112 protein-coding genes, 2 tRNA genes and 1 other RNA gene (1 of these 115 cut by a window edge) are annotated in these 109,636 nt (G+C 69.8%); 60 read left to right on the forward strand and 55 right to left on the reverse strand.

Annotation, left to right across the window (positions count from 1 at the left end; translation table 11 throughout):
• Positions 1-13: 13 nt before the first annotated feature.
• The gene (locus ABGB01_RS34345) at positions 14-598 is read right to left on the reverse strand and encodes a PadR family transcriptional regulator (protein WP_132512827.1); all 585 of its coding nucleotides are present in this window, start codon (positions 596-598) and stop codon (positions 14-16) included.
• A gap of 134 nt (positions 599-732) precedes the next feature.
• Here ABGB01_RS34345 and ABGB01_RS34350 point away from each other — a divergent pair, with 134 nt between their 5' ends.
• The 4 genes from ABGB01_RS34350 (at position 733) to ABGB01_RS34365 (ending at position 6,188) form a co-directional block, all read left to right on the forward strand.
• Positions 733-1,119: a DUF5318 family protein gene (locus tag ABGB01_RS34350; RefSeq protein WP_132597080.1), complete on the forward strand. Its 387-nt coding sequence runs from the start codon at positions 733-735 to the stop codon at positions 1,117-1,119.
• Positions 1,120-1,351: 232 nt separating this feature from the next.
• Positions 1,352-3,808, forward strand: a complete 2,457-nt coding sequence (locus ABGB01_RS34355) for a transglycosylase domain-containing protein (RefSeq protein ID WP_347777746.1) — start codon at positions 1,352-1,354, stop codon at positions 3,806-3,808.
• A complete protein-coding gene (locus ABGB01_RS34360) occupies positions 3,805-5,127 on the forward strand; it encodes a glycosyltransferase 87 family protein (RefSeq protein WP_347777747.1) in 1,323 nt (440 codons plus the stop codon). The genes ABGB01_RS34355 and ABGB01_RS34360 overlap by 4 nt, the downstream gene beginning before the upstream one ends.
• Entirely contained in the window at positions 5,124-6,188 is a 1,065-nt protein-coding gene (locus ABGB01_RS34365; protein WP_347777748.1) for a mannosyltransferase family protein, read from the forward strand. Before ABGB01_RS34360 ends, ABGB01_RS34365 begins: the two co-directional genes overlap by 4 nt.
• Positions 6,189-6,251: 63 nt before the next feature.
• On the opposite strand, the gene ABGB01_RS34370 is transcribed toward ABGB01_RS34365, so the two are convergent.
• Positions 6,252-6,995 carry a deoxyribonuclease IV gene (locus ABGB01_RS34370; protein WP_347777749.1) on the reverse strand — a complete coding sequence of 248 codons (744 nt, stop codon included), beginning with the start codon at positions 6,993-6,995 and terminating at the stop codon, positions 6,252-6,254.
• Between the two features lie 72 nt (positions 6,996-7,067).
• Here ABGB01_RS34370 and ABGB01_RS34375 point away from each other — a divergent pair, with 72 nt between their 5' ends.
• Positions 7,068-7,247, forward strand: coding sequence for a hypothetical protein (locus ABGB01_RS34375; protein ID WP_347777750.1), 180 nt, complete (start codon positions 7,068-7,070; stop codon positions 7,245-7,247).
• A gap of 58 nt (positions 7,248-7,305) precedes the next feature.
• Here ABGB01_RS34375 and ABGB01_RS34380 read toward each other — a convergent pair whose 3' ends face one another.
• Positions 7,306-7,623: a hypothetical protein gene (locus tag ABGB01_RS34380; protein ID WP_347777751.1), complete on the reverse strand. Its 318-nt coding sequence runs from the start codon at positions 7,621-7,623 to the stop codon at positions 7,306-7,308.
• A 191-nt stretch (positions 7,624-7,814) separates the two neighbouring features.
• Between ABGB01_RS34380 and rpsF the strand changes: the two genes are divergently transcribed.
• From rpsF to ABGB01_RS34415, 7 genes are all read left to right on the forward strand, one after another.
• The gene (gene rpsF, locus ABGB01_RS34385; protein WP_026214314.1) at positions 7,815-8,105 is read left to right on the forward strand and encodes a 30S ribosomal protein S6; all 291 of its coding nucleotides are present in this window, start codon (positions 7,815-7,817) and stop codon (positions 8,103-8,105) included.
• Positions 8,106-8,193: 88 nt separating this feature from the next.
• On the forward strand, positions 8,194-8,742 hold the full coding sequence (locus ABGB01_RS34390; RefSeq protein ID WP_347777752.1) for a single-stranded DNA-binding protein: 549 nt from the start codon (positions 8,194-8,196) through the stop codon (positions 8,740-8,742).
• Positions 8,743-8,813: 71 nt separating this feature from the next.
• On the forward strand, positions 8,814-9,050 hold the full coding sequence (gene rpsR / locus ABGB01_RS34395) for a 30S ribosomal protein S18 (protein WP_020543048.1): 237 nt from the start codon (positions 8,814-8,816) through the stop codon (positions 9,048-9,050).
• A gap of 14 nt (positions 9,051-9,064) precedes the next feature.
• Positions 9,065-9,511, forward strand: a complete 447-nt coding sequence (gene rplI, locus ABGB01_RS34400; RefSeq protein ID WP_347622957.1) for a 50S ribosomal protein L9 — start codon at positions 9,065-9,067, stop codon at positions 9,509-9,511.
• Between the two features lie 346 nt (positions 9,512-9,857).
• Entirely contained in the window at positions 9,858-10,709 is an 852-nt protein-coding gene (locus ABGB01_RS34405) for an ABC transporter substrate-binding protein (protein ID WP_347777753.1), read from the forward strand.
• Between the two features lie 7 nt (positions 10,710-10,716).
• Positions 10,717-11,556 (forward strand): amino acid ABC transporter permease, encoded by an 840-nt coding sequence (locus tag ABGB01_RS34410; protein ID WP_347777754.1) that lies wholly within the window; start codon positions 10,717-10,719, stop codon positions 11,554-11,556.
• Positions 11,553-12,296: an amino acid ABC transporter ATP-binding protein gene (locus ABGB01_RS34415; protein WP_347777755.1), complete on the forward strand. Its 744-nt coding sequence runs from the start codon at positions 11,553-11,555 to the stop codon at positions 12,294-12,296. Before ABGB01_RS34410 ends, ABGB01_RS34415 begins: the two co-directional genes overlap by 4 nt.
• On the opposite strand, the gene ABGB01_RS34420 is transcribed toward ABGB01_RS34415, so the two are convergent.
• Together ABGB01_RS34420 and ABGB01_RS34425 are read right to left on the reverse strand one after the other, a co-directional pair.
• Complete coding sequence (locus ABGB01_RS34420; RefSeq protein WP_347777756.1) at positions 12,293-13,765, reverse strand: amino acid permease; 1,473 nt, start codon at positions 13,763-13,765, stop codon at positions 12,293-12,295. The genes ABGB01_RS34415 and ABGB01_RS34420 overlap by 4 nt on opposite strands.
• A 61-nt stretch (positions 13,766-13,826) precedes the next feature.
• A complete protein-coding gene (locus tag ABGB01_RS34425) occupies positions 13,827-15,128 on the reverse strand; it encodes an MATE family efflux transporter (RefSeq protein WP_347777757.1) in 1,302 nt (433 codons plus the stop codon).
• A gap of 281 nt (positions 15,129-15,409) precedes the next feature.
• Here ABGB01_RS34425 and dnaB point away from each other — a divergent pair, with 281 nt between their 5' ends.
• The 5 genes from dnaB to ABGB01_RS34450 all read left to right on the forward strand — a co-directional run bounded on the left by dnaB (position 15,410) and on the right by ABGB01_RS34450 (position 21,414).
• On the forward strand, positions 15,410-18,268 hold the full coding sequence (dnaB, locus tag ABGB01_RS34430) for a replicative DNA helicase (RefSeq protein ID WP_347777758.1): 2,859 nt from the start codon (positions 15,410-15,412) through the stop codon (positions 18,266-18,268).
• 269 nt (positions 18,269-18,537) lie between these two features.
• Positions 18,538-19,419 (forward strand): sigma-70 family RNA polymerase sigma factor, encoded by an 882-nt coding sequence (locus ABGB01_RS34435; RefSeq protein WP_347777759.1) that lies wholly within the window; start codon positions 18,538-18,540, stop codon positions 19,417-19,419.
• An 85-nt stretch (positions 19,420-19,504) separates the two neighbouring features.
• On the forward strand, positions 19,505-19,975 hold the full coding sequence (locus tag ABGB01_RS34440; protein WP_347777760.1) for a carboxymuconolactone decarboxylase family protein: 471 nt from the start codon (positions 19,505-19,507) through the stop codon (positions 19,973-19,975).
• Positions 19,976-20,064: 89 nt separating this feature from the next.
• Positions 20,065-20,451: a DoxX family protein gene (locus ABGB01_RS34445; protein WP_347777761.1), complete on the forward strand. Its 387-nt coding sequence runs from the start codon at positions 20,065-20,067 to the stop codon at positions 20,449-20,451.
• 123 nt (positions 20,452-20,574) lie between these two features.
• Entirely contained in the window at positions 20,575-21,414 is an 840-nt protein-coding gene (locus ABGB01_RS34450; RefSeq protein WP_347777762.1) for an NAD(P)H-binding protein, read from the forward strand.
• 67 nt (positions 21,415-21,481) lie between these two features.
• Here ABGB01_RS34450 and ABGB01_RS34455 read toward each other — a convergent pair whose 3' ends face one another.
• From ABGB01_RS34455 to ABGB01_RS34465, 3 genes are all read right to left on the reverse strand, one after another.
• Complete coding sequence (locus tag ABGB01_RS34455) at positions 21,482-21,913, reverse strand: DUF4158 domain-containing protein (RefSeq protein WP_347777763.1); 432 nt, start codon at positions 21,911-21,913, stop codon at positions 21,482-21,484.
• 638 nt (positions 21,914-22,551) lie between these two features.
• Positions 22,552-23,724, reverse strand: coding sequence for a GDSL-type esterase/lipase family protein (locus tag ABGB01_RS34460; protein WP_347777764.1), 1,173 nt, complete (start codon positions 23,722-23,724; stop codon positions 22,552-22,554).
• 40 nt (positions 23,725-23,764) lie between these two features.
• Positions 23,765-24,334 (reverse strand): TetR/AcrR family transcriptional regulator, encoded by a 570-nt coding sequence (locus ABGB01_RS34465; protein WP_347777765.1) that lies wholly within the window; start codon positions 24,332-24,334, stop codon positions 23,765-23,767.
• Positions 24,335-24,602: 268 nt separating this feature from the next.
• On the opposite strand from ABGB01_RS34465, the gene ABGB01_RS34470 reads away from it, so the two are divergent.
• On the forward strand, positions 24,603-25,055 hold the full coding sequence (locus ABGB01_RS34470; RefSeq protein ID WP_347777766.1) for a universal stress protein: 453 nt from the start codon (positions 24,603-24,605) through the stop codon (positions 25,053-25,055).
• Here ABGB01_RS34470 and soxR read toward each other — a convergent pair.
• A complete protein-coding gene (soxR, locus tag ABGB01_RS34475; RefSeq protein WP_347777767.1) occupies positions 25,024-25,560 on the reverse strand; it encodes a redox-sensitive transcriptional activator SoxR in 537 nt (178 codons plus the stop codon). The two genes, ABGB01_RS34470 and soxR, sit on opposite strands and share 32 nt — an antisense overlap.
• 9 nt (positions 25,561-25,569) lie before the next feature.
• Positions 25,570-26,001 (reverse strand): Lrp/AsnC family transcriptional regulator, encoded by a 432-nt coding sequence (locus tag ABGB01_RS34480; protein ID WP_347777768.1) that lies wholly within the window; start codon positions 25,999-26,001, stop codon positions 25,570-25,572.
• 56 nt (positions 26,002-26,057) lie between these two features.
• Between ABGB01_RS34480 and ABGB01_RS34485 the strand changes: the two genes are divergently transcribed.
• On the forward strand, positions 26,058-26,972 hold the full coding sequence (locus ABGB01_RS34485; RefSeq protein ID WP_347777769.1) for an SMP-30/gluconolactonase/LRE family protein: 915 nt from the start codon (positions 26,058-26,060) through the stop codon (positions 26,970-26,972).
• Between the two features lie 2 nt (positions 26,973-26,974).
• Here ABGB01_RS34485 and ABGB01_RS34490 read toward each other — a convergent pair whose 3' ends face one another.
• Together ABGB01_RS34490 and ABGB01_RS34495 are read right to left on the reverse strand one after the other, a co-directional pair.
• A complete protein-coding gene (locus ABGB01_RS34490) occupies positions 26,975-27,697 on the reverse strand; it encodes an ABC transporter permease (RefSeq protein WP_347777875.1) in 723 nt (240 codons plus the stop codon).
• A gap of 5 nt (positions 27,698-27,702) precedes the next feature.
• On the reverse strand, positions 27,703-28,608 hold the full coding sequence (locus ABGB01_RS34495; protein ID WP_347777770.1) for an ABC transporter ATP-binding protein: 906 nt from the start codon (positions 28,606-28,608) through the stop codon (positions 27,703-27,705).
• Positions 28,609-28,716: 108 nt separating this feature from the next.
• Here ABGB01_RS34495 and ABGB01_RS34500 point away from each other — a divergent pair, with 108 nt between their 5' ends.
• The 3 genes from ABGB01_RS34500 (at position 28,717) to dnaN (ending at position 31,970) form a co-directional block, all read left to right on the forward strand.
• The gene (locus tag ABGB01_RS34500; RefSeq protein WP_347777771.1) at positions 28,717-30,144 is read left to right on the forward strand and encodes a sensor histidine kinase; all 1,428 of its coding nucleotides are present in this window, start codon (positions 28,717-28,719) and stop codon (positions 30,142-30,144) included.
• On the forward strand, positions 30,144-30,797 hold the full coding sequence (locus ABGB01_RS34505) for a response regulator transcription factor (protein WP_347622972.1): 654 nt from the start codon (positions 30,144-30,146) through the stop codon (positions 30,795-30,797). The genes ABGB01_RS34500 and ABGB01_RS34505 overlap by 1 nt, the downstream gene beginning before the upstream one ends.
• A gap of 75 nt (positions 30,798-30,872) precedes the next feature.
• Entirely contained in the window at positions 30,873-31,970 is a 1,098-nt protein-coding gene (gene dnaN, locus ABGB01_RS34510; protein WP_347777772.1) for a DNA polymerase III subunit beta, read from the forward strand.
• A 13-nt stretch (positions 31,971-31,983) separates the two neighbouring features.
• Here the strand turns inward: dnaN and ABGB01_RS34515 are convergent, their stop codons facing one another.
• The 6 genes from ABGB01_RS34515 to upp form a co-directional block, all read right to left on the reverse strand.
• Positions 31,984-32,658, reverse strand: a complete 675-nt coding sequence (locus ABGB01_RS34515) for a FadR/GntR family transcriptional regulator (protein WP_347622974.1) — start codon at positions 32,656-32,658, stop codon at positions 31,984-31,986.
• Between the two features lie 100 nt (positions 32,659-32,758).
• A complete protein-coding gene (locus ABGB01_RS34520) occupies positions 32,759-34,102 on the reverse strand; it encodes a helix-turn-helix transcriptional regulator (protein WP_347777773.1) in 1,344 nt (447 codons plus the stop codon).
• Between the two features lie 96 nt (positions 34,103-34,198).
• The gene (locus ABGB01_RS34525; RefSeq protein ID WP_347777774.1) at positions 34,199-34,732 is read right to left on the reverse strand and encodes a PH domain-containing protein; all 534 of its coding nucleotides are present in this window, start codon (positions 34,730-34,732) and stop codon (positions 34,199-34,201) included.
• Positions 34,729-34,887 carry a hypothetical protein gene (locus tag ABGB01_RS34530; RefSeq protein WP_347777775.1) on the reverse strand — a complete coding sequence of 53 codons (159 nt, stop codon included), beginning with the start codon at positions 34,885-34,887 and terminating at the stop codon, positions 34,729-34,731. Before ABGB01_RS34530 ends, ABGB01_RS34525 begins: the two co-directional genes overlap by 4 nt.
• 96 nt (positions 34,888-34,983) lie before the next feature.
• Complete coding sequence (locus ABGB01_RS34535; RefSeq protein WP_347777776.1) at positions 34,984-35,208, reverse strand: hypothetical protein; 225 nt, start codon at positions 35,206-35,208, stop codon at positions 34,984-34,986.
• 165 nt (positions 35,209-35,373) lie between these two features.
• Positions 35,374-36,012, reverse strand: coding sequence for a uracil phosphoribosyltransferase (upp, locus tag ABGB01_RS34540; protein WP_347777777.1), 639 nt, complete (start codon positions 36,010-36,012; stop codon positions 35,374-35,376).
• Positions 36,013-36,184: 172 nt separating this feature from the next.
• On the opposite strand from upp, the gene ABGB01_RS34545 reads away from it, so the two are divergent.
• The 4 genes from ABGB01_RS34545 (at position 36,185) to ABGB01_RS34560 (ending at position 37,737) form a co-directional block, all read left to right on the forward strand.
• A complete protein-coding gene (locus ABGB01_RS34545) occupies positions 36,185-36,694 on the forward strand; it encodes a tRNA adenosine deaminase-associated protein (protein WP_347777778.1) in 510 nt (169 codons plus the stop codon).
• Positions 36,695-36,711: 17 nt separating this feature from the next.
• On the forward strand, positions 36,712-37,188 hold the full coding sequence (locus ABGB01_RS34550; RefSeq protein WP_347777779.1) for a tRNA adenosine deaminase-associated protein: 477 nt from the start codon (positions 36,712-36,714) through the stop codon (positions 37,186-37,188).
• Positions 37,185-37,640 (forward strand): tRNA adenosine(34) deaminase TadA, encoded by a 456-nt coding sequence (gene tadA, locus ABGB01_RS34555; protein WP_347777780.1) that lies wholly within the window; start codon positions 37,185-37,187, stop codon positions 37,638-37,640. The genes ABGB01_RS34550 and tadA overlap by 4 nt, the downstream gene beginning before the upstream one ends.
• A 10-nt stretch (positions 37,641-37,650) precedes the next feature.
• A tRNA-Ser gene (locus ABGB01_RS34560) sits at positions 37,651-37,737 on the forward strand.
• 135 nt (positions 37,738-37,872) lie between these two features.
• Here ABGB01_RS34560 and ABGB01_RS34565 read toward each other — a convergent pair.
• The 3 genes from ABGB01_RS34565 to ABGB01_RS34575 all read right to left on the reverse strand — a co-directional run bounded on the left by ABGB01_RS34565 (position 37,873) and on the right by ABGB01_RS34575 (position 39,427).
• On the reverse strand, positions 37,873-38,286 hold the full coding sequence (locus ABGB01_RS34565; protein WP_347777781.1) for a hypothetical protein: 414 nt from the start codon (positions 38,284-38,286) through the stop codon (positions 37,873-37,875).
• A 57-nt stretch (positions 38,287-38,343) separates the two neighbouring features.
• A complete protein-coding gene (locus tag ABGB01_RS34570; protein ID WP_347777782.1) occupies positions 38,344-38,718 on the reverse strand; it encodes a transposase in 375 nt (124 codons plus the stop codon).
• A 61-nt stretch (positions 38,719-38,779) separates the two neighbouring features.
• Positions 38,780-39,427 (reverse strand): helix-turn-helix domain-containing protein, encoded by a 648-nt coding sequence (locus tag ABGB01_RS34575; RefSeq protein WP_347777783.1) that lies wholly within the window; start codon positions 39,425-39,427, stop codon positions 38,780-38,782.
• Positions 39,428-39,697: 270 nt separating this feature from the next.
• Here ABGB01_RS34575 and ABGB01_RS34580 point away from each other — a divergent pair, with 270 nt between their 5' ends.
• Both ABGB01_RS34580 and ABGB01_RS34585 read left to right on the forward strand, forming a co-directional pair.
• Positions 39,698-40,561, forward strand: a complete 864-nt coding sequence (locus ABGB01_RS34580) for an SDR family NAD(P)-dependent oxidoreductase (protein WP_347777784.1) — start codon at positions 39,698-39,700, stop codon at positions 40,559-40,561.
• Complete coding sequence (locus ABGB01_RS34585) at positions 40,558-41,790, forward strand: FAD-dependent monooxygenase (protein WP_347777785.1); 1,233 nt, start codon at positions 40,558-40,560, stop codon at positions 41,788-41,790. The genes ABGB01_RS34580 and ABGB01_RS34585 overlap by 4 nt, the downstream gene beginning before the upstream one ends.
• A gap of 101 nt (positions 41,791-41,891) precedes the next feature.
• Here ABGB01_RS34585 and ABGB01_RS34590 read toward each other — a convergent pair whose 3' ends face one another.
• Both ABGB01_RS34590 and ABGB01_RS34595 read right to left on the reverse strand, forming a co-directional pair.
• Positions 41,892-42,188: a type II toxin-antitoxin system VapB family antitoxin gene (locus ABGB01_RS34590; RefSeq protein WP_347622985.1), complete on the reverse strand. Its 297-nt coding sequence runs from the start codon at positions 42,186-42,188 to the stop codon at positions 41,892-41,894.
• 134 nt (positions 42,189-42,322) lie between these two features.
• Positions 42,323-43,309: a neutral zinc metallopeptidase gene (locus tag ABGB01_RS34595; protein WP_347777786.1), complete on the reverse strand. Its 987-nt coding sequence runs from the start codon at positions 43,307-43,309 to the stop codon at positions 42,323-42,325.
• Between the two features lie 95 nt (positions 43,310-43,404).
• Between ABGB01_RS34595 and ABGB01_RS34600 the strand changes: the two genes are divergently transcribed.
• Both ABGB01_RS34600 and ABGB01_RS34605 read left to right on the forward strand, forming a co-directional pair.
• The gene (locus ABGB01_RS34600) at positions 43,405-44,046 is read left to right on the forward strand and encodes a LysE family translocator (RefSeq protein ID WP_347777787.1); all 642 of its coding nucleotides are present in this window, start codon (positions 43,405-43,407) and stop codon (positions 44,044-44,046) included.
• Positions 44,047-44,114: 68 nt separating this feature from the next.
• Entirely contained in the window at positions 44,115-44,765 is a 651-nt protein-coding gene (locus ABGB01_RS34605; protein ID WP_347777788.1) for an aminoglycoside phosphotransferase family protein, read from the forward strand.
• A gap of 14 nt (positions 44,766-44,779) precedes the next feature.
• Here ABGB01_RS34605 and ABGB01_RS34610 read toward each other — a convergent pair whose 3' ends face one another.
• Positions 44,780-45,202 (reverse strand): hypothetical protein, encoded by a 423-nt coding sequence (locus ABGB01_RS34610; RefSeq protein WP_347777789.1) that lies wholly within the window; start codon positions 45,200-45,202, stop codon positions 44,780-44,782.
• Positions 45,203-45,286: 84 nt separating this feature from the next.
• Entirely contained in the window at positions 45,287-45,661 is a 375-nt protein-coding gene (locus tag ABGB01_RS34615; protein WP_347777790.1) for a hypothetical protein, read from the reverse strand.
• Between the two features lie 84 nt (positions 45,662-45,745).
• Between ABGB01_RS34615 and ABGB01_RS34620 the strand changes: the two genes are divergently transcribed.
• Entirely contained in the window at positions 45,746-46,594 is an 849-nt protein-coding gene (locus tag ABGB01_RS34620; protein ID WP_347777791.1) for a TrmH family RNA methyltransferase, read from the forward strand.
• Positions 46,591-47,331, forward strand: a complete 741-nt coding sequence (locus tag ABGB01_RS34625; protein WP_347777792.1) for an rRNA methyltransferase — start codon at positions 46,591-46,593, stop codon at positions 47,329-47,331. Before ABGB01_RS34620 ends, ABGB01_RS34625 begins: the two co-directional genes overlap by 4 nt.
• Before the next feature lie 66 nt (positions 47,332-47,397).
• Here ABGB01_RS34625 and ABGB01_RS34630 read toward each other — a convergent pair whose 3' ends face one another.
• Positions 47,398-47,607 carry a hypothetical protein gene (locus ABGB01_RS34630; RefSeq protein WP_347777793.1) on the reverse strand — a complete coding sequence of 70 codons (210 nt, stop codon included), beginning with the start codon at positions 47,605-47,607 and terminating at the stop codon, positions 47,398-47,400.
• Positions 47,608-47,877: 270 nt separating this feature from the next.
• Here ABGB01_RS34630 and ABGB01_RS34635 point away from each other — a divergent pair, with 270 nt between their 5' ends.
• Both ABGB01_RS34635 and ABGB01_RS34640 read left to right on the forward strand, forming a co-directional pair.
• Positions 47,878-50,700 carry a BTAD domain-containing putative transcriptional regulator gene (locus ABGB01_RS34635; protein ID WP_347777794.1) on the forward strand — a complete coding sequence of 941 codons (2,823 nt, stop codon included), beginning with the start codon at positions 47,878-47,880 and terminating at the stop codon, positions 50,698-50,700.
• A gap of 54 nt (positions 50,701-50,754) precedes the next feature.
• Complete coding sequence (locus ABGB01_RS34640) at positions 50,755-52,203, forward strand: hypothetical protein (protein WP_347777795.1); 1,449 nt, start codon at positions 50,755-50,757, stop codon at positions 52,201-52,203.
• 28 nt (positions 52,204-52,231) lie between these two features.
• Here the strand turns inward: ABGB01_RS34640 and ABGB01_RS34645 are convergent, their stop codons facing one another.
• From ABGB01_RS34645 to ABGB01_RS34660, 4 genes are all read right to left on the reverse strand, one after another.
• Positions 52,232-53,278, reverse strand: coding sequence for a hypothetical protein (locus ABGB01_RS34645; RefSeq protein ID WP_347777796.1), 1,047 nt, complete (start codon positions 53,276-53,278; stop codon positions 52,232-52,234).
• A gap of 46 nt (positions 53,279-53,324) precedes the next feature.
• Positions 53,325-53,840, reverse strand: coding sequence for a GNAT family N-acetyltransferase (locus ABGB01_RS34650; RefSeq protein ID WP_347777797.1), 516 nt, complete (start codon positions 53,838-53,840; stop codon positions 53,325-53,327).
• A gap of 105 nt (positions 53,841-53,945) precedes the next feature.
• A complete protein-coding gene (locus tag ABGB01_RS34655) occupies positions 53,946-54,812 on the reverse strand; it encodes an NAD(P)H-binding protein (RefSeq protein ID WP_347777798.1) in 867 nt (288 codons plus the stop codon).
• Positions 54,809-55,219 (reverse strand): nuclear transport factor 2 family protein, encoded by a 411-nt coding sequence (locus tag ABGB01_RS34660; protein ID WP_347777799.1) that lies wholly within the window; start codon positions 55,217-55,219, stop codon positions 54,809-54,811. Before ABGB01_RS34660 ends, ABGB01_RS34655 begins: the two co-directional genes overlap by 4 nt.
• A gap of 166 nt (positions 55,220-55,385) precedes the next feature.
• On the opposite strand from ABGB01_RS34660, the gene ABGB01_RS34665 reads away from it, so the two are divergent.
• A complete protein-coding gene (locus ABGB01_RS34665; RefSeq protein WP_347777800.1) occupies positions 55,386-56,225 on the forward strand; it encodes a helix-turn-helix transcriptional regulator in 840 nt (279 codons plus the stop codon).
• A 307-nt stretch (positions 56,226-56,532) separates the two neighbouring features.
• Here the strand turns inward: ABGB01_RS34665 and ABGB01_RS34670 are convergent.
• Positions 56,533-56,617 (reverse strand) — tRNA-Ser (locus ABGB01_RS34670).
• A 98-nt stretch (positions 56,618-56,715) separates the two neighbouring features.
• Here ABGB01_RS34670 and ffs point away from each other — a divergent pair.
• Together ffs and ABGB01_RS34680 are read left to right on the forward strand one after the other, a co-directional pair.
• An RNA gene (gene ffs / locus ABGB01_RS34675) (signal recognition particle sRNA small type) lies at positions 56,716-56,811 on the forward strand.
• 31 nt (positions 56,812-56,842) lie between these two features.
• Positions 56,843-59,236, forward strand: a complete 2,394-nt coding sequence (locus tag ABGB01_RS34680) for a DNA polymerase III subunit gamma and tau (protein WP_347777801.1) — start codon at positions 56,843-56,845, stop codon at positions 59,234-59,236.
• A 42-nt stretch (positions 59,237-59,278) separates the two neighbouring features.
• Here the strand turns inward: ABGB01_RS34680 and ABGB01_RS34685 are convergent, their stop codons facing one another.
• The gene (locus ABGB01_RS34685) at positions 59,279-60,703 is read right to left on the reverse strand and encodes a GAF domain-containing protein (RefSeq protein WP_347777802.1); all 1,425 of its coding nucleotides are present in this window, start codon (positions 60,701-60,703) and stop codon (positions 59,279-59,281) included.
• Positions 60,704-61,071: 368 nt separating this feature from the next.
• Between ABGB01_RS34685 and ABGB01_RS34690 the strand changes: the two genes are divergently transcribed.
• From ABGB01_RS34690 to ABGB01_RS34710, 5 genes are all read left to right on the forward strand, one after another.
• Positions 61,072-61,422 (forward strand): YbaB/EbfC family nucleoid-associated protein, encoded by a 351-nt coding sequence (locus ABGB01_RS34690; protein WP_171055572.1) that lies wholly within the window; start codon positions 61,072-61,074, stop codon positions 61,420-61,422.
• A 3-nt stretch (positions 61,423-61,425) separates the two neighbouring features.
• The gene (recR, locus tag ABGB01_RS34695; RefSeq protein ID WP_347622999.1) at positions 61,426-62,025 is read left to right on the forward strand and encodes a recombination mediator RecR; all 600 of its coding nucleotides are present in this window, start codon (positions 61,426-61,428) and stop codon (positions 62,023-62,025) included.
• Positions 62,018-62,548, forward strand: coding sequence for a DUF5063 domain-containing protein (locus tag ABGB01_RS34700; RefSeq protein ID WP_347777803.1), 531 nt, complete (start codon positions 62,018-62,020; stop codon positions 62,546-62,548). The genes recR and ABGB01_RS34700 overlap by 8 nt, the downstream gene beginning before the upstream one ends.
• 88 nt (positions 62,549-62,636) lie before the next feature.
• On the forward strand, positions 62,637-63,911 hold the full coding sequence (locus ABGB01_RS34705; RefSeq protein ID WP_347777804.1) for an aspartate kinase: 1,275 nt from the start codon (positions 62,637-62,639) through the stop codon (positions 63,909-63,911).
• Positions 63,908-64,969 carry an aspartate-semialdehyde dehydrogenase gene (locus ABGB01_RS34710; protein ID WP_347777805.1) on the forward strand — a complete coding sequence of 354 codons (1,062 nt, stop codon included), beginning with the start codon at positions 63,908-63,910 and terminating at the stop codon, positions 64,967-64,969. The genes ABGB01_RS34705 and ABGB01_RS34710 overlap by 4 nt, the downstream gene beginning before the upstream one ends.
• Positions 64,970-65,024: 55 nt before the next feature.
• Here ABGB01_RS34710 and ABGB01_RS34715 read toward each other — a convergent pair whose 3' ends face one another.
• Positions 65,025-65,915, reverse strand: coding sequence for a hypothetical protein (locus ABGB01_RS34715; protein WP_347777806.1), 891 nt, complete (start codon positions 65,913-65,915; stop codon positions 65,025-65,027).
• A gap of 183 nt (positions 65,916-66,098) precedes the next feature.
• On the opposite strand from ABGB01_RS34715, the gene ABGB01_RS34720 reads away from it, so the two are divergent.
• The 4 genes from ABGB01_RS34720 to ABGB01_RS34735 all read left to right on the forward strand — a co-directional run bounded on the left by ABGB01_RS34720 (position 66,099) and on the right by ABGB01_RS34735 (position 69,650).
• The gene (locus ABGB01_RS34720) at positions 66,099-66,767 is read left to right on the forward strand and encodes a TetR family transcriptional regulator (RefSeq protein WP_347777807.1); all 669 of its coding nucleotides are present in this window, start codon (positions 66,099-66,101) and stop codon (positions 66,765-66,767) included.
• Positions 66,768-66,842: 75 nt separating this feature from the next.
• A complete protein-coding gene (locus ABGB01_RS34725; RefSeq protein ID WP_347777808.1) occupies positions 66,843-67,802 on the forward strand; it encodes an LLM class F420-dependent oxidoreductase in 960 nt (319 codons plus the stop codon).
• An 8-nt stretch (positions 67,803-67,810) separates the two neighbouring features.
• The gene (locus ABGB01_RS34730; RefSeq protein ID WP_347777809.1) at positions 67,811-69,229 is read left to right on the forward strand and encodes an amidase; all 1,419 of its coding nucleotides are present in this window, start codon (positions 67,811-67,813) and stop codon (positions 69,227-69,229) included.
• Between the two features lie 67 nt (positions 69,230-69,296).
• A complete protein-coding gene (locus ABGB01_RS34735) occupies positions 69,297-69,650 on the forward strand; it encodes a YkvA family protein (protein ID WP_347777810.1) in 354 nt (117 codons plus the stop codon).
• Here the strand turns inward: ABGB01_RS34735 and ABGB01_RS34740 are convergent.
• The 4 genes from ABGB01_RS34740 to ABGB01_RS34755 form a co-directional block, all read right to left on the reverse strand.
• Positions 69,647-70,843 (reverse strand): amidohydrolase family protein, encoded by a 1,197-nt coding sequence (locus ABGB01_RS34740; protein ID WP_347623008.1) that lies wholly within the window; start codon positions 70,841-70,843, stop codon positions 69,647-69,649. The genes ABGB01_RS34735 and ABGB01_RS34740 overlap by 4 nt on opposite strands.
• 91 nt (positions 70,844-70,934) lie before the next feature.
• Entirely contained in the window at positions 70,935-71,669 is a 735-nt protein-coding gene (locus ABGB01_RS34745) for a tyrosine-protein phosphatase (RefSeq protein WP_347777811.1), read from the reverse strand.
• Positions 71,670-71,678: 9 nt separating this feature from the next.
• Entirely contained in the window at positions 71,679-72,497 is an 819-nt protein-coding gene (locus tag ABGB01_RS34750) for an SURF1 family protein (RefSeq protein WP_347777812.1), read from the reverse strand.
• A gap of 47 nt (positions 72,498-72,544) precedes the next feature.
• Positions 72,545-73,024, reverse strand: a complete 480-nt coding sequence (locus tag ABGB01_RS34755; protein ID WP_347777813.1) for a helix-turn-helix domain-containing protein — start codon at positions 73,022-73,024, stop codon at positions 72,545-72,547.
• A 59-nt stretch (positions 73,025-73,083) separates the two neighbouring features.
• On the opposite strand from ABGB01_RS34755, the gene ABGB01_RS34760 reads away from it, so the two are divergent.
• Positions 73,084-73,569, forward strand: coding sequence for a GNAT family N-acetyltransferase (locus tag ABGB01_RS34760; RefSeq protein WP_347777814.1), 486 nt, complete (start codon positions 73,084-73,086; stop codon positions 73,567-73,569).
• A 26-nt stretch (positions 73,570-73,595) separates the two neighbouring features.
• Positions 73,596-74,192, forward strand: coding sequence for a TetR/AcrR family transcriptional regulator (locus ABGB01_RS34765; protein WP_347623013.1), 597 nt, complete (start codon positions 73,596-73,598; stop codon positions 74,190-74,192).
• On the opposite strand, the gene ABGB01_RS34770 is transcribed toward ABGB01_RS34765, so the two are convergent.
• Positions 74,140-74,472, reverse strand: coding sequence for a hypothetical protein (locus ABGB01_RS34770; RefSeq protein WP_347777815.1), 333 nt, complete (start codon positions 74,470-74,472; stop codon positions 74,140-74,142). The two genes, ABGB01_RS34765 and ABGB01_RS34770, sit on opposite strands and share 53 nt — an antisense overlap.
• A gap of 151 nt (positions 74,473-74,623) precedes the next feature.
• Between ABGB01_RS34770 and ABGB01_RS34775 the strand changes: the two genes are divergently transcribed.
• Positions 74,624-76,021 (forward strand): methyltransferase, encoded by a 1,398-nt coding sequence (locus tag ABGB01_RS34775; RefSeq protein ID WP_347777816.1) that lies wholly within the window; start codon positions 74,624-74,626, stop codon positions 76,019-76,021.
• Positions 76,022-76,294: 273 nt separating this feature from the next.
• Here ABGB01_RS34775 and ABGB01_RS34780 read toward each other — a convergent pair whose 3' ends face one another.
• Positions 76,295-79,378: a BTAD domain-containing putative transcriptional regulator gene (locus ABGB01_RS34780; RefSeq protein WP_347777817.1), complete on the reverse strand. Its 3,084-nt coding sequence runs from the start codon at positions 79,376-79,378 to the stop codon at positions 76,295-76,297.
• A gap of 472 nt (positions 79,379-79,850) precedes the next feature.
• Entirely contained in the window at positions 79,851-81,137 is a 1,287-nt protein-coding gene (locus tag ABGB01_RS34785) for a pyridoxal phosphate-dependent aminotransferase (protein ID WP_347777818.1), read from the reverse strand.
• A gap of 79 nt (positions 81,138-81,216) precedes the next feature.
• Between ABGB01_RS34785 and ABGB01_RS34790 the strand changes: the two genes are divergently transcribed.
• From ABGB01_RS34790 to ABGB01_RS34800, 3 genes are all read left to right on the forward strand, one after another.
• Positions 81,217-82,239, forward strand: a complete 1,023-nt coding sequence (locus ABGB01_RS34790) for a LysR family transcriptional regulator (protein WP_347777819.1) — start codon at positions 81,217-81,219, stop codon at positions 82,237-82,239.
• Between the two features lie 111 nt (positions 82,240-82,350).
• Positions 82,351-83,022 (forward strand): ribonuclease HII, encoded by a 672-nt coding sequence (locus tag ABGB01_RS34795; protein WP_347623019.1) that lies wholly within the window; start codon positions 82,351-82,353, stop codon positions 83,020-83,022.
• Positions 83,023-83,072: 50 nt separating this feature from the next.
• Complete coding sequence (locus ABGB01_RS34800) at positions 83,073-84,062, forward strand: LLM class flavin-dependent oxidoreductase (RefSeq protein WP_347777820.1); 990 nt, start codon at positions 83,073-83,075, stop codon at positions 84,060-84,062.
• Between the two features lie 30 nt (positions 84,063-84,092).
• Here ABGB01_RS34800 and ABGB01_RS34805 read toward each other — a convergent pair whose 3' ends face one another.
• Together ABGB01_RS34805 and ABGB01_RS34810 are read right to left on the reverse strand one after the other, a co-directional pair.
• On the reverse strand, positions 84,093-84,479 hold the full coding sequence (locus ABGB01_RS34805) for an SCO5389 family protein (protein ID WP_132606396.1): 387 nt from the start codon (positions 84,477-84,479) through the stop codon (positions 84,093-84,095).
• An 86-nt stretch (positions 84,480-84,565) separates the two neighbouring features.
• Positions 84,566-85,495, reverse strand: a complete 930-nt coding sequence (locus ABGB01_RS34810; protein ID WP_347777821.1) for an ATP-binding protein — start codon at positions 85,493-85,495, stop codon at positions 84,566-84,568.
• Between the two features lie 67 nt (positions 85,496-85,562).
• Between ABGB01_RS34810 and ABGB01_RS34815 the strand changes: the two genes are divergently transcribed.
• Positions 85,563-86,042: a tetratricopeptide repeat protein gene (locus ABGB01_RS34815; RefSeq protein ID WP_347777822.1), complete on the forward strand. Its 480-nt coding sequence runs from the start codon at positions 85,563-85,565 to the stop codon at positions 86,040-86,042.
• Here the strand turns inward: ABGB01_RS34815 and ABGB01_RS34820 are convergent.
• On the reverse strand, positions 86,039-87,418 hold the full coding sequence (locus ABGB01_RS34820) for an LCP family protein (RefSeq protein WP_347777823.1): 1,380 nt from the start codon (positions 87,416-87,418) through the stop codon (positions 86,039-86,041). The genes ABGB01_RS34815 and ABGB01_RS34820 overlap by 4 nt on opposite strands.
• 126 nt (positions 87,419-87,544) lie before the next feature.
• Between ABGB01_RS34820 and ABGB01_RS34825 the strand changes: the two genes are divergently transcribed.
• Entirely contained in the window at positions 87,545-88,255 is a 711-nt protein-coding gene (locus ABGB01_RS34825; RefSeq protein ID WP_347777824.1) for a class I SAM-dependent methyltransferase, read from the forward strand.
• 19 nt (positions 88,256-88,274) lie between these two features.
• On the opposite strand, the gene ABGB01_RS34830 is transcribed toward ABGB01_RS34825, so the two are convergent.
• On the reverse strand, positions 88,275-89,723 hold the full coding sequence (locus ABGB01_RS34830) for a DUF234 domain-containing protein (protein WP_347777825.1): 1,449 nt from the start codon (positions 89,721-89,723) through the stop codon (positions 88,275-88,277).
• 134 nt (positions 89,724-89,857) lie between these two features.
• Here ABGB01_RS34830 and ABGB01_RS34835 point away from each other — a divergent pair, with 134 nt between their 5' ends.
• The gene (locus ABGB01_RS34835) at positions 89,858-90,802 is read left to right on the forward strand and encodes a serine hydrolase (RefSeq protein ID WP_347777826.1); all 945 of its coding nucleotides are present in this window, start codon (positions 89,858-89,860) and stop codon (positions 90,800-90,802) included.
• Positions 90,803-90,827: 25 nt separating this feature from the next.
• Here ABGB01_RS34835 and ABGB01_RS34840 read toward each other — a convergent pair whose 3' ends face one another.
• Positions 90,828-91,697 carry a LysR family transcriptional regulator gene (locus tag ABGB01_RS34840; protein WP_347777827.1) on the reverse strand — a complete coding sequence of 290 codons (870 nt, stop codon included), beginning with the start codon at positions 91,695-91,697 and terminating at the stop codon, positions 90,828-90,830.
• A 71-nt stretch (positions 91,698-91,768) separates the two neighbouring features.
• Between ABGB01_RS34840 and ABGB01_RS34845 the strand changes: the two genes are divergently transcribed.
• Positions 91,769-92,644, forward strand: a complete 876-nt coding sequence (locus tag ABGB01_RS34845; RefSeq protein WP_347777828.1) for a dihydrodipicolinate synthase family protein — start codon at positions 91,769-91,771, stop codon at positions 92,642-92,644.
• On the forward strand, positions 92,641-93,018 hold the full coding sequence (locus ABGB01_RS34850) for a MarR family transcriptional regulator (RefSeq protein ID WP_347777829.1): 378 nt from the start codon (positions 92,641-92,643) through the stop codon (positions 93,016-93,018). Before ABGB01_RS34845 ends, ABGB01_RS34850 begins: the two co-directional genes overlap by 4 nt.
• Before the next feature lie 27 nt (positions 93,019-93,045).
• Here ABGB01_RS34850 and ABGB01_RS34855 read toward each other — a convergent pair whose 3' ends face one another.
• The 6 genes from ABGB01_RS34855 to ABGB01_RS34880 form a co-directional block, all read right to left on the reverse strand.
• Positions 93,046-97,920, reverse strand: coding sequence for a DNA repair ATPase (locus ABGB01_RS34855; protein WP_347777830.1), 4,875 nt, complete (start codon positions 97,918-97,920; stop codon positions 93,046-93,048).
• Positions 97,921-97,926: 6 nt separating this feature from the next.
• Positions 97,927-100,023, reverse strand: a complete 2,097-nt coding sequence (locus ABGB01_RS34860; RefSeq protein ID WP_347777831.1) for a flotillin family protein — start codon at positions 100,021-100,023, stop codon at positions 97,927-97,929.
• The gene (locus ABGB01_RS34865; RefSeq protein WP_347777832.1) at positions 100,023-100,574 is read right to left on the reverse strand and encodes a hypothetical protein; all 552 of its coding nucleotides are present in this window, start codon (positions 100,572-100,574) and stop codon (positions 100,023-100,025) included. Before ABGB01_RS34865 ends, ABGB01_RS34860 begins: the two co-directional genes overlap by 1 nt.
• A gap of 175 nt (positions 100,575-100,749) precedes the next feature.
• Positions 100,750-101,673, reverse strand: a complete 924-nt coding sequence (locus ABGB01_RS34870; RefSeq protein ID WP_347777833.1) for an aminoglycoside phosphotransferase family protein — start codon at positions 101,671-101,673, stop codon at positions 100,750-100,752.
• A 39-nt stretch (positions 101,674-101,712) separates the two neighbouring features.
• The gene (locus ABGB01_RS34875) at positions 101,713-102,591 is read right to left on the reverse strand and encodes a 1,4-dihydroxy-2-naphthoyl-CoA synthase (protein WP_347777834.1); all 879 of its coding nucleotides are present in this window, start codon (positions 102,589-102,591) and stop codon (positions 101,713-101,715) included.
• 54 nt (positions 102,592-102,645) lie between these two features.
• Positions 102,646-102,978: a metalloregulator ArsR/SmtB family transcription factor gene (locus ABGB01_RS34880; protein WP_347777835.1), complete on the reverse strand. Its 333-nt coding sequence runs from the start codon at positions 102,976-102,978 to the stop codon at positions 102,646-102,648.
• Between the two features lie 88 nt (positions 102,979-103,066).
• Here ABGB01_RS34880 and ABGB01_RS34885 point away from each other — a divergent pair, with 88 nt between their 5' ends.
• Positions 103,067-103,231: a DUF3073 domain-containing protein gene (locus ABGB01_RS34885; protein ID WP_132515731.1), complete on the forward strand. Its 165-nt coding sequence runs from the start codon at positions 103,067-103,069 to the stop codon at positions 103,229-103,231.
• On the opposite strand, the gene ABGB01_RS34890 is transcribed toward ABGB01_RS34885, so the two are convergent.
• Positions 103,194-104,507 carry a cytochrome P450 gene (locus tag ABGB01_RS34890; protein WP_347777836.1) on the reverse strand — a complete coding sequence of 438 codons (1,314 nt, stop codon included), beginning with the start codon at positions 104,505-104,507 and terminating at the stop codon, positions 103,194-103,196. The genes ABGB01_RS34885 and ABGB01_RS34890 overlap by 38 nt on opposite strands.
• A 32-nt stretch (positions 104,508-104,539) precedes the next feature.
• On the opposite strand from ABGB01_RS34890, the gene ABGB01_RS34895 reads away from it, so the two are divergent.
• The gene (locus tag ABGB01_RS34895; RefSeq protein WP_347777837.1) at positions 104,540-105,136 is read left to right on the forward strand and encodes a TetR family transcriptional regulator; all 597 of its coding nucleotides are present in this window, start codon (positions 104,540-104,542) and stop codon (positions 105,134-105,136) included.
• 28 nt (positions 105,137-105,164) lie between these two features.
• On the opposite strand, the gene ABGB01_RS34900 is transcribed toward ABGB01_RS34895, so the two are convergent.
• The 3 genes from ABGB01_RS34900 to ABGB01_RS34910 all read right to left on the reverse strand — a co-directional run bounded on the left by ABGB01_RS34900 (position 105,165) and on the right by ABGB01_RS34910 (position 108,471).
• On the reverse strand, positions 105,165-106,562 hold the full coding sequence (locus ABGB01_RS34900) for an LCP family protein (protein WP_347777838.1): 1,398 nt from the start codon (positions 106,560-106,562) through the stop codon (positions 105,165-105,167).
• A gap of 113 nt (positions 106,563-106,675) precedes the next feature.
• Positions 106,676-107,344 (reverse strand): response regulator transcription factor, encoded by a 669-nt coding sequence (locus tag ABGB01_RS34905; RefSeq protein WP_347777839.1) that lies wholly within the window; start codon positions 107,342-107,344, stop codon positions 106,676-106,678.
• Positions 107,341-108,471 (reverse strand): sensor histidine kinase, encoded by a 1,131-nt coding sequence (locus ABGB01_RS34910; protein WP_347777840.1) that lies wholly within the window; start codon positions 108,469-108,471, stop codon positions 107,341-107,343. The genes ABGB01_RS34905 and ABGB01_RS34910 overlap by 4 nt, the downstream gene beginning before the upstream one ends.
• A gap of 204 nt (positions 108,472-108,675) precedes the next feature.
• Between ABGB01_RS34910 and ABGB01_RS34915 the strand changes: the two genes are divergently transcribed.
• Positions 108,676-109,636, forward strand: the 5' portion of a protein-coding gene (locus ABGB01_RS34915; RefSeq protein ID WP_347777841.1) for a carboxymuconolactone decarboxylase family protein. Its footprint extends 83 nt past the window's final position; the window shows 961 of its 1,044 coding nt (coding positions 1-961); the start codon lies at positions 108,676-108,678; its stop codon lies off the right edge, out of view.

Genomic DNA, 109,636 nt, shown 5'->3' on the forward strand with positions numbered 1-109,636 from the left:
CGCACTCGCTCCCTTACTCATCAGTTGACGTGGTGTCTCTTCCGGGCTCTTCCGAGGCCCGGCGCTCCGTTGCGATCAGCTCGTTGAGCCAGCGCACCTCGCGCTCGACCGACTCGAGCCCGTGACGTTGCAGCTCGAGCGTGTAGCTGTCGAGGCGTTCCCTGGTGCGCGCCAGCGCCGTGCGCACTGCGTCGAGCCGCTCCTCCAGCCGGCTGCGGCGGCCTTCGAGAATGCGCAGACGGACTTCGGCCTCGGTGTGCCGGAAAAAAGCGAAATGCACACCGAAACTCTCGTCCTCCCATGCGGAAGGACCTGCCTGGGTGAGCATGTCCTGAAGGCGTTCCTTGCCCTCGGCGGTCAGTTTGTAGACGATCTTCGACCGGCCGCCGACGATCGTGGCGGGAGCGGGCTGCTCCTCCGCGATGAGGCCCTGAGCCAGAAGTGATCGCAGACAGGGGTACAGCGACCCGTAGGAGAACGCACGGAACATCCCCAGCAGGGCGTTGAGCCGTTTGCGCAGCTCGTAGCCGTGTAGCGGCGTTTCGTGCAGCGACCCGAGCACGGCCAGTTCCAAGACTCTGCCCTGTCCGCTGGCCATGGGAACCGCCCCCCTCTCGTGTCGATGTATCGAGCCGATACATCTTGAGGATACGTCGTGGCGCTATATCGCCGCAATCTATGAATCAGCGGAGTCGTTGGGATGGACACGCAAAACGCCGTAGTCTGGCGCTCATGTGGTCACAGCGAAGGGTGGTGGATTACGGTCTCGCGAAGAGAGCGGCAGTCCGTTCCCTGCGTTCCGGGCGAGCTTCGCGCGGTGACGTCTGTGACGCACAGCCCTACCTCCTTCGCGCGGCACGCCACTTCGGCGAGCCGACCGAACGTCTCTGCCCGGTCTGCGAAAGGGAGAACGTCACCAATGTGACTTATGTCTACGGTGAGTGCCTCGGGCGCCATGCCGGCCAGGCAAAAGTCACATCAGAGCTCATCGCCATGGCTCATGATTACGATGAGTTCCGGGTGTACGTTGTCGAGGTCTGCCAAGGTTGTTCCTGGAACCACTTGACGGTTTCGTACGTACTCGGGAACGGACCGCCTGACCTCGTCGGCCAAGCGTGAAGACCGAGGGCGGCGAGGAGCCTCACGCCCTACCGCCGTTTCAGTTCCGACGACGTTGCGAGGACGTGTGAGTAACAGCATGAATGAGGGGACGGCACGCCAAGGAAGGCGCCGTCGCTCCAGCTCATCCCGTTCTGTGCCCCAAGGTTCCTCTCGCCAAACCGGCGGACCCGGCTGGGGCGAGGCGCCGGAGGCTCGACGTCCCGAGGCGGCGTACGAGCAGACCGGGGCCATGGCCGCACAGCCGTACGACGAGCCTCCCCGACGCGGCGACCCGGCGGGCGAGCGCGGCGACCAGCCGCCGCCGCGCTCCCGCTCGCGCGAGGAGTCGCGCACGCTCGGTAACCAGGAGACCATGGTCAGCGACGCGCCGCGGCGCCGCAGAAGGGGGCAGGGCGGCCCGCCCGAGCCCCCAGGACCGCCCGTCAAGAAGGGCGGCGGCGGCCGGGGCGGCTGGCGCAGGTTCGTGCCGAGCTGGAAGCTCGTCGTGGCCGGCGTCGTGGTGCTCGCGGCCGGCATGTTCGGCATGGTCATGGTGGCGTACGCCAACACGCCGGTGCCGACGACCGTGCAGGCCGAGGCGACCGCGCAGCAGAGCACCATCTACTACAACGACGGCAAGACCGAGATCGCCAGGCTGGGCATGCCGCGCGAGAGCGTCAAGATCAACGAGATGGCCGACAGCGTCAAGGACGCCGCGATCGCCATCGAGAACGACACGTTCTACGAGGACTCCGGCATCTCCTTCTCCGGCATGGCGCGTTCGCTGTACATGACCGTGACCGGGCAGCAGCTGCAGGGCGCCTCGACCATCACCCAGCAGATGGCCCGCGGTTACTACGACGGCCTCAGCCAGGAAGTGTCCATCGAACGAAAGATCAAGGAGATCTTCGTCGCGGTCAAGCTCGACGACCAGCTGACCAAGGACCAGATCCTGGAAAACTACCTCAACACCGTCAACTTCGGCCGTGCGTACGGCGTAGAGGCCGCGGCGCGGGCCTACTTCGGCAAGAAGATGACCGCCGCGAAGTTGTCCGCCGCGCAGGGCGCCTACCTCGCCGCGCGGATCCAGCAGCCGGCCTGGGAACCCGACTCCCCGGCGCTGAAATATCGCTTCAACGAGACCATCAAGAGGATGGCCGAGCTCTGGCCCGAGAAATACGGCCAGCTCCCGCAGACCGCGAAGTTCCCCAAGACGAGGAAGAGCACCAGCAGCAACTCCCTGGGCGGTGACAGGGGCTACATGGTGCGGCAGGTGCTGAACGAGCTGGAGGCGCGCGGCCTGACCCGCGACGAGGTCGAGAGCGGCGGCTACAAGATCACCTCGACCTTCGACAGGAAACTGATGAAGGCCGCCCGGCAGGCCATGAAGACCACGATGCAGGGCATGTCGAAGGAGTTCCACGGCGGCCTGGCGGCGGTCAACCCGAAGAACGGCCGCGTCATCGCCTTCTACGGCGGCGACAACTACGTCAACGACCCGTGGAACGAAGCCTTCGAGTCGAAGAAGCAGGCCGCGTCGGCGTTCAAGCCGTACGTGCTGGCTGCCTGGCTGCAGGCCGGCAAATCGCTCAGCAGCTACGTGCCGGGCAACGAGACCGTGCCGAAGGAGCTGCCGGGGCAGCAGAAGGGCGGCATCACCAACAGCCACAACGTCGGCAGGGCCGTCGACGTGGTCAAGGCGACCGCCCAGTCGGTCAACACCGCCTTCGTCTCCATGGCGTATGCGCTGCCCAACCAGCTCGACGACGTGAAGAACCTCGTCGTGGCGGCCGGGTTCAACGAGAAGGTTATGACAGCTGATATCGAGGAGCACCAGTACCAGTTCGCCATCGGCAGCGCCCCGGTGACGCCGGTCGAGCAGGCCGCCGGCTACTCCATCTTCGCCAACGGCGGGAAATACACCCGCTACCACGTCGTGCAGAAGGTCGAGCAGAACGGCCAGGTCGCCTACCCCGAGCAGCAGCTCACCAAGTCGGTCATCGACCCCGGAGTGGCCGCCGACTCCACCGTCGCCATGGCGGAGGTGCTGCGCAGCGGCACCGCGTCGGGCAAGGGCCTGGGCAACAGGCCGGCCGCCGGCAAGACCGGCACCAACAACGACGAGAACGGCGCCTGGTTCGTCGGCTACACGCCGCAGATCTCCACCGCCGTCGGGTTCTACCGCGAGGAGTGCAGGACGAAGAGCGGCAAGGTCGTCGCGCCGCTCCACTCCAACTGCCCCATCACGCCCAAGGGCAAGGCGAGCAAGAAGTACGACGTCAACAACCCGTACACCAGGCCGTACGAGGTGTCCCTGGGCTTCGAGGGCGCGGGTCCGCCCACGATCGCCTGGCAGCGGTTCATGCTGGCCGCGCACGAGGGCAAGCCGGTCGAGGAGTTCCCCGAGAAGGCCGAGATCGGCACGCCGGAGAACATCGTGCCGAGCCCGACGCCCACGCCGACGAAGACGCCGGACAACCCGTTCGACGACGGTGAGAACCCCTTCGACGACGAGACCGGCGACGATCCCGACTGCCTCATCGGCTGCGACGGCGACACCGGCGACGAGCCCACCATCGACGATCCGCCGCCGGCCGACGACGGGTTCCCCGAGATCGACGACCCGAACGTCGCGGGCGGCGACCACGGGCCCGACAGGAGAGCCGCGGGCCCGGGGCCGGTCAACGGCAGGCTCGAGGGTCAATGACGAGCACGGAGGTGCGCGTGCCGCTGGTGGCTCGCGCCATCCCGTACCTTCCCCTGGGGCTGTTCGCGGCCCTGGGGGCGTCTCTCGCGTACGTCGTCCGGTTGCCGTGCCGCACCGGCGGCTGGAACGACCAGATCTCGACGTACACCAACTTCTGCTACACCGACATCTACCCGCTCTACTTCGACAGGCAGCTGGCCACCCAGAACCCCTACTTCGCCGATGTGCCGTTCGACAAGCAGGTCGAATACCCGGTGGTGCTGGGTGAGGTCATGCAGGCGTTCAGCTGGATCGTCCGGTGGCTGGAGCCCGACCAGGTCGCGCAGGCGGTCAGGTTCTACGACCTGACGGTCATCCTGCTCGGCGTCTCCCTCGTGGCCGGCGTGCTGCTGATGGCCGCGGTGGCCGGGCCCACACGGCGGTGGGACCCGCTCTGGTACGCCGTCGCGCCGGCCGTGGTGCTGGCCGCGTACATCAACTGGGACCTCATCGCGGGCGCGTTGTCCATGGGCATGCTGCTGGCCTGGGCACGCAAGCGTCAGGTGCTGGCCGGGGTGCTGCTCGGGCTTGCGATCGCCACGAAGTTCTATCCGCTGATGTTCGTGGGCGCGTTGTTCCTGCTCACCTGGCGTACGGGGCGATGGCGGCCGTTCCTGGTCACCATGGGCTCGACCGCCGGCGCGTGGCTGGTGGTCAACCTGCCCTTCATGGTCCTCGCGTGGGACGGCTGGCGCCGGTTCTACGTCTTCTCCCAGGAACGCGGCGTCGACTGGGGCTCGCCGTGGTTGTTCTTCCAGAACAAGGGCTGGCCGGTCCTTGGCGAGGCCGACGTCAGCACGCTCGGCATGGCGTCGCTGGCCGTCCTGTGCCTCGGCATCGCCGTGCTCACGCTGGCCGCGCCGCGCCGGCCGAGGCTGGCGCAGATCTGCTTCCTGGCGCTGGCCGCGTTCATGATGACGAACAAGGTGTGGTCGCCGCAGTTCGTGCTCTGGCTGGTGCCGTTCGCCGTGCTGGCCAGGCCCAACTGGAAGCCGCTGGCGTTGTGGCAGCTCGCCGAGGTGTGGTACTTCGTCGCCATCTGGCTCTACCTGCTCGCGCAGCCGCCGCTCAGCAGGGACGACCTGGGCATCGGCGACGACACGTACTTCACCGCCGTCTGGGGGCGGATCATCACGATCGGCATCATGATGGCGTTCGTGGTGCGCGACATCCTGCGCCCCGACAAGGACGTGGTGCGGCAGGCCGGGCTCGACGACCAGGCGGGCGGCGTGTTCGCCGACGCGCGTGACCGCTTCACCCTGGCGTCCATCGCCCGATGATCACACGCTCGTCCGGCCGGGACGCGCTGCTGCTCTGGTGCGGCTCGCGGGCGGGGCTGCTGCTGGCGACCGTGCTCGGCGTGACACTGGGCGAATATCTGGACAAGTGGCGCAAGTGGGATGCCACGCTGTTCATCACGATCGCCCAGTACGGCTACGACGGCGAGCCGGGCAAGCCGGTGGACGAAGGGCTGCCCGCGTTCTTCCCCGGACTGCCCGCGGCGCTGCGCATGGTCTACCTGGTCGTACCCGACTGGGCGGCGGCCGGGCTGCTGGTCTCGCTGGCCGCCGGGGCGGTCGCCATGATGGCGCTGGCCCGGCTGACCGAGTTCGAGGGCGCCTCGGGCTGGATGGCGGTGCTGGCGCTGCTGCTCTTCCCGATGGCGGTGTTCCTGGCCGCGGGCTACAGCGAGTCGCTCTTCCTGGCCTTCGCCATCCCCGCGTGGCTGGCCGCCAGGCAGGGACGCTGGCCTGCGGCGGCGCTGCTGGCCGCGGGCGCCTCATGCGTGCGGATCACCGGGTTGTTCCTGGCGGTCGCCCTCATCGTGGAGTTCGTCACGAAGAAGGAGACGCCACGCCGGGCCGGGTGGCTGGTGGTGCCCTTCGTCCCGCTGGTGGCGTACTCGTCCTACCACTACAGCAGGACGGGTGACTGGCTGGCCTGGAAGCACGCGCAGGAGGCAGGGTGGGGGCGCGACTTCGTGTGGCCGTGGGAGGCCTGGCGGACGACCTGGCACTCCGCCATGGGCGCCGACGACTTCGCGGTGGCCTTCAGAATGGAGATCGTGGGGGCCGTGGTGGCGGTCGCGGCGCTGGTCTGGCTGCTCGTGCTGCGCCGGTGGAGCGAGCTGGTCTACACGGGGGCGCAGGCGGCGGCGCTGATGACGTCGGCGTACTATCTGTCGATCCCGCGCTCGCTGCTGCTGTGGTTTCCCGTGTGGGTGCTGGTCGCCAAGGTGATGACCAGGAAGGCGTGGGTGCTGGCCCTCTATGCCCTGATCTCGGGGCCGCTCATGCTGGTCAACGCCGCCCGGTTCCTCGATGGCGCGTGGGCGGGCTGATCTTTCTACCCCCTTTCCTTCCTCGGTAATCCAGGGAAGTTATCCACAGGCTGTGTGTTTTCCCTAGAGGTTCTTTCTCAGGAAGGCGATGTCGTCGGCCTGGCCCTCGGCCGGCGTCTCCACCACGACGGGCGCCGCGGCCGCCCGGCAAACCGCCAGGATCAGCTCGGGGTCGATCTTCCCCTTGCCCAGGTTGGCGTGGCGGTCGGCGCCGGAGTCGAAGGCGTCGCGGGAGTCGTTGCAGTGGACCAGGTCGATCCGGCCGGTGATGGCCTTGACCCGGTCGACCAGGTCGACCAGCTCTTCGCCGCCCGCGTGGGCGTGGCAGGTGTCGAGGCAGAAGCCCACGTCGAACCCGTCGAGCGCGTCCCACAGCCGGGCGATGCGCTCCAGCTTGCGCGCCATCGCGTTGCCGCCGCCCGCGGTGTTCTCGATCAGCACGGGGATGGGGCACTCCATGCGCTCGAACACCTTGCGCCAGTTGTCGAACCCGGCCTGGGGGTCGTCGTCCTTGCCGACGTGGCCGCCGTGCACGATCAGGCCCTTTGCGCCGATGCCCGCGGCCGCCGTGAGGTGCTGCTGCAGCAGCTTGCGGCTCGGTATCCTGATGCGGTTGTTGGTGGTGGCCACGTTGACGAGGTAGGGGGCGTGGATGTAGATGTCGACGCCCTCGACCGGTTTGGCGGGCAGCACGGGCTTCTTGTAGCCCTGGGGGTCGCCGAGGAAGAACTGCACCACCTCGGCCCCCACCTCCTCGGCGTGAGCGGCGGGGTCGTCCTGGTCGACGTGAGCTCCGATGCGCACCATGTCACCGAGCTTATCCGTTTGACCAGGGCGCGCCGGGGAAGTCGCCTGGCACCCCCGATCCGAGGAGAAACCATGAGCCGCTGGCGCTTACGAGCGCTGATCATCTTGATCTACGTGGTCATCGGCATCTACGTCGCATGGGTCTACGACTACATCACCCCAGGACTCCTCAAGGACCTCGCCGAGGCGCTGCTCTCCGTCTTCCTCTGGTTCCTGGTGTTGCTCGGGATAGACCTGAACATCAGCGGATAAGGCCGCATGAATGACGGCCCCGGCCAGGGACGCCGGGGCCGTTGCTCTGGCGAAGGGCTCACGGATAGGGAAGGAAGCCGCCGTGGGCGATGCCGAGCGCGGCGCCCACGAACGAACCCACGAGCCCGACGACGTTCAGCGCGCGCTGCGGCGTGGTCGCCGAGATGTACTGAGAGTAGAGACCGACGCCGAACCCCAGCGTGCCGAACCAGGACGCGATCATGTGCGCGGAGGCCCAGAACGTCGCCACGAACGCCACCACGCCGCAGACCAGTGTGACGACGGCCAGCGTGTTCTCCAGCGGGTGCGAACGTCCGTCGCTGTTGAGCGTGATACGGAACCGCTCCTGTTCGGAGGGCTGAAGCACATGTGGCACAACCACCACCCCCTCGGTTTCCTAAAGGCTTTCCCACCTTGTCGAGGCTGGTAACCTTGGGCACGCTGCGTTGTGATGGTTGACCCATCACCCCCGGGCGCCGAAAGGGGCGCCAGGGCTCAGACGTCAGCGTCCTCCTGTCACGGCAGAGTGTCGTGACCGCAAGAGTCCAGAGGAGGTTGGAGTCCCGCATGCGTCGTTACGAAGTAATGGTCATTCTGGACCCTTCGCTCGATGAGCGCACCGTCGCGCCGTCCCTCGACCAGTTCCTCACCGTGGTCCGCAACGACGGCGGCACCGTGGAGAAGGTCGACGTCTGGGGCCGTCGCCGTCTCGCCTACGACATCGACAAGAAGTCCGAAGGCATCTACGCCGTCATCGACCTGTCCGCGGAGCCCGCGACGGTCAAGGAGCTCGACCGGCAGATGAACCTCAACGAGGGCATCCTCCGCACCAAGGTCCTGCGTCCCGACGTGCACTGAGCAAGCTCGTGCCCGGCATTCTGTCGGGCCGGGACCGTAGTCTGAGCCGAAACCCAAGCGAAGGCGTGCAGGAAGGCGAGCGCTAGCCATGGCAGCAGGCGACACCGTAATCACCCTTGTCGGCAACCTTGTCGACGACCCGGAGCTGCGCTTCACCCCGACGGGGCAAGCGGTGGCTCGATTCCGCATCGCATCCACTCCGCGGTTCATGGATCGCCAGACCAACGAGTGGAAAGACGGCGAGAGCCTCTTCCTGACCTGCAACGTGTGGCGGCAGGCGGCGGAGAACGCCGCCGAGAGCCTCCAGCGCGGCATGCGGGTCATCGTGCAGGGGCGGCTCAAGCAGCGGTCCTACGAGACCAAGGAAGGCGAGAAGCGCACGGTCTACGAGGTCGAGGTCGACGAGGTCGGCCCGTCTCTGCGCAACGCCACCGCCAAGGTCAACCGCACCTCCCGCCAGGGTGGTGGCGGCGGCGGCTTCGGCGGCCCGGCCGACGACCCGTGGGCCTCCGCGACGCCCGCCCCGCCCCAGGGCGGCGGCGGCGGTGGCGGCTTCGGCGGCGGAGGCGGCCAGCAGGGCGGCGGTGGCGGCTTCGGCGGCGGCGGCAACGACTTCAGCGACGAACCGCCTTTCTAACACCCAAGATCCGCGCAAGCGGATGACTGTCCATTCCCGCCCTGGTGCGGGGCTCTGAGAGGAGCACCACGATGGCCAAGCCGGCACTGCGCAAGCCCAAGAAGAAGGTTTGCCTGTTCTGCCATGACAAGATCTCCTACGTCGACTACAAGGACACGGCGCTGCTGCGGAAGTTCATCTCCGACCGCGGCAAGATCCGTGCCCGCCGGGTGACGGGCAACTGCACCCAGCACCAGCGCGACGTGGCGACCGCGATCAAGAACGCCCGTGAGGTGGCCCTGCTGCCTTACACGAGCACGGCGCGCTAAGGAGGCATGTCGACATGAAGCTCATCCTCACCAACGAGGTCTCCGGCCTCGGCACCCCTGGCGACGTCGTCGAGGTGAAGGACGGCTACGGCCGTAACTACCTCATCCCGCGCGGCTACGCCATGCGCTGGACGCGCGGCGCCGAGAAGCAGATCGAGACCATCAGGAAGGCCCGCGACGCTCGCGAGATCCGCGACCTCGGCACCGCCAAGGAGGTCGCCGGCCAGCTCGGCGCCCTGCGCGTGCGCCTGGCCACCCGCGCCGGCGAGTCCGGCCGACTGTTCGGCTCGATCACGACGGGCGACATCGCCGAGGCCGTCAAGGCCGCCGGCGGCCCGATCGTCGACCGCCGCCGCATCGAGATCGTCAACGCGATCAAGAGCGTCGGCTCGCACAAGGTCACCGTCAAGCTGCACCCCGAGGTGTCCGCCTCGATCGACGTCGAGGTCGTCGCAGGCTGACCTGCTCGAAGGCCCCCGCTCCGTGCGGGGGCCTTCTTTTTTGCGGCGAGCCCGGCCATACGAGGTCTTGTCTCCATCCGTTACGCCCGCCACCCGCCGTGCGGAGTGCTGCCTTCTTCTGTTACGCGCTGCCGTTTCTGTTACGCGCTGCCGTGGTTCGCCACCCGCCGCACTTCGGCTGAGGACCTTCCAGGAAACGGCCTCTGACCCATCACCGGCTGAGCGCCGTGACGCGAGCCCACGCTGCCCGGTGGCCGTGGCGAAAGGGGCACCCGTGAACGATATTACCTATTAGGGCAGCGTAGAATGCCGTCGTTCTTTCGCACGTCCCCCTGGAGGCTCGGCCATGGCCCGTCCCTTGATGCTGCTCGCGTTCGCGGTGGCGGTCGTTGGTTGCGCACCCGTCGACGACACGGCCACCACGGCCGCCCCGACCGGGTCCACCGCGTGTGCCAAGGAGCAACTCCAGCTCGTCACCCCCGGCAAGCTGACCGTCGGCACCGACAAGCCGGCCTACGAGCCGTGGTTCAAGGACGACGACCCGAACAACGGGCAGGGTTTCGAGAGCGCGGTGGCGTTCGCCGTGGCGGGTGAGCTCGGCTTCGACCGCACCGAAGTGCAGTGGAGCACGGTCAAGTTCGACTCGGCCTACGCTCCGGGGAAGAAGCAGTTCGACTTCGACATCAACCAGGTCTCGATCACGCCTGACCGGGCCAAGGCGGTCGACTTCAGCAACGGCTACTACACGGTCAAGCAGGCCGTCGTGGCGGTCGACGGGGGCAAGGTGGCCGGGGCGAAGAGCCTGGCCGAGCTGAAGGACGCGAAGATCGGCGTGCAGGTGGGGACGACCTCGCTCGAGGCGGTCAAGAGCGTCATCCAGCCCGGCAAGGACCCCAACGTCTACAACGAGCAGGTCGATGCCGTGAACGCGCTGAAGAACAAGCAGGTCGACGCGATCGTCGTCGACCTGCCGACGGCGTTCTACGTGACGGCCGCGCAGGTGGACAACTCGAAGATCGTGGGCCAGTTCAGCTCGACGGGCGGCACGCCGGAGGAGTTCGGGCTGGTCATGGAGAAGGGCAGCGCGCTCAAGTCCTGCGTCGACAAGGCGGTGGACGCGCTGAAGTCGAAGGGTGAGCTGGCCAAGATCGAGCAGCAGTGGCTCGGCTCGGCGGCGGGCGCGCCCGAGCTGAAGTGATCTCTCGGTGAGCGAGTGGGTCAAGTCGGAGCGGCAGGCCGAGCGCGAGCGGTTCCGCAGGTCGCGGGGCCGTCGCACGGCCTCCATCGCGACGGCTTCGACGGTCGTCTTCGTCGTCCTGGTGGCGTGGATCGTCACCAGCTCGCCGGGCTGGCCGCGGGTGGAGGAGACGTTCTTCGACTTCGGCCAGTTCCGCGAGGCGCTGCCCGACGTGCTGAGCGGGTTCCTGCTCAACATCAAGATCTTTCTGATCGCCGAGCCGCTGATCCTGATCGTGGGGCTGCTGGTGGCGCTGGCCAGGGGCATCAGGACGCCCGCGTTCTTCCCGATCCGGGCGCTGGCCACGCTGTACACCGACATCTTCCGCGGCGTGCCGACGATTTTGGTGATTTACCTGGTGGGGTTCGGGCTGCCCGCCCTTAACCTGCAGGGCATTCCCACCGACCTGGCCACGCTGGGCATCATCGCGCTGACCCTCTCCTACGGCGCGTACGTGGCCGAGGTGTTCCGCTCCGGCATCGAGTCGATCCATCCCAGCCAGGTGGCCGCGGCCCGCTCGCTCGGGCTGAGCCACGGCAGGACCATGCGTTTCGTGGTGCTGCCGCAGGCCACCCGCAGGGTGGTGCCGCCGCTGCTGAACGACTTCGTCTCGCTGCAGAAGGACACGGCGCTGGTGGCCACCATCGGACCGCTGGAGGCCCTGCGGCAGGCGCAGATCCACGCGGCCAGCACGTTCAACTACACGCCCTATCTCGCCGCCGCGCTGCTGTTCATCCTGCTCACCATCCCCATGGCCAGGTTCACCGACCATCTGGCCGCCCGTACGCGCAGGAGGCGTGGCGCATGAGCGTCCTTTCGATCGACGGGGTGTGGAAGTTCTTCGGCGGGCACGGCGTGCTGCGCGGCATCGACCTGGACGTGCAGCCGCACGAGGTGGTGAGCCTGATCGGCGCGTCGGGCTCGGGCAAGTCCACGTTGCTGCGCTGCGTCAACCTGCTGGAGACCGTGGACGACGGCACGATCCACCTCGACGGAGAGGAGATCACCGATCCCCGCGCGAACGTCGACGACGTGCGCAAGCGGCTGGGCATCGTGTTCCAGGCGTTCAACCTGTTCCCGCACATGACCGTGCTGGACAACGTCACGCTGGCGCCCCGGCAGGTGCACCGGGTGGCGAAGGGGCAGGCGGAGGGGCAGGCGCACGACCTGCTGGCCAGGTTCGGGCTGGCGGACAAGGCGCGCGCCTACCCCGACCAGCTCTCCGGCGGCCAGCAGCAGCGGGTGGCCATCATCAGGGCGCTGGCCACCCAGCCGCGACTGATGTTGCTCGACGAGGTCACCTCGGCGCTCGACCCCGAGCTGGTGGTCGAGGTGCTGGGGATCATCAGGGAGCTCAAGGAGTCGGGCATGACGATGGTCCTCACCACCCACGAGATGGGCTTCTGCCGCGACATCTCGGACACGGTGTGCTTCCTCGACGGGGGTGTGCTGCTGGAGAAGGGGCCGCCCGAGAAGATCTTCACCGAACCGGAGAACGCGCGCACCAGGGAGTTCCTGCGCAGCGTGCTCGAATCGGGACGGTTCTAGCGCCGGTGCCGCCCGCGGGGCGGTTCGACCGGGTCGCGGGGCCGGGCCAGCAGGCTGTGGCGGCGGCCGTACACGAGGTAGACCAGCAGGCCGAAGGCCATCCACAGGACGAACCACGCCCAGGTCAGCAAACGCAGGTTGACCATGAGCCAGAGGGTGGCCACCACGGAGAGCGCGGGCAGCAGCGGCGAGAGCGGCACCTGGAATCCGCGCTCCAGGCCGGGCATGCGCCGTCGCATCACGATCGCCCCCGCCGAGACGAACAGGAACGCGAACAGCGCGCCGATCACCACGAGCTCCTGCATCGTGAGCACCGGTACGAACTCGGCCAGCATGATCGCCACGAAGCCGATCAGCAACGTCACCCTGGTGGGCGTGTGGTAGCGGCGGCTGACGGACGCCAGGCTCCGGGGGATCAGCCCGTCGCGGGCCATCGAGAACAGCACCCGGGTCTGCCCCACGATCAGCACCAGGATCACGGTCGTCAGGCCCAGCACCGCGCCCACGTCGATGACGTGCACCATCCAGTCGACGCCCGCCGCACGGAACGCGCTGGACAGCGGCGCCTCCACCGAGATCCGCGTGTACGAGACCATGCCCACCATGACCAGGGCGACCGCGAGGTAGATCACCGTGGTGAGCACCAGGCTGCGGATCATGCCTTTGGGCACGGCCCTGGAGGCGTTCACGGTCTCCTCGGCCGCGGTGGCGAGCACGTCGAACCCGATGTACGCGAACGCGATGGCCGAGGCCGCCGCGAAGATGCCGAACCAGCCGAACGCCTGGCTCTGCCCGACCATGATCTCCAGCACGGTGGCGGGCGGGGTCGGCAGCGTCCTGGGCGGTACGTGGAACTCGCCGATGTTCGCCACGTCGACCTGGGTCAGGCCGACGACGATGACCGCCCCGACGGCCAGCAGCTTGGCCGACACCATGATCCACAGTGCCCGCAGCCCCACCCGCGCGCCGAGCGCGACGATGCCGGTGAGCACGAGCAGGATCACGAGCACCAGCACGTCGCCCACGAGCTCCGCGTCCGGCACGCGCACGCCGAAGGCGGCGATGGCCCCGACCGTTATCGAGGCCCACGCCCTGGCCACCACGGCCGCGGCGAACTGCAGTTCCAGGATCAGCGCCCAGCCGATGATCCACGCCCAGACCTCGCCGAAGATGACGTACGTGAAGGTGTAGGCGCTGCCGGAGGCCGGCATCGTGGAGGCCAGCTCGGCGTAGCACAGGCAGGCGAGCAGGCACGCGATGCCCGCGATCATGAACGAGAGGATCACGCCAGGACCCGCCGTGGTGGCGGCCTGCCGACCGGCGATGCTGAAGATGCCCGCGCCGATCATCACCCCGAAACCGAGCACCACGAGGTCGGCCGGGCGGTAGACCTCGGCCAGGCTGTGCCGGGCGCCTGTGCGCAGCCCGGTCGCCTCAGAAGGCGGCAGTCGTCGCAGAATCGTGGACACGGAACACCCCTCAGGGAGCCCACCATGTCTCACCCTGTGGACGACGGCAAGCACGAGCAGATCACGCCCCGGTCACCAGCCAGGCGGTGCCGGCGGCCCGGCGTACCAGGGTGATCAGACGCGCGAACATCCACACACCGAGCGCGCCCCAGAGAGCGACCACGCCGAAACCGGCGGCGAGGAGGGCGGCAGGCAGGTAGGCCAGCGTCGTCCACACCCCCGCCCACGCGAGGTAACGCTGGTCGCCCGCGCCGATCAGCACGCCGTCCAGCACGAACACCACCCCGCACACCGGCTGGAACAACGCCACCGGCCACAAGACGGACAGCAGCAGCGCGGTGACCGCGGGGTCGGCGTCGAACAGCCCGGGCAGCAGCGGCCGCGCCGCGATGACGAGAACGCCGAGCACGATGCCCGACCAGGTGCCCCACTGGACCATGCGCCTGGTCGCGGCCCTGGTCGCGGCGACGTCGCCCGCGCCGAGCGAGCGCCCCGTGATGGCCTGCCCGGCGATGGCGATGGCGTCGAGGGCGAAGGCGAGCAGCGTCCACACCTGGGTGGCGATGGCGAACGCGGCCAACTCGGCCTGGCCCATCCTGGTGGCGACCATGGTGGCCACGAGCAGCACGACTCGCAGGCACGCCGTACGGATGAGCAGCGCGAACCCGGCCGTGCCCGCCTGCCTGAGCCCTTCGAGCCGGGGCGTCAGCGCCGTCCCGAGCCGCAGCGCGCCCCTGACCACCACCACGAGATAGACGGCCGCGCCGAGCGTCTGCGCGAGCACGGTGCCCCAGGCCGACCCGGCGATGCCCCACCCCAGCCCCAGCACGAACCACGCGTTGAGCGCCGCGTTCAGCGCGAACGAGCCCACGGCCACCACCAGCGGCGTGACCGTGTCCTGCAGGCCGCGCAGCACGCCCGTGCCCGCCAGCACGACCAGCATTCCGGGCGCGCCGAGCAGGCTGATCCGCAGGTACGTCACCGCCTGCGCGCTCTGCCCAGGAGCCGCCCCGAACACCTCCACGATGGCCGGCGCGAGCGGCCAGCACACGGCGATCAGCGCGACGCCGATGCCCAGCGCCAGCCAGATCCCGTCCACGCCGTTGCGCATCGCCCGGTCGTGGTTGCCGGCGCCGGTCTGCCGGGCCACGGAGGCCGTGGTGCCGTAGGCGAGGAAGACGCACAGGTTGACCAGCGTGGTGAGGACCGCGCCCGCCACGCCCAGCGCGCCGACCGCCGTGGTGCCCAGGCCGTGTCCCACGATGGCGTAGTCGGCCAGGAGGAACAGCGGCTCGGCGACCAGCGCGCCGAACGCGGGCACGGCCAGCCGCAGAATCTCCCGGTCTCTGGAGGTAATGGGCATTAGTCCATTATGAGCCTTACACGGCATGTCGGGGAAACTTTCTTCCCTCCACAGCCGGTGGACGGTCTTTTCCCAGCTCAGGATGCCCTCTGCGGAAACCCGAAACAGTTATCCCCAGCCCCGTCCACAGGCCTTTCACAGGCTGGGGGCGATAGTGCACAGCTTGACCACAAGGTTGTCCACAGGCCACGTTGCCGACTGACCGTGACTCCGCGAAACTGTCAGACCGGTCGACTACAAGTGGGGGTGGTGCGACCGCCTGCGAGGTTCGAGGGGGCGCGGTGAGCATTGACGAAGAGACCGGTGGCGCAGGTCCAGGCTTCGAGCGCACCCCGCCGCACAACATCGACGCGGAGCAGTCGGTGCTCGGCGGCATGCTCCTGTCGAAAGACGCCATCGCCGACGTCGTCGAGATCCTGCGTTCCGACGACTTCTACCGCCCCGCGCACCAGATGGTCTACGACGTCATCACCGACCTCTACGGCCGGGGCGAGCCCGCCGACGCGGTCACCGTCTTCGACGAGCTGCAAAAACGCGGCGAGATGGCCAGGGTCGGCGGCGCCGCCTACCTCCACACCCTCACGGCCGTCGTCCCCACCGCCGCCAACGCCGGCTACTACGCCAAGATCGTCCGGGAGCAGGCCATCCTGCGCCGCCTCATCGAGGCCGGCACCCGCATCGTCTCCTACGGCTACGGCGGCCAGAACGAAGAGGTCGACGACCTCGTCGACCGCGCCCAGGCCGAGATCTACAAGGTCACCGAGCGCCGCACGTCCGAGGACTACGCACCACTGGCCGACATCATGCCCGGCGCCCTCGACGAGCTGGAGGCCATCGGCAGCCGCGGTGGCCAGATGGTCGGCGTGCCCACCGGCTTCCAGGACCTCGACCAGCTCACCAACGGCCTCCACCCCGGCCAGATGATCGTCGTGGCCGCCCGCCCGGCCATCGGAAAGGCGCTCGCGCTCGACACCCCGCTGCCCACGCCTACGGGCTGGACGACGATGGGTGAGGTCAAGGTCGGCGATCAGCTGATCGGAGCCGACGGACGCCCGACGCGGGTGGTCGCCGCAACGGACATCATCTACGGCCGGCCGTGCTATGAGGTGGAGTTCGGCGACGGCACCGTGATCGTCGCGGACGCTCAGCATCAGTGGCGCACCACCACCCGCGCGTCCAGGCGCGCCGCGCACGCCGGCCGGGCTCTCTACTGGTCCGACGTAGCGGTACGGCGGGTGGAAGAAGCCCGCCAGTCGGCTTGTACCGAGCCTGACAAGCCGGTCACTCACCGCGAAGCGCTTGCGCTCGTGGGGGAGGAATTCCGCCACGTCCTGCACACGGTGCAGAAGGAGATCCGGTCCGTCGGCAAGATTCCTGCCCGCGTGGGCGGGCCGATCCGCACCGACTACGTACGACACCTCCCGGCCTATCCGGCGGCGGAGCTTTTCGGAGCCCTGTACGCACGCGTCACGACGCCGAAGAACGCAGCCCTGACGGCAGAGCACAAGAGCGTGGTCACCACTGAGGAGATCGCGGCTTCGTTGCGCTGTGCGTCTGACAACCGGCCCAACCACGCGGTGGCGGTCGCGGCGCCCTTCGACCTCGCGCCACAGGAGGTGCCGCTGCCGCCGTACGCGCTCGGGGTCTGGCTCGGTGACGGCGAGAGCGCGGCGGCACGCTTCACCACGACCGACCCGGAGATCATCGCTAATCTGAGGGCCGAAGGGCTGCGCATCACACGAGCGGGCTCCACCATCACCTATCGCATGAGTCTTCCCGAGCCGGAGCCCGCCGGCGTCCGTGCCTGCGTGGTGTGCGGTTCCACGTTCGTCCCGCGGACTGCCGAGGTGCGCACGTGCGGCCGCACCTGTGGAGGCGAGGCGCGATTCGTCGCGGCGTCCGTGGCGGCACCGACGTGTCCTGATTGTGGTAGGCCTACGAGCGGCCTGCGACGTTGTCAGGAGTGCCACAGGAGTCATGGCACCGTTCAGGGCATTCTGCGTACGCTCGGAGTCCTCCGTGACAAGCACATCCCGCAGGTCTACCTGCGTGGGTCGGAGCAGCAGAGGCGTGAACTGCTGGCCGGCCTGCTCGACACTGACGGTTATGTCAGCGCAGCCGGGCAGATCCAGCTCGCGCTGACGAACCGAAAGCTCGCCCATGACGCCCTCGAGCTCATTCTGAGCCTCGGCTATAAGGCCACCATGCGGACGAAGCCGGTCAAGGGCAGGACCGAGGACTCCTCCACCTGCTACATGATCAACTTCACCACTCCTGACAAGGTCTTCCGGCTGTCCCGCAAGGCGTCCAGGCAGGTCGGCGCCGCACACCCGACCACGCTGGTCCGCTACATCGTCGACGTCCGCCCTGTCCCATCGCGCCCCGTCCGATGCGTTGAAGTGGACAACGCCGACCACATGTACCTTGTGAGCAGATCATGTATACCGACGCACAACAGCACGCTCGGTCTGGATTTCGCCCGGTCTGCGGCTATTAAGCATGGGATGGCCACGGTCATCTTCTCGCTGGAGATGTCCCGTAACGAGATCACCATGCGCCTGCTGTCCGCCGAGGCCCGCGTGGCACTGCACGCCATGCGCTCCGGCATGATGGGCGACGACGACTGGACCCGCCTGGCCCGCCGGATGAGCGAGGTGGCGGAGGCGCCGCTGTTCATCGACGACTCGCCCAACATGTCGATGATGGAGATCCGGGCCAAGTGCCGGCGGCTCAAGCAGCGTAACGACCTGAGGTTCGTGGTCATCGACTACCTCCAGCTGATGAGCTCGCCGAAGAGGGTCGAGAGCCGCCAGAACGAAGTCTCCGAGATCTCCCGTGCCATCAAGCTGCTTGCCAAGGAGCTCGAGGTCCCCGTCATCGCGATCTCCCAGCTCAACCGAGGCCCCGAACAACGCACCGACAAACGCCCTCAAGTGAGCGATCTGCGCGAAAGTGGTTCTATCGAGCAGGATGCCGACATGGTGATCCTTTTGCATCGGGAGGACGCTTACGAGCGTGAGTCGCCCAGGGCGGGCGAGGCCGACCTGATCGTGGCCAAGCACCGTAACGGCCCCACCGCCACCGTGACGGTGGCGTTCCAGGGCCACTACAGCCGGTTCGTCGACATGGCCCAGCACTAGCGGTTCGCTGTAGGTTCTCATCGATCTTGGCCAAGTCTCAGTGGCCAAGGCCACCGTCTGGCGTTAGCGTCCACGGGAGTGGTGTACGGGTTTGAACCTGTACGTCACCTTGATGCCCGTGAGGGAAGATCGATGTGACATGAGGGCGGCCACTCCGCGATCCTTCACAGCTGTCGAATGCAAAGCGTGCCGATGTGCGCCGAACGGTTACCTCGGCGCCTTCGGGCCCGTCATTACCATGACGGAGTTCGCGCAAGGAAGGTAACAACATGGCCGGATCAGGTCCGCACGAAGCACTGGCGGGAGCCTTCGAACAGCAGCGCGAGCGCCTGGTGGCGGTCGCCTACCGGATGCTCGGGTCGCGGGTGGACGCCGAGGACGCGGTGCAGGAGGCGTGGATCCGGCTGGCGCGGCAGGACGCGGCCGCGATCGACAACCTGGCCGGCTGGCTGACCACGGTGGTCGGCCGGGTCTGCATCGACGTGTTGCGCTCGCGTAAGAACCGGGCCGAGCTGTCGTACGAAGACCGGCTGCCCGAGCTGGTGGTGGCCGTGGACGGCGGGGCGGCGCCCGAGGACGACGTGATGCTCGCCGAGTCGGTCGGGCTGGCACTGCTGGTGGTGCTCGACACCCTCACGCCCACCGAACGGCTGGTGTTCGTCCTGCATGACATGTTCGCGGTGCCCTTCGCTGAGATCGGCGAGATCATCGGCCGGTCCGCCGACGCGACCAAGATGCTCGCCAGCCGGGCCCGCCGGAAGGTGCAGGGCACGTCGCGGCCGGAGGAGGAGCCGCGGCGGCAGCGCGCCGTGGTCGACGCTTTTCTTGCCGCGGCGCGGAACGGGGACTTCGAAGGGCTCGTACGGCTGCTCGATCCGCAGGTGACCTGGCGCACGTACCACCCGCAGGGCGTGCTGACCACGGTCGGGGCGGCCGAGGTGGCCGGTCCGGTCCTGCGCGGCATGCGGTCGATGACCTCGGTGTTGGCGGTTCTGGTCAACGGCGAGCCTGGGTTCGTGGTCTGGGGTGCGAAAGGCAAGGTGCTCGGCGTGGGGGGGTGCACCGTGGTCGACGGCCGGATCGTCGAGCTCCTGACCGTGAGCGACCGCAAGCTCCTCGACGCCATGAATCTGCCCGCGCGACCCGAGTAGCGCACGTCTGTCGCATGGGGTTGTTACGTCTTGGCGGGGCGCTTCGTCGTAGGGGTGTAAGCATCCGAAGACGAAGGAGATCGAGATGGAAACCCGGATCAACCCCATGGTCAACGAGGTCGGGTCGAAGTGGGCCAAGTACATCATCTCGTCGAACAAGGTCATCACCGACTCGGCACTGCCGAAGGCGGTGCAGGAGCTGGTGAAGATCCGCGCCAGCCAGATCAACGGCTGCGGCGGCTGCCTCGACATGCACACCAAGGACGCCGCGGCCGCCGGCGAGAGCATGGTGCGGATCAACTTGGTCGGGGCATGGCGGGAGACGACCGTCTATACCGAGGCGGAGCGGGCGGCGCTGGAACTCACCGAGCAGGGCACCCGCCTCGCCGACTCCAGCGGCGTCTCCGATGAGGCGTGGGCGAACGCGGCGAAGCACTTCGACGAGGATCAGCTGATGGCCCTGGTGGCCCTGATCTGCACGATCAACGCCTTCAACCGGCTGAACGTGATCACGCGGACGCCCGGCGGCGAGTACCAGCCCGGTCAGTTCGGCTGACGCGGACATTCCCCCTCAGGGTCGCGGGCGGACCCGGGACGACCCCGGGTCCGTTCGTCACCCCCCGACATTGGGCCAAGGACAAACTCATGAACATCGCACTATGGATCGTCGCCGGATTACTGGCCGCCGCCTTGCTGGTCAGCAGCGCCAAGCTGTTCGTGCCCAAGGAGAAGATGGCCAGCTTCGGCGCCGCAACCCGATGGGTCGAAGACTTCAGCCCCGGTGCTCTCAAGATCATCGGGGGCCTGGAGTTCCTGGCCGCGGTGGGACTGATCCTGCCCGCCGTACTCGGCATCGCGCCGGTTCTCGTTCCGATGGCCGCTACAGGTGCGGTGCTGCTGTTTGTTGGCGCGATCATCACGCGCCTCCGTCGTGGCGAGAGAGCAACGGTCGTGGGCGACGTGGTCTATCTCGCCTTGGCCGCTTTCGTGGCGTGGGGCCGCTTCTTCGGCCCCGAGTCCTTCATCGGCTGATGCCCTCGCGTGCGGGGTCGGGGCGGCAGTCCCCGACCCCGCAGGCCGTCCCTGGGTGTGAGGTTCGTCGTCGGTGACGTGGGTTGGTGCACACAAAAAACGAAACTAAAGGAGATCTCCACCGTGATCCTGGTAACCGGTGCCAGCGGAAACGTCGGTTCCAACGTCGTCCGCCAACTCCTGGAGGAGGGTGAGAAGGTCCGCGTCATCACCCGCAACCCCAGCGGCGGGGCGTTCCCCGACCAGGTCGAAGTCGCGACCGGCAACCTGACCCAGCCGGAGACCCTGACGGAGGCCCTGTCCGGCATCGAGCGGGCCTTCCTGTTCCCCGTTCTCCAGGGGGTCAACGGATTCCTCGACGCGGCGAAGCACGCCGGCCTGCGGCATCTCGTGATGCTGTCCTCGATATCCGTCACGTGGTCTGTGCCCGGCTGGGTCGGTGAGGCGCACCTGCGGCTCGAACGATCCGTCCAAGCGTCCGGGTTGCCGTGGACCTTCGTGCGGCCTGACGGGTTCACGACCAACGATCTGGTCTGGGCATCCCAGATCATCGACGGCGGTGTCGTGCGCGGGCGGTACGGCGACGCCGCGACGGCCCCGGTCGACCCGCGCGATATCGCCGCGGTCGCCGTCCGCAGCCTCCTCGATGGGCGTGCCGGCGAGGGGTACTCGGTGACCGGACCGCAGTCGCTGACCCAGATCGATCGGCTGCGCATCATCGCGGAGACCATCGGGCGGCCGTTGCGGTGGCAGGAGCAATCCGAGGACTGGTTGCGGGACGAGATGGCCCGCCTCGGCATGCCCGCCCCGGGGATCGACGATTACGTCGACGCGCTCACCGCAAGGGTCGGCAAGACCGCGGAGGTCCTGCCGACGGTCGAACAAGTGACCGGCCGACCGCCCTTCACCTACGCGCAGTGGGTCGCCGACCACGCCGCCGCCTTCGGAACGGCGTCGGCCTGACGGACAGGCGGCACCTGCCGGCCGCCGGGCACGTCCCGAGGGACGTGCCCGGCGGCGGTGTCCACGGTCACTCAAGCCGGTTGATGTAGGTGACATGCTCGATGTGCGTCTCGACCCTTTCAGCCAACTGGGACCCGGCGGCGTCCAAGGATCGGCCAGGACCGACATGTCCAGGGTGTCGGCGCGTCCATGTTGCGCAGGTAGAGGAACTTGTCGATGACGGTCTGACCGAGGTCGCGCTGGCGTCCGTGGCCGCCTTGGTCAGCCAGGCCAGCCGGGTCATCTTCAGTCCGGCGTCGTACATCAGCAGCCGGTCCAGATCCGCGCGTAACTGATCGGTCAGCAGATGCGCGACCTTCTCCCAGGTCAGCGCGGTGGCGCCGGTTCGGGCGGTGGCCACCATCTTGGCCAGCGTCGTCACGCCCGGCCGGATCGTCTTGGCCGCCATCAGGTACTCGGTGGCCAGGTTGAACAGCAGTGTCGGCGAGTCGTGCTCCATGGCCCGGTCCATGAAGGAGCTGCTCCAGCTCCTTCATCGCGGTGCTTCCAGTCGGGGCGCTCTTCCAGCCCAGATAGCCGGCCACCAACCGAAGATGATCGCTGCGTGTCTGCTCCCGCTACCGTACTCGGCCAGAACGTCCGGATCGATCCCGAGCCGCTCGGCCAGCCGGGCCACCGCCACCGGCGGCGCCGCGCTCACCTCATCCGGCACGAACCCTAACCAGGGCAACGTGGCGAGATTATCTGGGTCCGTCTGAACCGGCAGGGTCGGGTAGCCGGGGCGCAGCAATGTGCCCCGGCTACCCGACCCTTAACGACCTTGAAGCGGCTGACCAGCTGTTACTTACGCTTGAGAACCCGAGATAAGGGCGGGCCCCGCTTCCGGACAAGGTCGCTCCTGACAGCTGGCTACAACGAATAGTTTCCACGTGTGTCGATCTGGTCTCTATGATCCCGTCATGCTCAATTACCGTCAGGCGATCGCCACCAGTTTCGAGGAAATGCCTGTCCGGCTGAGACAGCATCGATGTCCTAGCCGTGAGACGCGGGCCGTTTTACCTGGTCAGCGCTCCTCGGGTGGCCAGGATCTCTGAGTCCCTACACTCGCCAAAGGGCCGCGCGGCCGGGCCGGTGCCGTCAGCCGGTCTTCGCGGCGAAGGGGCCGCCGTCGCCGAAGACCAGCCGCGCGAAGTTCTCGCCGATGCGGCGGTGCCCTGCGGGATCGGGGTGGATCGCGTCGGGCAGCGGGAATTCGGCGTAGTCGCTCTCGCCGTAAAGGGCGCGGCCGTCGAGGTAGTGCAGGTTCGGGTCGTCGGCCGTACGTTGTTCGACGATCCGCGCGAGTTCGTCGCGGACGACGTTCAGTGTCAGGCGCCCGGCGGCGCGCTCGGCCGGGTCGCCCGTGGCCTTGAACCGCAGGGTCACGCCGTCGTAGTCGGGCGCGAGCGGGCCGGGGGTGTCCTCCTGGACCGGGCACAGGATGGGGGAGACGACCAGCAGCGGAGTGGTCGGATGCCCCTCGCGGATGGTGTCGAGGAAGCCGTGGACCGCGGGGGTGAAGGCGCGCAGCCGCATCACGTCGCCGTTGACGACGTTGATGCCGAGCTTGACGCTGATCAGGTCGGCGGGGGTGTCGCGCATCGCGCGGGCGGTGAACGGGTCCAGCAGCGCGCTGCCACCGAACCCCAGGTTGACCAGCTCCGCTTCGCCTCGGGCGGCTGCCAGGGCCGGCCAGGTCGCGGTCGGGTGGGCGGCGTTCGAGCCGTGGCTGATGGAGCTGCCGTGGTGCAGCCACACCCTGCGCCCGCTGTCTCGCGCCGGTTCGACGGGGGCGTCGGTGCGCAGGGCGATCAGCTCGGTGATCTCCGTGTGCGGGAGCCAGATCTCGACGTCCTTGTCACCTGCCGGCAGATCGGTGAACCGGGCGGTGCCGGCGGGTCCCTCTTGCACCTCGGCGGACTGGGTGACCATGTCGGTGATCGTACGGACTCGGCCGCCGGCCACCGTGGCCTGGGCGGCGAGGTGTCCCTCGACCAGCAGGTCGTACACCCCGTCGGCCGGGAGCGGGAACCCTTGGTAGACCCGCTTGGTGGGCAGGGTGTCCAGTTCGATCGTGGTGGCGCGGGTGCGGAGGGCCAGCCGTACGCCGGAGGGCTGCGCCTCGGCCATGGCCAGCCGGTCGTCGGGGATCTGCCGGCGCGCCCGGGCGGGCAGCCGATGCGGCAGCAGGCCGTGCGCGGTCGTCTCCACGTCGAGGAAACCGCGCAACAGGTCCGCGGTGACAGGCGTGATGATCCAATCGGTGCTCATTGTCTCCACCATTCTGGGAAGAGTTCGTCAGCGGTGCGGGTCAGGACGTGGCCCGGTTGCGCAGCAGGGCGTCGAGGGAGTCCAGGATCCAGGTCCATGACTCCTGTGTGTCGACGGGAGTGTGGCTGAAGCCGCCGGCCATCTCCAGGCTGACGTAGCCGTGGAAGACGCTGCCCAGCATCCGGACCGCGTGCGTCTGGTCCGGCTCGGTCATGTCGTAGCCGCGCAGGATCGCCCGCGTCATCTGCGAGTGCCGTACGCCGGCGCTGGCGGCCGCCGTCTCGGGGTCGAGCCGGAGCCGGGCGGCGGCGTAGCGGCCGGGGTGCTCCCGTGCGTAGTCGCGGTAGGCGTCCGCGAATGCGGCCAGGGCGTCCTTGCCGGCACGCCCGGCCAGGGCGGCGGCCACCCGGTCGGCGAGCTCTTCCAGGGCGAACAGGGCGATCCTGGTCTTGAGCTCCTGGGAGCTGTTCACGTGCGAGTAGAGGCTCGCGACCTTGACGTCGAACCGCCGGGCGAGCTCCGAAACGGTCACCTGGTCGAAGCCGACCTCGTCGGCCAGTTCCGCCCCCGCCCGGGTCAGCCGTTCGGGGGTCAGCCCTGCTCTCACCATGAGCTTCCTCCTGTCTGCCGACAACTATAAGGCATTCACCTAATAGCTTTAGGAAGCTGGTCCAGGCACGCGGGCGCCGCACGGCCGGCCCGCAGGCGGTCACACCGCCGGGATGAGTCCTCCGTCCACCCGGAATTGGGCGCCCGTCCGTCCGTGACGGTGTGACCAAGCAGACAGCGGGCCCCGGAATGGCGCCTGATCGCTTCGGTGCTTCACCGGTGGAGCTTCGGTGCTCTTGCTGAAAGAGCGAAGCGAAGGGAAGAACGCCATGACCATCCTCGTCGCCTACGACGGCTCGGCCGACTCGCGCGCCGCCATCGAGTTCGCGGCCGAACACCTGACCGCCGAGCCCACCGTCGTGGTCACGGTGTGGGAGCCGCTGCTCGTTCAGATCAAGAAATACCCGCTGGCCGCTGCGGCGTTCGACGCGGGCGCCGAGGATGCGGCCCACGCGCAGGCCGGGCAGCACGCCAAGGAGGGGGCCGAGCTGGCGATCGCGGGCGGGATGTCCGACGTCACCTATCGGGCGGTGGCCGACAACGAGTCGATCTGGAAGAGGATCGTGGACGTGGCGGACGAGATCGACGCCTCGCTCATCGTCACCGGCTCGCGCGGCCTGTCGGGGGTCAGGTCGGTGCTGCTCGGCAGCGTCTCCAACCACGTGCTGCACCACGCGGGCCGGCCCACGCTCATCGTCCCCCCGCGGAAGGGGCCGTCGTAGCAGCACATGCGTCGGCGGGCGGGACGCAGGAGAGCGTCTGAGGAGGGCACAGCCGGGTGTCGATGCGCCGCGCGCCCGGCCCCTCGTCGCCCAGCCGATCGTACGGGTTGGCCACCGGGCACCGGTCCAGCGACAGGCAGCCGCACCCGATGCACTCGGTGAGGTCGTCGCGCAGCCGCTGCAGCTGTTCGATGCGGTCGTCGAGCTCGCCCCGCCAGGCGGCCGACAAACTCGCCCAGTCGTCGCGGGTGGGGGTGCGCTCGTCGGGCAGCCGGCTGAGGGCGTCCTTGATGGTCTTCAGGGGGATGCCGATGCGCTGCGCCAGCCTGATGAAGGCGACCCTGCGCAGGCTGTCGCGGGTGTAGCGGCGCTGGTTTCCGGACGTACGGCGGCTCGTGATGAGGCCCTTGGACTCGTAGAAGTGCAGGGCGGAGACGGCGACGCCACTGCGCTCGGCGAGCTGGCCTACGGTGAGCTCTCGTGTGTTCCAGGCGACCTTCGTCATACCTGGAGTTTACTTGAGGGTCCGCTCGAAGAGGGTTTCCAGGACGACGACCGTCTGCGTGCCCGTCACCCCGTCCACCTGGAAGACCTGACGCAGCAGGTCCTGCAGCTCCTTGGGCCCGCTCGTACGCACCTTGAGCAGCACCGACGCGGGCCCCGCGATGACGTGCGCCTCCTCGATCTCCGGGATCGCGGCCAGCCTGTCACCGCTGTCGCCCATCCACGTGTTGCCGTCGACCAGCACGTACGCGGTCACCGTGCGCCCGAGCGTCTCCTGGTCGACCTCGATCGTCGTGCGCCTGATGACGCCGCGCTCGCGCAGCTTGCGCACGCGTTCGTGCGCGGCGCCGCTGGACAGCCCCACCGCCTTGCCGAGCATCGCGTACGACCGCGTCGCGTCGTCCTGGAGCAGGCCGATCAGCATCCTGTCGATATTGTCCACGACAAGATGATATATCGTGGTTCGTCGAAAGATCCGAACTGCGTATGGTGGATGACATGACGGACACGATCCCCACTGAGTTCGAGGTGCTCGACGAGCGGTTCGCCGCCGTCGGGGGAGACGACAGGGTCGAACGCCTCCACACCGGCACCCGCTGGGCGGAGGGCCCGGTCTACTTCCCGGCCGGCCGGTTCCTCGTCTGGAGCGACATCCCCAACGAACGCATGCTCCGCTGGGACGAGACGACGGGCGTGGTCGGAGTCTTCCGGCAACCGTCCGGCTACTCCAACGGCAACACCCTCGACCGCGAGGGCCGGTTGATCACCTGCGAGCACGGCAACCGCCGGGTCACCCGCACCGAGCACGACGGCTCGATCACGGTGATCGCCGACCGCTGGCAGGGCAGGCGGCTCAACAGCCCCAACGACGCGGTCGTGCGCTCCGACGGCTCCGTCTGGTTCACCGACCCGCCGTACGGCATTCTCAGCGACTACGAGGGCCACGCGGCCGAGCAGGAGATCGACGGCTGCCACGTCTATCGCGCGGATCCGGTGACGGGCGAGGTCCGCGTCGTGGCCGACGACTTCGTCCGGCCCAACGGCCTGGCCTTCTCGCTGGACGAGAGCCGGCTCTACGTCGCCGACACGCGGGCCAGGCACGTACGCGTGTTCGACGTGCGCGACGACGGCTCCCTCGCGGGCGGCGCGGTGTTCGCCCAGGGCACCGAGAACGACAACTTCGACGGGATCCGGCTCGACAACACCGGCCGCGTGTGGACCGCGGCCGGCAAGGCGGTGCTCTGCTACGACCCCGACGGCACGCTGATCGGCCGTCTCAGGCTGCCCGAGTTCACCGCCAACCTGGTGTTCGGCGGGCCCAAGCGCAACCGCATGTTCATCACGGCCTCGACCTCGCTCTACTCGCTGATGAGCAACGTGACCGGCGCGCCGCCTGTCTGGGCCGCGCGCTAGCCTCACTCCCACCGGAAGAGCCGTACGGCCAGCCCACCGAAGATCACCAGTCCGGCGGCCACCACCGCGAGGTGCCCGAGCTCGGGAGACTGTCCGGCCCAGGCGTCCTTGAGCGCCTGGGCGAACGGCCCCGCCACGGAGAAGTCGCTGACGGTGCGCAGCGCGTCCGGCATGATGTCGCGCGGCACCCACATCCCGCCCAGGAACATCAGCGGGAACATCACCACGGCGCCGATGCCGGGAGCGGTCTTGCCGTTCGGCGCGAGAGCGGCGATCACCAGCCCGATGGCCAGCAGCGCGGCGCTGCCGAGCAGGAACACGAGGACGAAGACCACCGGCTGCCCCGGCAGCGGCGAGCCGAACACCGCGGCCGCGGCCGAGATGAGAATGGCCGCGGACACCACGCCGACGACCAGGTTGATCAGCAGTTGCACGCCGAGCAGCCGCACCGGATGCACGGGCGTGGTGGACATCCGCCTGAGCACGCCCCGCTCGCGGTAAGTGGTGAGCACCGCGGGCAGGATGTTGCAGGCGAGCGTGAGCAGTGCGAGCAGCGTCATCATGCTGGGCATCTGGGTGTCCATCGGCCGCTCGCCCGACGCGTTCGCCTCAGTCATGAACGGGATGCTGAGGCCCAGTACGAGCAGGAGGGCGACCGGCAGCCCGATGGTGAACAACAACGACGGCCAGTCACGCAGGTAGAGCCTGGTCTCCACGATCAGCATCTTCTTCACGTGAGCTTCCTTCCGGTGAGCGCGAGGAACGCGTCGTCGAGTGTGGCCTGCTCGATACGCAGGTCTCCGGGCACGATCTGCTGCTGGGCGAGCGCCAGGGTGACGGTGGGGGCGAGGTTGCCGGAGCCGGTCACCACGATCTGGTCGCCGCTCCTGGTGACCCCGCGCACTTCGGGCAGGGCGAGCAGCACGGCGTCGTCGACGGGAGCGGACGGCCGGAACTTCACCCGCTGCTCGTCGCCCACCTGCGCGATGAGCCCCGACGGCGTGTCGGTCGCGGCGACCTTGCCGGCGTCGATGAGCGCGAGCCGGTCGCAGAGGCGTTCGGCCTCCTCCATGAAGTGGGTGACGAGCACGATCGTCACCCCGGAATCGCGTACCTGCTCGACGAGCTCCCAGGTGTCTCTGCGGGCCTGCGGGTCGAGCCCCGTCGTCAGCTCGTCGAGCACCGCCACGCGCGGCCTGCCCACCAGAGCGAGCGCGACCGACAGCCGCTGGCGCTGCCCGCCGGAGAGCTGTTTGAACAGGGTGTCGCGCTTGCCGCCCAGCCCGACCTGCTCGATCAGCTCGGACCAGTCCGCGGGGTCGGGGTAGTAGGAGGCGTAGAGGTCCATGGCCTCCCGCACCTTGATCTTCTCCGGCAGCTCGGCGCTCTGCAGCTGCATGCCCAGCACCCGACGCAGCTCGATCCGGTCACGCTGGGGGTCGAGCCCGGCCACCTGTACGGTGCCGCCGTCCGGCGCCCGCAGTCCCGCGACGCACTCCACTGTCGTGGTCTTTCCCGCGCCGTTCGGGCCGAGAATGCCGAAGATCTCGCCCTCCGCCACCTCGAAGGACACGTCCTCGACCGCCACGTGGTTCGGATACTGCTTGCGCAGGTTCCTGACCTCGATGATTTTCATGCCATCGACGCTAGAAAGCCGTGGTCCGCCGGGGAATCCGGGTGGATGCCCGCCAAGGGTGTACTTAGATGCAGTGACCCTGGCGCGGCGTTGCCCCAGACTGGAGGCATGCTTCGAAGCTTCGGCCGGATTCTGGTGCTTCTCGCGCTTCTTGTCCTCGAGGTGCCCGCGATCCCGCTGGCCGGGCTCATGATGCTGCTGACGTTCGGCCTGGGCATGGTCTTCCTGTTCCCGTGGCAGATCATGATGGTCCGGCGCCTGGCGGAGCTGAACCGGCGGCTGATGCGCAGGTGGACGGACATCGAGATCGAGCCCCCGTACCTGCCGGAACCGCCGCCCCCGGTGCCGCAGGCCGACGGCATGTACCGCTCCGACCGCACCCTCTACAAGACGCCACGGATCCCGGCGTGGAACAACCGGTGGAAGTGGATGTTGTCCGACCCGGGCTCGTGGCGCGACCTGCTCTGGCTGGTGCTCGACGTGGTGGTGAAGCCGCTGCTGGTGCCGCTGTTCATCGTGCTTCCCGCGCGCGGGCTGCGCCTCTACGCGCAGTGGAGCGAGCTGCTGCTCGGCGCGACCACCGCCAGCCGCCTGGCGGGCCAGGTGAGCCACCTCAAGCGCACCCGCAGTCTGGCCAACGACTCCCAGGCGGCCGAGATGCGCAGGATCGAGCGCGACCTGCACGACGGCACGCAGGCCAGGCTGGTGGCCATCGGCATGACGCTGGGCGCCGTCGAGGAGCTCGTCGACAAGGACCCCACGGCGGCCAAAACGTTGCTGGCCAAGGCCAGGGACGCCTCCTCCGAGACGCTGACGGAGCTGCGCCGGGTCATCCGGGGCATCCATCCGCCGGTGCTGGCCGAGCGCGGGCTGGCCGACGCCGTCCGCGCGCTCGCCATGGACAGCCCGATGGACGTCACGGTGGACGTCGACCTGCCCCACCGGCCTGACGCGCCGGTGGAGGCGGCGGTCTACTTCGCGGTCAGCGAGCTGCTCTCCAACGCGGCGCGGCACGGCAACGCCCGCAAGGTGATGGTCGACGTCAGCGCCAACGGCCCTCACCTGCGCATCTCGGTCACCGACGACGGCATGGGCGGTGCCGACCCGTCGAAGGGCACCGGCCTTTCCGGCATCGAACGGCGGCTGGCCGCCTTCGACGGCGTGCTCGCCCTGAACAGCCCGCCGGGCGGGCCCACCACCGTGACGATGGAGATGCCCCGGGTGCTGCCCGAGCACTGGGCGGGCGACCTGCACAAGATGCCGCGCTGGAAGACGGTTGCGGTCGTCATGTTGTGGGCGACGGCCTGGTGCCCGACGATGCCGCAGGGGGTCGTGGCGGGCGTCTTCAAGGCCTTGGGCGCCGAGCAGAAGTCCTGGTTCCTCGCGCTGTACATGCCGGAGTTCTGGCAGTGGCCTACGATCTTCGGCATGATCACGGTGGGCCTCGTCATGCACGTCCTGGCCATCCGCATCCCGGCCGCCCACAACCGCGAGCGCTTGCTCGCCGGGAAGCCGGCGGCCAAGGTGTTGTGCTGATGAAGAACCGCGTGCTCGTCGCCGAAGACCTCTACCTGCTCAGAGATGGGCTGGTCCACCTGCTCCAGGCCCACGGCTTCATGGTCGTCGCGGCCGTGGAGAGCGGGCCCGAGCTGCTCAAGGGCCTGGTGGAGCTGCGTCCCGACGTCTCGATCGTCGACGTACGCCTGCCGCCCACGTTCACCGACGAAGGGCTGAAGGCGGCGCTGGCGGCCAGGGAGAAGGTGCCCGGCCTGCCGATCCTCGTGCTGTCCCAGCACGTCGAGCAGCTCTACGCCCGCGAGCTGCTGGCCGACGGCTCGGGCGGGATCGGCTACCTGCTGAAGGACCGCGTCTTCAACGCCGAGCAGTTCGTCGACGCCGTACGCCGGGTCGCCGAGGGCGGCACGGCCATGGACCCCGAGGTGATCGCCAAGCTGCTGGCCAGCAACGCCAGGGACGAGCCGCTGGCCGCGCTGACGCCCCGGGAGCGCGAGGTGCTGGAGGCCATGGCCGAGGGCCGGTCCAACGCGGCCATCTCCCAGCGCCTCTACCTCAGCGAGAGCGCCGTGGCCAAGCACACGGCCTCCATCTTCGGCAAGCTCGGCCTCGCGCCGTCCGACGACGACAACCGGCGGGTGCTGGCCGTGCTCGCCTACCTCAACAGCCGTTAGCCTCGTCGCCCGCCCCGAGTTGTCGGTCGTAGCGGCTATTTTCGTAGGGGCACGGCGACGAAGAGGTGGTAACAGGTGAAGATCCGGGTTAACCGCGATGTTTTGGCAGATGCGGTGGCGTGGGCCGCCCGAGTCCTGCCCAGCCGCCCTGTGGTGCCCGTCCTGTCCGGGTTGCTGCTGGAGGCGGGTGACGAGCTCACCCTGTCCGCGTTCGACTACGACGTCTCCGCGCGGGCCGCGGTCGACGCCGACGTGGCCGAGACGGGCAGCGTGCTGATCCCCGGCCGGTTGCTGGCCGAGATCAGCCGGAGCCTGCCCGCCGACGATGTCGAGATCGTCACCGAGGGCGCCGAGGCGGTGCTGACCTGCGGGAGCGCCGAGTTCGGGCTGATCACGATGCCGGTCGAGGATTTCCCGACCATGCCGGCCATGCCGCCGAGCGTCGGAGCGATCGGCGGCAGCGTGTTCGCCTCCGCCGTCGGGCAGGTCGCGCCGGCGGCCAGCCGCGACGACACGCTGCCCATGCTCACCGGCATCAGGGTCGACATCGAGGGCGAGTCGGTGGCGATGGCGGCGACCGACCGCTATCGCATCGCCGCCCGCGACTTCACCTGGCGCCCGGTCGCCTCCGACGTCGCCGTCTCCGCGATGGTGCCGGCGCGGGTGCTGGTCGAGGTGGCCAAGTCGCTGCGCGGCGGCGAGGTGTCGGTCTCGATGGGCGACGGGGTCGCCGGGTTCGAGAGCGTCGGCCGCAGCACGACCGTGCGCCTGCTCGACGAGCAGTTCATCGACTATCGCGCGCGGCTGACCAACGACTGGTCGATCAGGGCCGACGTGGCCGTGGCGCCGTTCGTCAACGCGATCAAGCGGGTGGCGCTGGTGGCCGAGCGCAACACCGCGATCCGGCTGTCGTTCAGCCAGGGCCAGGTGCTCATCCAGGCCGGCGGCGGCGACATCGGGCGCGGCACCGAGGTGGTCGAGTGCGAGCTGCGCGGCGACGACATCCAGATCGCCTTCCAGTCGCAGTTCCTGCTCGACGGGCTGACCGGCATCGAGAGCGAGGTGGCGCGCATCAACATGGAGTCGCCCACCAGGCCCGCCCTCATCCAGGACGTGCCCGGCGACGCCGAGCCCGCCTTCCGCTACCTCGTCATGTCGCTGCGCCAGTCATGACTCTCGCCTGACGTCAGGCTTCGGTCAGGGCGATGAGGATGTGCTCCATGCAGGCGTGCCCGGCCCGCTCGGCGGCCGAGGCGTCGCCGGCGGCGATGGCCCTGGCGATCGCGTCGTGGGGGATATAGCTCTTGTTCAGCGACGTGCCCGCGGCCGTGATGCTGGCCCGCAGCGCCGCCGAGAAGTCCTCGTAGAGGTCGATCAGCACCAGGTTGTGCGTGGCGTGCGCGACCGCCATGTGGAAGGCCAGGTCGGCCTCCACGAAGAGATCGGGGTCGTCCAGCTCCCAGGCCCGGTCGCGCTCGGCCAGCGCCGCCTCGATGCGCTCAATGTCCTCGTCAGTGCGCCGGGTGGCGGCCAGGCGCGCCGATTCGACCTCGAGCGCGCGGCGCACCTCGAAGATCTCGAGCTGCTCGGCCTGGCGCAACCGCCGCAACATCGCGCCGGACAGCTCGCTGGTGGCCCGGACGTAGGTGCCGTCGCCCTGGCGGCATTCGAGCAGCCCGGCGTGCGTGAGCGCGCGTACGGCCTCCCGAACGGTGTTGCGGCCAACACCGAGCTGCTCAGCGAGCACCGTCTCGGTAGGGATCTTGCCGTTCATCGGCCACGTCCCTGAGGTGATCTGCTCCTTGAGCTGATCGATCACCTGGTCGACGAGCGAAGCTCGCTGCGCCGTACGCAGACTCACAGTCCGCCTCCTCCGGGAAACCAATCATCCTATGAGTGAATGACTGGTAGACCCTAATTATTCCAGACTCGAAAAGCCAAATCTGGAGCTCCCGGAGGTTTCAGCGAGAAACTGTGGCGTCGACCGTCACCCCCGCCATGGCGGAGCGGACTCCGGCCGACTCGAGAGCCTTATGGTAGGCCGCGGTCTGCTGGGTCACGGATCCGATCCTGCCGTAGAGGTCGCCCAGCTCGCGCCAGCAGCGTGCGGCCTGCCGATCGGAGCCGAACACCGGCCGGTCGAGCCCGGCGAGCAGTTCCTGCGCGGCGCGCACGTGGGCTGCGGCGTCGCCGCCCAGGTCGAGCGCGACGGTGGCCAGCACGAGGTGCGCCTCGGCGGCAGTCGTGCCGGAACGGTCGTGCGACAGTCCGAGGGCCACCGTGGCGAGCTCACCGGCGCGCGCCGGGTCGCCGGCCCGCAGCCGGACCCGCGCGTGCACCGCGAGGCTCTCGCCGTGCTCGCGGGTGGTGCCGGGGAAGGCGGCGAACGCCTCGGAGGCGGCCGTGACGAGCCGCTCGGCCTCGTCGATGTCCGCCGTGGGCAGCCGCGACCAGTGCATGGCGGCCCGCGCGAGCTGCAGCGCCAGCCGCGACTCGCGCCCGGCCATGATCGCGTCGTCGGCCAGGCTGACGGCCAGCGCGGAGTCCTCGCCCGCGGCGGCGGCCGAGCTCGCCTCCCACAACGCCCTGATCTCTCCGGAACGGTCCACAACCTGTGGGACACCGGTCACGTCGAGCACGCTCTTGACGTAGTCGAGCTCGGTGGAGTCGTCTTCGCGCTCGCTGCGCGACTCCACCAGCGCGGTGGCCAGGTCGATGGCGACCTCACCCTGGGTGATGGACAGCCGCTCGGCCTGCCGCAGCGCGGAGACCGCCAGGTCGTGGGCGCGCAGCCGGTCGCCCGCCCGCTGGTAGCAGCGGCTCAGCGAGATGGCGAGCGGCAGATCGGCCAGCCGCTCGGGGTGGGCCGACGCCTCCCTGCGCAGGCGCTCGAAGGCCTCGACGGCCTGGCCGAGCCTGCCCTGCGCCTCCAGAGCGCGTGCCCTGCCGAAGCGGGCGTGCGCGGTCAGCATGGCGTTTTCCTCGTCGGCCGCCTTCACGATCTCCGTGAAACGGTCGGCGGCTGTGGACGGGTCGCCGTGCTGCAACTCCAGCTCGGCGTGGCGCAGCCCCAGCTCGGTGTCGATCCGCTGACGGGGCTCGATCCCGTGCAGCAGGAACTCGGTCGTGCAGCCGAGTCGCTCTGCGAGCAGCCGGGCCACGACAGGAGTCGGCGTGCGCTTGCCCGACTCTATGAGCGAGACATAACTGTCAGACAGGTCGGGCCCGGCCAGTTGGGCCTGGGACATCCGCCTGTTCAGCCGCAGTCCTCGGACGCGGTCACCGATGGTTCCCTGACTCGGCATCTCATCTCTCAAGGCGGGGAAGGGTCAACAACACGCAATGATTGCATGAAGTAGCCGAATCGGGTATCCCCACATGAAGAATTCCCCGCAGGGAGATTAATCGTCGCTGTCGTCCTTGCCGGGGAAAAGCATCTGGCAGACCTCGAGGTACAGGGTCTCCGGATACGGAATGTACTCGATCGTTGACAGTGCCTGGTCCTGGCCTGCCGACTCCAGGATGAACTCACCGTAACCGAGCATGCGCCCAAGCAGAGATCTTTGGAAGCTCATGTCGGTGACCTTGCCCAAGGGCATCATCGCGACCTTGCGGGTGATGAGCCCGGTGGTCAGCAACATTCGTGTGGACGTCACCACAAAGTAATCGACCGACCACTCCGCCACTTTCCATACGAAACGGATCAGCAGCAGGAGCCACAGCCACCAGACGACGACGAGCGCCGTGCCACCCGCCTCGGCGCCGCCGAAGAAGCTGCTGAGCAACCCGGCGACGACGAGGCCGCCGAAGACCTCGGCGACCGGACGGAGCAGGATGGCAGGGTGCCGCCGCACCATGAGGACCTGTTGTTCGTGGGGGAGGAGGTAGCGGTTGACCGACGACGGAGCGGAGTCCCCGTGGGTCACAAGTCTCATGCGAGGCTGTTCACGAATTGGGCCAGCGAGTCGGCCGCGTTGAACACCGTGTCGAACGCTCCTCTCACCGCGTCCGCGGCGTCAGCTGGTCGCGCGAACAGGTAGTACGCGACAAATGCGATACCACTGTATGTGAGGACTTTTTTGACCTGCACTGTCGCCTCCGTGCCACTTACCCACTCCACCCACCGTCTACATTACCCACCCGGGTGCCCGGGTAAAGGTAACTTGGCGGGTATGTTCGGATCTTGCTAACCACGCTCGCTGGCCACCAGAGCCAGCACGTGAAGGTGCTTACGCGCGATGCGCTCCACGAGGCCGGGATGGGCGTAGCCAGTGACCTCCAGCGCGCCGTAGTGCGCTGCTTCGACACAGCGCGTTACGGTGGTCGAGGAATGGATGCTGGCGAACTCGTCGCGCAGCAGCGCCTCCACCTCCGCGTACGGAGTCGGATCGGCCTTGGTGTGATCGTTCACGAGAACACCTCGGCACCGGGCATGTCGCTCATCGTGCTCCCCCACGCGCAATGCGGAAGTTGCCTTCCTGTCTCTTCGTACCCACTCAACCACATTATGTAACGAAGTGACGACTCCGCGTGACGGAAAAAGGACTTTTCGCGACAGTGCTTCTGATCACACCGCTCAGACCACGCCGTAGAGCCGGTCGCCGGCGTCGCCGAGCCCCGGCACGATGTAGCCGTTGTCGTTGAGCCGCTCGTCGAGCGCGGCGGTCACCACGCGGATCGGCTTGCCGGAGTTGGCGAACACCTTGTCCATGTGGGCCAGGCCCTCGGGCGCGGCCAGCAGGCAGATGGCCGTGACGTCGACGGCTCCCCTGTCGAAGAGGAACTGCACGGCCGCCGCCAGCGTGCCGCCGGTGGCGAGCATGGGGTCGACCACGAAGCACTGCCGCCCGGACAGGTCGTCGGGCAACCGCGTGGCATAGGTCTCCGCCTGCAGCGTCGACTCGTTGCGGATCATGCCGAGGAACCCGACCTCGGCCGTCGGCAGCAGCCGGGTCATGCCGTCGAGCATGCCGAGCCCCGCGCGCAGGATGGGCACGACCAGCGGGTGCGGCTTGGCCAGCCGGACGCCGTGGGCGGGGGAGACGGGCGTGTCGACCGTGACGTCGGTGACGCGCACGTCGCGGGTGGCCTCGTACGCGAGCAGCGTCACCAGCTCGTCGGCGAGCCTGCGGAACGTCGGCGAGTCGGTGCGGACATCACGCAGCGCGGTCAGCTTGTGTGCCACGAGCGGATGGTCGACGACGAGGGTTTCCATAGAGGACCACGCTATCTCGTGACGGCCGGCGACGCAGATCGTGCTGCGTACGGCCGCTCACCTCATCGGTTTTGATCACAATTTGGTCGGAGAGGCACACGACCGGTGGCCGACTCTGGAACCATGAGGTGTTGGTGATATCTGTCGTGTCAGAGGTCGGGTGGAGATGGCGATGACAGACGAAGACGCTCTCGACTTCGCCATCGTGGTTTATCGCGAGGACGATCGCTGGGACGCCGGGCTGTTGCCCAGCACGCTCACGTCTGATCTGAAGGGGCTGATCCACGCCCTCAGGCAGCAGCCCAGCGAGAGCAGCACGATCGGCCTTATCGCCGTGGGCGACGAGTTCTTCGTGGCGCTGCGGGTTCTGGGCGAGCGGGTCGAGGTGTTCCTGTCCGACATCGCCGCCTCGTGGGACTTCCCGCTGGCGGAGCAGGTGCTCGACTACCTCGACGTGCCCGTCCCCGACGAGGAGGAGCTCGACGAGATCCTCCAGGACGAGGAGACCGTGCTCCCCGCCGGAGATCTGTCGATCTTCGCCGATCTCGGGTTGGACGAGATGGAGCTGGGCATCCTCTCCGGCGACATTGACCTGCTGCCCGAAGACGTGTTGTCCAGCATCGCCGCCCGGCTCGGCTTCTCCGAGCCGTTCGAGCGTGCCATCGAATCCGTCTTCGGCTGACCCCCTGGAGCGCGGATATGGCGTCCAACACCTTCTCTGCGGCTTTTGTCAGGACCTCCGATGGTTGGAGCGGCGCCGAGGTCGATCTGGATGACGCCGAGATCGTCGACGACTTCGGTGACGCCGTCATGGAGACGCTGGGGCTCACGGGCGACGAGCTGGCCCTGCTCTGCGTCGAGGTGGAGGACGAGTGGTTCGCCCTCGTCCGCTACCGCGGCGACGACGAGCCGCGCGTCTTCCTGTCCGACGTGCACGCGGTCGTCTCCCACCGCCTGGGCGAGCTCTTCGCCGAGTTCGCCGGCGTGGTCCCGGAAAAGGAGGGCAACGGCCTCGGCGTGCGCCCTGCCGGCGACTTCGAGCTGCTCAGCGACCTTGGGCTGAGTTCGGAAGAGCTGCTGGAGCTGAGTGTGGAAGAGGGCATGCTGCCCGCCGACATCCTGTCGGTGATCGCCGAGCGGCTGTCGTTCGCCGACGAGCTCGACCGGCTGCGGTGACCCACGAGGAGGCCATGCGCCTGGCCCTGGCGGAGGCCGCCACGGCCGGCGACAGGGGAGAGATCCCCGTGGGGGCCGTTGTGCTCGACCAGTTCGGCGAGGTCCTGGCCGCGGCGGGCAACGACCGCGAGTCGTCCGCCGACCCGACCGCCCACGCCGAGGTGCTCGCGCTCCGCCGGGCCGCCGCCCGCCGCGGCCGGTGGCGGCTGACCGGCTGCACGCTCGTGGTGACCCTCGAGCCCTGCACGATGTGCGCGGGCGCCGCGGTGCTGGCTCGGGTCGACAGGATCGTGTACGGCGCCGTCGACGAGAAGGGCGGCGCCGTGGGCTCGCTCTGGGACGTCGTACGCGATCGCCGGCTCAACCACCGGCCCGAGGTCGTCATGGGGGTCCTGGCCGCCGAGTGCTCCGCCGTACTAAAGCGGTTCTTCGCTACCCGCAGGATCCGGTAAGCTCGTTCGCGGTGGTGTCGCCTAGTGGCCGAGGGCGCACGCCTCGAAAGCGTGTGATGGGGCAACTCATCCGTGGGTTCAAATCCCACCACCACCGCCGCTAAGTTGGGCCTCCGACCTGGATGAACAGGTCGGAGGCCTTTCGTTTTCCAAGATCATGGGGGCATGTTTCGACACCCTGCTCGCCGCAGCCATGTTCACCGTCGCGGTCGGGCAGGCCGTCGCTGCGGGATCACAGTGACGTGGGAGTGGCCAGCTTCATGGCGGCGCGCATGAGCGCTTCCCTGGCTGTTTCCTGGGTCGCCGGATCGTCGGCATGCATCATGCGCGCCATCTGTGGGACCGCGTACCACCAGCCTGCGAGGGCCAGGATGAGGAAGGCCAGGTCGGGGCCTGACATGTCGTCGCTGATCAGGTGCGTCTGCTGGGCTCGGGTGAAAGCCGCAACCTTGGTGCGGTAGTAGGCAGTGCGGGAATCCTCGTCGGGCACTTCCGGCAGATCAAGCAGGCCCTCCCACAACAGCAGCCGGGTCAGCTCAGGGTGCTCTGGGTCATCGTCGGCCCCGACGAGACCGTGCTGACCTATGAGCGCGACATCACCTGGGACTCCGGGCGAGGACGCCGAGGCACCCAGATGTGGCTCCACGACTCCTGGATCGCCGCCTACGAGGGAACCGGCCCGCAACCCGCCTCCCCGTACGCTCTAGGTCGTGTTCCATAAGGCATTGAGCCACTGGTTGATCGCAGCGATGATGACGACGGCTTCGCCGCGTACGACGAGCTTGTCGTAGCGGGTTGCCATGCCGCGGTTGCCTTTGAGCAGGTTGATGCCGCACTTCACAGCGTGCCGCAACCGGTAGAACGCGGGGTCGAAGGCCGGCGGGCGGCCTCCCTTCGGCCCCTTGGCTCGTCGGTGAGCGTCCTGGTCGGCCTTGCTCGGAGTGCACGCCTTGATCCCACGCCGGCGCAGATGAGTGCGGTTGGCCTTGCTGGTGCAGGCCTTGTCGGCCAGGACCCGGTCCGGGCGGGTCCTGGGACGGCCGCCGCCGAGGCGGGCCACCCGGATCCTGCCCAGCACCTGGATGAACGCAGGAGGCCGACCAACTGCAGGTCGCGGTTTCATATCGGCTCGGCAGGCCTCACGTGGTTGCTTCGCCAGTCTCGCTCTGCTTCCTCAGGCTCATCAGCTGGTACGGCCGCAGCGCGAGGTCGATGCCGCGGCGCAACGCGGCGCGCACCTCATCGGGCCCGTCGCCCCGCTCGATGCTGAGGATGGCGGTGGCGTTGAGCGCGCCGAGCACCGCGCCCACCAGCGCCGCCGCATCGGTCCGGCTGACCAGCTCCGGTGCCGCCCGATGCAGTGCGTCGATCAGCTCGCCCTGTGTCTGCAGCATGCGGTGCACCAGCCGCGACTGAACCGATGGGGTGGAAGCGAGCAGCTTCACCCGAAGCGCGGCCAGACCGCTGGGCAGATCGTGGCGCCAAGTGTCCTCGACGATCGACTGCGCAGCGCGTTCGAGGATCTCGGCCACGCTCTGACCGGGTCGCCACCCCGCGATGGCTTGCAGCCCTTCGTCGAGACGTACCTGCGCGCTGCCGATCACGACATCCTCTTTTGTGGGGAAATGCAGGTAGAACGTCCGCTCGGACACGTCGGCAGCCTCGGCGATTTCGGTCACCATGGTGCGCTCGAAACCCTTCTGCTCGAACAGCCGCATCGCCGCGTTCACCAGCGCCTGCCGTGTCTGAAGCTTCTTGCGCTCTCGTCGCCCCGTGGTCTCAGCCATGGCTCCTCGACTATAGCTACCCATGTCTTTGTTGCTGCTGCACTTGTCGCCACCGTCGCTGGGTGGCACCGCAGACACATGCTCGCCGGGCCAGGCCGAGCAGCTGTCGCACGCCCGTTCGGGAAGATGTGCCTGTCCAGCCTCGTCGGGCAGCCGTCGCGCCCCTTCAACCGTCCATGATCCCAGCGATTTGGCCGCCTTACCGGATACAGTAGCTTATGTTGTTATGTGGCCATACAGATGCAGTAGCTGTAGTAAAGAGAGATGATCATGGACAACTACGCGGATGCCACCGTCTTCATCACCGGAGGGGCACAGGGCATCGGGCTCGGCATCGCCCGCGCCTTCGCCCGGGCCGGCGCCCGCATCGCGCTGGCCGACGTCGATCGTGACCAGCTCCGGGCCGCCGAGGAGGAGTTGTCCATCCTGGGCAACGTGAGCACGCACACACTGGACGTCCGCGACCGTGACGCCTTCGCCCGAATCGCTGACGCCGTCGAAGAGCGGTTCGGGCCGGTCACCGTGCTATGCAACAACGCGGGGGTCGCCGCCGCCACGCCCCCGTCCGCGCTGACCTACCAGGTGTGGGACCACGTCCTCGGCGTCAACCTGGGCGGCACGGTCAACGGCCTGCAGACGTTCCTGCCCCGGATGCTCAGCCGCGGCGGGCCGGCCCACATCGTCAACGTCGCCTCCGGTGCGGGGCTCGTCGCCAGCGACAAGATCGCCTACGTCGCCTCCAAATTCGCCGTCGTCGGACTGTCGGAATCATTGCGGCAACACAGGGAGCTCACCGAACGCGGCATCGGGGTGAGCGTCGCCTGCCCCGGTTTCGTGCGTACCAACGTCATGGCCAACAGCGCCAAACTCGATCCCGGTGGTGCGCTGCCCGCCAACGAGGCACGCGACGCGCTCTTCGAGCGTTTCGGGCTGCCGCCGGACGTGGTCGGCGAGCAGGTCTTCCAGGCGGTTCGGGAGAACAGGTTTTATGTCCACACCGACCGAATGCTGGCCGACCCGATCGAGCAACGCACCCGGGTGCTGCTGGAAGCAATGCCACCGGAGACCGAACGCGACCGCCGAATCGCCGCCGCCTTCGAGGACGCGATCAAGTCCGCGATCCTGTCCGGATGAGTGGAGGCGACGCGATGCGCATCCTGATTTCCGGGGCCAGCGTGGCCGGCCCCGTGCTCGCATACTGGCTGAACCGGCACGGCTTCTCTCCCACCGTGGTCGAGCGGGCCCCCACTCTCCGCAAGACCGGAGGGCACGCCGTGGACCTATTCCGCCCCTCCTTGCGGATCATCGAACGCATGGGACTGCGACAGGCGGTCCTGGATAGCGAGGTCGGCACCGAACGCGTGACGTTCCTCATGGGGGATGCCCAGCCGATCCGCCTCGACCACCACAGAACCCTGGGCGTGGCCACCGATGGGCACGTCGAGATCATGCGCGACGACCTGAGCGAGATCCTTTACGAGGCTACCCGTGACGACGTCGAATACGTCTTCGGCGACTCCATCACCTCCATCGACGAGGGCTGCGATGAGGTGCAGGTCACCTTCGAGCGCGGCTCTCCCCGCTCCTTCGGCCTCGTGATCGGCGCTGACGGCCTGCACTCCAACGTCCGCGGCATGGCCTTCGGCGAGGAACGCCGCTTCGCCCATCACCTCGGCGGCTACGTGGCGGTGGCCACCGTTCCCGACCGCCTCTCGCTTTCCGCCGAGATGATCACGCTGGCCGACCCGGGGCGCATGCTGGCCCTCTACAGCCCGCGACATCTGGACGAGGCGCGCGTGATCTTCATGTTCCGCAGCCCCGGCCGCCTCGACTACCACTACCGCGACACCGCGCGGCAGAAGGAGCTGCTGCGCGAGCACTTCGCCGGGATCGGCTGGGAGGCACCCCGGCTGCTCGCCGAGCTGGACCACGCCCCCGCCTTCTACTTCGACGAGATCACGCAGCTGCGGATGGACACCTGGTCGCGAGGCAGGGTGAGCCTGGTCGGCGACGCCGCATACTGCCCGGGGCCGGCGGTCGGTGCCAGCACCAGCATGGCGGTGATCGGGGCGTATGTGCTCGCCGGGGAGTTAGCCGCGGCCGGCGGCGACCACACTGCGGCCTTCCCTGCCTACGAGCGAGCAATGGCCGGTTACGTCGGAAAGGCACGGGACTACGCCGCTCGGATGGTCAAGCAGGTCATTCCCGGTACCCGGGCCCAGGTGTGGGCGGGCGCGCAGGCCCTACGCCTGATCGGTGGCCTGCCCGCCCCTGTGGGTCGCATTCTCTCGAAGCGGGTGAACAGCACAGGCGTCCACGACGACGTCGACGTCAAGAGCTACCCTGACGACCTGCGAAACTGACGCCCGCCGCGCGGTCGGAGGGGCATGAGCCGTCCGGACTGGTCCGCTTCCGTCCGGGAGGGGCCCTCACGCGTGCCCGCGCACCGCAGCGCGGGCGGCGCTCATTCGGGCAGCTCCAGGACCCTGGCGTGCAGGATCGATCGTTGGTGGAGCGCGGTGCGCAACGCGCGGTGCAGGCCGTCCTCCAGATAGAGCTCGCCCTGCCACTGCACCACGTGCGGGAAGAGATCGCCATAGAACGTGGAGTCGGCGGCGAGCAGCGAATGCAGGTCCAGCATGGCCTTCGTGGTGATCAACGAGTCGAGCCGGACCTGCCGTGGCGGGATCTGCGCCCACTCTCGGGGCGTCAAACCGTGTTCGGGATAAGGGCGTCCGTCGCCGACAAGCTTGAAGATCACCCCCCTGATTTTATGAGAGAATCCGAATCCTCGCGTTATCCGCGGTGCGTCGGCCCAGCTGAGCCCGCGCATACGGGTTTTCCCGGCCCTGCGGGAAAAGGGGTTTCCCGCGTTCCTTGATCGGCTTTTTCGGCTCAGATGTCCCCGGAGAAGGTGTCGCACCGCTGGGGTCGGCCGCTCTCATATCCTCTGCTGAACCATTTCGCGCGCTGCCGCGAGGTGCCGTGCGTGAAGGCGTCGGGGTTCACCCTGCCCTGGGAGCGCCGCTGGATGCTGTCGTCGCCGACCGCCGCGGCCGCGCTGAGTGCCTGGTGGATGTCGGCCTCAGAGAAGGGCTCCTGGTAGAAGCCGGTCCTGACCGCGTTGCGCGCCCAGACGCCCGCGTAGCAGTCGGCCTGGAGTTCCAGGCGTACGGACGCGCTGGCGGCGCCGGGCAGGCCGGCGCCGCCGAGGCGTTCCATGGTGCCGAGCAGGTTCTGTACGTGGTGGCCGTACTCGTGGGCGACGACGTACGCCTGGGCGAAAGGCCCGCCTTCGGCGCCGTAGTCCCGCTGGAGGGCGTCGAAGAAGGTCAGATCCAGGTAGACCTTGCGGTCGGGCGGGCAGTAGAAGGGCCCGACGGCGGAGTTCGCCGCGCCGCAGCCGGTGCTGACCGTCCGGGAGAACAGCACGGTCCTGGCCGGCCGGTACGCCATCTGGCCCTGCCGCCCGAACTCCCCCCGCCAGTACGACTGGATGCTGTTGACCGTGCCGACGATGCGGCAGTCCTCGGACTGGTCGGCGTCGGCGCCGGTCCGGCAGCGTTCGGCCAGGTTGCCGCTGCGGCTCGGCGAGAGGGCCGGAGGGTCGCTCGGCGCCTGCCTGTCACGCTGCTCGCCACCCTGCTCGCCACCCTGCCCGCCGCTCTGGCGGCCGCTCTCGTCGTCGCCGCCGAACGGCGAGGGGACGATCCCGAACAGGAGCAGCCCCGCCACCGCCAGGGCCAGCGTCAGGCAACCGCCGCGCCGGCCGAGGGGCACCATGCAACCGCCGGGCATGCCGCCCCCGCGTGGTCGCGGGCGCGTGGCCCGTGCGTCCTCGACCTGCGACGGGTCGAGAGGCGCGTCGTCATCGAATTGCATGTCACCCCCGCGATGGTCATCCCCAGTAGTTCGGCGAATACGCAGGGTGGCCAACGAAGGGTGTCTTTTCTGGGTATGCCGGATAATCTTCCGACATGACGATTGGAATAGTCGGGATTGCGCTGGTTTCGCTGGGCATGGTTCTCACACCAGGCCCCAACATGGTCTATTTGATCTCACGGTCGATCACCCAAGGCCGCAGAGCCGGCCTGATCTCCCTCAGCGGAGTCGTCCTCGGCTTCACCGTCTATCTGGCGGCGACGTGCCTCGGGTTGACGGCCGTTTTCGCGTACGTGCCGGCCGCGTACACCGCGCTCAAGCTGGCCGGCGCCGCCTACCTGCTCTGGCTGGCCTGGAACGCCGTCAAGCCCGGCGGCACGTCGGCCTTCCAGCCACGTGACCTCCCGGTGGAGCGGCCGGCCAAGCTGTTCGGCATGGGCCTGCTGACGTGCCTGCTCAACCCCAAGATCGCCATCCTGTACCTGTCGCTGCTCCCGCAGTTCATCGACCCGTCGATGGGCCACGTGCTGCTGCAGAGCCTCGCGCTCGGCTCCGTGCAGATCGTCGTCGCCACCACGGTCAACGGCCTGATCGCGATCTCGGCGGGGGCGCTGGCCGCGTTCCTGGCCGGCCGCCCGGCCTGGCTGCGCGTGCAGCGCTACATCATGGGCAGCCTGCTCGGCGGCTTCGCCGTACTCATGGCGACCGACCGCTCCAAGGCGCTCGCCCCCGCCTGAGCCGCGCGGCCGCGGAGCGCGGGAAAAGGATGAGACCTCGGAGCGGCGGTCTGCCAGCATGCACGCTCATGGACGACTTCGAGCCGACCCGCGACCGGCAGGTGGGCCGGGAGCTCGCCAAGCTGCACCGGATGCGCGGAGAAGCCGGCCTGTCCGCCGTCCCCCGGGACAGGAGCCCCGGGGATCCGCGGGTGCTCGTGGACCGGCTCCGCGCCGACGGCTGGATCGACGCCGACGCTGCCCGCTGGCTCACCGGGTGGTTCGACGCGCTCAGCCCGTACGTCCCCGCCGAACCGCCCATCGTGCTGGTGCACGGCGACATCGCCCCGCAGAACCTGCTCGCCGCGGAACGAGGGGCCGTACTGGCGGGCATCGTGGACTGGGGCGACGCGCAGTGGGCCGACGCGGCGACCGAGTTCGCCAAGACACCGCTGAGCGCCGTGCCCGCCATGCTCGACGGATACTCCCAGGAGGCCGGCGAGGGCAGCTCGGTGCGCTCCTGGGAGGCGCGGGTGTTGTGGGTTCACCTCACCTGGGCCCTCGGCCGTCTGGCGGATCCCGTACCGAAGCCAGGCGAGCGCCACTGGACCGCGCCGCCGGCCAGCCGGCTCCTGGGCCTTCTGCGCTTCTTCGCGTCCAACCCGCCATCGCCCTGGGCGGATCTGGTGAGCGGCGCCCCTGGCTGCGCGAAGCGCGTCCGGGAGGCGGGCCCGGGCTGAGCGTTCAGGGGAGTTCAGCGGCCGGGCCGGAGCAGGCGGCCGGTCTCTCTCACGCGGCGGGCCAGCCTGTGCCGGTTACCCCAGAGGTGCACGCCCGCGGTGACCAGAAAGGCCACGGTCGCCGTGCTGTGCCACGGCCGGGCGGCCGGTACGCCGCTCCACTGCACCAGCCCGGTGATGGTCAGCGCGATGCCGGCGGCCAGCAGCAGGCCGTCCCGTATGCCGACGCGCCGCATCGTCCCCCGAAGCCCTCGCCGTGACCGCAGCCGGCGGACCGTACGCTTGATCCAGCCACGCTGGTCGACCAGGTGCAGGACGACAACCGAGGCCACCGCCAGCCCGACCACGCTGTGGATGCTCAGGCCGCCGGGCAGGACGCCGATCAGGAACAGGTCGGCGAGCCCCAGCACGAGCATCGCGGGATAGATCCAGGACATCCCGGACCGTGTCGGCTTTGGGCGGCTTTCTCCCATCCGCACACCTTAGCCGTATCACCGGCGCGGCCACGGCCGACGCCGCCCTCACGCTCCTGGCAGGTAGCCGATCAGGGGCGCGTGGTCGGAGTATCCGTTCGCCGGGCCGCTGTCCGGCTCGTTCGCGGTGCGGTCCATGAGCGACTGGTCGGCGTCGCAGGAGGTGAAGCGCCTGCTCGTGCCGGCCTCGGTGTCGGTGATCCGCGACTTGACCGCGATGCCGAGGCCGAGGTTGCCCGACAGGGAGCCACGGCAGTCGACGCGGCCGTCGGGGCGCGCGCCGTCGGCTCGGGCGAAGGACCAGCCAGTGCCGAGGGCCGCCTTCAACAGCGCCATGTGGCTGTCGGCGGCGACACCGCAGACCTCCTGGAGCAGCACCACGTTCGCCTGGTGCTCGGACACGAGGCCGGCGATCTGCTGCACCTTCTTGTCCGGTTCATTGCGGTACGGGCAGTAGCCGGCGTCGACGATTTCGTCGTCGCTTGGGGTCCTATTCTGTAAAGCGTGATGAACCGGGGACGATCGGTGTCGGGGGAGCTGCACATCACGCGTGCCAACGCGCGGTTCCAGCAGTGGCACGCGCTGCTGGGAAACCGCGCCAAGCGGCAGCGGGCCGGAGAGTTCCTGATCCAGGGGGTGCGCCCGATCAGCCTGGCGGTCGAGTTCGGCTGGCCGGTGCGTGCGCTCATCTATGACGCTGAGCGGCCGCTGTCGAACTGGGCGAAGCAGATGCTGAAGGTGGCCGGCGGCGGGCGGGTGGGTATGTCCGCCGAGCTGCTGCGGGAGCTGGGCGGCAAGGACGAGGACACACCCGAGCTGGTGGCGGTGGCCGAACTGCCGGACGACGAGTTGTCTCGCATCCAGGTGGGGCCGTCCTTTTTGGGAGCGGTGTTCGACCGGCCGAACAACCCCGGCAACATCGGGACGATGGCACGCTCGCTGGACGCGTTCGGTGGAAAAGGGCTGATCATCACCGGCCACGCCGCCGACCCCTACGATCCCCGATCCGTGCGAGCATCCACCGGCTCGCTGCTCGCGCTGCCGGTGGTGCGCTCCCACTCGCACAGGGAGGTGCTGGCGTGGGTCGCGGAGCTACGCGCCCAGGGGCTGCCACTGACGGTGGTGGGCACCGACGAGAACGGCACTCTCGACATCGCCGACCTGGACCTGACCGGCCCCACCCTGCTGATCTTCGGTAACGAGACCACCGGGCTGAGCGCGGGATGGCGGCAGGCGTGCGACACGATGGCGCGCATCCCGATGTCCGGTTCGGCCAGTTCGCTGAACGCCGCCAGCGCGGCGACCGTGGCGTTGTACGAGGCCGCCCGCCAACGCGGGGCGAGCCGCCCCCGATGAGCTATCGCCACGCGACCGTACGGGCCGACTACAGCGACCTGTCCAGCGGCTCGGTGCTGCACTCCGCCGCGGGGTTTCCCGCTTTCCCCGTCCGGCTGGCCAGCGAGATTTTCCAGCGCGCGCTGGCCCTGCGTGGCGGCGACCGGCCCGCCGTGGTCTGGGATCCATGTTGCGGCAGCGGCTACCTCCTGACCGTTCTGGCGTTGTCGCACCGGAGCCGGATCGCCTCTGTGCTGGCCTCCGACCTCGACCCCGAAGCGCTGGGCCTGGCCGGACGCAATCTCGCCCTGCTGAGCCGGGCCGGCCTGGCCGCCCGCGCCGCCGACCTGGAGGCGCGCTCCGTCCGCCTGGACAAGCCGGCCTACGGCGCGGCGGCGCACGCCGCCCACCGGCTCGCCGCCGAGCTCGATGCCGCCGGAGGGGATGTGCCGCACGCGGTGCGCCGAGCCGACGTGTTCGACCCCGACCAGCTCCGGCCGGCACTCGGACACCGTGCGCCCGACATCGTGATCACCGACGTCCCCTATGGCGAACAGACCCACTGGGACGGCTCCGGGGCGGCATCAGGAGTCACCGGCATGGTCGCCGCTCTGTCGGCCGTGCTCTCGCGGGGCAGCGTGATCGCGGTGACCGTACGAGGCCGCAAGGTTCCCGTGGACCACGGGCCACGTCCCCGAACATCCTTCAAGATCGGCACCCGGGCGGTCGCTCTGTTCCGGACCTCCGGCGTCTCCTGACCCCCACGCCATCTTCCCGGTGGCCGGTTCCTGCTACCACCGGCTATGTCGGCGCTACCGTGCGAATCACTTCTGGAGGGTGCCCAAGGCCGGGCTGGCGGAGATTTCGCCGGAGGGCCCGCCGGCGGAAGCGGAAGAAGCGGTCGCAACGCCGATGCCGAGCGCGAGAAGACCCGTCGCGGCCACCACGGCGAGCTTCTTGAGCAGCCTGGCATGCTTCGCGAGGCCTCCCACGCGATGCGCACCAGGGGTGATGGTGTTGGACGCAGAGATCACGACACACTCCTCCATGTAAGGCTGGAGTACCGACCCTATGCACGCAAGGAAGGTGACGGCGTCAGGTGAACACCCGACAAATGTGGGAGATCCTTGCCAGGGTGATGGGTGGCCTGGCGGCGTGAAAGGCGCCTGAAAGTCCGCACGTCTATACCTGCACAGGCGAAGCACGACGCCGCACGTAGCCGGCGTTTCATCAACCATCGGCGCGAACGGCCTCGTTCCTCACATGACATTGCCGACTTCGTTTGAAGGAGAGTGGCGCTCCTCGTGACGCTGGAGATCAGATTTCTCGGCCCTTGGCAGGTTCTGGCCGCTGACGAACCGGTGCGACTCGCCGGGCACCGACGTATCGGTGTGCTGGCCAGACTCGCCCTGAACGCGGGGCAGCCCGTGAACGCCGAGCGCATCCTCACGGACATATGGGGAGACAGCTCCGCGGCGACCGCGGCCAAACAACTCCATATCGTGATCTCCAAACTACGCCAGGCGCTCGGGCTCCACACCGCCGAAGAGATCATCCAGACCGTGCCCGGCGGCTACCGGCTCGCGCTCGAACCCGACCACATCGACGCTCACCTGTTCCTGCGCCTGGCCAAACGCGCCCGCACCGGCCAGTCGCAGGGAGCCGGGGCCGCCGCGGACGCCCTGTTCCGCGAAGCTCTGCGGTTGTGGCGGGGCGAACCACTGGCCGAACTGACCGCCCCCTGGGCACGAATCGAAGCCACCCGCCTGAAAGAAGAGCACCTCACCGTCCTGGAGGACCACGCCGATCTCCGCCTCGCCGCCGGGGACCATGAGGCGGTGGCCGCCGAATTGGCCGTACACGTGCGTGCGCACCCACTGCGCGAACGCCCCGCCGCCCAGCTCATGCTCGCCCTGCACCGTGCCGGCCGCCCATCCGAAGCGCTCGCCGTCTACCAGGACACCCGCCGGCTCATGATCTCCGAACTCGGTCTCGAGCCCGGCTCCGAACTACGCCGTCTGCACCAGGCCGTGCTGGTCAAGGACCCCGTCCTCGACCTGAGCACCCCGGCACAGCGGGTCACGGTCGGCGGACCGTACGCCCCGGCCGAACTGCCCGCGGACACCCACACCTTCACCGCGCGTGCCGCCGAGATCCACCGCCTGCGCACCGCGCTCGGCCCGGACGGAAGCCCGTCCCACGGTCCGTCCATCACCGTGATCGACGGACCCGGCGGCATCGGCAAATCCGCCCTGGCCGTCCACGTCGCCCGCGCCGCGGCTGCCCGGTTCACCGACGGCGTCATCTACCTCAACCTGCACGGATCCACTCCCGGACTCGATCCGCTGACCCCGGCCCAAGCCCTGCGCCATCTGCTGCGCTCCCTGGGCCTGGACGGCGCCGCGACCTCCACCGATCCCGACGAGGCGGCCGCCCGCTACCGTTCCCTGACCGCGACGTGCGACCTGCTGGTCATCCTGGACAACGCCCGCGACGTCCGCCAGATCCGCCCGCTCATCCCCGCCGGCCCTGGTTGTCGCGTCCTGATCACGTGCCGGGACGGGCTGGCCACCTTGGACAACGCTCGCCACCTCCACCTGGGCGCGCTGAACGCCGCCGACGCCGTCGCCCTGCTGTCCCGTCTGGCCGGACCCGACCGGGTACACGCCGAACCGCACGCGGCCGAACGGATCGTCCACCTGTGCGGCGGCTTCCCGCTCGCTCTGCGGATCGTCGGCGCCCGCCTGGCCGCCCGCCCCGACTGGACCCTGTCCGACCTGGAAGGGCGGCTGGCCGACGCCGCTCGCCGCCTGGACGTGCTGGAGTACGCCGACCTGGCCATTCGCGCCAGCATCGCGGTCAGTCATCATCATCTGCGAGAAGAACCCGCCGGCCACGATGCCGCCCACCTGCTGCCCCTGCTCGGCCTGCTCGACCTGCCCTCTCACACCCCCGCCGCCACCGCCGCCCTGACCGGCTGGCCCCACCACCGCGCCGAAGCCGCTCTGGAACGCTTACAGGACGCCAGGCTCCTCGAGCCCGGCGCCGACCGCTACCGGTTCCACGACCTGGTCGGTCTCTATGCCCGCGAGCGGGCGCACCAGGACCTGCCCGAGGAGGAACGCACCACCGCCGTACGCCGCGCGCTCCACCACTACCTGACCACCGTCTGGATGGCGGGCACCATGCTCAACCGTGACGCCGTGCTGCGTTGCCCCGTGGACTTGCCCGACAGTTCCTTCGCGGATCTGGCGGAGGCGGGACGGTGGATCCAGGCCGAGCGGGACAACCTGCTCGCCGCCGCGCAGCAGGCGCTGGCCGGCCCCGACCCGGCGACCGCCATCGGCCTGGCCGTCGGCCTCCACTGGCCCTTCTGCTACCAGGGCTGGCACACGCAACTGGCCGAGGTCTACGCGCACGCCATCGAGGTGGCCGATCGTGTCGGCGCTTGGGAGGACAAGGCGCAGCTCCGCAGCTTTCTCGGCTGGGTCTACCGGGACCAGGGCCGCTACGACGCCGCGATCGCGCACCTGAAGACGGCTCTCCAGGACTGGGACCGTGCCGGCCTGCCTCGGCGGAAGGCGGGAGTGCTCAACAACCTAGGGGTCATCAACACGATCGTGGGCCGGCTCGACGAGGCCCTCGGCTATCTGGAGTCCGCGCTGGAGCTCAACGACGACGCCGAACGCCCTGCAGCCACGGCCACGATCCGCAACAACCGGGTGCACGTCTACTACCGTCAGGGGCGCTTCGACGAGGCGATCGCGGAAGCACGCCGGCTGGTGGAGCCGCGGCAGGGGGTGGGCCCGCTCGCCGACGCGGGCATCGCGCACGGTTCGCTGGGCGACGCCTACCGTCATGCCGGCAGGCTGACCGAGGCGGCCGAAAGTTACACGACGGCCGTGCGGCTGCTCGGCGAATCGGGATACCGCCTCAAAGAAGCCGTGTCGCGATGGTGGTTCGGCGCCACTCTGCACGACCTTGAACGGCACGGTGAAGCCCGGGAACAGTGGGAGGAGTCCGTCCGCCTCCTGCGCGACGCCCGACTGCTCACGCCCCGGGAGGCGACCGAGATCCTCGCTCAGGAGGTGCCGGAAACGCCCCAGCCGATCAAGAACATGCTCTGAAACGAGTGGCGGATCTTATCCGGCTTGAGACCGATGCCCGCCTACCATTCCCACATGCTCATGGGCTTAGTGATCTTATGCGTCATCCTCGCTATTCCCGTGGCGTTGGTGTGCGGCTCGGTGGTCTTCGCGTCCGAGTCGGCTCGGCGCGCCCATGTGAGGTCACGGCTCCTGCTGTGGGGGGCGGCCCTGGCGTTCGCCGGCCTTCTGGTGATGGCCCTCATCGCCTGGTCAACACGCGAGGACGAGCATTATGACGACTTCGGATCCGCTATGCAGTCCTTGGCGGCCATCATCGGAGGGTCGCTGTTTCTCACCGGGTTGGGGCCGTTCACTCCGCAACTGCTCGACATTCTGCGGCGGCGCACCGCCCGGCTGTCGCCGGTGATCCGGTTGGCCGCCCGTGACCTGGCCCGTAACAACCTCCGTACCGCTGCTCCGATCGCGATCACGATGGTGACGACGGCCTTCGCGGTGGCTTTTCTGATCGTCGCGGTCGCCACGACGGCACAGAGCAGGGCTCACTACCACCCCCAGGCTCGCCCTGGCGCCCTCGTCGTGAACGCCTGGGAGGAAGGCGCGACAGGTTCACGGGCGGTCATTCAGCAGGAACTGCCCGGAGTGCCCATCGTTCAGAAAGATGTTCTGTTCCGCCGCGAATATTTCAGTCTGGACGTCAAGGACGTGGACCTCCCGGACGTGGAAAGCGTCGATCCGCCGGGTTCCATCGGTGATCAGGCGCTCCTGCGCTATCTCACGGGGAATCCGGCCACACCGTACGACGAGGGCACAGTCGTGGTGGTCACGCCTGATGACATACAGGTCGACACGGTGACGCTTTCCTACTCCTTGCCCACCGAAAACAAGGACCGGCACAAGGCCTTCCCCGCGGTCGCGGTCAGATCCTCCGACCCGCACCTCAACGAGGTCTTCATCCCGACGAAGATCATAAAGGATCTGGGTCTTCGCCCGGAGCCGGACAAACTGATCGTCGACCCCTCCGCCCATCGGACGACGCAGGCCGAGCAGGACCGCATCAACCGGCGACTGGGTGATGGGGAGGGTGCCTACGTCGAGCGAGGGTTCCAGGAATCGGCCGGATGGATGGGCGTGGTCGCGGCGGCGATCGTCGTAGCGCTCGCCAGCGCGCTGGTGGCGGGTGGCCGGGCAGGCGCCGGAAGCCGGTCGAGACGGGTGCTGCTGCGCGTCGGCAACGGTTCGGGCCTGACCCTGCGGATGTTCGCCGCGAGTCGCTCAGCATTGAGCATGTTCTGCGGAACAGCGCTCGGGGCGGCCGCGGGCTGTGTCATCGGACTGCTCGTGGCGTGGCCGAGCACGACCTCGATCGACTGGGAGGTGCCGCCTCGGGTGTCCTTCGAAACCCCGTGGTGGGCGGTCGCCACCCTGGTCGCCGGTCTGCCCGTGCTCGCCGGGATCATCGCGGCGCTGCCCAGGCCTCGCGTACGTGGGAGGTCTCATGACCTCCATGACCGAGTGCGTTGAGAAGCATCTTCGATCGGATCGTGCGCGCTCAGGCGGGCGGCGCCAGCCGAGCTATCCGGTCAAGAAGCACATCGTCCACGTTCCCCGCAAGCAGCCCGTTGTTCGCCGAGGGACGGCAACGGGGAAGGATCCGCACCCAAGCCGGCGGTCCCTCCGCATAGCCGAAGTGCAGCAGAAACAACTCCCGTTTTCCATCGCCGACTTCCCTGCACGTGTTCTCGCCCGGTTCGGGGTCCAGCGAGTTCAGCTCCGCTGCCAGCTCGCGCGCCCGCTGCTCCCCGTGCTCCAGCCCGCGGGGAGTGAAGCCCCCACGCTGTTCATCACGGCAGACCAGCACCTTGATCGCCCCATCGGGCACCATCCGCTCATTCTGCCCTCGCCGTCCGGTCGCCGGGTCGCAGATGTTCTTCGGCGGGAGGGGCGCCCAGGTCCCGGTGCGGTAGGCAGCGGTGATGCCGCGCCCGACGTAGGAATCGCTGACGACCGTGCCGTTGGTGGTCGTCACGCAGGAGTTGACTTCCTCCGCGCTGCCCACCCACAGCGCCTGGCCATCGGGATAGGCGAACCGGACGAGGTAGTTGGTCATCGGCCCGCCCACCAAAGTGCACATCTTTTCGACGCGATCGGTGGTGACCGGAAGATAGCCCAGGTCGTAGGCCATCGACCTGGCCTGATCGGTCAACATCCGCGCTCCGGCAAGTGGCTCCCCACCCGGATCCGAGTTCTGCCCCGGGTAGGCGCAGATCAACGCGCTCATGGGCGTACCGGGCACCAGAGAGTCCTCAACCCCGTCGACGTCGGCGGCAGCCGGCACCCAGTGGCCGATCTCGTCGCTGTCCCAACGTTGGGGACATGAGGCCGGCACCGAAGGCGCAGGCTCACCGAGCCTGCCGGAAACCAGGACGACCGTGGCGAGCAGCAGGACCGCCGCCAGGGCGATGACCCAAGGGAGAGGTTTCACACGTTGATGACGTTGCCCGCCCGCCACCGGTTCACCGAACCCGCCGGCGTCATGGCCGTAGCCGGGGCGGTGTCTGGCGTAGTACGGTGCAGCGCCGCCGAACAGGTCCTCCACGGAGGGGACCATAGACGAGCCACGAGGAAGCCGCCGATCGAGCGTTTCAGCGGCCGGGAACCGCTCGCTCCAACTCAACGAGGGCCAGCGGGGGACCTTCGTCGAATTCGTGGTCGTGGGTCCTGCCGGTCTCGGAGAAGCCGTTCTTGGCGTAGAAGCGGCGCGCTTGGGCGGAGTCGCGGAGCGTCCACAGATGCACGTCGTCGTAACCGCCGTCTCGCACTCGGTCCAGGACGGCCATCAACAGGACCTTCGCGATGCCGCTGCCCCAGACGTCCGGGTGGGCGAAGAAGGTATGGATCTCCGCCATGCCGGGGCGGGAAGTGGAGGCCCCGAACCGGGCGAAGGCCCCCGGCCGATCGTTCAGGCGCGCCAGCAGGATCGAGTCCGCGTCCTCCGCCAGAATGCCGTGCCACTTGGTGCGCCGCTCCTCGACTCCGGCGGCGGCGATCTTCGGCGTGCAGAACGGCCCGTGGGAGACATCCCAGGACAGGGCGTGGATCTCGCCGAGGATGTCCCCGTCACCGGGTTTCGCAGGATGGACCGTGATCACATCGGGCATGGCTTCGACACTACAGAGGCACGGGAGAGCACCCTTCACCGGAGGGCCTGCACGTCAAGCAGGCGGCGCCGGCCGGCCTGCGGGGATCCCGGCTGGTACCGCCGGTCAACGCTCGGGCACCGCACCGTTCGCCCACTCGGACGCGTGGTCCCGGGCGAACTCGTCGAAGCCGCGGGGTGGCCGGCCGGTCAGGTCCAGCACCGCGGTGCTGACCAGATCGTCCCGGCCGGCGCTGATACCGGCGTCCACGGCGGCGAGCGCGGCGGCGAAGTCGGCCGGCATGCCGGCGGCCCGGTAGCTGCCCGCCAGCTCGTCGGCTTCGATGTGCAGCACCCGGATCGGCCGGCCGGTGCGGGCGGTGATGATCGCCGCCGCATCCTGGTAGCTCAACGCCTTCGGCCCGGTGAGCAGGTAGTCTCGCTGGTCGCCGAGCCTGGCGCCGCGATCGATCAGCAGGGCGGAGGCGGCGGCCGCGATGTCCCGCGTGTCGATCCAGCCCAGCCGGCCGACACCGGCGGCGGTGCGGATCTCGCCATGCCGCCGGATCCGCTCACCCAACGGGTGCGGGCGAAGGAAGTTCTGCATGAACCCGGATGGGCGCAGCACGACCCACCCGGGCCGGGCCCGTACCCGCGCGGCCAGTTCCAGCGCACCGGGGGCGTTCGGCAACACGATGGCGGAGCCGAGCAGCACCACTCGGCGCACGCCGAGCCGTTCCGCCTCGTCGAGGAACGGACCGACCAGCGGCAGCGGGTTCACGGCGTTCACCGGAGGCACCACATAGACCCGGTCCATCCCGCGCAGCGCGGCCGGATGGGTGGCGGGGTCACCCCAGTCGAAGCGAACCGCGTCCGGATCACCGGCGGACGGGTTGCGGCCGGCCACGCGGACCGGCACGCCGTTGCCGCGCAGCAGTGCTGCCAGCGCTCTCCCGGTCTTCCCGGTGCCGCCGGTGACCAGCACGCCGGTCATCGGGCGTTCCCGGCGTGCAGCGAGCCGAGCAGCTCGGGCAGTGTCCCGGCCGCAGAAGCGGCGGCCAGCGGGCTCCAGTAGTCCCGGTAGCGGGTGATCAGACCGTCCTGGACGGTGATCACCGTGACGTAGTCCAGCCGGTAGGGCTCGCCGGTGCGCACCGTACGCCCGTGCGCGGTGAACTCCACCACGATGGTGTCCGGCTGTTCCAGGTGATGCACGACGAGGGCCGGTATCGCTCGCACGTCCATCCGTTCCGGGTAGCCGGCCAGATAACCACGGACCTCCTCACGCCCGGACAGCCGCCGCGGCGAGTCGCCCACAGCGAACGGGAACTCGGCGGTGCCGTGCTCCGCCCACAGTTCGGCGATGGCATCCATGTCCTTGGCCAGCAACAGATCAAGCAACCGGCGGAATGTCTCCTCAGGGGTGCGTGGCACGCTGAACCTCCAGGGTCTCGGCGGGGTGTGGCCATGCCAGACTCGCCGCCTGGCCCCCGGCGAGGAACGGCCGGTTGAGCCCCGGACCACTGGTGCGGGGCTAAGCCGGGCGCCGCTGTGCCAGTCTGGGAGGGTGAGCAGAGGGGAGCTGGCCGACTTCATCCGCCGCCGGCGAGAGGCGCTGCGCCCGGATCAGATGCCGGCCACGGCCATCCACCCGCCGGGCCGGCGTGCCCGGCGCACTCCCGGGCTGCGCCGCGAAGAGGTGGCCGCACTGGCCGGGGTGTCGAACAGCTACTACGAACGGCTGGAGCAGGCCCGCGCACCGCGTCCGTCCCCGCAGGTGCTGGCCGCGCTGGGCACGGCGCTGCGGCTCACCGCCGCGGAGCGCGAGCACCTGGCCCGGCTGGCCGGGCAGGTCCCGCCGGACACGGACGCTGGGCGGGCGCCCGTGCCAGCTGACGCTCGCCGGCTGCTGGACGGGCTCGGGCCGATACCCGCCTATCTGGCCGACGAGCGACAGGACATCGTGGCCTGGAACAGCGCGGCCGCCGAGTTGATCACCGACTTCGGGCTACTGTCCGCCGAGGAGCGCAACACCGTGCGGTTGTCCATCCGGCTGGGCGGCACCGTCTGCTCGGCACCGGCCGGAGCGGAGGGGGAGTTCGCCCGGCAGTCCGCCGCCCGGTTGCGCGCGGCCAGCGCTCGCCACCCCGCCGAACGAGTGCTCGCCGAGCTCGTCAACGAGTTTGCCGCGCACAGTCCCGACTTCGCCGCCAGCTGGCGCAACCATGATGTACAACCCATATCCGCGCTGCGCAAGCGCCTACGCCACCCCGATCTGGGCGAGCTCGACCTGGACTGCCAGACCCTGCTCCTGCCCGGCACCGACGTGCACCTGGTGATCTACACCGCGCAACCTGGCAGCCCGAGCGCCGCCGCGCTCGCCCGCGTCGGCACCCGAGACGCGTGAGATGGAGACCTGCAGACGGAGCCGGTCAGGGCACCGTCGAAGGACGTTTCATGAACACCGGGCAAGGTCAGCACCGGGGCCGCCTGCGACCAGCACCTCGATGGCAAACATCTGTTCCCACTGGCCTGCCGAGCCGAGCGTCTCCGCCGGGTGCGCGATCACCGCACCGAGGGCCTGCAACGGGGGAGGGTGCGCACCCAAGCCGGCGGTCCTTCCGCGTAGCGGAGACCAGAACTGAGGCCGGACACGACGAAGGGGCCGACTTGGATGGGGTCGGCCCCTTCGCGTTTACTGCCTCAACCAGGCGCGGAGGATGGGGGATTTGAACCCCCGAAAGGTTGCCCTTTACACGCTTTCCAAGCGTGCGCCCTCGGCCACTAGGCGAATCCTCCGCGGACGAGCTTACCTGACTCCGAGGGGTACGGAGACCACGTTTTTCTCCGAGCCTGCGGGGATGGAGCGAGCACTGCGGCATGCGGCTAGACTGTCAACGGACCCCTCGCGCGGCGTCATCCTGTGAACCTCCCCAGGGCCGGAAGGCAGCAAGGATAAGCGGGCTCTGGCGGGTGTGCGGGGGGTCTCTTCGTTGAGAGCCCCCTCGCAGGCGGGATGGTCGCATGAGCCTTGCGCTTTACCGCAAGTACCGACCCGGGACCTTCGCCGAGGTCAAGGGTCAGGAACACGTCACAGATCCGCTGCGACAGGCCCTGCGTACGGGCCGGATCAACCACGCCTACCTGTTCAGCGGCCCGCGTGGATGCGGTAAGACCTCCAGCGCCCGCATCCTGGCGCGCTCTCTCAACTGCGAGCAGGGTCCGACGCCCGACCCCTGCGGCGCCTGCGAGTCGTGTGTCGCGCTCGCCCCCACTGGCCCGGGCCACCTCGACGTCATCGAGATCGACGCGGCCTCGCACGGTGGTGTCGACGACGCGCGTGACCTGCGTGAGCGGGCGTTCTTCGCCCCCGTCTCCGCGCGCTACAAGATCTACATCATCGACGAGGCGCACATGGTGACCCGCGAGGGGTTCAATGCGCTGCTCAAGCTCGTCGAGGAGCCTCCGCCGCACCTGAAGTTCATCTTCGCGACGACCGAGCCGGAAAAGGTCATCGGTACGATCAAGTCGCGCACGCACCACTACCCGTTCCGGCTGATGCCGCCCGCGACGTTGCGCGCGTTGCTGGAGGAGATCCTCACCTCGGAGAGCGTGCCCTTCGAGCCGACCGCGCTGCCGCTGGTCGTCAGGGCGGGCGCGGGGTCCGCGCGTGACTCGCTCTCGATCCTCGACCAGCTCCTCGCCGGGGCCGACGACGACGGCATCACCTACGCCAAGGCCGTCTCCCTGCTCGGCTACACCGACGGCGACCTGCTCGACGAGGTCGTCAACGCGTTCGCGGCCCGTGACGGCGGCCAGGTGTTCCACACGGTCAACCGGGTCATCGAGGGCGGCCACGATCCACGCCGCTTCGCCTCCGACCTGCTCGAACGCTTCCGCGACCTGGTGATTCTGGCCAACGTTCCCGAGGCGGCGTCGAGCGGGTTGCTCGACCGGCCGGCCGACGAGCTGGAGCGTCTCGCCCAGCAGGCCGCCTCTATGGGGCCGGCCGAGCTCACGCGCGCCGCCGAGGTGTTCAACGCCGGTCTGACCGAGATGCGTGGCGCCACCTCGCCGCGCCTGCTGCTGGAGCTGGTGTGCGCGCGGGTCCTGCTGCCTGGTGCGGCGCAGGGTGAGGAGGCGCTGCTCGCCCGGCTCGAACGCCTCGAACGCGGCGGCGCGGTCGCCCAGATGGCCGCCCGAGCCGCAGCGACTCCGCCGGCGGGTTCCGGCATTTCCGGCGGTTCCGGTACGTCCGCGGGTCCTGCCACGCCGGCGGGCCCCGGTGTCCCCGAGGTCGCGGGCCACGGTCGGGTCGCCGCCTCGCCTGTCGGCGAGGGCGGTACAGAGGTGGCTCAGCCGTCCGCCCCCTCGCCGAATGCCGGGGATGACTGGCCTACACCCGTTCGTCCCGGTGCGGGTGGAGGGCAACAGGCCGGTCCCCAGGCAGAGAGCGAGGCGTCCGGCGGTGGCGCCGCCCAGCCGTCAGCCGGTGCCGGGGACGGTTCCCAGGACGCTCCGGCCCCGGGCGCTCCCGCCGTAGGGGGGCCGGGCGCGATCCAGGCGCAGTGGGCCACCGTACTGGCCGCTCTCAAGCAGCGCAGCATCGTCGTCTGGGCCAACGTGAGCACCAACGCCCAGGTGGTCGGCGTGGAGGGCAACCTGGTGACGCTCGGCTTCACCCAGGTCGGTGCGATGAAGAACTTCACGGGCGGCGGCAAGGACGCCGTCGTGGCCGCTGCGCTCGGCGACGTGCTGGGTGGCACGTGGCGGGTCGAAGCGGTCGTGGGCGGGTCCCCTGTCCCGTCCGCTCCGCGCGGTCCCGCACGTCCGCAGCAGCCCGCTCATGGCGGTGGCCAGGGGCCGACCGGTCCGCAGGGTGCGCAGGCCGCACCCGCCGCGCCCCACGGCACGCCGGGCTCCCAGGGCCGTACAGCATCACACGGCGCATCCCACGGCTCGTCCAACGGCGCCTCCCACGACGACCAGGAAGCCGCGGCGCAGGATCCCGGCCAACCTCCGGCAGGCCCCTCCTCCGCCCTTCCCGGCCCTCCGACCACCGACGAGTCGTGGCCGGACGCCCCTGACGACCTCGCCCCCGGCGCGCCTCCGTCCCCCGACCCCACCCGTACGGTCGCAGCCGCCCAGCCGGCGGGCGCCGGGCTGGCCGCCGCTCGGTCAGCGGCCAAGGCGGCCGCGCAGGCCGGTCCTCGCGTCCCTTCCCCCCGTGGCGGCGGCGCTTCCCGAGGCGGGGCCACGGCGTGGCCGGACGCGATCCCCGGCCGCTCCAAGGGCCCGGACGCCGACGAGGTCGACCCGCTCAACGACGCGGACGCCGATGTGGACTCGGTCTCGGGCATGGTGCTGCTGCAGCGCGAGCTCGGCGCCCAGGTGATCGGTGAGATCGACCACACCTGACCGCACCTCTGCGCACAGACGGCTGACCCGCCGAACGGGGGGTCAGAGGAGGAGCCGGGCGCGGGCGGCGGCGGAGCGGGAGTCGGTGGGGGGCAGAGCGGCGAGGCGTTCGAGCACCTCGTAGTCGTCGCGCCCGTTGCAGGTCTGCGCGTACGTCCAAAGGTCGCCGGGTGTGCCGCGCCGAAGCAGGCAGGCGCGCACCTGGGCCTCCAGCTCGTCGCGTTCCCTGCGGATCTCCGGTGACTCCGAGCGCAGCAGCAGGGGGCCGCGGTAGGCGCGGGCCAGCGAGGCCGGGTCGCCCGCGGCGAGGTGGCGGCGCAACTCCAGGAAGTCGGCCTCGATCGGGCAGGTCAGCCGGTACGGTTTGGCCGCGATCGCGTTCCCGAACTGGGCTCGCAGCCGGTGGATCTCCGCCCTGATCGTCACGGGGTTGCCGTCGTCGCCGTAGAGAAGGAACGACAGTTGCTCGGCCGTCAGCCCGTGGGGGTGGAGCGCGAGGAGGGCGAGGAGTTCGGCGTGCCGGAGCGACAGAGGGCGTTCGCGGTCGTCGAAGGTGGCGGTGGGCGTGCCTTCTCCGAGGAACGTCATGGTCAGGGTCGGCGGCGTGGTGGCCGGCGAGGGCAGCAGGAGGAAGCCGCTCGAGAAGGGCTCCATCAGGGCGACGGAGCCGTCTTTGAGGAGCATGCGCTGGGTCTGGCTGCCGAGGGGGATGCGCTCGCCCAGGCAGCCGGACGGGTCGCCGGAGATGACGCGGCCGGTGGACGACAGCAGGATGCCGGGCCGCCCGCGCAGTGCTTCGTAGCGGCGCCGGAGGTGTTCGTCGCGTTCGTGCATGCGCAGGGCGAGCTGGGATTCGGCGAGCTTGGCCGTGGCGGCGACCAGGGCGACGGTGGCGGGGTGAAGGGTGCGGGCGGTGCCGCTGACGTCGACGCAGCCGATGATCTGGCCGGAGTCGGGGTCGCTGATCGGGGCGGCGCTGCACGACCAGACGTGGAGCACGCGCATGAGGTGCTCCTCGGAGTAGACGTGCATGGGCCGGCGGATCGCGAGGGCGGTGCCGATGCCGTTGGTGCCGACGTTGTGCTCGGCCCACTGGTGGCCGTCGGCGAGACCGATCTGGTCGGCGCGGCGGATGACGGCCGGGTTGCCCCGCCGCCACAACACGCGCCCGTTGTCGTCGGTGACGACCATCACGTGGTCGATCTCGTCGGCCAGGCCGGACAGGGTTTGGACGAGGAGGGGGAGGAGGGGCCGCAGCGGGTGGGCCTGGCGGACATCCTCGATGTGGGAGGGGTCTAAGACGGAGGGCGCGTTCAGCCTCTCCGGGTCGATGTCGGCTTCGAGGGAGCGACGCCACGATGCTGCGATCAGACGGCGTGGAGATTCCGGCCAGTCCTGGCCGGTCGCCACCGTTTCGTGTGCCCCGCGTAGGGCGTGGGAGTATTCGTCGAGATGGGCGTAACTCATCGGTCACTCCAAGTAGTCAGCTTGACTATCCGTCTTGAAGGCCCTTCGCGCAACCCGTTCGTGAGGATTGCACAGAGTGATCAGATAGACGCAACCTGTGCGCAACGTTCGCCCCAATAGCGTTCCCGGCCAGCGCGTCGGTTCGCCGGCGTGAGGCCGGGTCTCGGACGCTGGAGGGGGGCCTGAGACCCGGCCGGACTCGTTCGAAGCAGCAGTGAACACCCGGCAGGGGACACGCCGGACGGCGAGCGGATCATCCGGGCAGAGGCCCTGGGACGAAACATGGGGACGCCACCAGTACATGACGCCGCCCAAACACCGTAGGCTCGTGGCAGTCAAGAACGCGGAGCCACGAGGAGCGCACGACGGTGAACCCAGGGGATGTCAACCTGCAGCAGCTGCTGGAGCAGGCACAGCTCATGCAGCAGCAGCTTGTGAGCGCCCAGCAGGAGCTCAACGATGCGCAGATCGAGGGCTCAGCAGGCGGCGGCATGGTCACCGCCGTCGTCAACGGCTCGGGCGAGCTGCTCGAGCTCAAGATCGACCCGAGCGTGATCGACGCCGGCGACGCGCAGGACACCGCTGACACGATCGCCGACCTGGTGATCGCGGCCGTCCGCGACGCCGTGCGCGCGGCCGCCGATCTGCAGCAGGAAAAGCTCGGCCCGCTCGCCCAGGGGCTGGGCGGCGGCGGCCTCGGACAGTTGCCAGGGTTCTAGGCCATGTACGAAGGGGTCGTCCAGAATCTGATCGACGAGCTGGGGTTGTTGCCCGGTGTCGGTCCCAAGAGCGCGCAACGGATCGCGTTCCACCTGCTGGCGGCCGACCCGGCCGATGTCAAACGGCTGGCGCACGCGTTGCTGGAGGTCAAGGAGAAGGTCCGCTTCTGCCGCACGTGCGGAAACGTGGCCTCCGAGGAGGAGTGCCGCATCTGCCGCGACGCGCGCCGCGACACCCACGTGATCTGCGTGGTCGAGGAGCCCAAGGACGTCGTGGCGATCGAGAAGACGCGCGAGTTCCGCGGCACCTACCACGTGCTCGGTGGCGCGATCAGCCCGATCGACGGTGTCGGCCCCGACGACCTGCGCATTCGTGAGCTCATGACGCGCCTGGCCGACGGTCGCGTCACCGAGCTCATCCTCGCCACCGACCCCAACCTGGAGGGGGAGGCGACGGCGACCTACCTCGCCCGTCTGGTCAAGCCGATGGGTGTGAAAGTGACACGACTGGCCAGCGGTCTGCCTGTGGGCGGTGACCTCGAATATGCCGACGAGGTGACCTTGGGCCGCGCGTTCGAGGGACGGAGGCTGCTGGATGTCTGACGAGTGGAGCGCGCTGGCGCAAGAGATCTCCGGGCACGCACAAGACTACGTCGACGGGCTGACGAGGGTGGCGGGCGGCGAGGGCGGTGACGCGATCTGGTCGCTGCTGCTGGTGGAGGTCGCCCAGGTGAGCCTGGCGGGCGCCAAGCTCGGCGCCAACCGTGACGTGATCCTTTCCGGCAACTACGAGCCGCCGATGAGCGAGGACCCCGACATCGACGGCGTGCGTACGGCGCTGGCCGAGCGGCTCGAGGCGGTCGACGACTACGCCGAGGTGTTCGACCCGTACAAGGACACGGGGGTCACCCCCTACCGGCTGTCCGACGACCTGACCGCGGTCGCCGCCGACCTCATCCACGGGTTGCGCCACTATCACGCGGGCCGCCCGCACGAGGCGCTCTGGTGGTGGCAATATTCCTATTTCAACACCTGGGGCAACCACGCGGGCGCCGCCATGCGGGCGCTGCAGGCGCTGGCCGCGCACTCGCGGCTCGACGTGGCGGAGGAGACTACCACAGTGTGAAGATCATCCACATAGTGGCATGGCCCATCGGGCGCATGAGACGGCTTCAGTAGACTGGCAGCTCACAGTCCAGACCGGGAGACTTCTTGTGGCCCTCGTTGTGCAAAAGTACGGTGGTTCGTCCGTCGCCGACGCGTCCTGCATCAAGCGGGTCGCGCAACGGATCGTCGCGACGAAAAAAGCCGGCAACGACGTGGCCGTGATCGTCTCCGCGATGGGCGACACGACGGACGAGCTGCTCGATCTGGCCGAGCAGGTGTCGCCGCTGCCTCCGGGCCGCGAGCTCGACATGCTGCTGACCTCGGGCGAGCGCATCTCGATGGCCCTGCTGGCGATGGCGATCGCCAACCTCGGCCACGAGGCCCGCTCGTTCACCGGCTCACAGGCGGGTCTGATCACCAATTCCGCCCACGGCAAGGCGCGCATCATCGACGTGACGCCGAGCCGCATCAGTGAGGCGATCGACCAGGGCCACATCGCGATCGTGGCGGGCTTCCAGGGTGTCTCGCAGGACACGAAGGACATCACCACGCTGGGCCGCGGTGGCTCCGACACCACGGCGGTGGCGCTGGCGGCGGCGCTCGAGGCCGACGTGTGCGAGATCTACACCGACGTCGACGGCGTCTACACCGCCGATCCGCGCATCGTGCCCGCGGCGCGGCAGATCCCCAGGATCTCCTACGAAGAGATGATGGAGATGGCCGCCTGCGGGGCCAAGATCCTGCACCTGCGCTGCGTCGAGTATGCTCGCCGCTTCAGCCTGCCGATTCACGTACGCAGCTCGTTCAGCACCAAGGAAGGCACGTGGGTCGTCTCCGACCCTTACAACGAAGGAACCGAGATGGAGCAGCCGATCATCTCCGGCGTCGCGCACGACCGGAGCGAGGCCAAGATCACTGTTGTCGGGGTGCCCGACAAGGTCGGCGAGGCTGCCTCGATCTTCAAAACGCTGGCCGACGCCGAGATCAACATCGACATGATCGTGCAGAACGTCTCGGCCGCGGCCACCGGTCGCACCGACATCTCCTTCACGCTGCCCACGGCCGACAGCCAGGCCGCGCTGACGGCGCTGAAGAAGATCCAGGAGCGGATCGGTTACGAGTCGCTGCTCTTCGACGACCAGATCGGAAAGGTTTCGCTGATCGGAGCGGGCATGCGCTCGCACCCCGGCGTCACGGCGACGTTCTTCGCGGCCCTCGCCGACGCGGGGGTCAACATCGAGATGATCTCCACGTCGGAGATCCGCATCTCTGTGGTGGTCGGGCAGGACGGTGTCGACGCGGCCGTGGCGGCCGCCCACCGTGCGTTCGATCTCGACGCCGACCAGGTCGAAGCCGTGGTGTATGGAGGTTCAGGACGATGAGCAGCAGGCCCAACCTGGCCCTGATCGGCGCGACCGGCGCTGTGGGCACCGTGATGCGCGACATCGTGTCGACGCGTGAGGACATCTGGGGCGAGATCCGTCTCGTCGCCTCGGCCCGTTCCGCGGGCAAGGTCCTGCGCGTACGCGGCGAGGACGTCGTGGTCCAGGCGCTCGCGCCCGAGGTCTTCGACGGCATCGACGTGGCCATCTTCGACGTGCCCGACGAGGTGTCGGCCGAGTGGGTGCCGATCGCGGCCGCGCGCGGCCCTGTGGTGATCGACAAGTCGGGCACGTTCCGCATGGAGCCCGACGTGCCGCTGGTGGTGCCCGAGGTCAATCCGCTCGACGCGCGCAACCGGCCGCGCAACATCATCTCCACGCCCAACTGCACGACGTTGTCGATGATGGCGGCCATGGGCGCGCTGCACGCCGAGTTCACGCTCACCGAGCTGGTCGTCGCCTCCTACCAGGCGGTGTCGGGCGCCGGCGTGGCCGGTTCCGCGCGGCTCTACGACGAGGTCGAGGCCCTGGCGGGCGACCGCAGCCTCGGTCAGGTGGCCGGCGACGTGAGCGGGGTGCTGGCCGACAAGCTGCCCGGCGAGTCACCGTTCCCGGCGCCGATCGCGTTCAACGTGGTTCCGTGGGCCGGTTCCTACAAGGACGGCGGCTGGGCCTCCGAGGAGCTCAAGCTCCGCAACGAGTCCCGCAAGATCCTCGGCATCCCGGAGCTCAAGGTCTCCGCGACCTGCGTGCGCGTCCCCGTGGTCACGACTCACTCGCTGGCCGTGCACGCGCGGTTCGAGCGCGAGATCACGGTGGCCGACGCGCATCGTGTGCTGGAGGCGGCGCCGACGGTGGTCCTCATGGACGACCCGGCCAACGGGGTGTTTCCGACGCCGCTCGACGTGGTGGGCAACGACCCGACCTATGTCGGCCGTGTCCGCCAGGCGGTCGACTTCCCCAATACGCTCGACCTGTTCGTGTGCGGCGACAACCTGCGCAAGGGGGCGGCGCTGAACGCGGCGGAGATCGCCGAGCTGGTCGCGTCCGAGAAGTGACCGGATGATGTGGTGTGACGCCGTGGGTGCCGCACGGCGTCCGCCGCAGGGCACGTCACCGGAAAAGGATGTCCCAGTGGTCGCCTTCGTCGGCGAAGACGGTGCCTGATCCGGATCGGTAGAGCCGGGCGCCGTCGCTGCGGACTCCGACCCGGTCGCCGACCTTCTTGATGTGCCGGTCGATGCAAGAATTGTGTGAAATATCCAGCTTGTAGCCGTTGCCGTGGCTGTACTGGCCCGGCGCGTGGCCGGTCTCCGTGCCGCCCGTGACCATGATCGGGCAGCCGCTCTCGCGCTTCAGCTGGATGATGCCGGCGACGGTCCCGGCGCGCACGGAGTCGAACGAGGTGCAGTGGTGCCGGTGCTTGCTCGTGCAGTTGCCGGTCGACTTCGTACGCAGGCCCGAGCTCCGCAGCCAGCCGGCGGCGGTGGCGTGGGTCAGCTGCGCGGCCGCCTGCCGGGGCATCACGCGTGCCAGGTCCACGCTGGCGCGCTTGTGAGCCTTGTGCTGCCGTGTGTGGCGCTTCTTGGCCACCTTGGTGCGTTTTCGTGCCTTGGCGGCCTGTGGCCGGCGTTCGGCGGGCGACAGGTTCGCCCGCGGCTGGGCCGGCCACGGCTGCGCGTACGTCGTGTCCGGCACGTGCCTGCCTTCCGTGAGCCACCGCAGGTCGTCCAGCGGCCAGTTTCGCAAGGCCGCCAGATCGTCACGGTTCATCATGTTCTCGCGCGCCCAGAGTCCGGCGGGGAGCGGCCAGTTCTCGGAGGCGCTGGACTGCGTCTCCGCCATGGCCGCCCGCAGCGGTTGCGGGAGGGGATCCTCCCACCCGCCGGGCCCGGCCTCGTTGGGCCCGCTTCCTGTCCGCTCCCCATCGGGGTGGGAAGCGGCGGAGGCGGCCGAGGCCAGCGCGATGATGGTGATCTCTATGCCGAGGAGCGCGACTACCATGAGGCGCACTGTTCCACGTATCCACATGTCGATGCCTTTTCGCGGAAATAGCCCTTCCGCCTGAAACGACAATCCCACCATTCACAGGAGATAACTCATGCCGCGGATGCAACTTTGCCGTGGATCGGCGATCACCGTGCGGCTCCATGACCTAACCAGGTTTCCCGACGTACAGTGACGAACGTGTCCGAAGTCCGAAACCGCGGATCGGAGAGCACCCGGGAGCTCATCGTCGAGACGGCGTTGCGGCTGTTCAGGGAGCGCGGCTTCGACGCGACCACCATGCGCGCCATCGCCGCGGAGGCCGGGGTGTCCGTGGGCAACGCCTACTACTACTTCGAGAGCAAGGAGGCGTTGATCCAGGCGTACTACGACCGCGCCCAGGCCGAGCACGAGGAGGCCTGCATGGAGTTCCTGGCGACCGAGGAGGCGTTCGCGGCCCGGTTGAGCGGGGTGCTGCGCGAGTGGGTACGCGTTTCCGAGCCCTACCACGAGTTCGCCGTGAAGTTCTTCAAGCACGCGGCCGAGCCGACCAACCCGCTGAGCCCGTTCAGCGAGCAGTCGTCCCCGGCGCGGGAGGCGTCCATCGCGATCTACCGCCAGGTCGTCGAGGGGTCGCGCGACCGCATGAACGCCGAGCTGCGTGAGGAGCTGCCCGAGCTGCTGTGGTTGTTGTCCATGGGGATGGTGCTGTTCTGGGTGCACGACACCTCGCCGGGGTGCGCCCGTACGTACCGGCTGATCGAGGTCACGGTGCCGCTGGTGGACCGGTTGGTCGGGCTGTCGCACCTGCCGGGGCTGCGGGGGATCACGAAGGACTTCATCGCGGCGGTCCACGAACTCCGCGCCTAGCTCCCATACCGAGCGGTTGGTACGGTTGACGCGTCCAGCGTCCAACCGCAGGCGGAACCGAGCCGGAGGCCGTGCATGACGCAGAAGTGGGGCATGACCATTCCCTTCTACGACCGCTCGCTCGCGCGGTCGCGGGAGCTGATCGCGCAGCTGCCCGGGCTCGGCTACACCGACGCCTGGTCGGCCGAGGTCAACGGCGTCGACGGGTTCACGCCGCTGGCGCTGGCCGCGCAGTGGGCGCCGGGGATCAGGCTGGGCAGCGCCATCGTGCCCGTCTCGACGCGCGGCCCGGGGCTGCTGGCCATGTCCGCGGCCACGCTGGCCGATCTGGCGCCCGAACGGTTCGTGCTGGGCATCGGGGCGTCCTCCCCGGCCATCGTCGAGCGGTGGAACGCCGGCACCTTCGCCAAGCCGTACGCGCGCACCCGCGACACCCTGCGGTTCCTCAAGAGGGCGCTGGCCGGCGAGAAGGTCTCGGAGGCGTACGAGACGTTCGAGGTCAAGGGGTTCCGGCTGGAGCGGGCTCCGAAGGCGCCGCCGAAGATCGTGCTGGCGGCGCTGCGGCCGGGCATGTTGCGGCTGGCCGCCGCCGAGGCCGACGGCGCCATCACCAACTGGCTCTCCCCGCAGGACGTACGCCGCGTGCGCGCCGAGATCGGCCCCGGCACCGAGCTGATCGCCCGCCTGTTCGTCTGCGTGAGCGAGGACGCCGCCCAGGTGCGCGAGATGGCCAGGCGAATGCTGGCCGGCTACCTGACCGTCCCGGTCTACGCCGCCTTCCACGACTGGCTGGGGCGCGGCGAGACGTTGCGGCCGATGCACGAGGCCTGGGCGGCGGGCGACCGGCAGGCGGCGCTGAAGGCCATCCCCGACGAGGTGGTCGACGACCTCGTCGTGCACGGCGACGCGGCCACCTGCCGCGCCAGGATCCAGCAGTACGTGGACAACGGGCTCGACACGCCCGTCCTCGCCCCCATCCCCGGCGGCGAGGTCTCCATCGACCAGGCGGTGCGCGACCTGGCTCCCCAGGCGTAGGAGGCGACGTGGACGACGTACTGAGGCTGGACGCGGTCGCCCAGGCGCGGGCGGTCAGGGAGGGACAGGTCTCGGCGTGCGAGCTTGCAGAGGCCGCGATCGCCCGCATCGAGGACCGCGACGGCGAGCTGAACGCGGTCATCCACCGCCGTTTCGAACGCGCGCTGGCCGAGATCGACGCCATCCCTGTGGACGCGCCCTTCAGAGGGGTGCCGATCCTGCTCAAGGACCTGGGCTGGCGGCAGGCGGGGGAGCCGTACAGCGCGGGCTCCTCGGTGCGTGACGGCGTCGTGGACGCCCCCGACGGGTACGGCGTCGTCAGCCTGCGCGAGGCAGGGTTCGTCGTGCTCGGGCGGACCAACACCCCGGAGTTCGGCTCCACGATCACCACGGAGCCGCTGGCGTTCGGGCCCACGCGCAACCCGTACGATCCGGCGTACTCCGCGGGCGGGTCGAGCGGCGGCTCGGCGGCGGCGGTGGCGGCCGGGATGGTGGCGCTGGCCACCGCCAGCGACGGAGGCGGCTCGATCCGCATCCCCGCGTCCATGTGCGGCCTGGTGGGGCTCAAACCGACGCGCGGGCGGGTCAGCATGGGCCCGGCCATGGGAGAGGGGTGGAGCGGGTTCTCGTGCCCGGGCTTCGTCAGCAGGAGCGTGCGGGACACGGCGGCGGCGCTCGACGTCGTCGCGGGCATGCGCCCCGGCGACCCGTACGACGCCCCGGCGTTGCCCGGCCCGCTGGCCGCGGAGGTGGGGGCGGATCCCGGGCGGTTGCGGATCGGGTTCCTCGCCACGCATCCCAGGGGCGACGTGCCGGAGGCACCCGAGGTCGCCGAGGCCGTCACGAGGGCCGCGCAGCTGCTGGAGTCGCTGGGCCACGACGTCGCGCCAGGAGGCCCCGAGGCGCTCGCGGAGCCGGACTTCACCCGGCACTTCGGCGCCATCGTGGCCGACCACCTGGCCGCGCAGGTCGCGGGCCTGGGCGCGGCGCGCGGCAAGCCCGTGGACGTGGAGGAGCTGGAGCCGCGAAACGCCGCCATGGTCGGCGCGGCCCAGGGGCACAGCGCGGCCGACCACATCCTGGCCACGCAGTGGATCGACGGCTTCCGCCGGCGCATGTCCGCCTGGTGGGCCGCCGGGCACGATCTGCTGCTGATGCCGTCGCTGGGGGTCGCGCCGTTCCCGCTGGGCTGGATCCCGCCGGACGACCTCAGCGTGAGCCTCGGCAGGACGATGCACGCCGTGTCCTACACCTCGCCGGTCAACGCGACCGGGCAGCCCGCCGTCTCGCTGCCCCTGCACAGGACCGCGGCGGGGCTGCCGGTGGGCGTGCAGCTGGTGGCGGCGGCCGGCCGGGAGGATCTGCTGGTCAGGGTGGCCGCGCAGGTCGAGCGGGCTCGCCCGTTCGAGCATGCGGCGCTGGCCTGATCGGCAGGAACTCGTGGCCGCGGCGACGCGTTATGTCGTGAAGAGCCACGGGTAGGGGGTTGTCATGATGGCTAAGGCAGCACGCACGGCGGCGGCGTGGCGGACCTACCGCGAGGTGACCAAACCCGGGTCGCCCGCGTTGATGACCAGGGTCCGGGCGATCCCGCGGATGATCGGCGCGGTCATGCGCGGTCAGTACGACGGCATGGGCAAGGGCAAGCTGGGCCTGCTCGCGCTCGGCGTGGTCTACATCCTGTCGCCGGTCGACGTCCTGCCCGACTTCCTCATGCTGATCGGCGTCGCCGACGACTTCGGCGTCTTCCTGTGGCTGATCGCCTCCTTGCTGGGCGAGAGCGGGCGCTACGTCCAGCACGAGCGCAGCGTCATCCAGGGCCGCGTCGAGGGCCTCGAACAGGCCTAGATCTCCTCCATCCGCAACCAGGCGCGCGACGGCAGCGGGTGGCCGAAGAGGCGGGCCGCGTTGCCGTACGCGACCCGCGCGATGTCGGCGGGCGGCAGCGTGCCGAGGTTGTGCGCCACCGACTTCTGGGTGTCGGGCCAGGTCGAGTCGGAGTGGGGGTAGCCGCTCTCCTGGAGCACGTGGTCGAGGCCGACGGCGAGCCGCACCCCCGACAGCGCGTGGTCGTCGCGCGTGCCGAAGAAGAAGTTGCGGCGCAGCACCTCGCTGGGCTTGAGCCCGCCCTCCCATGACGCCTCACCGGCGACCGGGTGGTCGAGGGCGTAGTCGGCGCGCTCGGCCAGCATCGGCAGCCAGCCGACGCCGCCCTCCACGATGAGGATGCGCAGCGCGGGGAAGCGCAGCGGCAGCCCCGACCAGAGCCAGTCGGCGCAGGCGAACATGGCGCTGGTCGGCATCAGCGTGGTGATGGCCTCAAGAGGCGTGTCGGGGGAGGGCACGGGCGACCACGACGCGTCGCCCGTGTGCAGGGCGACGACGGTGCCGGTCTCCTCGCAGGCCGCGAAGAACGGATCCCAGTGGCCGGAGTGGATCGACGGCAACCGCAGCCGGGTCGGGAACTCGGGGAACACCACGGCCTTGAAGCCCTTGGCGGCGTTGGCGCGGATCTCCTTGGCGGCGAGGTCGGGATCGGGCAGCCACGGGAGTTGCAGGCCGATGACGCGCTCGGGGTAGGTGCCGGCCCAGACGTCGATGTGCCACTCGTTCCACGCCTTGACCAGGGCCAGGCCCAGCTCCTGGTCGCGGGTCCTGGCGAACGGCATGCCCGACTGGCCGGCCAGCATGCCGGGGAAGCAGAGCGCGGCCCAGATGCCCGCGACGTCCATGTCCTTGATGCGTGCCTCGATGTCGTGGCAGCCCGGGCGCATGTTGTCGAACCTGACGGGGTCGAGGGTCCACTGCTCGCGCGGCAGCCCCGCGCCGACGTCGATGCCGGCGCACGGGTAGGTGGCCCCGCCGTAGCGCCAGACCTGGTGACCCGCCTCCGTCTCCACGACCTTGGGCGCGACCTCGGCGTATTTCTCCGGCAACCGGTCATCGAACAGGTCGGGAGGCTCGATCAGGTGATCGTCGGCGGAGATGATCACGTAGTCGCGCCGCCTCGGGTCTGGGTCGGGGAGCAGCGGCGTAGTCACGCACGTAACCGTACGACGAGGGGATAACGTCGAACAAGCTGCGACGTATCCGTTGGGTCTCCGAGATCAACACATCGGGAGCCGACTCGTGTCAAGGCGCCTCCGTCAACAGGTGGTGGCGCAGCTCGTCGACGGCGTCCTGAGCCAGGCCGAGCACCTGGTCGGCGTACGCCTCGACCGAGCCGTGCCGGTGTACGAGGTCGGTCAGGAAGAGCCGCATGGTCTCGGCGGGGGCCAGACCGAACCCGGGCCACGGAGAAGTGTCCGGGTGTCTCCTGTTCCAGTCGGCGACGAAGCGGTCGGTGGCCAGCCCGGTGAGCGCGTAGTCGGCCACGATGTCGTCCTCGCCGACCCCCGCCAGCGACAGGACCAGCGCGGTGAGCACGCCGGTGCGATCCTTGCCGGCGGCGCAGTGGATGACGGTGGGGGCGTTGTCGGCCCGCGCGATGGTCTCCAGCGCGGTCCTGAGGTTCGCCACGCCGTCCTCGGTCACCTCCAGGTAGCGGTCGGCGAGGTAACGCTCGATGCCGATCTCCTCGTTGTAGGTGGTGGCGGTGTCCCAGCGGCGGCCCTCGATGGGCAGGTTCTGGTAGAGCAGGCCGTCGGACTCGGGCACGCGGCCGTACTTCTCGATCTCGAACGCGTGCCGCAGGTCGATGACGGCGCGTACGCCCAGGTCGCGGAAGGTCGTGAGGTCGTCGCCCGCCAGCCAGCCGAGGGAGTCGGCCCGGTAGAGCCGCTGCCACCGGACGACGCGCCCATCTTTCGTGAAATATCCGCCTACGTCGCGGAAATTGCAGAGGTTGGTGAACTTGATGTGCCGCACTTCACCACCTTAGCGGGGTGCGTTCTCCGCTTCCCCGGCCTGCGACGCCCTTTCCGGCTCCTCCGAGCCCTCCGAGGCCGCCGCCTTCCGCTCGGCCACCTCGCGGCGGATCAGCAGGATCCACCCGCCGACGGCGATGCCGATGAACAACCACCACTGGACGCCGTAGGCCAGGTTGAGCCCGCCGCCGGCGCCCACGTCGGGCTCCGGCACCGGGGCGGGCGCCGCGGCCGGCCGCGGCTGCTGCTCGGTCAGCTCCACGTAGCCGCCCACCAGCGTGTACGGGAGCCCTTTCCCGATCCTGTCGACGTCGATCAGCAGCACCTGGCCGGGAGGCAGCCCTGAGCGCTCGCGGATGCCGCTGGACTCCTCGGTCTCGCCGGGACGCAGCCGGCCGGTGACGGTCACCTGCCCGGCAGGGGGCGGCGGGACCTCGGGCGGGGTGTCGGCGGTGGCGCCCGCCTTGACCCAGCCCCTGTTGACGATCACGGCCGTGCCGGGGCCGGTGACGAGCGGGGTCAGGACGTAGTAGCCGGGCCTGCCCTCCTGGGGGCGCCGGCGGACGAGCAGGGCGTGGGACGGGTCGTACGTGCCCGCCACCGTCACCTTCCTGAACCGGTCGTCCTCGCGGACCGGCCGCCCGGGGGCCGCCAGCCGCTCGAGCGGCACCGGCGCGGCCTCGATGTTGGCGGTGACCCGCTCGCTGTTGGCGGACCGTTCTTCGAACCGCCCGAACTGCCACCGCCCGAGGAACACGAAGGCGGGGATGACCAGCAGCACCACCACGTGGAGCGCGAGCCACCGAGGCGTCAGAAGGAACCGGTACACGCTCTCAAGACTAGGCGCAAGGAGGGGTGCCACCTGCGGCGGGCCGCTCACGCGCTCCTGAGCTCGGCTCCCTCGCCGGGGATGGGCGTGACCTCCCGCGGGCCGCTCACCTCGTGGCCGTCGGCGCAGCGGAACTGCAGCTCGACGGGGGCGCCGCACCCGCGGTGGGTGAGCTGGACGGGCGGCCCTTCGTCGTCCGTCAGGTATTTGTCGCCCCAGTGCATGAGCGCGACCATCAGCGGATAGAGGTCGCGGCCCTTGTCGGTGAGCCGGTATTCGTCGCGCTGGCGCTGCCCCGGCTCGCGGTAGGGCTCTTTGCGCAGCAGGCCCTCGTCGACCAGCCGGGCCAGGCGGGCGCTGAGCACCTGGCGAGGGGCGCCGGTGATGGCCTGCATGTCGGCGAAGCGCCGCACGCCGCTGAACGCCTCGCGCAGCACGAGGAAGGTCCACTTCTCCCCGACGATGTCCAGGGTGCGCTCGATCGAGCAGTTGTCCGCTCGGAAATTCATGCGAGACGGCACGTTCATCTCCCTATCATACCTGAGTTCAATTGACATACTCAGGTGCGACAGGGCAGGCTGAGTTCATGCATGGAACTCAGATCCGCCAGGCCTGCTCTGATGACGAGGAGCGGATCAGGCGCTTCCTGGCGGATTTGTCGCTGCACACGCAGACGCTCCGCTTCTTCACCGGCGTCACCAGCCCCGCCGCCGGGCTGGTGCGCACGCTGCTCACGGTGGACGAACGCCGCGACGCCCTCATCGCCACCGCCGAGGGCGGGGAGATCGTCGGCCACGCCATGAGCTATCAGGGCGAGTGCAGCGACGTGGAGATCGCCGTGGTGGTGGCCGACCGGTGGCAGGGGTTCGGGCTCGGGCCGCGGCTGGTCGACATGTTGCTGATGCGGGCCGCCGTACGCGGGGCGAAGACCGTGGGGATGGACGTCCTGGGCGAGAACCGGCGGGTGCTCAGGCTCATCCGCAGGCTCTGGCCGGACGCCGAGATGACCGTCGCCTCCGGGTCCGTGGCGGTGACCGCTATGATCAATCAGGCCGGGCTATTTGCGGAATAACGTTCTGGTGGCACACCATTGACAGCGTGAAGAGTGTCAAGAACGGACGCGACGGCCGGACGCGCATCATCGAGGGTGCCCTCCGCCGGTTCAGCCAGGACGGGGTCTCCGCCACCACGCTGGCCAGCCTCCGCGAGGAAAGCGGCGTGAGCGTCGGCAGCTTCTACCACCACTTCGCCAGCAAAGAACATGTCTTCGGCGTGCTGTACGCCGAGATCCTCACGGCCTACCAGAGCGCCTTTCTCGCCGAGCTGGTCAGCCACGAGGACGCCCGCGACGGCATCGAGGCCGTGGTGGCCTTCCACATGCGCTGGGCGGGCGAGCACCCCGAGCGGGCCAGGCTGCTGGTCAGCGAGCGACCGCCCCGCAAGAACGAGCCTGGCGGCGCCGAGGTGGCCGAGGAGCGCCGCGCGTTCTTCCGCAAGGTCTCCGACTGGTGGCGCCCGCACATGAAGAACGGGCTGCTCCAGCCCGTCCATCCGACCATGTGCTACGTGTTGTGGCTGGGGCCCGCACAGGAGATGTGCCGCCTGTGGTTCGCGGGCGCCCACACGCCGACCGACGAGGAGATCAAGGGCCTGGGCGAGGCGGCCTGGCAGAGCCTGCGCCAGCGACCCGAATAGCGGGCACCCGCCAGCTGACCCTGCCGAGCGAGATGTCGAGCCGCAGGTCGCCGCGCTGCCTGCGCAGGCCCGGCACGCGTACGCGGGCGAGCACGGCATACCTGCCCCGATGTGGGTAGCCGAACCCGAGCTCGCCCGGCAGCACGCGCAGGTCGTCGCGGTTGCCGCAGCGCGGGCAGGTCCAGGAGACCAGGTCCATGCCGCGGTGGTAGCTGGAGCAGGCGCGGAAGTAATCGTCGGGAACAAACCGGGAATCGCAGGCCAAACAGGGGATCAGCATGAGTCCGCTCCTCCGGATGACGCGCTGGCCTCTCTAGACATATCGCGTCCCGGATGCCCGGCGCAGGCAGAATGCCGGGGCGGATCGGTAACACTATGAACACTCTCGGTATCGGATCATGCGTTGGAGTCCGCGATGAAAGGATGGACTTGTGGAACAACTGCGTGATCATCTCCTGGAGACCGGTTACACGATCGACGGCGTACGCGAGCGCCTCGGCGCGATGGCCGCCTCCGCGCTGTCCCGGGAGGAGCTGGTGCCGGCGCTGCGCGCCACCGCCGACGGTGACCCGCTGGCGATGCTGATCAGGTTGTGGTGGCTCGGCGTTCCCGTGCCGGCGAGCGCGCTCCCGCCGGCCGTCACGCGGTCCGGGCTGGTCGAGACCGACGGCGACGAGGTCCGCGCGACCGTCCACCTGCAACCCTGGGAGACCGGCGGCTACCTCGTCTCCGACCGCAAGGTCCGGCCGGGCGATCCCGCGCTGCGGCCCGACCACGTCGTGGGGGCCGGCGGCGCCTCCGCCAACCTGGCCCAGCTCGTCACCCGCCGCCCGGTCGGGCGCGCGCTCGACCTCGGCACCGGGTGCGGGGTGCAGGTGCTGCACCTGGACGGACGGGCCGAGCACATCGTGGCCACCGACCTCAACCCGCGCGCCCTTGAGCTGGCCAGGCTGAGCTGGGAGTTGTCCGGCGTCTCCGGGGTGGAAGCGCGCACCGGGTCGATGTTCGAGCCGGTCGAGGACGAGTTGTTCGACCTCGTCGTGAGCAACCCGCCGTTCGTGATCGCCCCGGAGGGGAGGCTGACCTACCGCGAGTCGGGCGCCGAGGGCGACGGCTTCTGCCGCGACCTCCTCCGGGGCACGCCCCGCCATCTGAGCCCCGGCGGCCAGGCCCACTTCCTGGCCAACTGGCTGCACGTCGAGGGCGAGGACTGGCACGACCGCGTCGGCGGCTGGCTGCGCGAGACCGGCTGCGACGCCTGGGTGGCGCAGCGCGACGTGCAGGACCCCGCCGAATACGTCGAGCTCTGGCTCAGGGACGCCGCCGAGCAGGGCACCAGGCGCTACACAGAGCACTACGACCGCTGGTTGTCCTGGTTCGAGGAGCGCAAGGTCGAGGCCATCGGATTCGGCTGGATCACGATGCGCAACTCGGGCACGCTCGACCCGGTCGTGCGCGTGGAGCATCTCACCCATCAGGTCAGCCTTCCGGTCGGCGACTACGTCGACTCGGTGCTCGACGCCGTCGCGGCCGCCCACCGGGCCGGCGACCTCGACGCCGCGCGGCCTCGTACCGTCGAAGGCCTGCTCGACGAGCGGATCGGCCTGCCGGGCGCGGAAGACCCGATCCGCATCGTGCTGCGGCAGACGCAGGGGCTGCGCCGCTCCAGGGAGGTCGGCACGGTGGAGGCCGCGCTGGCCGGCGTCTGCGACGGCGAGCTGGCGCTCGGGCCGCTGCTCAACGTGATCGCCGAGCTGGTCGGCGACGGCGAGATCCCCAACGCCGACGCGGTCAGGCCCCTCATCGCCGAGGGATACTTCCTGCTTTGATCCGGCATTGATCGGACGTTGACACCGCGGGTGGAGGCTCAAGGCCAGGACACGGCCTGGGGGGTTCGAGGGCCGTGTCAGGTCCGGCCGGTCGTCTATGTGAGGCGGCTGCCGCCTCGCGGAGCATCCCGATGACCGGGCCCCCTAGCGATGCGTGGCGGCGAAGGATGACCGGCCGGGCCGAACTTCAGTCGATCACGAGCACATCGTGACTCACGAAGGACAGCCTTGATCAACCATGTGTGGATGACACGTCTGGACGACGAGCTGTACTCAGGACTCGACGACGCTCTCGCCGTCGGTCCCGGCGACGGGCTCGCCAGTGGGGGCGCCAGTGGAGATGCCGGCGGGCTCATCGACGGGGACGCCGTCGAGCAGGACCTTGAGATCGCCGGCCTCGGGAGCGCCGAGCCGGGAGAAGATCTCGAAGGCCTGCTGTAGGCAGTCGAGACTCCTCCCCACGCTGCCGGGTCCGTGATCGAGACCGCGCAGCGCCTTGCCGAGGACGGTGAGCGAGAGCGCCTCGCCGTAGGGGTGGCCGATCTCGCGGGAGACCACGAGGGCCTGTTCGGCGTGGCGTACGGCCTCGGGGTAACGCTCGGCGGCGATGAAGGTCTCGGCCAGCCTGGAGCACACGCGCTGCTCCCAGACCCGTTGCCTGCTGGCCCGGAAGAAGGCCAGGCACTCGGCGTGGTGGTGCACGGCCTCGGTGAGCCGGCCGACGCGGGAGAGCACGATGCCGAGGTGGTAGCGGGCTCGTGCGGTGCCGGCGCCGCTGCCGATCTCGGTGAAGATGGCCAGGCCCTTCTCCGCGGCGGCGATCGCGTCGTCAGGGCGGCCCAGGCCCAGGTGGTCGCGGGCCGAGTAGCTGAGCACCAGAGCCTCGCCGGCCGGCACGCCGTTCTCGCGGTAGAAGCGCATCGCGGAGTCGAACAGGGACAGCGCCTCGGTGTGGCGGCGCTGCCTGCCGACCACGACGGCCAGGGCGTTCAGCACCTCGCCGGTGACGACCATCTCGCCGCGCTCGCGCGACAGCTCGTCCACGCGCCGGAAGTGCTCCTCGGCCTCCCTCAGCCGGTTGCCCGCGAACAACACCCGGCCGAGCACGTAACGGGCGCGCAGCTCGCCCGCGGTGTCGCCCAGGGCCAGCGCGGCCGCCAGCACCGCCCGCGTGCTCTGGTCGAACTCGCGCGTGTGCGTGCCCGACTCCAGCAGCGGCTCCATCGCCACCAGCAGGTCGGCGGCGGGCAGGAGGTGCTCGGCGGCACGCGCGGACGCGGCGGCCTGGTTGATGGCGTCGAACAACGAGTCGCCTTCGGCGATCAGCCACGCCACGGCCTCGTCCACAGTCGTGAACGTGCGCCCGCTCCCCACCACGACCAGGTTGTCCGAGATCATGCTGCCCTCGTACGCCAGCCGGTGCGCGGACTGGGCGGAGGCCAGGTAGAAGCCGAGCAGCCGGCGCAGCGTCATCGTCCTGGCCTGGGGGCGTTCCGTCTTCTCCAGCTCCCGCCTGGCGAACAGCTTGAGCAGGTCGTGGAAGCGGTAGCGGCCCGGCGCGGGCGCCTCCAGCAGGCTGGCGTCCACGAGCGACTCCAGCACCTCCTCGGCCTCGAACGCGCTCATCGACAACACGGCCGCCGCGGCCCCCGACGAGATGTCGGGGCCGTTGGGCAGCGCGAGCAGCCGGAACGCGCGGGCCTGCGGGGCGTCCAGCTGCCCGTAGCCGAGCGCGAACGTCGCCTCGACGGCCAGGTTGCCCACCCGCAGCTCGTCGAGGCGGCGCTGCTCGTCGGCCAGCCTGGGCACCAGCGAGGCGACCGTCCACGACGGGCGCGCGGCCAGCCTGGCGGCCACGATCCGCACCGCCAGCGGCAGGAACCCGCAGGCGGCCACCACGTCCATGGCCGCGCCGCGCTCGGCCGAGACGCGCTCGGCCCCGGCCACGGCGGTGAACAACGACAGGGCCTCGTCCGGCTCCATCACGTCGAGGTCGATCAGCCGCGCCGACGGCAGGTCGGCCAGCTTGCCCCGGCTGGTGACGACGGCCGCGCACCCGGCGGAGCCGGGCAGCAGCGGGCTGACCTGCTCGGCGTCGCGGGCGTTGTCGAGCAGCACGAGGATGCGGCGCTCGGCGAGGATCGACCGGTAGAGGGCGGAGCGTTCCGCGAGGCCCTCGGGAATGACGTCCGGCGGGATGCCGAGCGCGCGCAGGAAAGCTCCGAGCGCCGACTCGGGCGCCGTGGCCTCGCCGGAGTAGCCACGCAGGTCGGCGTAGAGCTGGCCGTCGGGGAAGACCTCGTCGACCTGGTGGGCGACGTGCACGGCCAGCGCGGTCTTGCCGACCCCGCCGATGCCGGAGATCGCGACCACCGGCACGCCCTCGGGCGACGACTGCGCGGGCGAGCCGGCCGACACCATCGTGCGCAGGCGTACCGCGATCTCCCTGCGGCCGGTGAAGTCGCTGACGGCGGCGGGCAGTTGCGCGGGGCGTGGCAGGTCGAGCGCCTGCGGATCCTCTTCCTCCTGCGGCTCTCCGGCGGACGCCTCGTCGTCGGGGACGGGCGCGGCGGCCAGCGTGGGGTCGGCGGCCAGGATGCGCTGGTGCAGCGCGGTCAGCTCGGGGCCGGGCTCGATGCCCAGCTCGTCGACGAGCGCCTCGCGCGTCTCGGTGAACACGTTGAGCGCGTCACCCTGCCGGCCGCAGCGGTAGTAGGCGAGCATGAGCTGGGCCCGCAGCCGCTCGCGCAGCGGGTGGTCGGCGGTCAGCGCGATCAGCTCGGAGACGACCTTCGCGTGGTTGCCCAGCTCCAGGTCGACGTCCATGAGCGTCTCGACCACGCTGATGCGGCGCTCGATCAGCCGGTCGCGTTGGTGCTCGGCGTACGGCCCGACGGCCCCGGCCAGCGGCTCGCCCTCGAACAACGACAGCGCCGCCCGCAGCGCCCTGGCGGCCTCGGACAGCCTGCCCGCCCTGCGCGCGGACTCGGCCTCGCGGATGCCGCGTTCGAAGCGGGTCAGGTCGAGCGCGTCGCCGGCCAGCCGCAGCGCGTAGCCCCTGCCGATCGACGTCAGCAGCTCCGGGCGGGAGCGGGCGGGCCGGTCGGGTTCGAGCACCGTACGGAGCCTGGAGACGTAGGTGCGTAGAGCGCCCAGGGCCCGCGGCGGCGCGTCCTCACCCCAGACCGCGTCGATCATCTCGTTGGGGGTGACCGCGTGCCCTTCCCGCAGCAGCAGCATGCCGAGAATGGAACGCTGAAGCGGGGTGCCGAGGTCGAGTTCCCGGCCATCACGCCACGCGCGGACAGGACCGAGCACGGCGAACCGCAGCTCGCCTGGAACGCTCTGACCAGCCATGCCGTCTGTCTCCAAGCCAATGGAACGATTTGCTACCAAATGATAGATCCATCGTTGCTCGTCACCTAGATGCCGGCTGATCGTTCACCGAGCCGTTGATCCGCCGTTAATCAGGCGTTGAGCTCGCCCCTGGATGCTGGTGGTCGGCTGGGTATGACAGATCGGCACCGAGCACACCGCGGGGGCGTGTCATACAGAGCGCCGGCAGGCAGGCGAAAATACCGGCCCCGCCCAGAAAGTTCGGGCGGGGCCGTGACGGACGGATGATCAGGTCGCCTCGGCCGCTGCCGGCCTCATGGCGATCCGCCAGGAGCCCGGAGCGGGCATGGGCACATGATGAGCGTGTGTTCATGCGCGGGGAAGCTCTTTCGCCGGTGGCTGCGGACGGGGTGTCTCCGCAGGTTGACGACCCTTTGTGGGGGGGTGGGGCAACCGGCTTACGGGACGTACGGGGTTGTCGGGAAAGGTTCGCCTAACCGCTGCAGGGGGCGGGGACGAGCGCGGGCGCCTGCGCGGCGGCCGCGCCGTGCCGTACGAGCGAGAGCTCTTTGAGGCCCATCGACAGGTGGTTGAGGCTGGCCGCGATCCATGGGAGCTGGAGCGGGTCGGGGCTGGTCAGAGCGGTCAGCCGCTCCTGTGCGGACTCGCCGTAGAGCAGGCTCACCGCCACCCTCACCCGGGCCGCGGCGGGATCGTCGCCGAAGGCGTGCCCCGGCAGGACGCCGATGCCGTGGTTCTCCAGCAGAAGTTTGGTGATCTCGGCGGAGCCGCCGAGTCTCAGGTGGCTGAGGTCAGGGTAGAGGTAGAAGCCGCCCTGCGGGGCGGGCACGTCGGCGCCGACCTCCAGGAACCTGTCACGCACGGCCCGCGCGACCAGGCCGTGCAGCCGGCGGCTGCGGGTGATGCGCTCGGTCAGTTCGCGTGGATCGCTGAAGGCGTAGGCCGCGGCCTCCTGTACGGGTGCGGCGGGCGCCGACCAGATCTCGCTGGCCACCGCGAGCAGGCGGGCCCGCAGCGCGTGACCGTCGTCGGGGAGCCGGGCGACGCCGATCCGCCAGCCGCCCAGGGCCAGGCTCTTGCTGAGGCCCGTGGTGACGATCGTGCGCTCTGGTGCGAGGTCGGCCGGGGAGGTGTACGGCAGGACGGGGTCGTGCAGCAGGTCGCGGTAGATCTCGTCCGAGATGATCATCAGGTCGAGCTCGCGGGCGACCTCGACCAGGCGGCCCACGGTCGCCGGCGTGGCCAGCCGTCCCGTCGGGTTGTCGGGCAGCGTGACCAGCACCGAGCTCACCGTCCTGCCCTGTGCCCTGGCCAGCCGAACCCTGGCGGCCACCAGGTCGGGGTCGGGCACTCCGCCCTCTCCTGGAGGTGCGGGCACCAGGATGGGGCGTGAGCCCACGAGATCGGCCTGCGCGGCGTAGCTGACCCAGCTGGGCATGGGCAAGACGATGTCTCCGCCGATCGCCAGGAGCAGGCCGTACAGCAGTGACTTGCTGCCAGGTCCGCAGACGACCAGTTCGGGGTCGGTGATGAGCCCCCGTCGTGTCCAGTAGCCCGCCGCCGCGACCCGCAGTCCGGACGCCCCCGCGACCGGTCCGTAGCCGTTGTGCTCCGATGCGGCGGCCAGCCTCTCGCGCAGCGCCGGGTGGACGGGCAGACCTGCCTCACCGAAGGCCAGGTGCAGCACACGTTCCCCGGCGCGTCGTCTTCGTTCGATGTCCTCATTCGCCGCCAGAGTGGCGGACAGAGTTACCGTCATGTTTGTCACGTTCCCAGGGTGGTTGCCATGAGGCATAAGGACAAGCGAGGCTTTTCGTGGGTAGGCATAAGGAAGTCTGATGCTGGAATTGCGGCGTTTGGTGCTGATCTGCGAGTTTGCGCGTCGAGGAAGCATCTCGGCGACTGCCGAGTCGCTGGGGTACAGTCCTTCGGCCGTCTCGCAACAACTCGTCGCGCTCGAACGCGAGACCGGCACGGCGCTGATCGACAGGACCGCGCGCAGCGCCGAGCTCACCGACGCGGGCCGCCGGCTCGTCATGCACGCGGAGCGCATCCTGTCCATGGTCGAGGAGGCCGAGTCCGACCTGTCCGCGCACGCGGGCAAACCGGCGGGACGGGTGGTCGTCACCGCGTTCCCGACGGCGGCGGTGGCGTTCGCGCCCGCGCTCGCGCGCTCGCTGCGCCGCCACACGGAGCTCACGCTGCGGCTGGGGCAGAGCCGGTCGGGGCGCGGGCTGCGCGAGGTGCAGTCGGGCGAGGTGGACATCGCGCTCGTGGACGACTGGTACGGCCGGGTGCGTGACAGCGACAGCCTGCGAGTCTTCCCCCTGCTGCGCGACCCCCTGGTGCTCGTCGTGCCGCGCAAGCACCGCCTGGCCGACCCCGAGGTGCCGCTGGACCTGCGCGAGCTGCGGGACGAGGCGTGGATGGCCACGCCCGACGGCGAGCCGTCGCGGCTGGCCGTGGACCGCCTCCTGGTGGACGTGGGCGGCACCCGGCCGACGCCGTGGGAGTTCGAAGGGCTGGGGACCATCCTGTCGCTCGTCGCCAAGGGCATCGGCATCGCCGCCGTGCCCGCGCTGGCGCTGGCCGCCGGGGTGCGGGGGCTGGCCGTGCGGCAGTTCCCCGGCAACCCGGTGGGACGCGACGTGCACGCCGTCGCCAGAAGCTCCAGCGTCAACCGGCCGTCGGTGTCGGTGACGCTGCGGGCCATCCACGTGGCCGCCCGCTACATCGCGGCCGACCTCGAGCCGGTACGCCCGGCGGAGCGGCGGCGCCCCGAGGACGACATGCTCGCCGACTGGCCCGACGGGCCGCTCCGCTCGACCAAGGACGTGGTGGGCCGGTCGTTCGGCGAGTGAGGCACCTGGCCTCGGCCACGACGGCGCACCGGCCGGTCGTTCGGCGAGTGAGACGTCGTTCGGCCACGACCCGCCCTCCGGCCGGTCGTGGAGGCGATAGCGTCTGCGTCCATGGCGCCGACGTACGACATCGAGCACCTCCTGCTCTCCCAGCACAGCGTCCGCACGGTGGCGGGGGTCGACGAGGTGGGCAGGGGCGCGTGGGCGGGACCGGTCACCGTCTGCGCCGTGGTCACCGACCTCTCCGAGCCGCCGGCGGGCCTGACGGACTCCAAGCAGGTCTCCGCCGCCAGACGTCCGCCGCTCGCCGCCGAGCTGGCCGCGTGGGCGGCCGGCGTCGGCTACGGCGAGGCCACCCACGAGGAGATCGACACGCTCGGCATGACGCAGGCCCTGCGCAGGGCCGCCCGCCGGGCGCTGGAGGCACTGCCCGTACGCCCCGACGCGGTGATCCTCGACGGCAAGCACGACTACATCGGCCCGCCCTGGCCGGTGCGGCTGGAGATCAAGGGGGACGCCGCGAGCATCTCGGTCGCGGCGGCGTCCGTGCTGGCCAAGGTGCGGCGCGACGCCTACATGGGGACGATCGGCTGCGACGAGTACGGCTTCGCCGAGAACGCCGGCTACCCGTCGCCGCTGCACCAGGAGGCCCTCGCCCGGCTGGGGCCCACCCCGCACCATCGTCTGTCGTGGTCCTACCTGGACGATCTGCCGCAGTGGCGGCATCTGAAGCAGCACCGGGATCCGCTGGCGGGCGAAGGGCAGGCGACGCTCTTCGGCTGACAGGAGGCTCTGGGCGGCGAGGCTTTCCGGGTTTCCTGATGACCGCCATGATGGATCAGGTGCGAATCGGCATTTTTCTGATCGCGGCGCAGTTTCCCGGCCAGGAAGCCGGGCGCGTGTTGTCCGACGCCGTCGAGCTGATCGTGGCGGCGGAGGAGGCGGGGTTCGACGACGCGTGGATCGCCGAGCACCATTTCATGTCCTATGGCGTGTGCCCGTCGGCGATCACCCTGGCGGCGGTCGCCGTCGGCAGGACCACGCGCATCGGGCTGGGCACGGCCGTGAGCGTGTTGTCCACGCACCATCCGGTGGCGCTGGCCGAGCAGGCGGCGATGTTGCACCACCTTTCCCGCGGGCGGTTCACGCTGGGTGTGGGCCGGGGCGGGCCGTGGGTGGACCTGGAGGTGTTCGGCACGGGGGCCGAACGGTTCGAGCGGGGCTTCGGGGAGTCGCTCGACGTGCTGCTCGACGCCCTTTCCGGAGGCCGGGTGGCGGCCGGCGGGGAGTTCTTCCGGTTCAGGGAGGTCGGGGTGGTGCCGGAGGCGGCGATGCGGCCGGTCGTCGCGTGCACCTCGGAGCCGACGGTGGGGCTGGCGGCGGCGCGCGGCCTGCCCATGTTGCTCGGCATGCACATCGGGGACGCGGAGAAGGCGGCGCTGGTCGCGGACTACGCGGCGCGCGGGGGGACGGCGGCCGGGCACGTGGCGGCGGGGGTCGCGTACGTGGCGGACTCGACGGCCCGGGCGGTGCGGGAGCTCAAGGAGTCGTTGTCGCGGTGGCTGGGGCCGGGGCTGGCGGGTTATGTGCCGGTGGACGACCGGCCGCGCCCCTCACGAAACATCCCGGCATATGCGGATCTGCTGACGCGCATCCATCCGGTCGGGTCGGCCGGGCACTGTGCGGAGACCCTGCTGCGCACCGCGGAGAAGACCGGGATCGAGCACTTCATCCTGATGGTCGAAGGCCTGGGAGAGCATCGCCGGACGCTGGAGAACATCAGGCGCCTCGGCGACGAGGTGCTGCCGCTGCTGCCCCGGTGACCCGGCGGGGTGCCGGGTCACCGGGAGGGATCAGCAGTCCACCAGCTCCGGCTTCTGGTTGAGGATCTGGGCGCGCGGAGTGACGAACTCGTGCAGGGCCTTCGTGGCCGTCGGGTCGAAGACGGCGACCCGATGGCAGTTCTGGAAGGCCAGGCGGACCCCGAAGTGGCGCTCCAGCGCACCGCGCATCGCGTCGCTCGCCAGGCAGCGCAGGAGCTGGCCGCGGGCCTCCTCGGACGGCGGTGGCACCGTGTTGTCCGCGAACTCGGCCCCGGTCTGCTCGCGCCGGCTCGCCAGGTCGCTGATCAGCGACCACGCGTACGGCAGCGAGTCGCGGACGCACGCGACGAACGCCGCGTCGTCCACGTCACCGGCCCTGGCCTGGTCGAGCAGATCGTTCGGAACGGTCAGCGACATGCTGTCTCCTCTCGAAAGGGATCAAATGTGACGCTAGGCGGGGATGGGGAGAGCCTCCAGATGCCTGGAGGGGGACAGTCGTGTGATCAGGGCCCGTAGACGAAGCCCGGATCTATCTGCTCGGCCAGGTCGGTGCCGGTGCGCTCGTTGCCCCACGCGCGGGCGTTGCGCAGGTGGAACTCCACGGTCTGCCGACCGAAGCGCTCCCAGTCTTTCTCCTGCTCATCGAGGGTCTTGCGGAGCAGGGCGAGCGCGTCGGCGTTGGCCGGCTCGAGGTCGTCGAGCGTGAAGTGGCGGCCCTGCTCCATGGCGCGGACGGCTGCGGAGTGCTCCATCCAGGTGAGCAGATCGTCACCCACGTGCTCACGCAGGAAGTCGACGTCGGACTCGCCGTGCACCTTGTTGCCGACCACGGCGAGCGCCACGTCGTACTGGGCGGCGTAGTCGCGGTATTGCCGGTAGACGCTCACGCCCTGCCTGGTCGGCTCGGCCACGAGGAACGTCAGGTCGAACCGGGTGAACAGGCCGGAGGCGAAGGAGTCGGCGCCGGCGGTCATGTCGACCACGACGTAGGAGCCGGCGCCGTCGACCAGGTGGTTGAGCAGCAGCTCGACCGCGCCGACCTTCGAGTGGTAGCAGGCCACGCCGAGGTCGTCCTCGCTGAACGGGCCGGTCGCGAGCAGGCGCAGGCCGTCGGGCGTGGTGAGCCCGAGCGGGTCGGCGGCGAGGTCGTCGAAGCTCAGCAGCGTGGAGCCGCGGCCTGGCGGGGTGGTCTTGACCATGGACTGCGCCGAGGGGATGCGCGGGTTGGCGCCGCGCAGGCGGTCCTTGATCTCGGTGAGGTGGGCGCCGAGCGGCTCGGGCTGCCGGTCGAGGCCGAGCACGAGGGCGAGGTGCTGGTTGATGTCGGCGTCGATGGCGACCACGGGGCCGCCCTGGCTTGCCACATGCCTCGCGAACAGCGCCGACATCGTCGTCTTGCCGCTGCCGCCCTTTCCGACGAACGCCACTCTCACGGCGCCTCCTTGTGGGGATGAAAATCGTTACCGTTTCTGTCGAGCCTCATCATGCCACACTCGGTGCATGCGGAACGACGATTTGGCACGCGCCGTACGCCTGCGTGAGGAAGGCCAGGGCGAGCAGGCCCGGCAGCTCCTCGTCGAGCTGGCCCGGCGGCACCCTGACGACGCCGAGGTGGCCTACCAGGCGGCATGGTCGCACGACGCGCTCGGCCTCGAGGCCGAGGCGGTCCCCTACTACGAACGCGCGCTGGCGGGCGAGGGGCTGAGCGACGCCGACCGGCTGGGGGCCTTCACGGGGTACGGCAGCACCCTGCGGGTGCTCGGCAGGCCCGCCGAGGCGCTGGAGACGTTCGAGCGAGGGCTGAAGGAATTCCCCGGCGACGGGGCGTTGCGCTCGTTCATGGCGATGGCGCTGCACAACGCCGGGCGCTCCGCCGAGGCGGTCACGACGCTGCTTCAGGTGGTCGCCGAGTCAGACCGGGCCGGCGGGTACGCACGCGCCATCGCCTACTACGCCGACCACCTGGACGAGACGGTCTAACCGCAGGTGGCGTCGAGGTTGATCGGACTGTCCGGCTTCGGCGTCGCGGGCGGCTTCTCGCGCGTCGGCACGGTCTTGGTGGACGGGCGCTCCCTCAGGGCGTCGGAGACCGTGTCGCGGATGAGGCGCCAGTCGGGGTTCGCCGTGTCGATCAGCGGCGGCACGAAGCTGAGGCTGCGGATCCTGGCGTTCTTCACCTTCTGCGACAGGTCCACGACGGCCGGCAGGAGCTCCTGGGGCAGGTCGGTGGAGATGGTCCGCTTGGCGGCCGCGGCCAGCCGCTCGAAACTGTTGATCACGGTCATCGGCTCGGCCTGCTTGACGACCGCGTTGAGCAGGCACTTCTGCCGTCCCATGCGGACATAGTCGTCGCTGTCGGTGCGCGAGCGGCCGTACCACAGGGCCTCCTCGCCGGAGAGCCTGCGCGTGCCGGGCGGCAGCAGGCCCTCGCGGTTGCGGCCGTACACGATGGGGTCCTTGATGGTGACCCGCACGCCGCCCATGGCGTCGACGAGCTCCGCGAAGCCCTTCATGTCGACCAGGACGTGATACTGCACGGGAAGGCCGATGATGCCGCTGATCGTCTGCTTGAGCAGTGTGGGGCCGCGCTCGCCCTTCGGCACGCCCGGGACCATGTCCGGGTGGACCTCGGCGTACTGGAAGATCTCGTTGAGCAGACCGGGCGTGTCGGGGCCCGCGCCGGTGAAGCCGAACGGGAAGCGGCTGCCGGCCGGGCCGTGGGGGAGCGGCACGCGCTGGAGGTTGCGCGGCAGGCCGAACAGCGTGGTCGCGCCGGTCGTGGTGTCCACGCTGGCCACGGTCATGCTGTCGGTGCGCACGCCGGGCCTGCCGGGCGCCGAGTCGCCGCCGAGGAGCAGGAACTGCACGCGCGCCGCGCCGTTCCACGGATCATGGGCCATGATGGGCGTGCTGTCGGCGCTGGACGGGAACAACGTGTTCACGACGTCCCGCGACAGGTAGGCGATCCTGGCGGCGTAGGCGGTGGGAGCCAGGATGAGAGCACAGAGGGCGACGGTCAGCGTCGTGGTCAGGAAGCGGCCGATCCGATCCGAGCGCGGGGGGCGTACGAGGACGAACGACCAGACGATCACGCCGGTCCAGGCCAGGGCGATCGTCACCAGCGCTACGGTGAGCACGGTCAGCCAGCGGGGCTGAACGGCCAGAGACAGGAGGTTGGCGCTGTACGCGGTGAAGACGGTGAGCACGCCGGCCAGCATCAGCACGTATGCCACCATGAGCGCCAGACCGGATCGGCGGCGCTCGACCGCCAGGTGTGCCACTCCCCACAACATCGCCGCTCCCATGGTCAGGGCGATGCTCGCTCCCAGGCCAAAACCTCGTTCTCTCTCCGTCATGCCTGGTCAAACCCCCAATGTGTGCCCATCCAGGTCACCCTAGTAATGAGCAATGCGCTGTGATGGTGCGTCAGGGCGGGGTTCGGTCAATTCCCGGTCAAGACCATCTTGAGATATAACGTGAATGTGGGCAAGCGACACGGTAGATACGGGTTCGACGCACCCTGGGCGCTGGCGGGTCTGCTCCTCGGAGTGATCATGCTGGCGGCGCTCACGGTGTTGTCGTTCGCGTACGACGTCCCTGAGGCGGGGGTCGCCTTCCTGCTCGGCGGCACCTACACGCTGGCCAGCGCGGGCAGCCACCTCTACACCACGCGGCGCGGCAAGCCGGCCGTCTGGGCGGCGGAGCTGGACCGCCTGGAGGGCGGCGAGCGCCTGCTGGACCTGGGCTGCGGGCGGGGCGCCGTCCTCACGCTGGCCGCACGGCGGCTGGACGAGGGCCACGTGACCGGCCTCGACCAGCGCTCCAAGGAAGCGCCGCGGGCCAGGGCGAACGCCGAGCGGGAGGGCGTCGCCGACCGGGTGTCGCTGGTGGTGGGCGACCTGCGTGACCTGCCGTTCGAGGACGGCGCGTTCGACGTGGTCGTCACCGACCAGGCCATCCACACCATCGCGCGCCCCGGCGGGAGGGAACAGGCCGTGCGCGAGGCGCTGCGGGTGTTGCGGCCCGGCGGGCTGATGTTGATCGCCGACCCGCACCACACCCGCGCGTACGAGGACACGCTGCGCTCGCTCGGCGTCGTCGACGTACGGCGGCGCGACGCCGGCTGGCGGTTCTGGTACGGCGGGCCGTGGTCCCGCACGGAGATCCTCGAGGCCAGAAGCCCTGCCGCATGACGGGATGTAGCGGTCGTGATCATCGGGAGGGCCGCCGCCACACCTCGACGAGATCGTCCGGCCCCCAGACCTGGTCGAGCGCCAGCCCAGGCGCTGTGCCCGCCTTTGATACGGCGACCTTCGGGGTGTCGGCTGTGACGCCGGGGACGAAGGTGGCGCCCCGGGCGAGCTCGTCGTAGTCATGACGGTCGAACGGGCGGTTGTCGAGCCACTTGATCGATCCGGTGAAGTGCACGCGCCCGGCGACGGGTCTCTTGTCCGCGCCGACAAGGTCGATCTCCGGGTTGTTCTGGCGGTTCCACCAGCCGCCGATCTCCTCGGTGCAGGGCCAGGTGTCATCCGGCAGCGCTTTGGCGAGGGTCTCCCGGATGAGGGGTTCGACCGCACGCCCGCGCCAGGACGTCCACGACCTGTCGATGCGGCGCAGCGCGATGTCAGGACGGCCACGCTCGCTGTCATGGATCGCGCGCTGGAGGAAGGGCAGCCAGAAGCGCAGGTAGTGGTCGGCGATGCGGTAACGCTTGTTCTTCGTGTCGTGTGACGTGGACAACGGGAGATCGGCCGCGATGACCTGTTTCGCCACCAGCGTGGCCAGGATGGGGGCCAGGGTGCCCGACGGCAACGGTGACGTGCCTCCCGTCCTGGCGGCGATGTTGGCGAAGGAGCGTTCGCCCGCTCCTATCGCCTCCAGCACCGATCTGGTGTGGCCCCCTGCGGGGAACTCCGCCAGGAGGGTGAGCTCGCCGGCCACGAGGAGGGGCGACAGCGGCGAGTCGACACTCCGGCGGAGAAAATCGGTGCGGGACGAACCCGGTTCCCAGGAGCGCACGATCTCCGGGAAGCCACCGGTGATGAGCAGGGCATCGATGGCGTCGGCGGCGGGAAGCCGGGTCATCTCGGCGACGTCGGCCAGGTGCAGCGGTCTGATCGTCATGCGGGCGGCCCGTCCGAAGAACGGCCTGCCGTACTCCTGCAGCGCTTCCATCATGGTGAGGTCGCTGCCCACGAGGATCAGCAGGATCGGCCTGGCCGACAGAAGCCTGTCCCAGACGGTTTGGAGGGCTCCCTCGAACTCGCCGTCCTGCTCCACCAGCCAGGGCACCTCGTCGAGAACGATGATGCAGGGAGTGTCACCCGCGGCCGCCGCGAGAGCTCTCAGCGCTTCGTTCCAGTCGGCGGGGCGATTTCCCCGCACCAGCTCGGCCTGCGGGAATCCGGCGCAGTCGATGCTCTGCACGAGGTCATGGCGTTCCGCGGCTGGAGAACGCCCGCGCGTGGCCTGGAAAACAAGGTACGGAAGATTCGAGCGCTCGCAGAACTCCTGCACCAACCGGGATTTCCCGACCCGCCGCCGGCCGGTCATGATCAGCGCCCGGCCCCTGGTCGTCAGCTTCTGCTCCAGCACCAGGCTCAGCTGCTCCTGGAGAAGCCGGAGATCCTGCGCTCGTCCTGAGAACTCCATCACCATCGAGCGGCTCCAAAGTCAGTTGCTATCTTAGTAAGACTGCATCTTACTAAGATCCGACCTTACTCGATGGTTGCGCCTGACATGGTGTCAGGCGGTATGCCTGATGTGCCGACTGTCAGGAGGAAACTGTGGCGATGGCTGAGCGGGTCGATGAGGTCCTGCGCGCGGGCAAGGCGCCCAACTTCCACGGTCTCGTGGTGATGCGGGGCGGGGAGGTCGTCCTCGAACGTTACGGAGCCGGGCCGGATCACCGGCTCGGCGAGGACCTGGGGCACGTCGTGTTCGACCGGGACACGCTGCACGACGTGCGGTCGGTGTCCAAGAGCGTCGTCGGGCTGCTGTACGGGATCGCGCTGGGTGAAGGACTGGTGCCGGAGCCCGGTGAGGGGCTGGTGCGGCAGTTCGCCGAATACCCGGATCTGGTGGCCGATCCGGAGCGGGCGCACCTCACCATCGAGCACGCGCTCACCATGACCCTCGGCCTCGAATGGAACGAGGACGCCCCCTACACGTCCCCGGCCAACAGCGAGATCGCCATGGAGCTGGCACCCGACCGGCATCGCTACGTGCTTGAGCGGCCCGTCGTCGAGGAGGCCGGGAGGCGGTGGCTGTACTGCGGGGGCGCGACGGCGCTGCTCGGGGGCGTCATCGCGCGCGGCACGGGCAAGCCGCTGGAGGAGTACGCCGAGACCGCGCTGTTCCGGCCGCTCGGCATCGGCGACTTCCACTGGTCCAAGGGCGACGACGGGCTGGCCATGGCCGCGGCCGGGCTGCGGTTGCGCCCGCTCGACCTGGCCGCCATCGGCCGGCTGGTGCTCGACGGCGGCCGCGACATCGTGCCCGGCCAGTGGATCACGGAAATGCTCACGCCCCGGGTCGTGATCGAGGGCGAGTTCCGCTACGGCTACCAGTGGTACGTCGGTACCGGCGAGCGCCGGCAGTACGAAGGCATCGGCAACGGCGGCCAGCGACTGCTCGCGGTGCCGGAGGAGGACCTGGTCGTGGCGGTGACGGCCGGCGAGTACGACCGGGACATGGTCAGCGCCACGACCGTGCTCGACGCCGTGCTCGGCAGGTGAGGATCCCGGGCTTGAGGAGCGGGCGTCAGAGGGGCAGGTGGGTGACGGCCGTGCGGAAGGCAAAGACGGCCGCTCTGACCGCCGGGTGCCCGCCGTACCCTCGCCTGAAGGCCGCCAGCGTGCGGCGGCTCAGCGGCAGGCGGGTGAGCGACACCTCAGGTGGCGGGTCGATGGCCGCCAGGCGGGGCACGAGCGCCACCCCCTGGCCGGCCGCCACGAAGGCGAGCACGGTGTCGAAGTCGTCGATGTGGTGGCGCACCATCGGCTCGAACCCGGCCGCCTGGCAGGCCCTGATCGCCATCGTGTGGCAGAGGGTGCCCGGTTTGTTGGTGATCCACGCGTCGGCGCGGGCGGCGGCGATCGAGGGGCGGTCGGTGAGGTAGATCGGCTCGCTGAACAGCGGCTCGGTCTCGATGGACGCGTCCGTGACCGGCGGCACGAAGTCGTATTCGTGCACGAGCGCCACGTCCAGCTCGCCCGCCCGCAGCGCGGCCGAGACGTCGGCCGGGTCGATCTCCGAGACCCTCGGCTCGAGACCCGGGTGGGCGCCGGTCAGGGCGGCGAGCGCGGGCGGCAGGAGCACGCGGGCCGCCGTGGGGAACGCGCCGACGCGCAACGGCCCCGAGGGCCCGGCGCGGGCGGCGGCGAGCGCGGCCGACGCGCGTTCGAGCTGCTCGAGCACGGCCTGCGCGTGCTCGACGAGGAGATGGCCCGCGGGCGTCAGCGTCACCGTGCGGCCCGTGCGTTCGAGCAGCGGCACGCCCGCCTCCCGTTCCAGTGCCGAGAGCTGCTGGGAGACGGCCGAGGGCGTGAACGTCACGGCCTGCGCCACCGCGGCGATCGTGCCGCGCCTGGCGAGCTCGCGGAGCAGGAGGAGCTTGCGCGGGTCGAGCATAAGTTCAGCTTAACCTCTGGCCAAGAAATCAGTGCTGGACCTAACGGGTTCGCACGGGTCACCCTCGAAGCATGCTGAGAGGAATCCACGTACCGCTGATCACTCCGTTCACCTCCTCGGGGGAGGTGGCCGCGGACGCGGTCGAGAAGCTCGCGGGCCACGTGCTCGACCAGGGCGCGGCCGGCCTGGTCGCGCTGGGCACCACCGGAGAGGTGGCCGCGCTCGACCTGGAGGAGCGGGCGCTGGTGATCGACGTCTGCGCGCGGGTCTGCGCCGAGCGGCAGGCGCTGCTGACGGTGGGGGTGACGGGGAACGACACTCGATCGACGGCCGGGGCGCTGCGGCGCCTCCCGGAGGGGGTGGGGGCGGCGCTGGTGACCGTGCCGTACTTCCTGCGGCCGGGGGAGCGTGGCGTGGTCGCGCACTTCGAGACGCTGGCGGAGGAGACGCCGGTGCCGCTGGTGATCTACCACATCCCCTACAGGACCGGGCAGGCGGTCGGTGCCGCCACGCTGCGCCGCCTGGGCGCTCATCCGATGATCGCCGGCGTGAAGTACGCGGCGGGACTCGACCAGGACGCCGTGGCGCTGCTCGGGGACCTGCCCGCCGGGTTCGAGGTGCTCGGCGGCGACGACGCGTTCATCTCGCCGCTGCTGGCGCTGGGCGCGGCCGGCGGGATCCTGGCCTCCGCGCATCTGGAGACCGCGAGCTTCGCCGAGCTGGCCGGCGCCTGGCACGCCGGGGACGTCACCCGGGCCAGGACGCTCGGGCACCGGCTGGCCCGGCTCTCGGCGACGCTCTTCGCCGAGCCCAACCCCACCGTGCTCAAGGGCGTGCTGCACGCCCAGGGCGTGATCCCGACCCCGGACGTGCGGTTGCCGCTCGTGCCCGCGAGCGCCGGCGCGGTGTCACAGGCTCGGCTCGTAGCGGTACATCCAGGCGAGTGATTCCTGGCTCGCGCCCTTCTTCAGGAAGACCGGCAACATCAGGTCGCGATCTGCTGCAACGCCTCGGGCCCCTGACGGCGGGGGAGCTCGCGCAGCACACCGGGCTGGCGCCGGCGTCGATCAGCGGGCTGATCGACCGGCTGGAGTCCAGGTGGCTGGTGCGGCGGGTGCGCGACACCAAGGACCGGCGCCGGGTCATCGTCGAGATCAACTCCGAGCAGCTGGCCGGGTTCGCGGAGCTGTTCGCGCCGTTCGTCGCGGCGCTGGCGCACCTGTACGAGCGGTACACCGACGACGAGCTGAAGCTGATCCTCGACTACCTGAAACGGTCGACGGCCCTGCAGCGGGAGGCGACGGAGGCGCTCACCGGATGACCCGGAGCGGCCCCCCGCGGGCGCCGGTCAGCGTCCGGACTCCCTGATGGCCGTGCCGACGTCGCCGACGCGGTCGGCCAGCAGCCCGATCGCGCCGACGGCCCTGGTCATCGGGTCGTCCTCGGCTCCCCCGAGCGCCTTGGCCCTGAGGTAGGCCGCCTTGATCGCCGCCCACCGTTCGGCCTGGGCGGGGGTCAGACGGCCACGAAGCTCGGCCAGCTTGAGCAGGTTGGCCTCCGCGTCCGAGGTCAGGGTCTGGGCCTCGCCCAGATAGTGGTCGTCGATCAGCGCTTCGAGCTCGTCGTCGTTCATCGCGGGCACGATGCGCTCGGCCAGCTTGTTCATGTTCCGGTACGACCCCTGCAGCCGGTACGGCGGCTCGGTGCGGGCGGCGTCGGACTGGGCGGCCGAGGCGATGTAGGCCTGGTTGTTGGCCAGGACCACCTCCTGCACCCGCACCAGCTTGGTCAGCACGCTGAGGATCTGGTCGAGCTCCGGCTTGGTGTACGGGTGACTGAGCTGGTCGGGCCGTACCGTCGAGTCGCCCCTGGCCAGCCGCACCAGCAACTCCACGTCCGCACGGTCACGGCCGGCGAGCGGCGCGAGCACGGGGTTGGAGGTGAGGGCGTTGTCGATGTAGCTGAGCGCGAACAGGTGGTCCTTGCCGGACAACACGTCGCCCAGGTTCCACACGTCGGCCCGGTTGGCCAGCATGTCGGGGATGCGGAACCGCTGGCCCGACTCGGTGTACGGGTTGCCCGCCATGCACACCGCGAACCGCTTGCCGCGCAGGTCGTACGTGCGGGTGCGGCCGTTCCACACGCCCTCGATGCGGCGCTGGGCGTCGCAGAGCGAGATGAACTTCTGCAGCAGCTCCGGCGAGGTGTGCTGGATGTCGTCGAGGTAGAGCAGCGTGTTGTTGCCCGTCTCCAGCGCGAACGAGATCTTCTCCACCTCCTGCCTGGCCGTGGCGTCGGGCGCGTCGGCCGGGTCGAGCGAGGTGACCTCGTGGCCCAGCGCCGGGCCGTTGACCTTGACGAACACCAGGCCGAGCCGGCTGGCGACGTACTCCATGAGGGTGGTCTTGCCGTAGCCGGGCGGCGAGATGAGCAGCAGCAGGCCCATCTGGTCGGTGCGCTTGCCCGCGCCGGTGGCGCCGAGCTGCTTGGCCAGGTTGTCGCCGATCAGTGGGAGGTACACCTCGTCCAGCAGGCGGTTGCGGACGAAGGCGCTCATGACCTTGGGGCGGTACTCGTCCAGGCGCAGCCGCCGCCGTTCCGCCTCGACCAGCTCGCTCCTGCGGCGCTGGAAGGCGCGGTAGGCGGGCACCCGCTCCTGCCGGAACCGGCGCGCCCTGGTGAGCAGCTCGTCGAGCCTGATCTCCAGCTTGCGCCCGGCGACGCGGGGGTGGGATCCCAGCAGCCCGTCCACGGTCTCGGTCGTGGCGGCGCTCGAGTCGTGGCGGGGCAGGTCGCACAGCTGTACGGCGATGGCCTCGGTGACCTCGGGGCCCTCGCGGAAGGCGGACATCCACGCCTGCGCGAGCTGGAGGCGTTCGGGCAGGGCGAGCGCCTGGAGGTCCTCCTCGAACTCGCGCGCCTTGACCGGGCCCAGCTCGTGGCGGAACGCGTCGAGCAGGTCACGCGCGCCCTTGCTGGTCACGAACCCGGCCTGGCCGCTGCCCAGCTCCTCGACGAGGTATTCGCCGGCCAGCCCCGCGTCCGGAGCGGCGCCCGTACCGAGAGCGGCTAGGCCCGCGTCCGGTGCGGCGCCCGTACGGAGACCGGTCATGAACTCCGCGATCGCGGCGCCCAGCTCGGCGGCCAGCGCGCCCAGGGCGGAGGTGTCGCCGAAAACCGTGCGCGCCCGCACCAGCGACAGCGCCCGGGTCGTCGATGTTTTACGTGAAACCTCGTCCAGCCCGAACGCCCAGAACAGCTGGGCGGCCGCGCGGACGCCGGCCGGGTAGCGCAGCAGCCCGGCTCCCTCGCGCAGCCGTACGAGCGCGTCCAGGATGATCGTGGCGTCGTGGTCGTGCACGCCCCGCTCGTAACCCTCGTCGTACCGCGACTCGGCCGCCTGCCTGACCAGGTCGGCCAGGGGCGCGCCGGCCGTGACGGAGTCGAGCAGCGATGCGGCCAGGTGCTCGGCCCGGTAGACGTCGGGCGTCTCCGAGACCAGCAACTGATCCCAGAAGGGCCGGGTGTCGGCGAACGACTCGGGCACGGGCGCGCGGTAGTCGGTGCCGGTGATCGCGAAGTACATGGAGGTGCGGTCATCGCCGCGCTCCACGTGCGGCACCAGCGTCAGGTCGATCGGCTGGGTGTTGACGGCGAACCGGTGGTGGCCGAGGCGCAGGGTCTCGCCGCCGTCCGAGAACAGGTCGAGGCGGTCCCGCAGGGAACGCGCGGCCTCCTGCTGCGCCGACTTGACCCGCCCGTCCAGCTCCTCCGCGCGTACGGCGTCCCCGAGCGCGCGCAGCTCGTCGGCGACCGAGCGGATCTTGGCCACCATCGGGTCGGTCGCGAAGTAGGTGTTCACCTCGTCGAGCGACGACAACGAGCCGAGGCGGCGGGTGACGCTGGCCAGGACACGCTCGGCGGAGGCGAAGATGCGGTCGGCGCGCCGGGCCAGCTCGTCCAGCTGCGTCTGCTTGCGGGAGGAGAACGCCTCGTAGACGTCGTCCCGCTTGGCCGACAGCTGCGCGGCGAAGTCGTCGAACTCGCCGAAGCGCGACTCCAGGTTCTCCAGCTGGAGCATCAGCCGGCCGAGCTGCTCGTCGCACTTCTCGGGGCTGTCGGCGATCGCCAGCGCACCCGTGATGGCCTGCCCCAGCAGGGCGAACTCGGCGGCGAACGCGGCCCGCCCCTCGGCCCCCAGCAGCTCGCGGCGGCGGCCGTCCAGCACGGCCCTGGCGCGGTTGACGCCGCCGAGGACCTCGGCGATGCGGCTCAGGATGGAGGTGCGCACGGTGGCGTCGGCGATCTCCAGCGAGCCGACGACCTCCGTCACCACCTCCAGCCCCTCCGACTGCTCGGCCAGCCGGTCGGCGACGGGCTCGGCCTCGGCGGCCGTGGTGATCGCGGCGGCTTCGGCGGCCAGCTGCCCGACGGCGGCGTGGTAGGCGGTGAACGCGTCCGCGCCCTCCAGGAACTCGACCGCCCGCCGGCCCACCGAGTCCAGTTCCTCCGCAACCGACGCGGCCAGCGCGTCGAGCGCGGCCAGGTCGATGTAGCGGACCTCGCGCAGCGTCACCAGGTGGCCTTGGGCCCTGCGCAGCGTGGCCAGCAGACTCACCCAGGCGTCAGCGGTGACCGGGTCGTCGGCCTGGGCGCGGCGGACCAGGCGGGTGGTCTCCTCCGTCGCCGTGGCGAGCGTCTGCTCGGCCTGCCTGGTGAGCTGCTCGACGTTCTCGTACTCGTCGAGGACCTGCTCGGCGGTGGCGCGTACGTCGGAGAGCGGGCCGCGCAGGCCGTGGTCGCCGAGCCAGTGGTAGGAGTCGAACGCCCGCGTGCACGCGGCGATGAGCCCCTCGAACGTCCCGGCGGACGGCGCCATCTCCTCGACCATGCGGGACACCGACAGGCAGTCGGAGATGCCGCGCACCAACTCGGCGTTGCCGATGCGCTCCAGCGGGCCGGTGCCGGCGGGCTGGGCGGCGGCGTAGGTGTCGGAGACGTACGGGGTCTGCCAGACCTGCATCGGGTGGACCCGGGTCGGCTCCTCGGAGGTGGCGCGGAAGACGACCATCGTGCCGTCCTCGAACAACGAGTATCCGTGGCAGACGATGGGCGTGGCCACCTCCTTCCTGATCACGTTGTACGGCAGCAGCAGCGAGCGCCCGTCGCCCATGGCGTGGAAGACGTACAGGACGTCCTCGCCGTTGGGGGAGCGGACCACCCGCTCGAACTCCAGGTCGGTCACGTCCGTGTCGAACGTCTTGCTGACCCCGGTCGCCAGGTAGTAGCCGCCGGGGAAGATCAGCCCCTGGTCCTCGGGCAGCCGCTGGCAGGCCTGCCCGATGCCGTCGAGCCGCACGACGGACCTGGTGCGCACGTTGAAGACCAGGTGCCGCCAGTCGGCCTCCTTGTACGGCTTGATCCGCATGAGGATGAGCGGCCCGACCCGGGCGTACTCGACGTCGGCGTCGGCGAGGCTCTGCAGGGGTTCGGTGACCGGCTCGGAGTAGATGCCCGCGCCGGTCTCCGTGTTGTCCTCGATCTTGATGGTGAGGTCGCCGCCGACGGTCTCGACGAAGACCTCGCCGTCGATGGAGATGTGCGGGTGGCGGCCGAGCACGTGGTCGTCGCGGGTGGTGGGGGTCCACTCGAAGTCGTGGGACGGGGGGAAGACGTGGTCACGCTCGCCCCTGTTATCCAGATATTTCGGGACTCCGCCGGTGCTGACCGCCCACCGGAGCACCCGCAGATCCGCAGGACCCGTCTGGAACACCGCCAGCAGCTTGCCCTCCACCCGCCGGAGCTGCTGCAGCCGCGTCTCCTTGTAGTAGCGGTAGAGCTCGGCGAAGTCCTTCCTGAACGCCGGATCCTCCAGCGCCTCCAGCTTGTCGGCGTCGAACCGGAAGGCGTCGCCGTCCCTGGAGAACCGGTGCACCGCGAACACGTCGGCCACCGTCGTCTCCGGCTTGAGCCCGATGAAGACGTTGTAGCCGAACAACATCACGTCACCCAGGGAGACGATGTCCCTGGGGACGCAGTTGTTCTCCGTACGGATCCGCTCGGTGCCCAGCAGGCGCAGCTCCGCGCCGCCGAACACGCGCAGCCGCTCCTGGTTGACCGCCTCGGCCGTCGCCGCGAGGGCCTGGGCCTGGGCCTGGAGCCGGTTCCTGAGGACTTCGTACGTCCCCGCCTCCAGCCCGGGCCCGGCTTCGAGCGCAGTCACAGACGGTCAGCCCCTCGCCCCGGCGAGCGCGGCCACCGGCGAGTCGGCCACCCCCAGCCGGCGGGCCGTCTCCAGCAACTCGCCGAGCGCCGACGACTGCGGGCCGCCGTTGTTGATGAGCTGCATGAGCAGGGCGGACACGGTCAGGTTCTTCAGATCCTCGGTACGCACGCCGCTCACCACGCCGGCGAGGTCGGCCGCCAGGCTGGCCGTGCCGTTGACGTACGGCTCGGCCAGGGCACCCGCGACCTGGGAGTGCCCGATGAACCCGTCGACCGCCTTGCCCGCGGTGATCGAGCCGACCACCTTGTCGAAGAACATCGTGTCGCCGCCGACGATGTCGATGTTCGCCTTGGCCAGCCCGGCGGCCAGGACGCTCGCCTGCGACTCGGCCACGTGCCGCGACACGTCGATGTGCTTGAGACGGATCTCCTTGTCGGCCTCCAGGCGCAGGCGGTACTCCTCGTGCTCCCTGCTGGCCTCGTCGAGCGCGGCCATCGCGGCCGCCTTCTCGGTGAGACCCTCGGCCTCGGCCTTGAGCTTCTCGCCGACCGCCGCGGCGCCGGCCAGCGCCATCGCCTGCTCGCCCTCGGCCTGCGCCTTGAGCCGGTCGCCCTCCACCAGCGCCATGGCCCTGGCGCCGTCGGCCTCGGCGGCCAGCTTCTCCTTCAGCGCCAGCGCCTCCGCACGGCCGATCTTCTCGATGGCGTCCGCGTCGCGCTCCTTGACCTGGACCTGCGCGAGGCCGTCGGCGGCGGACTCGGCCTGGATGCCCTCGGCCAGCCGGATCTTGGCCCGCGCGTCCAGATCGGCGGCCTGCTGCCTGGCCTCGGCGAGCACGAGCTCCTCGCGGGCCTTGAACTTGCTGGCGGCCTCCGCGGCCTCGGCGGCCTTGATGTCCTTGACCAGGTTCTCCTGCGCCTCGGCCTCGGCGGCGATGATCACCTGCTGGCGGGTGCGCTCGGCCTCCTCGACCACGCGCAGCCTCTTGATGCTCTCCTCCTGCTCGGCCACGGTCTTGTCGACCACGATGCGCTCGCGGATGACCTCGGCGATCGAGCGCTTCTCGGTCTCGACCTCCTTGTCCTTCGCGATGCGCGAGAGCTCGGTCTCACGCTCCTTGGCGATGACCTCCAGCAGGCGGTCCTTCTCGATCCGCTCGGACTCGATGGCGATCACGCGCTCGCGGTTCTTCTCGGCGACCGCGATCTCGCGGTGCTGGTTCTCCCGCTGCACGCCGATCTGCTCGTCGGTCTTGATGCCGGCGGTCTGGGCGCGCAGCCGCTCCTCGGCCTGCACGCGGGCGATCTCCGCCTCCTCGCGGGCCTTGACGGTCTCGATCTCGCGGCGCTGCTTGAGCTCGGCGTCGGCCTGGCGGCGCTCCAGTTCGAGGATGGCCTCGCGGGCGTCCACGTTCTGGCGGGTGATCTCCTTCTCCTCGTTGCGCCGGAACTCGTTCGTGCGCACGTGCTCGAGGGCCGTCAGCTCGGTGATCTTGCGGATGCCCTGCGCGTCGAGGATGTTGCTCTTGTCGAGCTGGGCCAGGGAGGTCTGCTCCAGGTAGTCGATGGCGGCGTCTTCGAGGCTGTAGCCGTTGAGGTCCGTGCCGATGAGCCGGATGATCTCGTCGCGGAACTCGTCGCGCTTGGTGTAGAGGTCGACGAAGTCCAGGTGCTTGCCGGCCGTCTTCAGCGCTTCGGAGAACTTCGCGTTGAACAGCTCCTGCAGCGTCTGCTCGTCGCTGGCCCTCGCCGTGCCGATGGCCTGGGCGACCTTGATGACGTCTTCCGTGGTCTTGTTCACGCGTACGAAGAACGTGATCTTGATGTCGGCCCTGATGTTGTCGCGGCAGATCAGGCCCTCGCGACCGGTGCGGTGGATCTCGATCGTCTTCACCGAGATGTCCATGACCTCGGCCTTGTGGACGACGGGCAGGACGATCTTGCCGGTGAACGTCACGTCGACTTTGTTGATCTTCGAAACGATCAGCGCCTTGCCCTGTTCGACCTTACGGAAAAGGCGGCCGATGAGGACAAGGAGCCCGACGGCAATGATCGCGATAACCGCTATGAGTATGCCGAGTCCGGTAGAGATGACGTCCATCAATGCTCACTTTCGTACGGCATGACCAAGAAGAATTCGCCGTCTTTGTCGTAGTCGAAGATGAGTGCGGTGGCGCCGCGGTCCAGGCGGTCCAGCCCGGTCGTGCGCACCTGCACGATCGCGGACGCGCCGTCCGCGGCGCTGACTTCGGCCTGGCCGAAGTCGGGCGTGGCCTCGCCGGTGCGGATCACGCACATCTGGCCGATGAAGTCCTTCCGCGAGGACCGGTCCCCTTCGCGGAAGAGCGGCCGCAGCGGAAGCAGCAGGCCACGGGCGGCGAACCAGCCGCCGGCCACGGCGACGACCGGCACGGCGACCAGCAGGTCGCCGCTCACCATCTGGCTGCCGATCAAGCACAGCGTCCATGCCACCGCGATCAGCACCGAGAGCGTGATCCCTGCGGGAACTCCCCCGAGCCCCAGCCAGGCCGCGTCGTCATCCACCTGGAACAGGCCGGTGATGACAGCCAGCCAATACCCCACGACCACGATGAGAAGGATGCTGAAAATGACAGTTGGAAAGCTGAATGCGGCGTCTGTGAACTCGGTCATCCCACCTAGGTGCCCCGTCCCCGTGTGTGTCCCCTGTCGCACTATATCTAGATAAAGACCGAGTAAAAGGAAAAGTTCCCATAACAGTATGTGACTTGACCTCAACTTTGGTTGAGGTAGCAGGCTCTGTCCCATGACCGGCCACGGCCGCGGAAGGTCGTGCTGCCCCGGTGAGTCACTGCCGGTGCCGTACGGCCTCGGCCACCGCGAGCTGGATGCGCATCCACTCGCTCTCGGCATGGGTGCCGTCCTCGACCTCCCAGAGCATGTTCTGCAGCGCCCGGCCCAGCGTCCAGCCCGCCGCCCGCTGGGGGTCGAGCCCGAGCCGGTCGACCATCAGGTCGAAGCGCCTGAGCACCGTCCGCGTCACGTCACCCGACGCGACCACGTCGTCCCACCGGTTGTCCAGGGCGGGCATCAGGTCGAACCCCGGGTCGCCGGCCAGCGGCTTGGGGTCGATGCTCAGCCACGGCTCCCGCCCGGCCGCCAGCACGTTGTCGTAGTGCAGGTCCCAGTGCAGCAGGCGGTCGCCTGGCTCGTGGACGAGCTCGGCGACCGCCGAGGCGCACCACGTCATCCAGTGGCGGTGGTGCTCGTCCGTCAGCCGCTTGAGCGCCTTGTCCACGTCGTCGAGCATGGCCTGCGCGATGTCGCCCAGCCGGCGCATCCCCGCGGGGGCGGGATGGGCCACCAGGCGGGCCAGCAGGTCGGTGAGGATGCCCAGCGCCTCCGTGTCGTCCGGCACGGCGGACAACGACCGGTCGGCCTCCAGCCGTTCGAGCAGCATGGTGCCGCTCGCCGGGTCCGACTCGAGCAACAACACCGACGCGTCGCCCGCCCACGCGGCCAGCCCCATGGCCTCGGTGGCGTTCTCGTCGGTGACGGGCTGCAGCTTGAGCGCGGCCTTCGTGCCGTCGTCACGGACGACGGGCAGCACGAGCGACACCACGCCGTGCCTGGGCTCGCCGTCGAGCCGCAGCCCCCACTCCTTCAGGTAACGCTCGGCGAGCGCGGGCAGCCCGGCCGACCAGGCGCGCCCGGCTTCCCCGTCGTACTTCACATGGGACGCCGTCAACGCCTCCGGCACCTTGATCCTCATGCCACCAGTCTGCACAGGGGGCGGGATGCGCGGGACGGCTCAGTAGTGCCAGGGGAACGGTGACCAGTCGGGCTCGCGCTTCTGCAGGAACGAGTCGCGCCCCTCGGCCGCCTCGTCCGTCATGTAGGCCAGCCGCGTGGCCTCGCCCGCGAACACCTGCTGCCCCACCATGCCGTCGTCGATCGCGTTGAAGGCGAACTTGAGCATCCGCTGCGCCGTCGGCGACTTGCCGTTGATCTTCCGGCCCCACTCCAGGGCCGTGGCCTCCAGCTCGTCGTGCGGGACCACGGCGTTGACCATGCCCATGCGGTGGGCGTCGGCCGCGGAGTAGGTGTCGCCGAGGAAGAAGATCTCGCGGGCGAACTTCTGCCCGACCTGCCGCGCCAGGTAGGCCGAGCCGAACCCGCCGTCGAAGCTGGCCACGTCGGCGTCGGTCTGCTTGAACCGGGCGTGCTCCGCGCTGGCCAGTGTGAGATCGGCCACAACGTGCAGGCTGTGGCCACCGCCCGCGGCCCAGCCGGGCACCACGCAGATCACGACCTTGGGCATGAAGCGGATCAGCCGCTGCACCTCAAGGATGTGCAGGCGCCCGGTGGCCGGCGTGCCGTCGGCGTACTGGTAGCCGTCCTTGCCCCTGATGCGCTGGTCGCCGCCCGAGCAGAAGGCCCAGCCGCCGTCCTTGGGCGACGGGCCGTTGCCGGTGAGCAGCACGCAGCCGACGTCGGTGGTCTGCCGGGCGTGATCGAGCGCGCGGTAGAGCTCGTCGACCGTCTGAGGGCGGAAGGCGTTGCGCACCTCGGGCCGGTCGAACGCGATGCGCACGGTGCCCTGGTCGACGGCTCGGTGGTAGGTGATGTCGGTGAACTCGAATCCCTCGACCGCCTGCCACGCCTTGGGATCGAACAGCTCGGAGACCATGCCCGAAGCCTAACGGATCTGGCACTTCCGCCCGCCTTGTCGATCCCGGGGCGGCTAGGTGACCTCGGCTCTCAGCTCCGCGAGGAGCTCGCCCTGGTCGGCCAGCATGTCGGTGAGGATGCGCCGGGCGGCGCAGAGCAGGTCGGCGAGCTCTGGAGTGGCCAGGGTATAGACCACCGTGCTGCCTTCGCGGATGGCGCTCACGATCCCTGCCCGGCGCAGGACCGCGAGCTGTTGTGAGAGGCTCGAAGCCTCGATGTCGATCTGAGCCAGCAGGTCCCTGACGGGAAGTGGCCCTTCCTGGAGCAGCTCCAACACTCGGATGCGAGCGGGGTGGCCGAGCGTTCGGAAGAAGTCGGCCTTGGCCTGATGGACCTCCACGTGCATGTTGCCAGACTAATCGAGTTCAGTTGCATAATTCTTCAAGTCGTAACGTTGTTGGATAGCATGGCAGCGGGGACGAGGGAGAGTAGCCATGGGCCGAGGTAGAGCCAAGGCGAAGCAGACGAAGGTCGCTCGCCAGCTGAAGTACACCAACCATCACATCGACTACGACCGGCTCCGCGAGGAGCTGGGCGCCGACCCGCGACGCGAGGACTCTCCTACTCCGTCCGAGCAGGAGTCCGAGCGCGGGCGATGACCCGGGTCAGCCGCGCGGGCGCGAGCGTCACGTTCGCCAGCCGCCTGGCCTCCGGCGCCTGATCGGGCGCAGCGAGTTCCAGGCGGCGCAGCACCTCCCGGATGATGACGTGCATCTCCAGGAGCGCCAGCTGCGCTCCGACGCAGAAGCGCCGCCCGCCGCCGAAGGGCATCCAGCCCCTGTTCTGGTGCCCCGCCAGGAAACGTTCCGGGCGAAACTCCCCGGGCTCGGCGAAGGCGGCGGGATCACGGTGCACGAGCGGGATGTACGGTCCCGCGTACCACCCGGCAGGGATCTCGTAGTCGCCCAGCCGCAGGGGTGAGTCGAGCAGCCGTGGCGCCTCATAGACGACGGGCCGGACGCGCAGCACCTCCTTGACCACCGCGTCGAGGTAGGGCTCGTCGTCCGGCAGGCGTTCCAGCACCTCGGGCATCCGCAGGATCCGCTCGAACGCCCAGGCCAGGCCGGTCGCGGTCGTTTCATGACCGGCGATCAGCATGGTGATCAGCTCGTCGCGGATCTCCTGGTCGTCCAGCCCGGTGTCCAGCAGCCGCCCGAGCACGTCGGTGCCGCCGGAAGTGCCGCGCCGGCGGCCGATCTCGTCGAACAGGATCGTGTCCACGGCGGCGCGCAGCCGCAGGAAGCGCGCGTACGGCGTGATCGGCACCCGTGCGGCGGGGCCGCGCAACCGGTCGGGCAACATCGCCACCTGCATGGAGCCGCCGGTCTTGATCAGTGCCGGCAGCAGCGCCCGCAGCCTGCCGACACGCTCGGCGTCGCTGATCCCGAAGATCAGCCGGATGATGATCTCCAGCGTGATCTCCTGCATACGATCGCGCAGCGCGAAGGGCCTGCCCAGCGGCCACGTCGCGATCTTCTCCGCCGCGATCGCGGCGATGTCGTCGTGGTAGCCGGCGACCTGCCTGGCGCGCAGCGGCGGGTTGAGCGTCTTGCGGTGCCGCCACCACGGGTCGCCGTCCAGCGTGAGCACGGAATGCTCGCCGACCAGATGCGCGAGGAAGTCGCGGCGCGCCGCGCCGGCGTGGCCTCCGCCCTGGTCGGTCCGGTAGACCTGCTCGGCCAACTCCGCGGTGGTCACGTAGACCTCCGGGGGGAAACCGGCGTAGCGAACCGTGAAGATCGGGCCGTACCTGCGGTGATAGGCCTCGAACGCGCTCGGTGCCGCAGCCATGAAACGCGCGGTCTGCACCAGCGCGGGAACTCTCGGTCCCGGAGGGATCACTGTTCGTCCTCCATGTAGATATACGTACGTCATATACGGACGTATATCTGGATACCATGGATCGCGTGGCGCGAACAGAGGCCGGTGGATACCGGGAGAGACTGCTGGCGGGAGCCGTGAGCTGTCTGCAGGAGAAGGGCTACGCCCGCACGACCGCACGAGACCTGGTCGCCGCCTCCGGCACCAACCTGGCCTCCATCGGCTACCACTTCGGCGGCAAGGACGCGCTGCTCAACGAGGCCATCGCCGAGATCTTCGAGCAGTGGACGGAGCGGGTCGAGCGATCCATGTTCGGCACCGAGCTCGGCACCGGCAGGGAGATGCTCGAACGCGCCATGAGGGAGCTGATCGACGTCTTCGAGGAGCTGGGGCCGCAACTCGTGCTCCTCGTCGAGGGCTATCCCGCGGCGCTGCGCGAGCCCGTGCTGCGGGAGAAGCTGGCCCAGGCCTACGCCCGCGCCCGCACCGCCGGGGCCGGCATGATGCGCAGGGCCGCCGGCGAACTCGGGGTCGAGCTGCCGATGAACCCCGAGGTGTTCGTGTCGGTGGTGGTGGCGATCGCCGACGGGCTGATGCTCCAGTGGCTGCTCGACCCGTCGGCCACCCCCGACGCCCGCCAGGTCGTCGACGCCCTCGCCGCGCTCTCCACCATCATCACCTAGCCTCCGCGCCCCGCGCCGCCCGCGTCGATCAGGCGGCGCAGGAGTCGTGGGTCGCGTCGAAGCCCTTGATCGCCTCGTGGTCGTCGACGCGCAGCGGCTTGACGCCCTTCCAGTCGTCGCCGATCACCAGCACCAGCCGGTTGGTCCTGGCGGCGGGCACGTGCCTGGGCGCGGCCGTCACGAGGTCGCGGGCGAGGGTGGGCACGCGGGTCTCGCCGTTCGGGCCGTAGAGGATCGTGGTCTTCGCCTGCGGCTTGCGGGCCGTGTCGCCGATCTTGGCGATGTGGTAGCCGCGCTGTTCGAGGGAGGCGGCCACCACCCGGGCCAGCCCGCTGCGCCAGGTGCCGTTGCGGAGCTCGACCTGCACCTTCGACCTGGCCACCTTGGCCTGGCCGCCCTTGACGCCCCCCACGCTCTGGTCTTTGGCCACCACCTGGAACAGGTGGTCGGCCTGGGGCTGCATCCACTCGACCCGGCCCGGCTGGGTGACGGAGTAGTGCCACGGCGTGGTGATGAAACGGATGCGTCCGGCGTCCAGCCCGCGCAGGCTGAGCGCGAGATCCTTCATGACGGACGGGGTCAGGCCGCGGTCCGTCGTCACAGCCCTGGTGCCGGCGTCGAGGACGGCGAACAACCTGGCCGGGTCGGTCAGCGTCTCGCCGCTCATCACCTTCTTGACCATCGAGGCGATGAACATCTGCTGCCGCTGGATCCGCCCGATGTCGGAGCCGTCACCCATGCTGTAGCGGGCGCGCACGTAGCCGAGCGCCTGCTCGCCGTTGAGGGTCTGCCGGCCCGCGGGCAGGTGCAGCAGGGCCTTCTTGTCGCGCACGGGTTCGGGCAGGCAGACCTCCACGCCGCCGACGGCGTCGACCAGGCTCTTGAAGCCGGAGAAGTCGACCTTCACGAAGTGGTCGATGTGGATGCGGGTGAGCGTCTCGATCGTCTTCCAGGTGCAGCCGATGCCGCCGGAGTTGAACGACTCGTTGATCATGCCGAGGTGCGGCCGCTGCCCCGGCAGGCCGCCGGTGGCCCGGCAGGCGGGCAGTTGCACGAGCGAGTCGCGCGGGAAGCTGACGACCATCGCCTGGTCGCGCCGTGACGACACGTGGACCAGCATGATCGTGTCGGTGCGCTCACCCACGACGCGGCCGTATTTCGCGTTGGCGCCGTCGCGCTGGTCCGAGCCGACGACCAGGACGTTGAGCGCGGTGCCGGCCACCTTGGCCGGCCGGGCGGTGCCGAGGTCGTCGGCGGTCACGTCGACGTGCTTGACGTTGCCGGTCAGCCTGGCCCAGACGCCCACGACCACGCCGACCACCAGCAGGACGACCGCCGCGGTGACGGCGATCGCCCCGCGCAGCCAGGGACGGCGCCGCCGGCGGTGCGATCGTTTGCTCCGGTGGGAGGGCGGCACATCGCTCACGTGACTCCAGAAGGACGGGGCCGAGGGCCGCCGCCCATGGCCAAGAGCCTCGCCGTTCAGATCTCGGCCGGTTGGACGTGCCTGAGTGTACTCAGCCGAACACGCTCCGGGGCTCAGTCGGGAACGTTCCTTCGCGGGGTCACCAGCCCCGACTCGTAGGCGAACACCACAAGCTGGGCGCGGTCGCGGGCGCGCAACTTGGTCATCGCCCTGCTGACGTGCGTCTTGGCGGTGGTCGGGCTGATCACCATGTGGGCGGCGATCTCGTCGTTGGACAGGCCGCGGGCCACCAGGGCGGTCACCTCGCGCTCGCGGTTGGTGAGCACGCCGAGGCCCTCCGGCCGCGGCTCGGGGCGGCGGGCGACGTACTCGCCGATCAGCCGGCGGGTGATGGCGGGGGAGAGCAGGGCGTCGCCGCGGGCCGCCACCCTGACACCCTGCAGCAGGTCGGCGGGCTCGGTGTCCTTGACCAGGAAGCCGCCGGCGCCCGCCCTGAGCGCGTCGTAGACGTACTCGTCGAGGCCGTAGTTGGTGAGGATCACGACGTGGACGTCGCTCAGCCGCTCGTCGGAGGCGATCTGGCGGGTCGCCTCGATGCCGTCCATGACCGGCATCTGGATGTCGACGAGCGCGACGTCCGGCCGGTGCTCCAGGGCCAGGGCCACGGCCTGCCTGCCGTCGGCGGCCTCGGCCACCACCTCGATGTCGTCCTCCGCCTCCAGCAGAGCGCGGAAGCCGCCCCTGATGAGCGCCTGGTCGTCCACGAGCAGCACGCGGATCACGATGGTTCCCCCAGCGGTAGTTCTGCGCGTACGGTGAATCCGCCCTCGGGGCGCGGGCCTGCCCGCAGCCGGCCGCCGAGCGTCGTGACGCGCTCGCGCATGCCGCGCAGCCCCACTCCGGGCGTGGGCGGCGTGCCGGGGCCGGCCGTGCCGTCGTCGTCCACCTGCACGACCAGCTCGCCGGCGCCGTAGTCGATGCGCACCGCCGCCGCGGCCCCGCCCGCGTGCCGCGAGACGTTCGTCAGCGCCTCCTGCACGATCCGGTAGGCCGCCCTGTCGACCTCGCGGGGCAGCTCGTGCCGCTCGCCGGAGATCGTCACCGTGGTGCGCAGGCCGGTCGAGCGGGCCCGCTCCACCAGGTCGCCGAGCCGGTCGAGGCCGCTGGCCGCGGGCTCGTCGCCGGCGTCGCGCAGCACCTCCAGCGTGGCGCGCAGCTCGCGCATGGCGTCGCCGCCGGCCTCCTGGATGGCCAGCAGCGCCGCGGGTACCTCCTCGCCCCGCTTGCGCGCCAAGTGGATGGCCACGCCCGCCTGCACCTTGATGATCGAGATGCTGTGGGTGAGCGAGTCGTGCAACTCCCTGGCGATGCGCAGCCGCTCCTCGCTCGCGCGGCGGAGCGCGGCCTCCTCGCGGGTCCGCTCGGCCTCGGCGGCGCGCTCCTCCACCTGCTTCAGGTACGCCTGCCGGTGCCTGGCCACGGTCGCCGCCACCCCGGCCGCCAGGAACCAGCCGAGCAGCAGCGTTGTCGCCTGGGTGATGGCCTGGGCGTCCTGCGGGGCGGCGGTGGCCAGGTTCGCCGCCAGGCCGACGCCCAGATAGACCGCGCCGGCCAGCGCCGCGACCAGCCGGTGGCCGGCCCTGACCGCGCCGAAGACCGACACGAGCACGGGGAAGGCGGCCGAGGGCCCCGGGTCGGCGTGCTCCGAGAAGACGAGCATGCAGACCGTGGTCAGGGGCAGCGCGACCAGCGGCGCCCGCCGCCAGGCGACCAGCGCCAGCGAGCCGGTCAGGACCGCGGCCAGTTCGAGCGCGCCCGTGCCGGGGGCGACCAGCGCGGTGGGCGTCAGGATGGCGGCCACGGTCACGGCGAGCGCGCCGTCCACAGCGAGGGGGCGCCATCGGGGCACAGAGCTCACTCCTGCACAGTAGGGCCTCACCGCGGCCGGTTCGTCGGCGCCTGGTCGCACTTCGACGCTACTGCCGGCGAAGTAGGGGCGTCGATCCTGCTTCGCGGGGCGTAGCCGCAGGAGTCTTCGCGGGCCTGACGACCGATGACCAGGACGGATACCACTATGTCGAATCATGGACCTGTTTCAAGACAGGAGCCGGTGATGACTGGCTCGTTCCGTTACGTCACCCCGGTGGAGCCGCGCGGCGCGACCGGGCGGGTGGGCGAGGTCTACGCGCAACTCGCGGAGGACTTCGGCATGGCACGCATGGCGGTGTTCATGACGTTGTCGCCGTCGGCGGACGTGCTCGCCGCGACCTGGTCGCTGCTGCGCGAGTCGCTGCTGGCGGGCAACGCGCCGAGGACCGCCAAGGAGATCGTGGCGATGGGCGTGTCGCTGGCCAACCGGTGCCCGTACTGCGTGGCCGCCCACACGACCCTGCTGCACGCGACCGGCGACCACCGGCTCGCGGAGACCGTCGCCGCCGGCGGCACGCCCCGCGATGCCGAACACGCCGAGCTGCTGGCCTGGGCCAAAAACCGGGGTCCGGTGCCTTTTCCCGTCGTGCTCGCGCATGAGTACATCGGCACCGCGCTGACGTTCCACTTCGTCAACCGCGTCGCCTCGGCGCTGCTCACCGAGAACCTGCTGCCCGCGAACCTGCAGAGATCGCGCCTGGTGCGGAGTGTGGGCGGGCGGATGATGTCCGGCGCGGTACGCCGCACGCTGCCCGCGGGCGGGAGCCTGCCGCTGGTGGCGGACCTGGCCGCGGGGCCGGAGCCGGCCTGGGCGATGGGCACGCCCGTCGGCGCCGCGTACGCCGCGCTGCGCGCCGCCGCGGGGGCGGGCGGCGAACTGCTCGGCCGGGCCGCCCGCTCCGCCGTGACCAGGGCCGTCGCCGCCTGGGACGGCGAACATCCGCCGATGGACAGCGCCTGGCTGGACGGGCCGACGGCGGGTCTGCCCGCCGGGGAACGCGCCGGGGCCAGGCTCGCGCTGCTCGTCGCGCTCGCGCCGTACCGGGTGACCGACGCCGACGTCGCCGCCTGGCGCGGACCCGCGACGGACGAGGACCTGGTACGGCTCTGCGCGTTCGGCGCAATCACGGCCACGGAACGCGCCG

This window comes from Nonomuraea sp. B5E05 (assembly GCF_039880665.1).
Lineage (GTDB): Bacteria > Actinomycetota > Actinomycetes > Streptosporangiales > Streptosporangiaceae > Nonomuraea.

What these genes read in the sequence shown, in the direction of transcription:
- ABGB01_RS34345 (WP_132512827.1), bottom strand. Translation starts at nt 598, where the DNA reads ATGGCCAGCGGACAGGGCAGAGTCTTGGAACTGGCCGTGCTCGGGTCG.
- ABGB01_RS34350 (WP_132597080.1), top strand. Translation starts at nt 733, where the DNA reads ATGTGGTCACAGCGAAGGGTGGTGGATTACGGTCTCGCGAAGAGAGCG.
- ABGB01_RS34355 (WP_347777746.1), top strand. Translation starts at nt 1,352, where the DNA reads ATGGCCGCACAGCCGTACGACGAGCCTCCCCGACGCGGCGACCCGGCG.
- ABGB01_RS34360 (WP_347777747.1), top strand. Translation starts at nt 3,805, where the DNA reads ATGACGAGCACGGAGGTGCGCGTGCCGCTGGTGGCTCGCGCCATCCCG.
- ABGB01_RS34365 (WP_347777748.1), top strand. Translation starts at nt 5,124, where the DNA reads ATGATCACACGCTCGTCCGGCCGGGACGCGCTGCTGCTCTGGTGCGGC.
- ABGB01_RS34370 (WP_347777749.1), bottom strand. Translation starts at nt 6,995, where the DNA reads ATGGTGCGCATCGGAGCTCACGTCGACCAGGACGACCCCGCCGCTCAC.
- ABGB01_RS34375 (WP_347777750.1), top strand. Translation starts at nt 7,068, where the DNA reads ATGAGCCGCTGGCGCTTACGAGCGCTGATCATCTTGATCTACGTGGTC.
- rpsF (WP_026214314.1), top strand. Translation starts at nt 7,815, where the DNA reads ATGCGTCGTTACGAAGTAATGGTCATTCTGGACCCTTCGCTCGATGAG.
- ABGB01_RS34390 (WP_347777752.1), top strand. Translation starts at nt 8,194, where the DNA reads ATGGCAGCAGGCGACACCGTAATCACCCTTGTCGGCAACCTTGTCGAC.
- rpsR (WP_020543048.1), top strand. Translation starts at nt 8,814, where the DNA reads ATGGCCAAGCCGGCACTGCGCAAGCCCAAGAAGAAGGTTTGCCTGTTC.
- rplI (WP_347622957.1), top strand. Translation starts at nt 9,065, where the DNA reads ATGAAGCTCATCCTCACCAACGAGGTCTCCGGCCTCGGCACCCCTGGC.
- ABGB01_RS34405 (WP_347777753.1), top strand. Translation starts at nt 9,858, where the DNA reads ATGGCCCGTCCCTTGATGCTGCTCGCGTTCGCGGTGGCGGTCGTTGGT.
- ABGB01_RS34415 (WP_347777755.1), top strand. Translation starts at nt 11,553, where the DNA reads ATGAGCGTCCTTTCGATCGACGGGGTGTGGAAGTTCTTCGGCGGGCAC.
- ABGB01_RS34425 (WP_347777757.1), bottom strand. Translation starts at nt 15,128, where the DNA reads ATGCCCATTACCTCCAGAGACCGGGAGATTCTGCGGCTGGCCGTGCCC.
- ABGB01_RS34435 (WP_347777759.1), top strand. Translation starts at nt 18,538, where the DNA reads ATGGCCGGATCAGGTCCGCACGAAGCACTGGCGGGAGCCTTCGAACAG.
- ABGB01_RS34440 (WP_347777760.1), top strand. Translation starts at nt 19,505, where the DNA reads ATGGAAACCCGGATCAACCCCATGGTCAACGAGGTCGGGTCGAAGTGG.
- ABGB01_RS34445 (WP_347777761.1), top strand. Translation starts at nt 20,065, where the DNA reads ATGAACATCGCACTATGGATCGTCGCCGGATTACTGGCCGCCGCCTTG.
- ABGB01_RS34455 (WP_347777763.1), bottom strand. Translation starts at nt 21,913, where the DNA reads ATGGAGCACGACTCGCCGACACTGCTGTTCAACCTGGCCACCGAGTAC.
- ABGB01_RS34460 (WP_347777764.1), bottom strand. Translation starts at nt 23,724, where the DNA reads ATGAGCACCGATTGGATCATCACGCCTGTCACCGCGGACCTGTTGCGC.
- ABGB01_RS34465 (WP_347777765.1), bottom strand. Translation starts at nt 24,334, where the DNA reads ATGGTGAGAGCAGGGCTGACCCCCGAACGGCTGACCCGGGCGGGGGCG.
- ABGB01_RS34470 (WP_347777766.1), top strand. Translation starts at nt 24,603, where the DNA reads ATGACCATCCTCGTCGCCTACGACGGCTCGGCCGACTCGCGCGCCGCC.
- soxR (WP_347777767.1), bottom strand. Translation starts at nt 25,560, where the DNA reads ATGACGAAGGTCGCCTGGAACACACGAGAGCTCACCGTAGGCCAGCTC.
- ABGB01_RS34485 (WP_347777769.1), top strand. Translation starts at nt 26,058, where the DNA reads ATGACGGACACGATCCCCACTGAGTTCGAGGTGCTCGACGAGCGGTTC.
- ABGB01_RS34490 (WP_347777875.1), bottom strand. Translation starts at nt 27,697, where the DNA reads ATGCTGATCGTGGAGACCAGGCTCTACCTGCGTGACTGGCCGTCGTTG.
- ABGB01_RS34495 (WP_347777770.1), bottom strand. Translation starts at nt 28,608, where the DNA reads ATGAAAATCATCGAGGTCAGGAACCTGCGCAAGCAGTATCCGAACCAC.
- ABGB01_RS34500 (WP_347777771.1), top strand. Translation starts at nt 28,717, where the DNA reads ATGCTTCGAAGCTTCGGCCGGATTCTGGTGCTTCTCGCGCTTCTTGTC.
- ABGB01_RS34505 (WP_347622972.1), top strand. Translation starts at nt 30,144, where the DNA reads ATGAAGAACCGCGTGCTCGTCGCCGAAGACCTCTACCTGCTCAGAGAT.
- ABGB01_RS34520 (WP_347777773.1), bottom strand. Translation starts at nt 34,102, where the DNA reads ATGCCGAGTCAGGGAACCATCGGTGACCGCGTCCGAGGACTGCGGCTG.
- ABGB01_RS34525 (WP_347777774.1), bottom strand. Translation starts at nt 34,732, where the DNA reads ATGAGACTTGTGACCCACGGGGACTCCGCTCCGTCGTCGGTCAACCGC.
- upp (WP_347777777.1), bottom strand. Translation starts at nt 36,012, where the DNA reads ATGGAAACCCTCGTCGTCGACCATCCGCTCGTGGCACACAAGCTGACC.
- ABGB01_RS34545 (WP_347777778.1), top strand. Translation starts at nt 36,185, where the DNA reads ATGACAGACGAAGACGCTCTCGACTTCGCCATCGTGGTTTATCGCGAG.
- ABGB01_RS34550 (WP_347777779.1), top strand. Translation starts at nt 36,712, where the DNA reads ATGGCGTCCAACACCTTCTCTGCGGCTTTTGTCAGGACCTCCGATGGT.
- ABGB01_RS34575 (WP_347777783.1), bottom strand. Translation starts at nt 39,427, where the DNA reads ATGGCTGAGACCACGGGGCGACGAGAGCGCAAGAAGCTTCAGACACGG.
- ABGB01_RS34580 (WP_347777784.1), top strand. Translation starts at nt 39,698, where the DNA reads ATGGACAACTACGCGGATGCCACCGTCTTCATCACCGGAGGGGCACAG.
- ABGB01_RS34585 (WP_347777785.1), top strand. Translation starts at nt 40,558, where the DNA reads ATGAGTGGAGGCGACGCGATGCGCATCCTGATTTCCGGGGCCAGCGTG.
- ABGB01_RS34595 (WP_347777786.1), bottom strand. Translation starts at nt 43,309, where the DNA reads ATGCAATTCGATGACGACGCGCCTCTCGACCCGTCGCAGGTCGAGGAC.
- ABGB01_RS34600 (WP_347777787.1), top strand. Translation starts at nt 43,405, where the DNA reads ATGACGATTGGAATAGTCGGGATTGCGCTGGTTTCGCTGGGCATGGTT.
- ABGB01_RS34605 (WP_347777788.1), top strand. Translation starts at nt 44,115, where the DNA reads ATGGACGACTTCGAGCCGACCCGCGACCGGCAGGTGGGCCGGGAGCTC.
- ABGB01_RS34610 (WP_347777789.1), bottom strand. Translation starts at nt 45,202, where the DNA reads ATGTCCTGGATCTATCCCGCGATGCTCGTGCTGGGGCTCGCCGACCTG.
- ABGB01_RS34620 (WP_347777791.1), top strand. Translation starts at nt 45,746, where the DNA reads ATGAACCGGGGACGATCGGTGTCGGGGGAGCTGCACATCACGCGTGCC.
- ABGB01_RS34625 (WP_347777792.1), top strand. Translation starts at nt 46,591, where the DNA reads ATGAGCTATCGCCACGCGACCGTACGGGCCGACTACAGCGACCTGTCC.
- ABGB01_RS34640 (WP_347777795.1), top strand. Translation starts at nt 50,755, where the DNA reads ATGCTCATGGGCTTAGTGATCTTATGCGTCATCCTCGCTATTCCCGTG.
- ABGB01_RS34650 (WP_347777797.1), bottom strand. Translation starts at nt 53,840, where the DNA reads ATGCCCGATGTGATCACGGTCCATCCTGCGAAACCCGGTGACGGGGAC.
- ABGB01_RS34655 (WP_347777798.1), bottom strand. Translation starts at nt 54,812, where the DNA reads ATGACCGGCGTGCTGGTCACCGGCGGCACCGGGAAGACCGGGAGAGCG.
- ABGB01_RS34680 (WP_347777801.1), top strand. Translation starts at nt 56,843, where the DNA reads ATGAGCCTTGCGCTTTACCGCAAGTACCGACCCGGGACCTTCGCCGAG.
- ABGB01_RS34685 (WP_347777802.1), bottom strand. Translation starts at nt 60,703, where the DNA reads ATGAGTTACGCCCATCTCGACGAATACTCCCACGCCCTACGCGGGGCA.
- recR (WP_347622999.1), top strand. Translation starts at nt 61,426, where the DNA reads ATGTACGAAGGGGTCGTCCAGAATCTGATCGACGAGCTGGGGTTGTTG.
- ABGB01_RS34700 (WP_347777803.1), top strand. Translation starts at nt 62,018, where the DNA reads ATGTCTGACGAGTGGAGCGCGCTGGCGCAAGAGATCTCCGGGCACGCA.
- ABGB01_RS34710 (WP_347777805.1), top strand. Translation starts at nt 63,908, where the DNA reads ATGAGCAGCAGGCCCAACCTGGCCCTGATCGGCGCGACCGGCGCTGTG.
- ABGB01_RS34715 (WP_347777806.1), bottom strand. Translation starts at nt 65,915, where the DNA reads ATGGTAGTCGCGCTCCTCGGCATAGAGATCACCATCATCGCGCTGGCC.
- ABGB01_RS34725 (WP_347777808.1), top strand. Translation starts at nt 66,843, where the DNA reads ATGACGCAGAAGTGGGGCATGACCATTCCCTTCTACGACCGCTCGCTC.
- ABGB01_RS34735 (WP_347777810.1), top strand. Translation starts at nt 69,297, where the DNA reads ATGGCTAAGGCAGCACGCACGGCGGCGGCGTGGCGGACCTACCGCGAG.
- ABGB01_RS34755 (WP_347777813.1), bottom strand. Translation starts at nt 73,024, where the DNA reads ATGAACGTGCCGTCTCGCATGAATTTCCGAGCGGACAACTGCTCGATC.
- ABGB01_RS34760 (WP_347777814.1), top strand. Translation starts at nt 73,084, where the DNA reads ATGCATGGAACTCAGATCCGCCAGGCCTGCTCTGATGACGAGGAGCGG.
- ABGB01_RS34770 (WP_347777815.1), bottom strand. Translation starts at nt 74,472, where the DNA reads ATGCTGATCCCCTGTTTGGCCTGCGATTCCCGGTTTGTTCCCGACGAT.
- ABGB01_RS34780 (WP_347777817.1), bottom strand. Translation starts at nt 79,378, where the DNA reads ATGGCTGGTCAGAGCGTTCCAGGCGAGCTGCGGTTCGCCGTGCTCGGT.
- ABGB01_RS34785 (WP_347777818.1), bottom strand. Translation starts at nt 81,137, where the DNA reads ATGACGGTAACTCTGTCCGCCACTCTGGCGGCGAATGAGGACATCGAA.
- ABGB01_RS34790 (WP_347777819.1), top strand. Translation starts at nt 81,217, where the DNA reads ATGCTGGAATTGCGGCGTTTGGTGCTGATCTGCGAGTTTGCGCGTCGA.
- ABGB01_RS34795 (WP_347623019.1), top strand. Translation starts at nt 82,351, where the DNA reads ATGGCGCCGACGTACGACATCGAGCACCTCCTGCTCTCCCAGCACAGC.
- ABGB01_RS34800 (WP_347777820.1), top strand. Translation starts at nt 83,073, where the DNA reads ATGGATCAGGTGCGAATCGGCATTTTTCTGATCGCGGCGCAGTTTCCC.
- ABGB01_RS34805 (WP_132606396.1), bottom strand. Translation starts at nt 84,479, where the DNA reads ATGTCGCTGACCGTTCCGAACGATCTGCTCGACCAGGCCAGGGCCGGT.
- ABGB01_RS34815 (WP_347777822.1), top strand. Translation starts at nt 85,563, where the DNA reads ATGCGGAACGACGATTTGGCACGCGCCGTACGCCTGCGTGAGGAAGGC.
- ABGB01_RS34820 (WP_347777823.1), bottom strand. Translation starts at nt 87,418, where the DNA reads ATGACGGAGAGAGAACGAGGTTTTGGCCTGGGAGCGAGCATCGCCCTG.
- ABGB01_RS34830 (WP_347777825.1), bottom strand. Translation starts at nt 89,723, where the DNA reads ATGGTGATGGAGTTCTCAGGACGAGCGCAGGATCTCCGGCTTCTCCAG.
- ABGB01_RS34835 (WP_347777826.1), top strand. Translation starts at nt 89,858, where the DNA reads ATGGCTGAGCGGGTCGATGAGGTCCTGCGCGCGGGCAAGGCGCCCAAC.
- ABGB01_RS34840 (WP_347777827.1), bottom strand. Translation starts at nt 91,697, where the DNA reads ATGCTCGACCCGCGCAAGCTCCTCCTGCTCCGCGAGCTCGCCAGGCGC.
- ABGB01_RS34845 (WP_347777828.1), top strand. Translation starts at nt 91,769, where the DNA reads ATGCTGAGAGGAATCCACGTACCGCTGATCACTCCGTTCACCTCCTCG.
- ABGB01_RS34860 (WP_347777831.1), bottom strand. Translation starts at nt 100,023, where the DNA reads ATGGACGTCATCTCTACCGGACTCGGCATACTCATAGCGGTTATCGCG.
- ABGB01_RS34865 (WP_347777832.1), bottom strand. Translation starts at nt 100,574, where the DNA reads ATGACCGAGTTCACAGACGCCGCATTCAGCTTTCCAACTGTCATTTTC.
- ABGB01_RS34870 (WP_347777833.1), bottom strand. Translation starts at nt 101,673, where the DNA reads ATGAGGATCAAGGTGCCGGAGGCGTTGACGGCGTCCCATGTGAAGTAC.
- ABGB01_RS34875 (WP_347777834.1), bottom strand. Translation starts at nt 102,591, where the DNA reads ATGGTCTCCGAGCTGTTCGATCCCAAGGCGTGGCAGGCGGTCGAGGGA.
- ABGB01_RS34880 (WP_347777835.1), bottom strand. Translation starts at nt 102,978, where the DNA reads ATGCACGTGGAGGTCCATCAGGCCAAGGCCGACTTCTTCCGAACGCTC.
- ABGB01_RS34885 (WP_132515731.1), top strand. Translation starts at nt 103,067, where the DNA reads ATGGGCCGAGGTAGAGCCAAGGCGAAGCAGACGAAGGTCGCTCGCCAG.
- ABGB01_RS34890 (WP_347777836.1), bottom strand. Translation starts at nt 104,507, where the DNA reads ATGACGTACGTATATCTACATGGAGGACGAACAGTGATCCCTCCGGGA.